Source organism: Streptomyces sp. NPDC044571 (assembly GCF_040647115.1).
GTDB lineage: Bacteria > Actinomycetota > Actinomycetes > Streptomycetales > Streptomycetaceae > Streptomyces.
Genome location: NZ_JBEZBN010000005.1, coordinates 1 through 115,343, shown reverse-complemented (window position 1 = coordinate 115,343; position 115,343 = coordinate 1). Strand labels below are relative to the sequence as shown.

Here is a 115,343-nt window from a genome sequence, read left to right as displayed (position 1 = left end):
GCATGATCACCACCGTCTTCCTCGCCTACTTCTCCCTGCTGGTGCTGGTGCCCGACGCGCGCAACGCGCTGAAGCTGCCCACCACCGACGAGGCCATCGACGAGCTCAACCACCAGCTGGCCGAATACCGCCCCCAGGTCGCGCTCTACTTCACCTTCGCGGCCATCTCCAAAGACTTCATGTACCAGGTCAACATGTGGCTGGAGTCGCTGGAGGCGCTCGAACTGCGGCCCATCATCGTGCTGCGCGAGCGGGCCACCCTGCGCTACCTGGACGCGACGTCCGTGCCCGTCATCTGCATTCCCAAAGCAGACAATCTGGCGCGTATCGAAATGCCGGAACTGCGCGTCGCCCTTTACCCGGGCAATGCGGGCAAAAACGTGCACATGCTCCAGCGTGCCGAGGTCAAGCACGTGTTCATCGGCCACGGCGACAGCGACAAACTCGCCAGCAGCAACCGCGTCAGCAAGGTGTTCGACGAGATCTGGGTGGCCGGCCGGGCCGGCCGCGACCGCTACGAGCGCATCAAGCACGCCGTCTCGCACCACCAGATCGTCGAGGTCGGCCGCCCCCAGCTGATGTCCCTGCACCGCTGGACCGGAAAGGTCGCGGGCCCCATCCCCACCGTCATCTACGCCCCCACCTGGGAGGGCTGGACCGACGACGCCTGCTACACCTCGGTCATCCCGGCCGGCGAAAAACTGATCAAGGCGCTGCTGGACTACGAGCGCGAGATCCGCATCATCTACAAACCGCACCCGCTCACCGGCTCGCGCTCCGCCGAGGCCGCCGCCGCCCACCGCCGCGTCATCGCCCTCCTGGAAGAGGACAACGCGCGGCGTTTCGGCCGCAACCTCACCGACTCCAAGGCCGCCGCCAAGAAGCTCGCGCGAATCGACAAGCGCATCGCCGAGCTCTCCGAGCGCGGCGTGAGGTCCAAGTACCCGGACCTCACGGAGGAGGAGCGGACCGCGCGCATCCGGCGCAGCCGCAACCAGGCCGGCGCCCTGTACTGGAGCGCCGTACCCGACTCCGCGCACCACGTGGTGACCGACCGGATCCCGGCCCTCTACGACTGCTTCAACCAGTCCGACCTGCTCATCGGCGACATGTCCAGCGTCGTCTCCGACTTCGTCGCGACGCTGAAGCCGTACGCCATCTTCAACCTCGACGGGCTGCCGGACGACCAGTTCCGCAACGAGCAGCGGACGGCGTACGCCTCCTACCTGCTCGACGGCGACTGCAACGGTCTGGCGGAGGCCATCGAGGCGACGCTGAACCCGCGCGAGGACGTGATGGCGCCGTACCGCGAGCAGCTCAAGGAATACCTCCTCGGCGAGGAGTACCCGCCCAGCATCGTCCGCTTCAACGCGGCCGCGAACAACCTCTACCGGCGGGGGCTGCGCGACTTCCCCATCGAATACCCGGAGCCGATCCCCCACTCCGTGTGACCGCGTCGCACCGTCCCCACCCCGCCGTCCACCGCCGTGCCGCATCCCCACCCCAGGAAGTAGGAGTCCGTGTCCTCCAGACCTGCCCCCCGTCGCACCATCGCCGTCGTTCTCGCCGGGGGCACCGGTCAGCGCATCGGGCTCCAAATCCCCAAGCAGCTCATCAAGATCGCCGGCAAGCCGATCCTGGAACACACGCTGCACATCTTCGAGAACGCCCCGGACGTCGACGAGGTGATCCTCCTCATGACGCCCGCCTACGTGGAGGACGCGCGGCGCATCGTCGAGCGGGCCCACCTGGGCAAGGTCACACAGGTCCTCGCGGGCGGCTCCACCCGCAGCGAGACCACCCGGATCGCCATCAGCGCCGCGGCCTCGGGCCTCGCCGAGGGGGAGGACTGCAACCTCCTCTTCCACGACGCGGTACGCCCGCTGCTCTCGCAGCGCGTCGTCCGCGAATGCGTGGAGTCCCTGGAGCGCTACCAGGCCGTCGACGTCGCCATCCCGTCCTCCGACACCGTCATCGTGACCCGCACCCACGGGGACGACGGCGAGTTCATCACCGAGGTGCCCGACCGCTCCCGGCTGCGCCGCGGCCAGACCCCGCAGGGCTTCCGCCTGTCCACCATCCGCGCCGCCTACGACCGGGCGGCCGCGGACCCGTTCTTCCAGGCCACCGACGACTGCTCGGTGGTCGTCAAGTACCTGCCCGACGTCCCGGTCCACGTGGTCACCGGCGACGACTACAACATGAAGGTCACCCAGCCGGTCGACGTGTTCATCGCCGACAAGCTGTTCCAGCTCGCCTCCCACGCCGCGCCCGCACAGGCCGGCGAGCAGGCCTACCGGGAGCAGCTGGCCGGCAAGACGATGGTGGTCTTCGGCGGCTCGTACGGCATCGGCGCCGACATCTCGCGCATCGCCGAGGGCTTCGGGGCCCGCGTCTTCGCCCTGGGCCGCACCTCGACCGGTACGCACGTGGAGAACCTCGACCACGTCGAGGAGGCCCTCGCCCGGGCCTACGCCGAGACCGGCCGGATCGACTACGTCGTCAACACCGCGGGCGTGCTGCGCGTCGGCCGCCTCGACGAGACCGACAACGACACGATCCGGGAGGCGCTGGAGGTCAACTACCTCGCTCCCGTGAACATCGCCCGGACCTCGTACAAGTACCTGAGCGAGACCCGGGGCCAGCTGCTGCTGTTCACCTCCAGCAGCTACACCCGCGGACGCGCCGAGTACAGCCTGTACTCCTCGACCAAGGCCGCCATGGTCAACCTGACGCAGGCGCTGGCCGACGAGTGGGCCGAGGACGGCATCCGGGTCAACTGCGTCAACCCGGAGCGGACCGCGACCCCGATGCGCACCAAGGCGTTCGGCCAGGAGCCCTCCTCTTCGCTGCTGACCTCCGAGTCGGTGGCCCTGACCTCCCTGGACGTCCTCGTCTCGGAGATGACCGGACACGTGATCGACGTGCGCAAGCAGGACCCGACCACGACGCCGGCGCAGCGCTCCGGCTTCGAGGCGGCCCTGGCGTCCGTGCTGATCCAGACCACGGAGGACCAGGGGGTCTAGGCGTGACGTACGCACCCGGGCAGCAGCAGCACCGGCCGCGGAGGATCTTCGTGGCGGGCGACTCCGAGGCGGTCACCCGGCCGTACAGCTACCTGCCGATGGCGGGCTGGGCGCAGACGCTGCCGCTCTTCCTCACCGACGCGGTCGAGGTGGTCAACTGCGCCCGCGCCCGTGCGAGCTCGAAGAGTTTCCGCGAGCGCGGGCGGCTCCAGTGGATCCTCGACCAACTGGAGCCCGGCGACTACCTGCTGTTCGGCTTCGGCCAGATCGACTGGAAGACCGACCCCGGCCTGCACACCAAGCCGTTCTCCACCTTCCAGGAGCACATGGCCGCCTTCGTGCACGGGGCGCGGGAGCGGCAGGCCCACCCGGTGATCCTGCTGCCGTACGAGCGGCGCCGCATGGACGCCCACGGCAACGTCGCCCGTTTCCTGGGCGACTACCCGCTCGCCGCCCGGCAGCTGGCCGAGGACGAGCACGTCCCCGTCGTCGACCTGTACGGCCAGAGCCTTCAGTGGTGGGAGGAGCTCGGGCCGGAGTCGTCCAAGCTCGTCTTCACGTATCTGCGGCCGGGCGAGCCGCTCCTGGCGAACGTCCAGGACGGGGACAACGTGCACCTGCGGGCGGAGGGCGCGGTCGAGTGCGCCCGGTTCGTCGCCCGGAGCCTGGCCGAGCAGGGCGTCATCCCCTCCCACTGGGTCCGCGACCTCGACCGCCGCCGGTTCTCCTACGAGGAGATGGGCTGGCTGGACGAGGACACGTTCGCGCACCGTACGAAGTCCCGGGTGTCCGAGCCCGCAGTACGCAAGGAGTCCACCGCGTGAACCTCCTCCGCCGGGGACAGGCCGTCGGCGACACCCCTTCGCTCGGCACCGTCTACGCAGCCCTGTACAGCTCGGCCGACCCGCGGCGCGGCGCGTCCCCGGGCGAGACCGTCCAGTTCGGCCTGTCCGTGGCTCCCGATCAGGGCGCCTCGCGCGGCTGCGCGTACCTGACGGAGGAACCGCTGACCGCCGTCGGCGAGATCGTCGGCGTGCAGGGGCTGGAGTACTTCCCCGGGCAGCGCTGGTTCCGGGTCCGCGCGGACGCCGGGGAGCAGACGACGGGGGTCCTGCACCTGCGCGTCGGCGACTCGGCCACCGCCCGCAGCATCCGCCCCCGGATCCTCGTGGGCATCCCGGACGCGTCCGGCCGCAAGCTCGTGCGCACGGGCAGACTCGCCGCCGAACCCCTGCCGCTGCGGCCGCCCACGGCCCGCGGCCTGCGGATCGCGACCGAACCGGGCCGGCCGGGCACGGTGAACGTGCTGTCGGGGGCCCCGGCGGGAAGCACCGCGATCTCCGTGACTCAGCCGAAGAGCGGCCGGGCGGAGCTGTCGCAGGACGGCTGGGCCACCTACGCGCCCGCCCCCGGCTTCACCGGCTACGACCGGTTCACCTACACCGTGGGCACGGCGGCGTCCGCCAAGCTGACCTCGCACGTGAACGTCTTCGTGGGCTCCCTGGAACACATCCCGGGCGCCTTCCCGCAGCATCCCGCGGACAGCGCGCCGCGCCCCTGGCAATGGCCCGAGCTCACCGGGGAGATGCCGTGGCCCCGCCCCGCCGCCCCGCAGAACCGATGAGGATCCCGAGATCATGAACACCGCCGTCGTCGGCGCCACCGACGTCAAGGACGTCACGGTCGCCGTCCGGGTCTGCAACCAGGCCGCCGCGCTCGACGCCTGTCTGGCCTCCGTCCTCGTGCAGTCCATCGGCACGGACCGGCTGGAGATCATCGGTGTCGACGACGGCTCGACCGACGAGAGCGGGTCCGTACTGGCCCGTGCGGCGCACCAGTACCCCTCGTTCGTCCGCGCGGGCCAGGTGTCCCACGGGCTCAGCCCGGCGGCGGCCCGCAACTGGGCGCTGAGCCAGGTGCGCGGACGGTACGTCATCTTCCTGGAGGCCACGGACCGGCTGGCGCCCGACGCGCTGGAGAGGATGGTCACGGCCGCCGACACCCACGAGGCCGACGTCGTGCTCGGGAAGCTGGAGAGCGCGGGCCGGCATGCGGTCGCGACCTCGATGTTCCGCAAGAACCAGGCCTATGCCGATGTGTACGCCTCGCGGGTCTACTGGTCGCTGACGCCGGACAAGCTGTTCCGCACCAGCATGCTGCAGCGCCGGGGGCTGAGCTTCCCGACCGACATGCCGATCGGCGACGACCAGGCGTTCACCGCCGCCGCCTTCATCGGGGCGGACAACGTCTCCGTCGTCGGCGACGCGACCTGCGTGGTCAAGGGCGCCCCGCCGGCGGAGCGCGCGACGCTGCCGGACCGGGTCGCCCTCGCCTCCCGGATGCTGGGCGTGATCGCCTCGCAGCTGCCCGAGGGCCCGCGCCGGGACAAGCTGCAGTCCCGCCACCTGGAGGTGGAGCTCGGCAAGGCGACCGAGGCCGCCCTGCTGTCCGCCGCGGACGCGGCGGAGCGCGACCAGGCCCTGTGGGGCGCGGCCGAGGTGCTGCGCACCCAGGCCTCGCCGGGGGCGCTGGCCCTGCTGCCCCGGATGGTGGCCGTGCGGTACGCCCTGCTCGCGCAGGGCCGGTTCGCCGAGGCGCAGCGGATGGCCGCCTTCGAGGCGGACAAGGACCGGCCGGCCGTCCGCAAGACGGTGGAGAACGGCCGGGTGTTCACGACACTGCCGTTCTTCCGCGACCCGCAGGTCGCCCTGCCGGACGAGTTGTTCGACATCACCGGTGACATGACGGTGACCCACCAGCTGGAGAAGGCCCGCTGGGACGGGCCGATGCTGCTGCTGGAGGGCTTCGCCTTCTTCGAGCAGCTGTCGACGAAGGACCGCGCCACCCGCGTGGTGCTGCGGGAGCGCACGAGCGGCGCGCAGGAGAGCTACTCGGTGACGGCCCGCCGGGACGACACCCTGACCAACGCCAAGGGCAGGCCCCGGGCGATGGGCCGCTTCTCCTCCCGGGTCAACCTCGCGCAGACCTCCAGTGGCTGGCCCCTTCCCCCGGGCACCTGGGACCTCCACCTCGCGGTCGGCTTCGAGGGCGTGACGCAGGAGGTGCGGCTCGGCCCGCGGCGCTCCGCCGATCTCGACACGACCGCCCGGATGCCGGTGCGGATCGCGGCCGCGCCCGGTGCGCAGGGCATGGAGCTGGCGGCCACCCCGTACTACACGGAGTCCGGCGGCCTCACCATCGAGGTGTCCCAGCGCACGCCGCTGCCGCGGCACGCCTGACCGCCCGCCGGCCGCAGCCTGCGCCCGACGCCGCTGCCCGCCTCAGGCGGCGGCGTCCCAGGGGCCGAAGACCAGCCCCGGCTGGGTGGCGTCCTGGCGGGCGCAGATGAGGGTGCCGTCGGCGTCGAAGGCGGCGACGACGAGACGTCCGGCCGCGTCGACGGCGACCTGCGGGGCGTAGGCGCCGTGGCCGCCGAGGGAGGCCCACCACGCGCCGTACCCCTCGTTCTCGGTGACGTAGGCCGTGAGTTCGACGTCGCCCTCCGCACCGATCTGGGCGAGCACGGTGCAGTCGTAGCCGCCGATGACGGCCCTGACGACACCTGGCGCCCCCTGGCCCCCGGCGCCGCCCAGACTCATCAGGCCGCTCTGGACACCGCCCTGGGCCGCGCGCCAGGCGACGAGCGAGCCGTCGCCGGGGTACCGCCAGAAGTACGTCACCCTGCGCGGGCCCGTCTCGTACAGGACCGGGGTTCCCGGGACGACGGGCGTGGGGATGCGGTCGGCGAGCTGGAAGCGGCCCTGGCTGACACCCACCCAGCGGTCGGCTCCGGCCGGCCCGAGGGCGAGCAGCTCCAGCGGCCCGCCGACGGCCATCAGCGGGGTCGCGTCACCGCGGTAGGGCTCGGGCGAGACCAGCTTCCACCCGCCCCAGACGCCCTCGGCGTTGCGGCTGCGCCGCAGGATGCCACCGTGGCGCAGGGAGACGATGACGTGCGTGGAGCCGGAGCGCTGGTTGACGGCGATGCGCGGGGGACCGGCCAGGGCGTCGTCCGGGGGGCCGCCGCGCAGGCCGGGGGTGCCGAGGCTGTGCCAGTCGTAGATGCCGCGGCCCGGCTGGAACTGGGTGGACACGATGACCTCGGGGCTGCCGGAGCCGTGCGCAGCGGCCCTGAGGGCGACGAAGTGGACATATCCCTCGCGGCTCTGCGCCATGGAGACGGACCCCGTCCAACCAGGCACGTCGAGGGCCTCGGGGCCGGTCCAGCCGGTGTGGGGGGCGGCGGCCTCGGTCCAACGCAGAAGGCCGTGCGGGCCGCTGGCGTAGGCGCTCAGACGCCCGTCGGCTCCGGCGAACAGCCAGTTTCCGGCCGGGGGCGCAAGGGGCGGGGCGCCGGCTCCGGGCAGGGCGCCGGCCTCGGCGCCGCGGGCCGAAGAGGCAGCCCGGCCAACGCCTTTGCCTCGGATCACGCCGCTGTCCACCCTTCTGCCGAGTATGTCCACTGTGCGAGCGACAGGGCTCTGCACCCATAAGAATCAGCCACTCGAAAGTGTGTCTTATGATGCACCCCATCGATAATAGAAGGGCCCTGCCTCCATGACCGACCGCCCCTCGGCCTCTTCCCCTTCGTCCCGGCGCAAGCCGAGGCGCGGCGGCAGGCGAGTCCTGCGCATCGTGCTGCTGACGACGGCGGTCCTCATCCTGGCCGTCGGCGGCGTCGGCTGGTGGACGTACAGCCACCTCAACGGCAACATCGACAGCGTCGACCTCGACCAGGCCATCGGGGACAACCGGCCGAAGAAGGTCGTCGCGGGCGCCCAGAACGTCCTGGTGCTCGGCTCCGACTCGCGGGCCGGGGCGAACGGGGACCTCGACCACGGCGACGTCAGCGGCGCCCGCTCGGACACCGCGATGCTGGTGCACATACCCGAGGGCCGGGCCAGGGCCACCGCGGTCAGCATCCCGCGCGACACCCTGATCAACCGGCCCGAGTGCAAGGACGGCGAGGGCAACACGGTCAAGCCCGCCAACCGGGTCATGTTCAACTCGGTCTACTCCCTCGCCGGCCCCGCCTGCGTGGTCAAGACCGTGGAGGAGATGTCGGGGATCCGCGTGGACCACTTCGTGGAAGTGGACTTCGCCGGGTTCAAGGGGCTGGTGGACGCCCTGGGCGGGGTCACCGTCACCCTGGACAAGCCGATGAGCGGCGCGAAGGGCGGCCTCAAGCTGGACGCGGGCACGCACCGGCTGAACGGCACCGACTCGCTGAAGTTCGTCCGCACCCGCTACGGCTACGGCGACGGCAGCGACCTGGGGCGCATAGGCCTCCAGCAGCAGTTCATGATGGCCATGCTGTCGGAGATCAAGAGGCAGGACGCCCTCGGCAACCCCGCCCGGCTCTACAAGCTCGCGGACGCCGGCACCAAGTCGTTGACCACCGACTCCGACCTGGGCTCGCTGACCGCCCTGGCCGACTTCGCCCAGAGCATGAAGGGCGTGGACCCGGACACCATGGAAACGATCATGCTGCCGGTGGCCTACGACAAGGTCGACCCGAACCGTGTCGTCGTCGCACAGCCCCAGGCGGGCCTGCTGTGGGAGGCTCTGCGCACCGACCAGAAGATCCCGGCCGAGGCGAAGAAGTCACCCGCCAAGGGCTGATTCAAAGCTCCCTCAGAACTCCGCGCCGCGCCCGACCTTGTGCAGGCGGCTGTTGCGGCGTCCGTACAGGAAGTAGACGAAGAAGCCGATCACCATCCAGATCCCGAAGCGGATCCAGGTCTCCGTCGGCAGGTTGAGCATCAGCCACATCGAGGCCGCGATCGACAGGATTGGGATCACCGGCACCCACGGGGTGCGGAAGGACCGGTGGAGATCGGGGCGGGTCCGGCGCAGGACGATCACGCCGAGGGCCACCACCACGAAGGCGAACAGGGTGCCGATGTTCACCAGTTCCGCGAGCTTCTCAAGGCTGGTGAAGCCGGCGACGACGGCGATGAGCACACCCAGCAGGACGGTCGCCCTGTAAGGGGTGCGGTACTTCGGGTGGGTGACGGAGAAGACGCGCGGCAGCAGTCCGTCACGGCTCATCGCGAAGAACACCCGGGTCTGGCCGAGCAGCAGGATCATGCACACGGTGATCAGGCCGACGGCCGCACCGAGGCTGATGGCGCCGGCGAAGAAGGGCTGGTCCACCGACTTGAAGGCTTCGGCGAGCGGGGCGCTCGCCGACATCTGCCGGTAGTCCTGCATGCCGGTGACCACCAGCGTCACCGCCACGTAGAGCACCGTGCAGATGAGGAGCGAGCCGAGGATGCCGCGCGGCATGTCCCGCTGGGGGTTCTTGGTCTCCTCGGCCGCGGTGGCCACGACGTCGAAGCCGATGAAGGCGAAGAAGACGAGAGAGGCCGCGGTGAAGATGCCCATGACGCCGAAGTTGGTGGGTTCGTAGCCGAAGAGCACCTGGACCAGCGGCGCCTTCAGGCCGCTGCCCGCGGGTTGCGGCTCGGCCGGAGGGATGAACGGCGAGTAGTGGTCCGCCTTGATGAAGAACAGGCCCGCGATGATGACCAGCAGCACGACGGTGACCTTGATGGCGACGACGATCGCGGTGATCCGGGCCGAGAGCTTCGTCCCGACGACCAGGATCGCGGTGAGGACCAGGACCAGCAGGAAGGCCAGCAGGTCGAAGGTTCCCCCCGCGTCGGGCCCGGCCAGCGCGACGGGCAGGTCCCAGCCGAGGTTGGTGTGCATGAGGTGGCGCACGTACCCGGACCAGCCGACCGCCACGACGGCGGTGCCGAGCGCGAATTCGAGCACCAGGTCCCATCCGATGATCCAGGCGGGCAGTTCACCGATCGAGGCGTACGAGAAGGTGTACGCCGAGCCGGCCACCGGCACGGTGGACGCGAACTCGGCGTAGCAGAGCGCCGCGAGGGCGCAGACGATGCCGGACGCCACGAAGGCGAGGGCGGTGGCGGGTCCGGCGTTGTTCCGGGCTGCGATGCCCGTGAGGACGAAAATGCCGGTGCCGATGATGACGCCGACGCCGAAGACGGTCAGGTCCCATGCGGACAGGGACTTGCGGAGCGCGTGTTCCGGCTCCTCGGTGTCCCGGATGGACTGTTCCACCGTCTTGGTGCGGAAGGGACTGTTGAGATCCGTACTCACCGACGTACCTCCGTACGGGGACGCACGCGAAAGGGCCGGGAGGCCCACCTCCTTCAGGGTGATCTCCCGGCCCGTGACGTGCAACCGCGCCTCGGCCCTCTGGCCTAGTCGCCGGCCTAGTCGACCGCGGCGGCCGGCTCGCTGTCGAAGCGCCCGTCCAGCTTCGCCACCAGACCGGTGACCTGGCGCGCGATGTCCGGAGCGGTCAGGCCGATCTCCGCCAGGATCTCCTTGCGCAGGGCGTGGTCCAGGAAGCGCTGCGGGATGCCGAAGTCGCGCAGCGGTACGTCCACACCGGCGTCGCGCAGCGCCTGCGAGACGGCGGCGCCCACACCGCCGGCGCGGCCGTTGTCCTCGACGGTGACGACCACCCGGTGCCGCTCGGCGAGCGGGGCCAGTGCCTCGTCGACCGGCTTGACCCAGCGGGGGTCGACCACGGTCGTGGAGATGCCCTGCTTGTCGAGCAGGTCGGCGATCTCCAGGCACATCGGGGCCATGGCTCCGACCGAGACGAGCAGTACGTCCGGCCGGGTGACCTCGGGGGCGGGCCCGCGCAGCAGGTCCATGCCGCCGATGCGGCCGACGGCCGGGACGGCCGGGCCGACGACGCCCTTGGAGAAGCGGACCACGGTCGGGGCGTCCTTGACCTCGACGGCCTCGCGCAGCTGGGCGCGCAGCTGCTCCGCGTCGCGCGGGGCGGCCAGCCGCAGGCCGGGCACGACCTGCAGGATCGACATGTCCCACATGCCGTTGTGGGAGGCGCCGTCGTCACCGGTGACACCGGCGCGGTCCAGGACGAAGGTGACACCGCACTTGTGCAGGGCCACGTCCATCAGGACTTGGTCGAAGGCGCGGTTGAGGAAGGTGGCGTACACCGCGAAGACGGGGTGGACCCCGCCCGTGGCCAGGCCGGCCGCGGAGGTCGCGCCGTGCTGCTCGGCGATGCCGACGTCGTAGATGCGGTCCGGGAAGGCCTCGGCGAACTTGTTGAGGCCGACCGGGTGCAGCATGGCGGCGGTGATGCCGACGATGTCGGGGCGCTCGTGGCCGAGCTTGACCATCTCGTCGGCGAAGACCGAGGTCCAGCTGGCGGCGGCGGTCTTGACGGGCAGACCGGTGTCCGGGTGGATCACGCCGACCGCGTGGAAGCGGTCCGCCTCGTGCTCCAGTGCCGGGGTGTAGCCGCGGCCCTTCTGGGTGAGGCAGTGCACGATGACCGGGCCGCTGAAGCGCTTGGCGCGCTGCAGGGCGGACTCCAGGGCCTCGATGTCGTGGCCGTCGATGGGCCCGATGTACTTCAGGCCGAGGTCCTCGAACATGCCCTGGGGGGCGATGAAGTCCTTGAGGCCCTTCTTGGCGCCGTGCAGGGTCTCGAAGAGAGGCTTCCCGACGACGGGGGTGCGCTCCAGGATCTCCTTGCCGCGGGCCAGGAAGCGCTCGTAGCCGTCCGTGGTGCGCAGGGTGGCCAGGTGGTTCGCGAGGCCGCCGATGGTGGGGCCGTACGAGCGCTCGTTGTCGTTGACGACGATCACCAGCGGGCGGTCCTTGGCGGCGGCGATGTTGTTCAGCGCCTCCCAGGCCATGCCGCCGGTGAGCGCGCCGTCGCCGATGACGGCCGCGACGTGGTGGTCGTCCCGGCCGAGGACCTCGTTGGCCTTGGCGAGGCCGTCGGCCCAGCCCAGCACCGTGGAGGCGTGCGAGTTCTCGATCACGTCGTGCTCGGACTCGGCCCGCGAGGGGTAGCCGGACAGACCGCCCTTGGTGCGCAGGCCGCCGAAGTCCTGGCGGCCCGTGAGGAGCTTGTGCACGTAGGCCTGGTGGCCGGTGTCGAAGAGGACCTTGTCCTTGGGCGATTCGAAGACCCGGTGCAGGGCGATCGTCAGTTCGACCACACCGAGGTTGGGGCCGAGGTGCCCGCCGGTCTTGGAGACGGCGTCGACGAGGAAGGACCTGATCTCGGCGGCGAGCTGGGTGAGCTCCTCCTGACTGAGCCGGTCCAGATCGCGCGGTCCCTTGATGCGGGTCAGCAGCACCCGTGCCTCCTTGCAGTTGCTTGCTGGTCTGTCGAGTCTAATGTTCCGTCGGCGAGCGAAGTCATCGGGCTGCCGTAGGCGGGTCACAGCTCTGTGATACCTGTACACATCACCCTGATGTCACACATCACATACGGGCGTTTACCCACACAGCTGTACGTAAGGCATCCGTGCCGGCGCACGCACATGTGCCCGGCGCCACACGGAGTGGCACCGGGCACTGTGACCGTTCTTACCGTTCCTACCGCTCTTGCCGCACCGGGCGCGGTGTCAGGCGCGTCCGGCCGTCTTCTGGGTCTTGCGGGTGACCGAGTCGATGACCACGGTCGCCAGCAGCACCGCACCGGTGATCATGTACTGGATCGGCGTGGCGATTCCCTCAAGGGCCAGACCGTACTGGATCGAGGTGATCACCATGACACCGAGGAGGGCGTTCCACGTGCGGCCGCGGCCGCCGAAGAGGCTGGTGCCGCCGATCACGGCCGCCGCGATCACGTTCATCAGCAGGTCGCCGGCGCCGGCGCTCTGGTTGGCCGCCGCGATCTTGGAGGCCCAGAACAGGCCGCCGATGGCCGCGAAGGTACCGGCGATGGCGAAGACCGCGATGCGGATCCCGGTGACGTTGATGCCCGCACGGCGGGACGCCTCGACGCTGCCGCCGAGGGCGAACACGTTGCGGCCGAACGTCGTGCGGCGCAGGACGAAGTCCGTTCCGACCAGCACCACCACGAAGAGCACCACCGCGAGGGGCAGGCCCTTGTACTGGTTGAACACCGCGGCGGGGCCGAAGGTGAACAGAGCGAGCAGGCCGGTGCGCAGCACGAGCTCGCTCATCGGGCGGGAAGGGACCCCCGCGGCCTGGCGGCGGCGGTTGTCGTAGAAGCTCGCCAGGAAGTATCCGACCACGGCGACCGCCGCGAGGCCGTAGCCCGCCGCCACGTCCGAGAAGTAATACGTGGTGAGCTGCCCCACCACGCCGTCGGAGTCGAGGTTGATCGTGCCGTTGCTGCCGAGGATCTGCAGCATGGCTCCGGACCAGAACAGCAGGCCCGACAGGGTGACCGCGAAGGCCGGCGCGCCGATCTTGGCGAAGAAGAAGCCGTGGATGGCCCCGATCAGGGCGCCGCCGCCGATGGCGAGCAGGATCGCCACCCACTCGTTGACCCCGTGGGTGACGGCGAGGACGGCGACGATCGCACCCGAGACACCGCTGACCGAGCCGACCGAGAGGTCGATCTCGCCGAGCAGCAGCACGAAGATGATGCCCACGGCCATCATGCCGGTGGCCACCATCGTGATCGCGATGTTGGTGAGGTTCTCCGGGGACAGGAAGTTCGAGTTCAGTCCCTGGAAGATGCCCCAGATGATGATCAGGCCGATCACGACCGGGAGGGATCCGAGGTCGCCGGCCTTCATCTTGCGGCCGAACTCGCTCAGGTAGCCGGCCAGGCCCTGCTCGCGGACGAGGAGGCGCGGGTCCACCACGGGAATGGCGTCCGCCGGGGCGGCGGGGTTGGCCAGCTTGGCCACCTCTTCCGCCGCGGTGTGGTGTTCGGTGCTCACTTGCGAGCCTCCCCGGTACGGGCCGCCCGGCGGGTCACGGCGTTGTCCGTGGCTCCCGTGATGGCGGAGATGATCTCTTCCTGCGAGGTGTCCTTGACGGCGAAGACACCGTTGTTGCGGCCCAGCCGCAGGACCGCCACCTTGTCGGCGACGGCCTTCACATCGGCCATGTTGTGGCTGATGAGGATGACGGCGTGGCCGCGCTCGCGCAGCCGCTCCACGAGGTCGAGGACCTGGGCGGTCTGCTCGACGCCGAGGGCGGCGGTGGGCTCGTCGAGGATGACGAGCTGGGGCTCGCCCAGCATCGAGCGGGCGATCGCCACGGTCTGGCGCTGACCGCCGGAGAGGGACGCGATGGGGATGCGGACACTGGGGATCCGGATGGACAGGGTGGTCAGGAGCTCGCGGGCGCGGCGCTCCATCTCCACCTCGTCCAGGACACCGCGGCGCTTGAGCTCGCGGCCCAGGAACAGGTTGCCGACGACGTCGATGTTGTCGCACAGCGCGAGGTCCTGGTAGACCGTCGCGATGCCCAGGTTCTGGGCGTCATGGGGCTTGTTGATCGAGACCGGCTTGCCCTCCCATTCGATGACTCCGTCATCGATGGGGTGGACGCCGGCGATCGTCTTGACGAGCGTGGACTTGCCGGCGCCGTTGTCGCCGACCAGGGCGACCACCTCGCCGGAGTGGATTTCGAGCTCTACGTCGGTGAGCGCCTGGACGGCACCGAATCGCTTCGAGACCCCTCGCAACGCCAGCACGGGCGCAGCGGACACATGAACCATCTCCTTCGCCGCCTGACCGGCGGGGATGTCGTGCAGTAAGTGCAGGAGCGGGGTGGGTGGGGGAACGTTTCTGCCCGGCGCCCCGCGGCCGGCGGGGGAAGAGGGGCGGGGCGCCGGGCAGGCGCGTGGGGTCCTGGGGACCGGAGGCCGCGGGGGCGGGCCTCCGGTCGGCAGGACTGGGGGCCTCGCGGGCCCCGGGGGGCCCGCGTGGGGCCGGACACCGGCCCGGACCGGGCCGGGAGGCCTACGTATTTCTACGTATGCCCCCGAGCGGCCTACTTCAGGCCGAGGGTGGCGCAGGCGGCCGCGTACTTGTCGGTGCAGATCTCGTCGGCCGTGTAGACACCGTCCTTGATGACAGTGTCCTTGATGTTGTTCTTGGTCAGCGAGACGACCGGGACCAGGACCGAGGCGATGCCCTTGGTGGTGGGGCTGTCGACCTTGGAGGTGGTGACGCCCTCAAGCTTCTCGCCCTTGGCGAGCGCCACGGCCATCTTCGCGGCGGCCTCGGCCTCGGGGGCGTAGGGCTTGTAGACGCTCATGAACTGCTCGCCCGCGACGATGCGCTGCACACCGGCGAGTTCCGCATCCTGGCCGGTGACCGGGGGCAGGGGGGACATGTTGGCCGCCTTGAGGGCGGTGATGATGCCGCCGGCCATGCCGTCATTGGCGGAGTAGACGCCGATGATCTTGTCCTTGCCGAGCGCCGAGATCGCACCCGCCATGTTGGTGTTGGCGTTCTCGGGCTTCCACTCCTTGGTGTCGTACTCCTTGCCGATGTTCACCTTGCCGTCGAGGACGGAGTGGGCGCCCTTCTTGAAGAGGGCGGCGTTCGGGTCGGTGACCGACCCGTTCATCATCACGATGTCGCCGTCCTTGGCCTTGTCGCCCAGGGCCTCCAGCAGGGCCTTGCCCTGGACCTTGCCGACCTCTTCGTTGTCGAAGGAGGTGTAGGCCTCGATCGGGCCCTCGGCGAGGCGGTCGTAGGCGACGACCGGGATGCCGGCCTCCTTGGCCTTCTTGACCGAGCCGGCGATGGCCTTGGAGTCCACGGCGTCGATGACCAGGACGTTCACCTTGTTGGTGATCATCGTGTCGACCTGGGAGTTCTGCGTGGTCGCGTCCTGCTTGGCGTTGGCGTAGACCACCGTGGCCTTGCCGTCCGTGAGTTCGGAGACCTTCTTCTCGAAGAGCGGCTTGTCGAACTTCTCGTAGCGCGCGGTCTGGTTCTCCGGCAGGAGCAGACCGATCTTGATCGCACCACCCGCGGTGCCGGAGCCGGACTCCTTCGGCTTCTCGCCGGCCTCCTTGGCGCTGCCACAGGCGGCAAGGGAAGCGGCCATTGCGGTGGCGGCTACGGCTACGGCGGCTCTACGCATACGCGTGTTCATTACTTGAACCTCCCTGACGAGGCCGCAACGTTGCGGCCGAGGTGAGCGTGAGTCAACCTCGGCCGCAGTTTGTCGTCAAGGAGTGAATCCTTAACGAGATGACAACGGTGCCATCCGTTATCTAACTGAAGACAAGAGAGGGCGCCCCGGCGAATCGGTCAGAAGGGTCGAATCGCCCATCTCGCTCAGCACCAGGGCGAGCGCTCCGAGCACCTCGGCCCTGCCCCCCAACGAGCCGGTGAGGACCGAGAGTTGGCGTGCCGCGCTGGGGATCGCGTACCTGCCCACGGACTCGCGTATGGGGCCCAGGACCAGTTCACCAGCCTCGGCCAGGGAGCCGCCGAGCACCACGCGGCTCGGGTTCAGAACATTGCACAAATTGGCGACACCACTACCCACATGGCGGCCCACGTCGGCGATCACCCGGCGGCATCCCGGGTCACCCTCCCGGGCGAGTTCGACCACCCGCTCCATGGTGAGGTCGGGCCCGTGGGTGCTCTGGAGCAGCGGCAGCACGTAGCGGGCCGCCGCGAAGGTCTCCAGGCAGCCGCGGTTGCCGCAGCGGCAGACCGGGCCGGACTCGTCCAGGGTGATGTGCCCGATCTCGCCGGCGGTGCCGCCGGGCCCCCGGTAGATCTGTCCGTTGATCACCAGGCCGGCGCCGACACCGCTGGCGACCTTGATGTACGCGAGGTCCTTGACCCCCCGGCCACTGCCCCACACCAGCTCCCCGAGCGCCCCGAGGTTGGCGTCGTTGTCCACGTAGACGGGCACGCCGAGGCGCTGGGAGAGCTCCTGGCGGGGGTTGATCCCGGCCCAGCCCGGCAGGATCGCGGTGGAGCCCAGGGTCCCGGACTCCACGTCGATCGGACCGGGGACGCCGAGGCCCACGCCGATGACCTTCTCCCGGCTCACGCCTATGGCGGCGATCAGCTCCCCGACCAGCGCTTCCGCCCGGTTGAAGCCGTCGGCCCAGGAGGCGTCCACGTCGAGCGGGGCGGCCTCCTCGGCCAGGACCTGGTGGGCGAGGTTCCCGACCGCCACCCGCAGGTGGGTGTGGCCGAAGTCCACGCCGATCACGATGCCCGCGTCACCGCTGAGCGAGACGCTGCGGGCCCGGCGGCCGCCCGCCGAGGTGTCCGTGACCTCGACGGTCCCACCGTCCTTGAGCTCGCGGACGATGTTGGAGACCGTGGCCGCCGAGAGTCCGGTGGACCGGGCGATCTCCGCCTGGGTCAGCGAACCCGCGAGCCGCACGGCCCGCACGACCCGTTCGAGATTCGCGCGGTGCAGTGACGACTGCGATCCGGGAGTCTGCACGACTCATCCACTCCTGCCCATGAACGACGGCCGGCCGTCGCCCCCCGGCCGGCATCGCGGCTTGCCGCTCCGAGACGCCGGCGTCTCTCCAACTTGTGAACCTTAAGTCGAGCCTTTGCCCCTCCAGACGTCAAGAGGCTGAGACAGCACGAAACGGGCACTACCGGTCATAAGTATGAGAGACATCCTCAAAGATCGTGCTACGGGGCCGCTGGGGCGCCGTTCCGTCCCGCGGCGGGCCGGCTCGGGCACCGCGCCGCGAGAGGGCCGTGCCATGAGAGCGCCGCGCCCTGAACCGCGCCGCGAGAGGCCGGGCACGCGCCCGGCCGGCCCGTGGGACCGTGCGGCGACGCCGCCATGCCCCTGACACACGGCACCGTCGGCGTCGCGGCGCGTCCGCGCCCGGATACGAGCTCGGTCGCCTCAGGGCTGGTCATACCAGGAGAACGCGGCGATCCGCCAGCCCTCCGGGGTCCGGACGAACTGGAAGGTCTTGGTCCCGCCACCCTCGAACGGCTCACCGTCCAGGATCCCCGCCTTGCGGTACGTGCCGAACCGCGACGCGATGTCGCCTGCGATGTCGGTCCGCTCGGAGGTCTCCCATTCGGAGAACTCGGTCAGCCGGCCCTCGGCCAGCAGCCGCCGGCGCGGCTCGATGAACGCGTCCACGGTGTAGACCGCCAGGTCCGGGCCGGTCTTGACGATCACGCCGCCGGGGAGGACCAGCCGACGGATGCGGGCCACGTCGGCAGGCCGGCCTCCCCGGTTGTCGAAGGCCCCGAAGAACTCGGCGGTCAGCGCGTCTATCTCGTTCTTGGACATGGCGAGACCGTAACACCCCGCGCCCGCGGGGCCGTTGGGCCGGCGGGGCGGCTCCTGCGCTGCTTGAGGGCGGCCCGCTACTTGAGGGTGGCCGAGGTCAGTCCCGCCTGGATCTGGCGCTGGAAGGACAGGTAGACCACCAGCATCGGGATCATCGCGATGGTCACACCGGCGAACAGCACCGGCAGGTCCGTCTCGTAGCCCATCTGGTACTGGAGCTGGATCAGCCCCTGGGTGAGCATGTAGCGCTCGGGGTCCGATCCGGTCTGCGGCTGCATCAGCACCGAGGGCAGGATGTACTGGTTCCACTGGCCCAGGACATTGAATATCCCGACGCTGATCAGGCCGGGCTTGGCCATCGGCAGCATCACCTGGAAGAAGATCCGGGTGTCGGAGGCCCCGTCGATCACCGCCGCCTCGTGCACGGCCGTCGGGAGCGTACGGAAGAAGGAGTGCATGAAGAAGACGGTGAAGGGCATCGAGTAGGCCACGTACACCAGGATCAGACCGTGGTACGTGTTGAGCATGTCCAGGCGCTTGACCATGAAGAACAGCGGGACGAGGGCCAGGAAGACGGGGAACATCGCCCCGCTGACGAAGAAGTAGTAGACGAGCCGGTTGCCCGGGAAGGGGTAGCGGGCCAGCACGTACGCCGCCATCGAGCCGAGCAGCATGGTCAGCGGGACCGAGAACGCCATCACGATCAGCGTGTGGGCGAAGTAATCGCCGATGCCCTTGTCCCAGGCCCGGGAGAAGGCGTCGAAATGCCAGTTCGAGGGCCAGCTGAGGGCCGATCCGCCGATCTGCGCGTCGGTCTTGAACGAGCCGAGCGCCAGCCAGAGCAGCGGCAGGACGATCAGTATCGCCCAGACGGCGAGGAAGCCGTGCGAGAAGACGTTCAGCACCATGCCCTCGGAGCCGCGGGTCCCGCGCTCCTTGGGGCGGCCGCCGCCGGCCCGTTCGGCCGAGGCTTCGCCCGGTGCTTTGATCACTGTGGTCATCGGGGTCTCCCGCTCAGAACTCGATGCGCTCGCGGCGGGTGGCGCGCAGCGTGACGACGGAGAGGATCATGGTCAGGAGGAGCATGACCACGCCCATGGCGCAGGCGTAGCCGCTCTTGCCGAAGTACAGGAAGTTGCGCATCAGCACGGTGGCCATGACCTCGCTGTGGTGGTCGGGTCCGCCGCCGAACTGGCCGGAAGTCATCGTCGACACCAGGACGAACATGTCCATCGCGGCGATGCCGAGGTAGACCGCGGACGTCTGCACAGAATCCCACAGCAGGGGCAGCGTGACCTTGAGGAAGGTCTGGGCGCGCCCCGCGCCGTCGAGCAGGGCTGCCTCGTAGATGTCCTTGGGTACGGACTGCATGGCGGCCGAGAAGAGGACCAGGTAGAAGCCCACCCCGTGCCAGACCACCACCAGGAGCAGGCACCACAGCACGAGGTTCGGCCGGTTGAGCCATTCGACGGGGTGGGCCGGGTCGACGAGGCCCAGTCGGGCGAGGAAGCCGTTGAGGAGGCCGCCCTCGTCGCTGCGGTACACGGCGCCGAAGAGGACCGCGAGGATGGCGAGCGAGAGGACCTGGGGGAAGAAGTAGACGATCTTGTACACGCGGGAGCCGCGGACTCCGCGCACCCCGCCGGCCCCGCTGCGCCCTCCCGCGTTCACCATGAACGCGAAGAAGAGGGCGAGCAGGATCGTGACGGTGGGGACGAACACCAGGAGCAGCAGGTTGTGCCACAGGGCGCCGCGGAAGACCTCGTCCTCCAGCAGGGCCGCGTAGTTGTCGAGGCCGACGAAATCGAACGTCGGCGACTGGCCCGACCAGTTGGTGAAGGAATAGCCGAACGTCTGGATGTACGGCCAGATGACGAACGTCAGGTACAGGGCGAGCGGAAGGATGAGGAAGCCGGTGATGAAGCCGGCCCGTCCTCCGCTCTGGGCTGCTTGGTTCATGGTGTCCGTCCCACGGTGTCCGTCCCCGGCGTCAGCTGCGGCGGTTGTTCTTCGCGTTCGGGTCCTTCGCAGCCTTGTCTACCGCAGCCTGGGCCCGCTTGATCCATTCCTTTGGCTGGATCCGCTTCGCCATCAGCTCATTGGACGCGTTCTGGATCTCGGTGTCCATCTCGCTGTACCAGTCGGGGTAGAGGTAGTTGAAGGTGTTCTCACCGGCGGCCTTGACGGCCGCCACCGCCGAGGCGGTACCCGGGCGCAGCTTGACGTCGGGGTCGACGCCGTCCTTGACCACGGTGAGGGAGTTGGCCTGCTGGGCGAAGACGGTCGACCATTCGCGCGACAGCATCGAGCGCAGGAACTCCAGGCCTGCGGCCTTGTTGGCGGCCTTCTCCGGGACGATGAAGGGTTCGCCCGCGCCGGCCCGGATGGCCTCGAAGGGGAGCTTGCTGTCGGCGAGCAGCGGGATCGGCAGGAACTTCATGTCGAAGTCCTCCGGGGTCTGCTTGAGCTGCTCGTTCTCCAGCCAGGAGCCGGAGGGGATGAAGGCCGCCTTGTACTGGTTCCAGGCGGTCTGGGACTCCGTGTGGGTGAGGCCGTTGGTGCCCGCCATCAGCAGGCCCTTCTCGACGACCTCGTACACCGCCTCGACCGCCGCGAGGGCCGCGGGGTTGCCCTCGAAGGCGTTCGGTTCGAGGTTGTCGATCGCCTTCATGGCCTCCAGGCCGCCCTTCTTGGCGATCAGGTCCATGATGACGACATTGATGTAGTACGGGTACTTCCCCTGGTGGGCGAGGCCGCCGATGCCGGCGTCCTTGGCCTTGGTGCAGATGTCGAGGAACTGGTCCCAGGTCTTCGGCTCGGTCCAGCCCTTCTCCTTGAAGAGCTTGCCCGAGTACCAGAAGCCGTAGACCGTGTAGACGTAGTAGAGGGCGACGAACTTGCCGCCCTGGGTTCCCTGTTCCACGGTGCCGGGGATCAGCATGTCCCGGACCTTCTTGGCGGGGTCGTCGAGCGAGGGCGCGTCGAGTACCGGGGTGAGCTCGGCGAGCTGACCGCCCTTGGCGAGGACGTCGATCTTGATCTGCTGGGCGCCGGAGTCGTCGACGACGTCCGGCGGGTTGCCGCCGTTGAAGCGCGGCTGGAGTTTGGCGGCGATCTCCTGAGTGCCCAGGTGGGAGCTGGTCGTGCCCCACTTCTTGTCGAAGGCGGACTCCCAGGACTTCGCGTAGTCGTCGCCGAACCCGCCCTTGAAGACGACGACGTCCAGCTTGCCGCCCTTGTTGACGCCGAACGGGTTCTCCTTGGTCACGGGCGCCTTGCCCGGTCCCTTCGTGGTCTCCTCGCCGCCGGAGGCGCAGGCGGACAGGAAGCCCATCGTCGGCACGGCGATCAGGCCGAGTGCCGCGGAGCGCTTGATCAGGTCGCGGCGGCCGAGACCGTCACCAGTGGATCCCATGCTCATGTCCTCGCCTTCGTCAGAAGTGTGAAGGAGGCCGGAAAGGCACGGCGGTTGCCGTGCACGCGGACATCACCGCAGCTCCCCGCCCATCCCCCGGTCCGGTGCCGTTCACAGCGCGGCGGGCCGGACGCGCACAGGTATAGTCCACTTCCGCTCGCGTGAGCAAGATCATGCGCACGGATGTCCGTCAGCTTTTCCGAGTTGAGACCTCCCCGAAACCTGCCTTCCGGCCAAATAAGCGGAAGGGCCGTACCCCCTTGACGGGGATACGGCCCTTTGGTGCCGCTGGTACCGCTGGTGCGACTAGCCGCGGATGAGGTTGCGCGGCACGTACTGCGACGTGCTCCCGCTGCACGTTTAGTTCTGCAGGATCTCAAGGACGATGGCATTCTGAGCAGCGATCCTCGCATCAGATCGCCACAATGCGCATAGTTTCCGGGCGTGGAGAGCAAATCTGGCTGAGTTTTCCTACCGCCAACGCAGCACCTCAACACGCGCGGCACGGAGAGTCAACGTGCTCCGTTGGCGGTTGCCCGTGTTCCGCCCGCTGCTATGGCGGCGGGTCCGGGTCCTCGCGTGACCGGGCCCCTGCGCGGCCCCTTCATTGCCGATCCCCGACCTTCTCGCCAGTAGATGCTTCGGCGCGATCTCCTCGGCTTCTGCAAGGCCGAAGGCATGGCCGACCCCAACGACCCGATCTGCTTCACGCTCGGCATGCTGCGCTTCCTCGGCGACGACGTCGCCAGCACCTTGTAGGAGCGCGGCTGGGCGGTGGCCGACCCGGACGTCGTGTCGCTCGCGTGGTTCTGGCCGCCCACCGCCCCGGTCGGCTACGGCGGTCTTCCCGAGTGGGCGAGCGAGACCATGCGGAAGCGGCCGCACCTTTTCGGACCGCGTCACACGCCGTGGACGGCCCCGACCCGGCTCACGAAGACCGGGACGACATGGACGCTCGAGTACGGCAAGGCCATCGCGCAGTCGCCGGACGCCCCGCGCGCATACGCGGACGAGGCCGAGTTGCGAGCGGACCTCGAACGCATCGAGTGCCGGCCGATGCCCGTCGACGAAGCCAAGCGCCTCCGTGCGGAACGGATCGTCGCCGTCACCACCGCGATCGCCCACGACAACCACTACCTCGCGGTCTTCCCCACCGAGCCGCCTGCACGTGGTCACCGCCAGCCGAGCGGTCATCGCCCACCACCGTCGGGCACCGGACGGAGCCGGGCAGACCATCCGTCGTACGCCCTCCGGACGTCGCCGCTGAACTCCTTCACCGCGACGATGGACCCGTCCTCGTGCAGGCTCGCGAGCAGCGCGGGTGTCAGGTCGACCTTGGTGTCGATCGGGTTGTTGTACGCGACGACGGGCAGGCCGGCTTCGGCGACCTCCGCGTAGTGGGCGCGTACGGCCCGCTCGTCCGTCCGGTAGGCGTTCGGCGGCAGGAGGAGGACGGAACCGGCGCCGGCCTCGGCGGCCTGCTCGGCCCAGCGGCGGGACTCGGCGCTGCATAGGCGGCGACGCCCGGCATGACGCGGGCTCCGTCGCCGGCCGCCCCGACGGCGGTGCGGACGACCTGGGCGCGCTCGGCGTCGGTCAGGGTCTGGCACTCGCCGAGGGAGCCGTTCGGGACGACGCCGTCGCAGCCGTTGGCGATCAGCCAGGCGACGTGCTCGGCATAGGCGTCGTGGTCGACGGAGAGGTCCTCGCGGAAGGGGAGGGCGGTGGCGACCATGATGCCGTGCCAGGGCTGGGCACGGCGCGCCGGGGCATGCTCGCGGTCATGAAGGGTCTCCCTCAGGTGGTGTGTGACATTTCACCATTCCCCTTCCGATCGCCACAAGAGGCCACAAGAAGCAACAAGGGAGCCCGCGGGCTCAGGAGGCCTCGACCGGCCGGCGACCGGCGACGGTCACGGTGGCGTCCAGCTCGTCGTCCGTGGCCACGAGCGCGTGCAGCCCGGCGGCGGTGACGCCGGCCACGGCCTCGTCGGACTGCCGCTCGCATACGGAACGTTGGAGAGCAGGACGTCCACCCGCCCCTTCAGCTCCTCGGGCAGCGCGTCGAAGAGGTCGCCCTCGTAGACGTGCCCGCCGGCCGCGGTGACGTTGCGCCGCGCGCAGCGGACGGCGGCCGGGTCGACGTCGGCGGCATGCAGCTGGTTACACGGCGGCGCTCGCCTTGCGCGTACGGACACCATTCGCGCAAACGTGACATAGCGTCAGTCGGGGCCGACGGGAGGGGTGGTGTGATCTTGTCGGTGCAAGTTGGCCGGGAAGCGATGGGTACAAGCCATTGTCGGTGCGGTCGCAAACGGGGAACCACCCCCTATGCGGGCCCTCGTACCACGCCCGCTCCGATTCATGGCCGAAGTTCGGAAATTGGCTGCCGACGACTGTCGAATCTCAGGTGAGTATCCGGACCCTCCGCCTCCGTCGTACGGGTCGACGTACCGTCAACCCGCCTTCTACGCGAAGGTGCTCACGGCACCCTCTCGCGCGGCCCTGACCAGGGAAGATGACCTCGACGGACTGTTGAACCACCCTGCGGAACCGTCGATCGGGGCGCCGTCGGCGACCCGGCCCATCCCGCCGGAAACCCACCCGGGTATGCCTCGACCACAGCCATCCGAGACCGATCGGAATCAGCCAAACACGATTGATCGGTTGCCGACGCCATACCAAAGGTGAGGGTTCACGACAACCCACGAAAAGGCTTTTCTTCTGCCGCGCCATGCTCATAGGGTGACGCAAGATCAACTGACTGAACACAGCCAGAAGTTCGTGCTTGCAGTTATCGCTGCAAAAGGCATTTAGGGGGAAAAGAATGTCTACCGACAGATTCGAGCGTCACCTCGTCGTCGTCAACGAGGAAGAGCAGTACTCCATTTGGCCCGAAGGGAAGGAAATTCCCGCCGGCTGGCGGTCTGTGCACGGGCCGTCGGAAAAGGACGAATGTCTGGAGTACATCGAAACGCATTGGACCGACATGCGCCCTTTGAGCCTGCGTCGTGCCATGGCCGCCGAGGATCCCGCCCTGAGTGCGACCGGCGCTGACGCGCCTCGCGCCCACGGGGGGATCACGGGTCATGCGGGGGCTTGACGTACGTCCCCGGCACGCGTCCGCCTCACGCGCCCTGCCCCCGGCGGACGTGCTGCGCCTTCTCGAGTCGACACGGTCCGCGCCCGCGACCGTAGAGATCCACGGCGAGCCCTGGATCGGCAAGACCCGTCTGCTGCACCAGGTCCTCGACGCGGCGCGGGGGCAGGGCTGGGTCGTCGCCCACGCCGCCGCCGTGCCGACCGCGAGCGCGTCGCCCTACCAGCTGTTCTCCGACGCCTTCGAGGAGACCCTCGCGGACCTGGGCGCCGGGGTCGCCGGCGCCGTGCCGGCCGCCCAACGCACCACGCTGGGGCTGCTGTTCCCCGCCCTCGCGCCGACGGCCGCCTCCCTTCCCGCGCCCTCCCCGGACTCCGTTCCGGCGGGCGCGGTGGGGGCGGCGCTCCGTCCGCTGCTGCGCGAACTGGCCGGGGAGAGCGGCCTGGTGCTGGCCCTGGACGACGTCCACCGGGCGGACCAGGCCTCGCTCGACCTGCTGGAGAACCTCGTCCGCAGACCGCCCGAGACCCGGCTCCTGATCCTGGTCGCCCATCGCGACCGGCAGTCGCCGCTCCGCCTGCGCGGGCTCCTGTCCTCGGTCTCCGCCGCGCGGCGGATCGAGGTCGGCCCGCTGCCCGAGCAGGAGCTCACCGCGCTCCTGCCCAAGGGCACGAGCCGCCGGCTCCGCCGGAACCTGCTCGGCCGCGCGGGCGGCAACCCGGGGCTGTTCCTCGCCCTTTCGGCCTCCCCCGACGCGTACGAGCGCACGACCACGCCCGATGTGTCGGGGCTGGCGCCGTTCACCCGGTTCCTCGACGAGTTCCGCGCGGTCTCCGACGACGGCTGGCTCGTCGCGCAGTCCGCCGCCATCCTCGGCGAGCGGTTCACGCTCCAGGAGATGCCGTCCGTGGCCGCGCTGCCCGCCGACCGCCTCGCGGCGGCCTTCGCGGAGCTGCTGCGCGAGGACATCGTCCGGCCCGGCGAGCTGGCCGGCTCGTACCGTTTCCGGCACCCCGTCCTGTGCGCGACGGCGTACCACACCACCGGTGAGGAATGGCGGCTCGCGGCGCACTCGGCGGCCGCGCAGCTCGTCGGGCTGCCCGGTCCGTGCGCCCACGTGGCGCCCGAGGCGCTGGCGAACCGGGCGCCGGGCGCCGACCGGGTCCGCTCGGGGCTGCTCACGGGCGACTCCTGTCACGGCCTCGGCGACGAGGCCGGGCTCTACGGACAGCGCGTCCGTACGGGCAAGGCCCTGGTCGTCGCGGGACGGCCGAAACAGGCCCTGGAGGTCCTCGACCGGACCGCGCGGGCCGGCCTCACGGTCCCGCTCCTCGCCCGTGCGGAGGCGGCCGAGTGGCGGGCCAGGGCCCAACGGCTGCTCGGCAGGCACGCCCTCGCCGAGTCGGTGCTCATGACCGTCCGCTCGGAGGTGGCCACGGACCCCGAGGCCCTCGCGCTGGTCGACCTGGCGTGGCTCGCGGCGACGCTGGAGCGCGGCTGTCCGCCCTCCGGCGCCACACTGCCCGCCCTGCGCTGGGCGGTCCGCCACGACAACCCGCTGACCAGGGCGTACGCCTGGGCGCTGCTCGGCGCCTGGGACACGGACTCGGGCCGTACCGAGCAGGCCGAGTTCCGGCTCGGCGACACGGCGGGACTGATCGACGGCATCGACGACACGACCCTCATCGGACGGCTGGACGCGCTCTACTGGCTGGCCGGCGGCCTCGCCCGGCTGGAGCAGGACGAGGAGGCGGCGCGCCACTTCGAGCGGGGACTCGGCATCGCCGCCGCGCACGATCTCGACTATCTGGTCCCGCAGTTCGCCACCGGGCTCGCCGAGGTCTGTCTGCGTCTGGGGCGCGTCGACCTCGCCGTCGAGTCGGGACGCCGGGCGGACCGGGCGGCCCACCGGATCGGCGGCGACTGTCTCCTGGCCGAGGCCGGCGCCGTGCTCTCCCGGGCCGCGTGGGTCAGCGGCGACCAGGCGACCGCCCGGGACGCCGCCCATCGGGCGGCCGACCGGACGGAGGCCTGGCGCGAGCCGTGGGCGGACCGCGTACGGCTGTCGCTCCTGGAGACGACGTACGACCTCGACGACCAGGGCCTGCGCAAGCGGCTCATGTCCATGGGGGCCGTGCGGCGGGCGGCGGCGCTGCCCGTCGTCTCGCTGGTCCCCGCTCTCGGCGAGGTGCTGGCCCGGCTGGAGTCGGAGTCCCGGCTGGAGTCGGAGCAGAGCGGTCCTGACACGGAGGCGGGGCACTGGGCGGCGGTGGCCGAGGAGGCCGCGGGCCGGATGCGGCTGCCGGGTGCGACCGGCCTCGCGCTGCTGGCCCGTGCCCATCACCACCAGGCCGCGGATCCCCTCAAGGCCGCGGTCTTCGCCTCCAGCGCGGTGGTCGCGCTGACCCGTGCGGGGCGGCCGCTCGACGTGGTCCGCGCGCATCTGGCGGCCGCGACGGCGTGGAACGACATCGACTCCTCGGTGGCGCGCAGTCAGTTCGGGCAGGCCCGCGCGCTCCTCGACGGGTACGGGGCACACGGCTATCTGGAGCACACGGACACCCTGGCCACGCAGGGTCCCCGGCAGCAGCCGGCCGACGCGCGGCTGACCCGGCTGACCGGCCGGGAGCGGGAGATCTCGGTGCTGGTCAGCGACGGCTACACCAACCAGCAGATCGCCCGTGCGCTCCAGCTCAGCCACAAGACCGTCGAGACCCACCTCGGCCGGATCTTCAAGAAGCTCGACGTCGGTTCGCGTGCCCAGGTCGCCACGTCGATCGGCCGGGCGAGCAGGATCCCGGCCCCCCGGTCCTCCGGTGGTCCGGTGCCCGCCCGGGGCTCAGATCAGATCGCGTAGCAGCTCGCTGGCTCCGGCCGCGATCGTGCCCGCCGCGCTGTCCCGGTAGAGCCGGGCGGCGGTGGACTCGTCCAGGCACCCCTGCGCCCCGTGGAACTGGAGACAGACGTGCGCCGCCCGTACCGCGAGTTCGGTCGCCTTGAGTTTCAGCACGGTCGCGGTCCGGCTGTCCAGCTTTCCGAGGCTGTGCAGCCGGGCCGCGTGACGGCCGTACTGGGTGACCAGCTCATGGTCGGCCGTCAGTTCCGCGAGCTGGTGACGGACCGCCTGGTGGGCGTAGAGCGGGGTGTCCTTGATCCGGCGGCGGCGGACGTGCGCGTCGAGGAGTTCCAGGCAGTGGGTGACACCGCCGAGGGCGAGGAGGCCGGCGACCAGGCGCTCGAAGTCGAGGCCCTGGATCAGGTGGATCAGCGCCAGGTCACGGCGGCCGAGGATCCGGTCTTCCGGTACGGCGACGTCCTCGAAGACGACTCGGCAGACGTCGGCGGACCGCCAGCCCAACATTTTCTGTTCGGTGCGGTGTACGCCGGGGGTGTCGGCGTCGATCAGCAGGAGGCTGACACCGGTGAGGCCCCGGGCGGGCGCCGCTCCGTCCCGCGTCGTCGCGTCCCGCGTCTTGACGAGCGTGACGAAGAAGGAGGCCTGGGAGCCGTTGGCGACGTAGAGCTTCTCGCCGCTCACCAGGAGGCCCCCGTCGGCCGCGGGGCGCGCCCGCGTCCCGAGGCGGCTGAGGTCCGAGCCCGCCTCCGCCTCGGTGATCGCCAAGGCCGCGAGGCGTTCGCCCCGGCGGGCCGGCTCCAGATAGGCCGCCCGCTGCTCGGGCGTACCGAACAGGTCGAGATAGGAGGTCGCCATGTACGCGTGGACGCCGACGCTCGCGCGGACGCCCGCGTACCCGGTCCGGCCCAGCTCCTCCAGGAGGACCGCGCTCTCCAGGAAGGCCTCGCCGCGGTGGGCGAGGCCGAGCAGGCCTTCCCCGGCGAGGGCCTTCCACGCAGCGGGGGCCAGGTGGCCCCGCGCCTCCCAGTCGTCGGCGTGCGGGAGGACCAGGTCCCCGAGGAGCGTCCGTATGCGCTGCCGGAACGTGTCGTCCGTGGTGGTGTGCGAGGTGCTGTGCGGGGTGGTTCCGGTCACGTCACATCGACCACGGTGTGCTTCGGGAGGATCTCGGTGATCGCTCCGGAGATCTTGAAGACGGCGTGCGGGGTGCCCGCCGCGGCCCAGACCTCGGGGAAGGCGAGCAGGTCCTGGTCGACGAAGAGCACGGCCTCGTTCTTGTGGCCGAGCGGCGGGACGCCGCCGATCGAGTACCCGGTCGTGGTCTTCACGAAGTCCGCGTCGGCCTTGCCGATCTCGCTGCCGACATGGGCGGCGATGGCCTTCTCATTGACCCGGTTCGGGCCGCTGGCCAGCACGATCACCGCCTCGCCCGTCGCGGTGGCGCGGAACACGAGCGACTTCACGATCTGGGCCGTGGCGCAGCCGAGGCTGTTCGCCGCGTCCTCGGCGGTCCGGGTGGAGGAGGCCAGTTCGACCACCGTGGCGTCCAGGCCACGCCGGTCCAGCTCTTCCTGGAACTTCCTGGCGCTCTTGCTGAGGGTCATGTGCGCTACTTCCCCGTGGTCGATGTCAGAAGGGCCCGACGGTCCACTTTTCCGGTCCCGGACAAGGGTAGGGAGTCACGCAGGTGGATCGCGGTCGGAATCATGTAACTGGGCAGTTTTTCCCGGAGATACGCCGTGACCGAACGCGCCGTGCACCGGTCTTCGCGCGGTACGACGAAGGCGACGAGCGTCTTCTCGCCGGCGCCATTCTCGCCGACCGCCACGTGACTGAACCGGACGCCGGGGCATCGGTCCAGGTGGTGGGCGATCTCGTCGAGCTCGATGCGGAAGCCGTTGATCTTGACCTGGTCGTCCTGGCGGCCGACGAAGACGACGTTCCCGTCCTCCCTGAGGCGGCCGAGGTCCCCGGTCCGGTACAGGCGTTCGCGCACTCCGTCGATCTCGCGTTCGACGAACCGTTCCGCCGTGGCCTCGGGGGCGCCGAGGTAGCCCGGGGACAGGCCGGGGCCCGCGAGCCAGATCTCGCCGACCCGGCCGGGCGGGCACAGCGATCCCTCGTCCACGACGTAAAGCCGGGTGTTCTGGAGGGGAATTCCGATGGGGAGGTCTCCGACGGCTTCCGGCATTCCGTCGAGTTCCAGCGGATGATAGGTGGCGAAAGTCGTGCATTCGGTCGGGCCGTAGACATTGACGACCCTGCCGGGGCCGTAGCGTTCCACCGCCTTCCGCAGATGCCGCATCGAGTGCGTCTCGCCGCCCGTCAGGACGGTGTCGACCGGATCGAGGGCGGCCGGGCCTTCGTCCACCACCGTGTTGAACAGAGCGGTGGTCAGAAAGACCACGTTCACGCCGTGCGTTTCGACGGTCCGCTTCAGTTCCGAAAGACGGATCCACGGGGAGGGATAGAGCACGCACGTCCCACCGTGCAGCAGCGCGCCCCATATTTCGAAGGTCGCCGCGTCGAAGTAGACGGGTGCGAGCTGGAGGAGCGCGGTGTGCTCGCCGAGGTCCGCGTACCGCGCGCCGAAGACCAGCCGGGCGATGCTCCGGTGGCGGATCGGCACGCCCTTCGGCCGGCCCGTGGAGCCGGAGGTGAAGTTGACGTACGCGATGTCGCCCGGCCGCGTCCGGACCTCGGGGTTCTCGTCGACGGGCGGGACCCGCGGCGAGAGGACGTCCAACGCGGGGAAGTCGGCGGCGAGTTCCTGGGGCGCGCCCTCCGTGAGGAGGTGGGCGGCGCCGGTCTCCTCGAAGATCCCGCGCAGGCGTTCGGCCGGCCACGCGAGGTCCACGGGGACGTAGTGTCCGCCGCACTTGAGGATGCCGAGGATCGCAGCGATCAGTTCGGGAGAGCGGGCGAGGCCCACCGCGACCGCCGCGCCGGGGACGACTCCCCGTCGCCGCAGGGCCGCCGCGATGCCGTTCGCCGACCGGCTCAACTCCCGGTAGGTGAGCACGCGTTCCTGGTGGACGAGCGCCCGCGTGTCAGGCAGCCGGGAGGCGACCGCCTCGAACAGTTCCTTCACGCCCCGGTCCTCGGGACAGGCCGCTTCGGTGCGGTTGATCCGCCGATGGACGGAGAGCGCCGCGTCGCCGCCGGACAGCCTGTCCATGTCTCGCTCCCGTCAGCTCGCTGCCCCGGACCGTTCCCGGTTGGCCAGGATGGTCGCGGCGATCTGGCCCACCGAGCTGCGCTCGAAGAGGTCGTCGGGCGGCAGGTAGTCCTCGCCGTAGCGCTCCTCGACCTTCGCGATGAGCCGTACGGCCGTCAGCGAGTTGCCACCGGCGGCGAAGAAGTCGTCTTCGGCGCCTTCCACCAGCAGACCGAGCTCCCGGCAGGAGTCCAGGACCCAGGTTTCGATTTCCGTGTTCGTCATCGAGATGACCTCCTAGCGGGTGATGAAGGGGTGACCGGTGACGGTCTGGTCGACGAAGCGGTTGTGCCCGAAGTCGTCCTTGCCGGAGACGAGCACGTTGCCGAACTTGTCCAGGCTGGCCTCGCCGCCGAACTCCACGAGCGCGTCGGAGTACGGGTAGACGCGGACGGACGTCGGCAGGTAGCGCGCGGCGAAACCGAGGCGCATCTGGTCGGTGTTTCCGTTGTGCGGGTGAGAGGCGTGCATCAGCGTGGACCAGAAGACGATGCACTGGCCCTTCTTCAGCTCGATCGAAATCGCCTTGGACTCGTCGGGCCTCCAGTTCGGGTCCTTCTGGAGCTGCCGGTAGTCATAGCCGAAGAAGCCGCGGCGGATACCGTTCTTTTCCCGGTTGTTGATCGCCTCGGCGTCGTATTCCATGACCTTGGACTCGTCATAGTTCATCGTCTTGTGCGAGCCCGGAATGAACTGCAGGCAGCCCATGTCGATGGTGGCGTCGGTGAAAGCGGTCCACACCGTGATGGTGCCGCCGAATTCCGCGTCCTCCGGCCAGACGATCTGCGGGTGCTTCGAGCCGGCGACGTTGGAGAAGTTGTCGGCCTGGTGCCAGTCGGTGCCCTCGTCCCCGGGGTACTTCGGGAAGAACTCGGTGCGCCAGCACAGCGTGTCGGAGCCGAGCAGGCTGGTCACGGGGCCGACGATCTCGGGCCGCGTGATGTGGTCGGCCAGGAAGGGAACGTCCAGATGGCGGTCGTAGTTCGCCAGGTTCGTGCTGCCGGAGACGGCCTTGCGCTGACCGTAGATCGCCGTCTTCGTGTTGATCAGCTTGGGTCGCAGAGCCTGGAGCGTGGAGGCCATCTCCTCCGGCTCGTACACGTCGAACGGGCCGATGAACCCATTCTCGTGGAACTCCTTGATCTGGGCGTCGGACAGCGCGAAATCCGAGATCTCTTGAGTCATGGTCCACCTTTTTGATAGCGAGGAGCGATCAGCGAGTGCTGCTTAACGTCCAATAGACGACCATGTGGCCGAGTTCAGTGTCAAGGTAAGTTCCTGTTCCGATTCCGGAACACCGGCGGAAACGCCACAGGACATTCGGGTTCCGTATTCGGAACGGAAAGGAATGCGGAAGATGGCCAATTCATTTGCCGCCGAAGTCGGACGGCGCGTCAGGACACTTCGCCGGCAAAACGGAATGTCGCTGTCCGAGCTCGCGAAAAGCGCATCGGTCGGAAAGGCCACCCTGTCGGGCCTGGAGACCGGGACACGCAATCCGACCATCGAGACCCTCTACGCGATCTCAGGCCGGCTCAACGTCCCGCTCGCCGTCCTGCTCGCCGACCCCGAGCCGACGGGTCACCTGGAGGAAATCCACGGCACCGCCGTCTCCGCCACCCTCCTGGAGACGTTCACCGACCGCGAGGTCACCTCCGAGCTGTACCGTGTCCGCATCCGGCCGGGCGTCACGCAGATCTCCCCGCCGCACCAGCGGGGCGTCACCGAGCACCTGACCGTCTTCGCCGGTGTCGCGCGGGTGGGGCCCACCGCGGAACCGATCCTCCTCGCGCCGGGCGAGCACGCCGGCTGGCCCGCCGACGTCCCGCACGTGTACGCGGCGGACAACGGCGTCGAGGTGCACGGCTCCCTCACCATCCGCCATCCGGTCGCCGAACCGGGCCTCCCCCTTCTCCCGCACCCGAGGCCATGCATGCCGTGAGGGTCGTACCGTCGCCCGGGTCGATGAGCAGGAAGGACCCGGTGCGACGGGACTCCTCGTACGGATCGAGTGCCAGCGGCTCGGCCGTCCGCAGGACGATGCCGCCGATGTCGTTCGCGACCAGCTCCCCCGGGTCCGGCTCATGGCTCAGGTCGTCCAGGCCGAGCCGGGACGCGATCTCCTGCACCACGGCCCTGACCGTGCGCGTCGTGTGCTTCACCAGCACCCGGTCACCGGCCCGCAGGGGCCTCTCGTGGAGGTGGCAGACGGTCGCCCCGATCTCGCGCACGGGGGTCGGCGCGTCGGCGACCGGGGCTATCAAGTCGCCGCGTGCCACGTCCAGTTCGTCGGCCAGGCGGAGCGTGACGGACTGCCCGGTGCGCGCCGTCCGCGTACACGTCCCCAGCGCGTCGATCGCCTCGACGGTCGTCGTGCGGCCCGACGGCAGGACGGTCACCGCGTCACCGACGGACAGCGCGCCGGCCGCGACCTGACCCGCGTAGTGCCGGGCCTCGCCGTCCCGGATGACGTACTGGACCGGGAAGCGGCCGCCGGTCGGAGAGCCGTCGTCGTGGCCGGCCGGCACCGTCTCCAGGTGCTCGACCAGGGTCGGGCCGCCGTACCAGTCCATGAGCGCGGAACGGACCACGACGTTGTCCCCCGCCAGGGCGGACAACGGGATCACGGTCACCTCGGGAACACCGAGACCGGTCGCGTACGCCGTGAACTCCTCGGCGATCGCGGCGAAGACGGGCTCGGCGTAGTCGACGAGGTCCATCTTGTTCACGGCCAGCGTCACGCGCGGGATGCGCAGCAGCGCCGCGATCGCCGCGTGGCGCCGGGTCTGCTCGACGACCCCCTTGCGGGCGTCGACGAGGACCACGGCCAGGTCGGCGGTGGAGGCGCCAGTGACCATGTTCCGGGTGTACTGCACGTGCCCGGGGGTGTCGGCGAGGATGAACCGGCGGCGGGCGGTGGCGAAGTAGCGGTACGCCACGTCGATGGTGATGCCCTGCTCGCGCTCGGCCCGCAGACCGTCGGTCAGCAGCGCCAGGTCGGGGGTGTCCTGGCCGCGGGCGGCGGAGGCCGCCCTGACTGCGTCCAGCTGGTCGGTCAGGACGGACTTCGAGTCGTGGAGGAGGCGGCCGACGAGCGTCGACTTGCCGTCGTCCACGCTGCCGGCCGTGGCCAGGCGCAGGGTGCCGACGGCGGCGGCGATCGGGGGCGCCTCCATGGAGGTCGTGGGGGTCCCCGTCGTGGGGGTCTCCGCCTTGGAGGCCGCCGTCGTGGAGGCCGCCGTCGTCGTGGTCGTCATCAGAAGTACCCCTCGCGCTTGCGGTCTTCCATGGCCGCCTCGGACAGCTTGTCGTCGGCACGCGTGGCGCCCCGCTCGGTGACCCGGGAGGCCGCGATCTCGACGATGACCTCGTCGAGTGTCGTGGCGGTGGAGTCGACCGCGCCCGTGCAGGACATGTCGCCGACGGTGCGGTAGCGGATCAGCCGCGTCTCGACCGTCTCGGACTCCTTCGGGCCGCCCCACTCGCCGGCCGTCAGCCACATGCCGCTGCGGGCGAACACCTCGCGCTCATGGGCGAAGTAGATGTCGGGAAGCCCGATCTTCTCGCGCTGGATGTACTGCCAGACGTCCAGCTCGGTCCAGTTGGACAGCGGGAAGACACGGACGTGCTCGCCGGGCGCGTGCCGGCCGTTGTAGAGCTGCCACAGCTCGGGGCGCTGACGGCGCGGGTCCCACTGCGAGAACTCGTCGCGCAGCGAGAACACCCGCTCCTTGGCGCGCGCCTTCTCCTCGTCGCGGCGGCCGCCGCCGAAGACGGCGTCGAAGCGGTGCTGCTGGATCGCCTCCGTCAGCGGGACGGTCTGCAGCGGGTTGCGGGTGCCGTCGGGGCGCTCGCGGAGCTTGCCGGCGTCGATGTACTCCTGTACGGAGGCGACGTGTAGCCGCAGCCCGTGCTGGGCGACGACCCGGTCGCGGTACTCCAGGACCTCGGGGAAGTTGTGCCCGGTGTCGACGTGCAGAAGCGTGAAGGGGACCGGCGCGGGGGCGAAGGCCTTCAGCGCCAGGTGCAGCATGACGATGGAGTCCTTGCCGCCGGAGAAGAGGATCACCGGCCGCTCGAACTCGCCCGCCACCTCACGGAAGATGTGGACGGACTCGGACTCCAGGGAGTCGAGGTGCGACAGCGCGAAGGCGTCGGTCATGGCGCGTTCGCCCCCTCGGTCCGATCCCTGGCCGCCTCGCCTTCGCTCTGGCCCTCGCCCTGGCCCTGTCCCTCGCCCTGCTTCACCAGGTTCGCCCCCGTGCGGGACACCGGGTGGAACAGGCTGAGGAGCGGCCCGGTCATCACCGTGGTGACCAGCGCCATGACGAGTAGAATCGCGTACAACTCGGGCCCGATCAGGCCCTGTTCCAGGCCCACGGAAAGGATGACCAGTTCGGTCAGGCCACGGGCGTTGACCAGGGCCCCGAGGGTCGCGGCGCCCCGGTGCGGGATGCCGGAGAGGCGGCCGGCGATGTACCCGCCGCCGAGCTTCCCGAACACCGAGATCGCCATGATCACGACGAGGACCCCCACGTCGTCCAGCTGGAGCTTGGCCAGGTCGACCGTGAGGCCCGTGACCGCGAAGAACATGGGCAGCAGAAGCAGGACGGCGGGCTCAAGACGCTCCCGGATCCGGCGGAGGAACGCCTCGTCGCGCGGCATGACGGCGCCGAACGCGAAGGCCCCGAAGATGTAGTGGATCCCCAGCCACTCGGTGACGAAGGCCGAGGCGAACAGTCCGAGCAGCAGGTACGGGAGCGGCTCGGAGGTGTCGGCCAGGCGGCGCAGCAGCGGCCGGACCACGGCGACCAGCACCGCGATGTACACCGGGATGAGGACCAGGCGCCACGCCTCGGCGCCGGAGGCGGAGCCGAGGGCCACGGCCACGCTCAGGAGGCTGTAGGCGACGATGTCGATGAGGGCTGCGGCGGAGAGGGCGATCCCGCCGAGGAGGGTCTGCTGCATCCCGCGGTCGGCGAGGATGCGGGCGAGTACGGGGAAGGCGGTGGCCGACACCGCCACGCCCATGAACAGCACGAACGGCAGGGTGTCGCCGTCCGCGTACTCGGGGGCGAGCCAGACCGCGAAGGCGCAGCCCAGGGCGAGCGGGACCAGCGTGGAGATCGCGGCGAGGCCGGTGACCACGCGGGTCCGGCCGCGCAGGACCCGGTGGTCCATCTCCATGCCGACCACGCACATGAACAGCGTCAGGCCGACGGCGGCCAGGCTCTTGAGGCCGGGGATCGCCGTGGCGGGGAAGACGGCGTCGCCGGCGAGCTGACCGAGGACCGTCGGGCCCAGGACGAGTCCCGCCGTGATCTCTCCGATCACCCGGGGCTGTCCGAGGCGTACGGCTGCCGCGCCGAGGAACCGGGCGGCCGCCAGGATGACCACTATGTCGAGGAACAACAGTTGAATGAGTGTCATGAGTATCTTTCAGGTTCTCCGGTTCTAGCGGAGGGTCCGCAGGAGCGCGCGTCCGGTCCAACTACCGAGGCCGGCGATCAGCAACGCGACGAGCAGGGACAGCAGAACCGTCACGGCGGCCATGGCGGGCAGCCCGGCGAGGGCTGCCGCCGTGCGCGCGGTCCCGGCGATCCCGTCTCCCGCGAGTGCCCGCAGTGCGAGCACCGCGGCCCACGGCAGGGGTCCGGCGAGGAGCAGCAGCGCGGTGCCGCGGAGGAATCCCCAGCGGTGCCGGGCGCCGAGGATCCCGGCGGCGATGCCCGCGGCGAACGGCAGGTACCAGAGGTCCAGCCAGGCCCCGAGGGCGACGACGACGGCGATGCCCGCGCCGGCCGCCGCGAAGAGCCGGGGCCCTCCTCCCTCGGCGCTCGCGGCGCCTTCGGGTTCTTCGGCGGCCCGGTCGCCCGATTCCACGACGGTCTCGGTGGTCATGTCACTCTCCCGCTCGAAGGGACCAGGTCGCCGTGGTCTCCCGCGCGCTCTGCGGCGGGCCCATCGGCAGGTACTTCTTCTCCCGCCAGAGGACGATGAGGTTGTCGTACCAGGCGGCGGTCGGGGTCTCGCTCTGGCCACCGGGGTAGATCGCCCGCGCTTCGGGGGCGCCGGCGGGCGGCCATCGGACGATGACGCGAAGGCTGGGTCCGTAGCTCGAACTCAGGTCGCCGCCCGCCGCGTTGACGGTCCAGGGGCTGCCGCCGTCGCCGTACGGCCCGTACTGGAGTCCCGGGGCGCCGGTCAGCGAGGGGATCTCCCGGGTGTGCAGCTTGCCCCAGGTCCAGGCGGCGGGATCGGCGCCCAGGTCGCCGCTCAGCTGCTTCACGGCCGCGCGGAAGGCGGTGCGCATGACCTCGGGGGCCGTGCGGGGGGCGCCGCCGGGCGGGGTGAAGGCCGGGTTGCCCGGGTCTTCGAGGGTCCAGTACTGGAGCATCTCGCGCAGCGGGATCGGGGAGCGCTTGAGGTCGAGGATCCAGGGGTCCTCGCTCGCCGGGACCTTCTTCTCGTCCCAGTACGGCTGGAAGACGCCCCTGAGGTACGCGTCGAGGAAGGTCCACCACACGGAGGCGGCGGGCGAGTCGGTGTCCATCGAGTGGTTCCACGAGGCCAGCAGGGCGCGGGCTTCGCGTTCCCGTCCGGTCAGTTCCATGCCGTCGAGCGCGGTGAGCAGCGTCGGCTTCAGCTTGACGGCCAGGTCATCGGTGACGTCGTTCTGGAGCGTGACGTAGTCCTCTGGGGTCAGGGCGCCCCGCTCGGAGTGGAAGCGCTCGATCACCGACTGCCGATATCCGGGGTCGAAGTCCACCGAGGTGCCGACGTAGTACGGGTAGTCCTTGGTCACCGGGCGCTGATTGGTCGAGGCGATCAGGTGCCCGGGAGGGTCGTACGACTGCGGGAGGGCCTCGTACGGGATTGTGCCCACCACGTCCTCGTCGCCGGTTCCGGAGAGGGGGTACCAGGGCTGGGAGCCCTTCGGCGTCTGCGGGACGTCTCCGACGAGGAAGGTGCCGATGTGGCCCTTCTCGTCGGCGTACACGAAGTTCAGTGCCGGGGCCTTCCAGCCGCCCAGGGCCTGCCGGAAGGAGGTGTAGTCGGTGGCCCGGTTGGCGGCCAGGAGCGCTTCGAGGTCGTTGTGGGGGAAGTTGCCCATCCAGTCAACCGCGACGCGCTGTCCGAGGAGGGTCATCATCGGTCCGTGGACGGTGAGGTCGACGGTGAGGGGGACGTCGGATCCGCCGCGTACCGGAATGGAGTACTGGATCTTCTCCATGGGGCGCCAGGCGCCCTTCCAGTAGTAGGAGTCGGGGCGGTCGGGCGAGAGCTTCTCCTCGTAGAAGAAGGTTCCCACGGTCTGCGCGTTGGTCAGGGACCAGGAGATGTTCCGGTTCTTGCCGATCAGCACGCCGGGCAGGCCCGGCAGGGAGCCGCCGGAGGTCTGGTAGCCGGGCGAGGTCAGCGAGATCTCGAACCAGTAGGACGGCAGGGTGGTCGAGAGGTGCGGGTCGCCCGCGAGCATCGCGCCGCCGCCGGCCACCTCGGGGCCGTTCGCGACCCAGGCGTTGCTGTTGAAGTCGAGCTGGCGCAAGGTCTCCGGCAGGACGTCGTCCTGCGGGACGGCAGCCGCCTTGAGGGCACGGGTGGACGGGGCGGCCCCGGACTTCGCCGGTGCGGCCTCGGGGGTCTTCGCCGGGTCGGCCGCGTTGGCGTTCCGGATGGTCCGCGGGGTGAGGGGAAGGTTCTTGTACGGTCCCGGGTCGTACGGGCGCTGCTCGGTCGGCGCGAACTCCGGGAACCAGGCCATCGTCAGCTCGGGGCCGAGGGACTTCCTGAGCAGGGTGTAGTCGAGTGCGATGGTGTTGAAGTTCATCTGCTGGGTGACCACGCCCTGTACGACCAGGCTGTCCACGGGCGTCCACGGCTGGGGGCGTACCCCGGTGAGGCCGTAGAGCGTGGGCCATTCGCCGGTCTTCGCCAGGTGCCGCATCCAGGAGTTGACGCCCTCGGCGTAGCCGGTGAGGGCGCGTGCCGCCGCGCTGTCGCGCGGGGTGGCCGCCCAGCGGGCCTCGGCGGTACGCAGCAGGCCCAGGCGCAACTGGAACTTGTCGCTGTCGAGGGCGACCGCGCCGACCAACTCCGAGAGGCGGCCCGCGCCCATCCGGCGCTGGAGGTCCAGCTGCGTGAGGCGCATGCGGGCGGTGACGTATCCCTGGGCGACGAAGAGGTCCTCGTCGCTGCCGGCCTTGACGGAGGCGTATCCCTCGGCGGTGAAGGACACCGTGACCGGGCCCTTCAGCGCGGGGAGCGTCAGGGTCTCGCTCCTGACGGCGGTGCTCGCGGAGGCCGACTGCCACACTCCCCCGCCGGGGACCAGGGCCTTCCCGAGCGCGGGCAGCGGACCGTATCCGAGCCCGAGCAGCGCGAGGACCGCGCAGGCGACCACGGCCGCGCAGATCAGGTGCGCGGCGCGGCCGATTTTGCTTGCCATGACGTTCCTCGTCTTCGGAGAGGGGCTGGTCCGTCGGGAAGCCTGTCAGCCTCCGGTCGCGCCCATAAGTCAGGAAGGTTCCCTACAACCCGCGCCGTCAGGTCCTGTCCTGGAGGAGGGCGGTGACCTCCTCGTCGGAGAGGCCGGAGAGCCAGCCGAGCACCTCGTCCACCTCGCCCTCGCCCGCGTCGGCGAGCTGCCGGCTCTGGACGAGTGCCGCCATCCGCTCGATGGTCAGCGAGCCGCTGAGCAGCTCACCGGCGGACAGGGTGACGCCGAACGCGTCGCGTACGCGCATCGCGACCCGGGTGGCCATGAGCGAATGCCCGCCAAGCCGGAAGAAGTCGGCGGTGACCGACGGCGCCGGGATGCCGAGCACATCGCCCCAGATCCGGGCCAGTTCGCGTTCCACGGGGGTGCGGGCAGCGACCGCCTCCTGCGGTGTGGCCGCCTCCGGGACCGGGTCGGGCAGCGCCCCCCGGTCGAGCTTGCCGTGCGGTCCCACCGGGAACTCCGGGAGTACGGTCACGACGTCCGGCACCAGGCCGGACGGCAGCGCCTCTTCGAGGTGACCGCGCAGGGCCTCGGAACTCGGCGACTCCGCGCCCGCGGGCACGACCCAGGCGAGCAGCCGGGGCCGGCCCGAGGCGTCGGGCCGTGCCTCGACGACCGAGGCGCGGACGAGCGGGTGGCGGTTGAGCGCCACCTCGATCTCGCCGGGCTCCACCCGCTGGCCGCGGATCTTGAGCTGGCGGTCGAGCCGGCCGAGGTACTCGAACGTCCCGTCGGGACGCATCCGCGCGCGGTCGCCGGTCCGGTACAGGCGTTCGCCCGGGTGGTACGGGTCGGGGACGAAGCGTTCGGCGGTCAGTCCGGGGCGGCGGAGGTAGCCGCGCGCCGAGGCGATGCCGCCGATGTGGAGCTCCCCCGGTGCCATCGGCGGGGCGATGCCTCCCGAGGAGTCCAGGACGTAGAGCCGGGTGCCCGACATCGCGCGGCCGATGGGCACGCGCATCAGGCGGGTCTCCTCGGGGCCGACGCGCTGGAACGTGACGTCGATCGCCGCTTCCGTCGGACCGTACAGATTGTGCAGTTCGACGCCGGGGAGCACCTCGAAGAAGCGTTCCGCCAGGGCCGGTGCCAGCTCCTCGCCGATGCAGACGACCTGCCGCAGCGTCCGTCCGGCCGCCGCCGCGTCGGGCTCCTCCAGGAAGGTCTGGAGCATCGACGGGACGAAGTGCACGGTGGTGACGGCGTGCCGGGGGATCAGATGGGCGAGGTAGTGGGGGTCGCGGTGGCCGTCCGGGCGGGTCAGGACCACCGTTGCTCCGGCGACCAGCGGCCCGAGGAGTTCCAGGCCGGCAACGTCGAAGCTGACCGGGGTCTTGAGCAGGACCGACTCCCCGGCCTTCAGTCCGTAGCCTTCCTGGAACCAGACGAGCTGGTTCGCCAGGGCGGCGTGGGAGGTCATCACGGCCTTGGGTTCACCCGTCGAGCCGGAGGTGAACAGGATGTTGGCGAGATGCCCCGGCAGGACTTCGGCGGCTTCGGCTGCGCCGGTGGCCCCGGTGGCGGCCTCGTCATCCCCCGTGGGGTCGACCAGGACCGTGCCCTCCGGTGGCTCGAAGCCCGGTGCGGAGCCGATGAGGATCCGGGCGCGCGCCACGTCGATCTGGCGCGCGAGGCGGGCCGCCGGGTGGGCGGTGTCGAGGGGCATGTACGCGCCGCCGGCGAGGAGGACGGCGTACACGGCGATGATCAGCTCGGGCGAGCGCGGCAGGCAGACGGCGACGGGCAGGTCGGGCGTCACGCCCAGGGCGCGCAGCCGTGCCGCCAATCCCTTTGCCTTGCGGTCGAGTTCGCCGTACGTGAGCGAACCGCCGTCCCAGGCGACGGCCGTCACCTCGGGGTTGGTCCGCGCGACGCCCTCGACGAGCCGGTGGACCAGTCCGTCCTCGATGGCCGCCGGGCCGCCGTCCGCGACGGTCCCCGCGATCCGCTCCGCCTCGGCGGGGGCCAGCGCGGGCAGGTCGTCGACGGTGGCGGCCGGATCGGCGAGGGCCGCGTCGAGCAGGGCGGGCAGTCCCGCGAGGAGGGCGGTGACGGTCTGCTCATCGAACAGGTCGGCCGCGTAGACGGCGTGGCCGGTCAGCGAGCCGTCGGAGTCGGGGCCGAGGTGCAGGGACAGCTCGAACTTGGCGCCGGGCGAGGGGAGTTCGAAGGGCACGGCGCGGACTCCCCCGGCTTCCCAGGGGTCGATGGGCAGGTTCTGGAGCGCGAGGAACGCGCGGACCAGGGGGACCCGGCCGTCGGCGGTCCGCTCGGACACGGCGCGGACGATCTCGTCGAACGGCGGTCGTGCCCGGTCGAAGGCCGCGAGGCACTGGGACCGCACGTCGTCCACGACCTCGGCGAAGCCGGCCGCACGGGTGCGCACGCGCAGCGGCAGGGTGTCGGCGAACATGCCGAGGGCGGTGTCGGTACCCGGGTGCTCCCGGCCCGCCGCGACGGTGCCGACCACGAAGTCGTCCTGACCGCTCCAGCGGCCGAGCAGGACGCCGAAGGCCGACAGCAGGACCGTGAAGGGCGTGGTGCCCCGGTCTCCCCCGAACATCCTCAGCCTGTCCGCCAGTTCGGCGGGGATCCGTACGGGGAGCGAGGCGCCCCGCCATGTCGGCGCGGCCGGAACGGGCCGGTCGGTGGGCAGCTCCAGGGCCTGCGCGCCGTCGAGGCGCTCGCGCCACGCGGCGAGGGACTCCTCGGTCCACGCGGCGCGGGGAACGGGGGCCGCCGGTACGGGCGTGATGGTGCCGCCCTGCCGATAGGCGTCGCCGAGCCGCCCGAGGAGCAGGGCCATGGACCAGCCGTCGAGGACGGCGTGGTGCGCGCAGAGGCCGAGGACCCAGTCCCGCCGGCCGCGCCGCAGCAGGACGGTGCGCACGAGCGGCCCGGAGGCGAGGTCGAACGGCGTGGCGGCCAGGGCCCGCAGCTCCTCTTCCACGCGGCCCTCGCCGAGGCCCCACAGGTCGTGGAAGGGCAGCGCGAACATGTCGGCGGTGGGCCGCTCGGACAGGCTCAGGCCGCCGCCCGGCTCCTGCGTGAAGACCGAGCGCAGGAGCGGGGTCTCGTCGAAGAGCGCGACGAGGCAGCGTTCGAGGAGGGCGCGGTCGAGCGGGCCGTTCAGCCGGAGGCCGCCGGCGATGTGGTACGCGTCGCCGGCGCCCATCTGGTCGAGCAGCCACATCCGTTCCTGCTCGGGGCTGACGGAAGCGGGCCCCGCGAGGGTGGCCTCCGTCGGCCGCGCGGTCTCGCCGGAGGCGTACGCGGCGAGGTCGAGCGGGGTGAGGCCGTCCAGGAAGCGGGCGAGCGGAACGTCCACGTCGCGTGCGTCGGCGAGGGCCGCCTTGAGCCGTACGGCCCGCAGCGAGTCGAGACCCTGGCCGACCAGCGGCGCGTCCGCGACGAGCGCCTCGGGGGTGGTGTCCAGGGCGGCCGCGACGAGCTCGGCCAGGCCGTCGGGGAGCGACGGGCTCGCGGCGAGCGCCGCCTCCGCACCGGGCTGGTCCGTCTGACCAGTCTGGCCGGTCCGGTCCGACTGGCCGGTCCGGTCCGACTGGCCCGTCTGGCCGGTCGCCGTCAGTGGTTCGAACGCGCCCGCGAGCCAGCGGGTCCGGCAATCGGCCCGGCGGACCTTGCCGCTGCTGGTGCGCGGGATCTTGCCGACCCGGACGAGCACGACGTCCGCGAAGGCGAGCCCGTGCTCGGCGGCCACGGCCTCGCGCACGGCCCGCACCACGGCCGGTCCGTCCTCCGCGCGGAAGCCGCGTACCACCTCGTGCACGAGGACGACCTCCTCCGTGGCCCCGTCGTCGACGGCGATCGCCGCGCCGCGGCCCGGGTTCAGGAGCGGGTGGGACCGCTCGGCCGTCAGCTCCAGGTCCGGCGGGTAGAGGTTGCGGCCCCTGACGATGATCAGGTCCTTGATGCGTCCGGTCACGTACAGCTCGTCACCGTGCCGGAAGGCCAGGTCGCCGGTGCGCAGGAAGGTCCGTCCGGGGTGGCCCTGGGCGACGGCACCGAAGGTGGTGGCCGTCAGATCCGGCCGGTTCCAGTAGCCGTGGGCGACGGTCGGGCCGCTGACCCAGACCTCGCCGACGGCGCCCTCCGGCAGCGGCTCGCCCGTGCCGGGGTCGACGATCAGCGCCAGGTCCTCGTGGTGCGCCCAGCCGCAGCCGGACAGCTCGGCGGCCGGCTCGTCGGTCGCGGCCTCGACGGCCCGGCCCTCCTCCAGATCCGGGCGGCGCACGCGCAGGGCGCCGGGGTCGGCCGCCGGATCGGCCCGTCCGGTGACGAACAGGGTGGCCTCGGCCAGGCCGTAGCAGGGGTAGAACGCCGAGCGGCGGAAGCCGGCGGCCTCGAACGCCTCCGCGAACGCGTCCATGGTGGTGCCGCGCACGGGTTCGGCGCCGGTGAGCGCGTGCCGCAGCTCCGACAGGTCGAGCCCTTCGCGGTCCGCGGGCTTGGTGCGGCGCAGGACCTCGGCGTAGGCGAAGTCGGGGGCGGCGGTGATGGTCGCCCGGGTGCGGCTGACCGCCCGCAGCCAGCGCATGGGCTGGTGGAGGAAGGTCATCGGCGAGAGCAGCGTGCAGGGGAAGCCGGTGTGCACGGGCTGGAGGATGCCACCGATCAGGCCCATGTCGTGGTACGGCGGCAGCCAGCTCACGCCGCGGCTGTTCTCGTCCAGGCCGAGCGAGCGGCCGATGGTGGCCGAGTTGTGCACGAGGTTGACGTGGCTGAGCATGACGCCCTTCGGCGTCCCGGTGGAGCCGGAGGTGTACTGGAGGAACGCCAGGTCGTCCGGGGACACTTCGGGATCCCGCCAGTCCGCCGGGTCCTCGGTCGCGTCGTCGGTGGTCGCCCACGCGAGGGAGGAGCGCAGTCCGAGCCGGTCGCCCCGCTCGTCGATCATGGCGAGCGTGACGGTGTCGATGAGGGCGAGCGCGGCGCCGGAGTCGGCGACGATGGCTCCCACCCGCTCGATGCCGTGCGCGCCGAGCGGCGGGTAGACCGGGACGGCGACCGCCCCCGCGTACAGACAGCCGAAGAACGCCGTCACGTAGTCGGGGCCGGGCTGGTGGAGGAGCAGGACCCGGTCGCCCCGGTCGGTACGCGCCTGGATCAGCGCGGCGATCGCCCTGGCACCCCGGTCGAGTTCGGCGTAGCTCAGTGCGCGGATCTCGGTCTCCGAGATCTCGAACTCGAGCGCCAGGCGGTCGGGGGTGCTCTCGGCGCGCCGACGGAGCGTCTCGATGAAGGTGGGGCCCATGGAAACTCCTCGGACGAGGGGCGGTCTGCGGTTTCGGACGAGGGTCGGTCAGCGGTAGCGGAGCAGGAGGTCGTGGAAGCGGTCGGCGCCGAAGCGCACGGCGTCGACGGGTACCCGCTCGTCGGCGGCGTGCATCGCGTCCTGGTAGCGGCTGCCCGCCGGGAGCAGCATCGGCACCCAGCCGTAACAGGCGATGCCGAGGCCCGCGAAGAGCCGGGCGTCGGTGGAGGCCGGGGTGATCATGGGGAGCGGCAGGCCCTCGGGGTCGGCGTCCCGCATGACGGCGGCGATCTCCTCGAAGAAGCCGCCGAAGACCGGGGGCGGCATCGGGTCGCCCTCCAGGAGCAGTTCGAGGTCGCCGTCGGGGCCGATCAGCTCGCGCAGCTCGGTGCGGAAGTCCTCGACGGTCCAGCCGCCGGGCAGGATGCGGCCGTCGAAGTCCACCGAGAACTCGCTCGGCAGCATGTTGATCTTCTCCGGCGTGCGGACGATGGTCGCGTTGACCGTGTTGCGCAGGACGGAGTCCAGGTAGACGGCGTCGGCCTCGGGCAGCAGGTCGTACGGGATCGTCGCCTTGCCCTCCGGGTCGCGCAGCTCGCGCAGCCGGCCGGCGAGCGGTTCCTCGGCGGCCGAGGCGAGCTCGGCGAGCATCCGGTCGAGGGCGGGCGTCACGTGCGTGGGCAGCCGGCCCTCCTCCAGGCTGCGCAGCAGCGCGGCGAGCTTGCTCATCGAGGTGCCCGACCAGCCCTGCCGGGAGGCGTGGCCGCCGCGTCCGCGCACGGTGAGGCGCATCCAGCAGGCGCGCTTCTCGGCCACGACGATCGGGTGCACCCGCCGGGACAGGCAGCTCAGGACGGCTCCGCCGTCCTCCCCGATGCCGTAGGCGACGCCGTCGAACAGTTCGCGGTGCTCGCGGGTCAGGTAGCCGGCCCCCACCCTGCTGCCCGCTTCCTCGTCGGGCGAGACCGCGAGGATGACGTCACCCGCCGGGGCGGCGCCCTCGGCGCGCAGCCGTTCCAGGGAGGAGACCATCATCGCGAGGCTGCCCAGCATGTCGATGGCGCCCCGGCCCCAGACGTGGCCGTCGATGATGTTCCCCTCGAACGGGGGGTGCGTCCACTGCTGGCCGTCGGTGGGCACGACGTCGGCGTGCGCGTGCAGCAGCAGGGGCGGCGCGAGGCCCGCGCCGGGTATACGGGCGACCAGGTTGGGGCGTTCGGGGTCGGAGCCGAGCAGCTGTACGTCTGCGCCGGCGGCCCGCATGATGTCCGTGACGTACCGGACGCACGGGCCCTCGTTCCCGGGGGGATTGACGCCGCGGAACCTGATCATCTGCTGGAGCAGCGGGATCGGATCGGTCGTGTCGGTCACGGGGTTTCTCTCCTTGTCATGCGCGAGGGGCCGCTTGTCATGCGCGAAGGGCCCCCGCGATGGGTCATGCGCGAGGGTCCGCCGCGGTCGGCTCGGGGCCGAGGATCCGGGTGCCGCCACGTCCGGCCAGGGCGGCGGACACGGTCTCGGCGTACCGCCCGTCGGCGATGCGGACGTCGGCGACACCGGCTTCCACCGCCTCGCGGGCGGCGACGAGCTTGACGGTCATGCCGCCGCCGACGGCCGGGTCGCGGCCCTCGCGGACGCGGTACTCGGCCTGCACGGAATTGGGGTCGGCGCCGTCGGCGAGCACGCCCGGCGCGCCGGTGAGCAGGACGAGACGGGTGGCGCCCAGGGCGCCGGCGACGGCGGCCGCGACCCGGTCGGCGTTGACGTTGACGGGTTCGCCGTCCTCGGCGAGGGCGGGCGGCGACAGCACCGGCACGATCCCCTCGGCCAGCAGCGTCTTCAGAAGCGGTGTCTCCACCGAGGTGAGGCGGCCGCTGCGGTCGTCGCGTACGACGACGGTCCTGCCGTCGACCACCGTGCGGAGCGCGGCCTTGCGGCGGGCCCGCAGAAGGCCCGCGTCCAGGCCGGTCAGCCCGACCGCGGGCACGTCGAGCCGGGCCAGTTCGAGCAGCAGCGCCGGCTTGGCCTGCCCGGCGAGGGCCAAGGTGACCACTTCGAGGGTGGCCCGGTCGGTCCGTCGGCTGACGGTGCCGTCCGGTGCCACCAGCTCGCCGAGCGGGACGCCGAGCCGGCCGGCCAGCTCGGTGACCATCGCGGAACCGCCGTGCACCAGGAGGACGGAGCCTCCGGCGCGTACCATCTCGGCGATTCCGGCGCACACCGCGGCAGGCTGGACCTCGGCGTTCCCGCCGCACTTGACCACGGTCAGCCCTGCGCTCACGGCCGGCCTCCTTCTCTCGGGTTTGTCGTGTTGTCGGGACGGATCAGACGGGGTGCAGCCCCGGGAATTCGAGCCCGAGCCGCTCCGGCCATCCCATGCGGATGTTCATGCACTGGACGGCGTTGCCCGCGCCGCCCTTGACGAGGTTGTCGAGGGCTCCCACCGCCACCACCGTCGACCTGTCGGGGTCGGTGGCGAACCCGACGTCGCAGTAGTTGGTGCCGGAGAGGATCTTCGGCTCCGGGAGCCGGTAGAGGCCCCGGCGCTGGGCGATGACCCGGACGAAGGGCTCGTCCTGGTACTGGAGGCGGTACAGCTTGCGTACGTCCTTGTCGCCCAAGGGCTCCCGTACCGGTACCCGGCAGACCACCTGGGCACCGCGGACCGCTTCCACGCCGGTCGCGCCCATGCGTGCGTCGACGCCGGTCGCCTGCGTGATCTCGGCCTCGTGCCGGTGGCCGGTCGGCGCGAAGAGCCGCATGGCCCCGCTCCGTTCGGCGTGCAGGTTCATCTGCTCGGCGCGCACGCCCGATCCGCTGGAGCCGATGCGTCCGTCCACCGTGACGGGGCCGGCGACGACCCCTGCCCGGGCGAGCGGAAGCAGGGCCAGGATCGAGGCGGTGGCCATGCAGCCCGGCATGCTGATGGCATCCGCCGTGGCGAGCTCGGCCCGGTGCGTCTCGGGCAGACCCGTGACGAAGGAGGCGAGCAGGTCGGTCGCCGTGTGCGGCGTTCCGTAGTGGCGGGCGTAGAGTTCCGCGTCCCGCAGGCGGAAGTCGGCTCCGAGGTCGATCAGGACCTTGGCCTTGCTCCGCAGTTCGGGGATGAGTTCCAGGCCGACGGTCTGCCCGACGGCGACGAACATCACGTCGTACTCCCCGAGTGATTCGGGGGCGATGAAGGTGAGGTCGGTACGGCCCCGCAGGTTCGGGTGGACACGGTCCACCCGGCTGCCGGCGAGGCGGGTGGACACCGCGGCGGCCACCCGCACCTCGCGGTGGTCGAGCAGCAGCCTCAGCAGTTCACCCCCGATGTAGCCCGAGGCCCCGACCACCGCGACGTCGATCATGCCTACTCCCCCCAGTCCTCTTCGGCCTCGGGCGCCAGCGCGAGGAGCACCGGCGCAACGCCGACGACCTCCAGCTCGGCGGCGCAGTCCGGGCACTCGACGATCTCGCCGGAGCGGACCTCGGCGGACACCTGCACCCCGCCCTCGCACTCCGGACAGGGCTCTGCGATCGCCCCTACTTGGGACATGGAATCTCCTCCGCTGATGCGTCGGTTACTTGGTCATCTACGCATCGCAGCATGCTTGTTGCGGCGCCCGCGTACGTAGTCAGGAGGTTCCCGGACTAGTCAGTCGGTCGGCGCGAGCCAATACTCTGGGACTCCGTCCACACTCCCTAGGAGCGATATGACAAGCAGGTTCACCGAGCTGAGCATCGACTGCCACGACCCGGAACGGCTCGCCGCCTTCTGGTGCGAGGTCTTCGGTTTCACGGTTCTCGACCGCGGCGAGGACAGCATCGAGATCGGCTCCTGGGAGCCGAACGTCGAGGACCTGCGGGCCCGTCAGATGCCGGTCACCCTGGTCTTCGTCCGGGTGCCCGAGGGCAAGACCGTGAAGAACCGTCTCCACCTCGACGTCAGCCCGATCGACACGAGCACCAAGGACGAGGTGGAGCGGCTGATCGCCCTGGGCGCCGGCAGGGTCGACGTGGGCCAGGGCCCGGACCGCGGCTGGGAGGTCCTGGCCGACCCCGAGGGCAACGAGTTCTGCGTCCTGCGCTCGCTCGCCCCCGGCGAGTTCGAGGGCTGAGACCCCCGCACCGGGCCCTTCCCCGGGCCCTGTCGGCTCAGACGCAGTCCGCGAGGAGATCGAGGGCCCGGTCCTGGTCCGCCAGGAGCGCTGTGGCCCTCTTCTCCAGCGCCTCCGTGGCGGCCGCGGTGTCCTCGCGGGCGTTGCCGACGATGATGCGCACCGCGCTCCAGTGGTGGGCGACGCGCTCCACCCGCCGGGCCGCTTCCCGCAGTTCCGGCCGGCCGAAGTCCTGCCCGGCCGCGGCGAGCCAGTCCGCGTGCACTCCGGTCTCCGCGAGGACCGTGCCGGCCACGACGAAGGTCTCGTCGACCACCTCGGGGTCGTCGCCCGCGCGCATCCGCGCCGCCGCGACGTCCAGGAACCGGGCCATGCCCTTCCGTCCCCCGAACAGGTCCGTGCCGTCGTCCGTGAGGCCGCCGGCCGCGAGGGCGCGGTCGTTCTCCAGGGCGGAGACGTTCGCGGCGATCACGGAGCGCACGTGGTCCGGGTCCCAGGCCGGGAGCTCTTCGCCCACCGTGATCTCCAGCCAGCGCTCGCCGATCGGGTTACGGGTGAAGAACAGGTCGCGGTCGTGGTCCTCCGGATTGGCGGAGCTGCGCGCGGCGGCGAACTCGGCCCGCGTGATGGCTCCTTGGAAGCGCGGCGGCACCGGATCGGCGAGCAGGACCTCGTCCCGCTCGTCGTCGAACCCGTAGACGGTCAGCAGGTGGTTGGTGTGCACGTCCCGGTAGGCCGGGCGGAACGGCAGATGGAAGTTGTCGACGGCCGCGGCAACCGCGCGCCCGTCCGCGACCACCTCGCGGACCTCCGTCCAGGCCGACTCGGCGTCCGCCGGGCAGTGCCAGCGTGAACTCACTGGGTGGTGCGGAGCCATGGCCCCGAGTAGCGACTCCGCGCCGAAGGGGACGTAGTACTCCTCGCGCCGCAGGTCACCTGACCGGTAGCCGAACCCCCAGGCCGCGCCGAGGACTTGGAGCGGATCCACGCCGTGCGCGCCAAGCAGGACGCCCATCGTCGCGTGCAGGCAGTGTCCGAGGTCGTGCCGCCACGGCCGTACTCCCTCAAGTTCGACTCTCATGCCGCCTCCTCCACCAGGGTCAGGGCGAAGAGGTGCATCGCCGGGTTGTCGGGCAGGACGAGCGCGCTCAGTCCCTCGGGAACTGCCACCGGCACCCGCTGGTGCCAGATCGACGGGCTCATCGTGTGCTGCTCGTGCCTCGGGTAGAGCAGCTTGGCCGTGCGGAAGGCGAGGCTCTCGCCGAACCGCGCCGGCGTCTGCGGCCAGAAGTCCGAGATCCGCAGCCACTGCCTGCGGACGGTGCCGTCGGCGTACTCCAGGAGCACTTCGTCCTCGGTGCGCCGCTCGGCGGCCCCCAGCACGTGGATCCAGTCGGCGCGCAGGCCGGTCAGCGGTATCCGCTGGCCCCGGCACCGCAGGTGGTCCGGCCGTACGCCGTCGGCCTCGGGAAACCGGAACGGCACCCCGTCGACCTCGACGCGTTCGCCGCAGGGCAGCTCGTCGGCGGGAAACGCATTGCCCCAGATGTTGAACGCGCCGGCGCCCGATCGCCCGCTCGGTTCCGCGCCGACGCTGTCGGCGAGACCGTCGAGCGGGACCGTGTGCGCCGCCGCCACCCCCGACCAGTGGAGAGCGGTACTGACGTGATGGACCATACGGAACTCCTCGGCTCCGGAGACGTGACAGGGAAAGTGGGAGAAGCGGTGACGGTGCCGGTGACCGTGGAGGCACACGGGCGGGGAGGGTGCGACGCGTACGACGGGCAGCAGACCGTCGCGCGGCGGACCGCCGCGGTGGCCCGGGCGGCGTTCGCCGCGGGCGATCCGTACCCCGGCCTGCCCGTCGCCGACGGCGCCACCGAGACGGCGGACGACGTACGGGCGGACCTGGCGCGGGGCGCACGCCTGTGGACGGCCTTCGACGCGGACGGCGAGCCGCTGGGCTGCGTACGCGCGCTGCCCGCCGGGGACGGGGCGTGGGCGGTACGCCGCCTCGCGGTCGCGCCCCGGGGCCGGGGCCGGTCCGTCGGCCGGCTGCTGATCCGGGCCCTCGAAGCGGACGCCCGTGCCGAGGGCCTCGGCCGGGTGGTGCTCGACGTGGTGGTCGAGCGGGGCAATCCGGCCTTCTACGCGCGGCTCGGCTACCGGACGACGGCCCACTTCCCCGCTCCGGACAAGCCGCTGTCCGAGGTCCACATGGCCAGGGATCTCGCCGCCCCGGACGAGGACCTGCCTCATCCGTGGGGCGGCGAGCCCGTCCCGCTGTGGGAAGGCGCCGTCCGGGCCTGGTTCTCCGGTCCCGAAGGAACCGCCGCGCTGCCCGCCGCGCTCGGCTCCGACCCGGCGGCGGAACTGGTGGTACTGGCCGGGCGGGCGGCCCGGCTCGTGGGCGGCCCCGCGCGGTTCCGCGGGGCCGACGGGCTCGCCCGCCGGCCTCACGGTGTCCTGGTAGACGCCAGGCCCGCCGAGCAGGTGCCGGCCTTCCTCCTGCCCCGTGCGGTGGACCCCGACGCGCTCGCCTTGTGGCGGACGCGCGGCTGAGTCCATCAGACCGTCACCCCGGCCAGCGACCGTGCCTCGGCCGCTATGTTCTCCGGGGTGACGCCCGCGTGTTCCAGCAGGTCGAGCTCGCCGCCGACCCGGTCGGTGAAACGGTCCGGCACGCCGATCCGGCGCACCGGGACATCTCCCCGGGCCGCGACGACCTCGCAGACCGCGCTGCCGAGGCCGCCGACGACCAGGTGGTCCTCGACCGTGACGATGCCCCCGGTCTCCGCCGCCGCGCGCAGGACCGCCTCCTCGTCCAGCGGCTTGATCGTGTGCATGTTGAGCACGCGGGCGCGGATGCCCTCGGCGGCCAGCGCCTCGGCGGCGCGCAGCGCCATCCCCACCGGGTGCGGGCCGGTCGCGATCAGCGTCACGTCGTCGCCGTCCGCGAGGGTCACTGCCCGGCCGATCCGGTACTCGTACGGCTCCCGGTAGACCAGCGGTGTGGCGCTGCGGCCGAGCCGGATGAAGACCGGGCCCGGGTGGTCGACGGAGGCGAGCAGCGCCTGCTCGGCCTCCACCGTGTCGGCGGGCACGAGCACCGTCAGGTTCGGCATCAGCCGCAGGATCCCGAGGTCGTCGGCCGCGTGATGGGTGGGTCCGTAGTGCCCGGCGGACAGGCCGCCGTGCGTGGCGACGATGCGGACCGGCAGGTTGTTGCCCGCCACGTCCACCTTGACCTGCTCGCAGGCGCGGGCCGCGGCGAAGCCGCTCAGGGTGTGCGCGAACGGCATGAGGCCGGACGCGGCCATGCCGGCGGCCATGCCGATCAGGTTGGCCTCGGCGATGCCCACGTTGACGTACTGCTCGGGCAGGTCGGCGAAGAGGGTCTCCAAGCCGCCGACGTCGGAGTCCACGCACATGATCCGCGGGTCCCTGCGGGCGAGTTCGACGAGCGTGCGCCGGCAGATGTCCCGGGTCGGCCCGTCGTACCGCTCCTCCCACGAGGGCTCGTTCGCCGGGGTCTCCTCCGGCGCGGTCACGGTCTCGGTCACAGCTGTCGCTCCCTGCGGTTACGGAGTCCTGCCAACGCGCGCGCGTGGAGTTTCGGCGTCAGCTGGACGTAGTGGCTCTTCTTGCGGTCCTCCAGCATCGGCACGCCCCGGCCCTTCACCGTGCGGGCGAGCACCACCGTCGGCCGCCCCTCGGTGTCCGGCAGCGACTCGAAGACCTTGAGCAGGGCGGACATGTCGTGTCCGTCCACCTCGTGCACGGCCCAGCCGAAGGCGCGCCAGCGGTCGGCGAGCGGTTCCAGCGACAGGCACTCCTCGGTGGTGCCGCTGATCTGCCAGCCGTTGCGGTCCACGATCGCGACGAGGTTGTCGAGCCGGTGATGGGCCGCGCCCATCACCGCCTCCCAGACCGAGCCCTCCTGGAGCTCGCCGTCGCCGATCAGCGCGAACGCCCGGGAGGGCCGGCCGAGTCTGCGGCCGGCGAGAGCGGCGCCCGCGGCCAGCGAGAGGCCGTGGCCGAGCGAGCCGGTGGGGAACTCCACGCCTTCCAGGCGGCGCAGCGGGTGTCCGGCGAGGCGACTGCCCGTCCTGCCGTACTCGGCGGTCTCCTGGGGCGCGATGAACCCGGACTCCGCGAGTACGGCGTACAGGGCGGAGCTCGCGTGCCCCTTGCTGAGGACGAACCGGTCGCGGTCCGTCCAGTCGGGCTCGTCCGGCCGTACCCGCAGCACCGCGCCGTAGAGCACGGTCAGCACGTCGGTCGCGGAGAGGCTGCCGCCGAGGTGCGTGCCGACGGCGCTGGCGCCCATCTCCAGGATGCGTTCGCGCACCCGGTGCGCCCGGTCTTCGAGCTCCTTGAGGTCCACGTCGCTCATCGCGCGGCCTCCGCGGTGGCCGGGCTCATCGCGCGGGCGAGCGTCGCCACCCGGTCGAGGTTGCCCCAGACCTTCTCGAAGGCCGCCGCGCAGTCCTGGAGGACCGGGCCCGAGGCGGGGTTGAGGTGCCAGCGCTGGAGGGTGAGGGAGTCCTCGATGACCGCGAGGGTGTTCGGGAACTCCTCCTCCTTCTCGTACGCGCCGGGGTGCAGCTTCCACGGGTAGCCGCCGAAGCCCTCACGGGTCAGCAGCGCCTTCTGCCGAGGCAGCGGGACCCGCTGGTACTGCTGGAGGGGTACGCCCTCGGCCCGCATGACCCGCTCGATCGCGGCGCGGAGACCGCCCGGCGTGACGCCCTCGATGCCCATCGCCTCGGCGTCGAAGCGGAAGCGGAGGATGTGCCAGGCGTGCGTGCGGTCCTCGGGGCAGTGCGGGACCCGCAGGCCGGGCAGCGCGGCGAGCCGGTCGAGCATCGCGCGGACGTTGCGGTCGCGCGCCTCGTGGTAGTCCTCCAGGCGGTCGAGCTGGCAGCGGGCGAAAGCGGCCTGGACCGCGCTGAGTTTGGCGTTACCCGCCAGCTCGTGGGAGACGTAGTCGCGCTTGACTCGGCCTTCGAGCACCTCGCCGAACTGGCGCAGGCGCAGCAGCCGGGAGTGCAGGGCGTCGTTATTCGTCGTGATCAGACCGCCCTCCCCGCAGGTCGGCAGGTTCTTGACCACGTTGAGGCTGAAGGCGGCGATGTCGCCGAGCGCGCCGGTGCGCACTCCCCGGTAGCGGGCGGCGTGCGACTGGGCGGCGTCCTCGACGAGCAGCAGACCGTGGCGGTCGGCGAGTTCGCGGAGCTCCGCCATGTCGCAGGGCAGGCCGTGCAGGTGGACGGCGAGGATCGCGGCCGTACGGGGGGTGATGGCCGCGGCGGCGGCGCGCGGGTCCATGGTGAAGGTCACCGGGTCGATGTCCACGAAGACCGGGACGACGAGCCGGTTCGCCGGGGCCACGGCGCTCGCGATGAACGAGAAGGCCGGGACCAGGATCTCCGCGCCCGGCTCGATGCCGGCCGCGGTGAGGGCCAGTTCGAGGGCGGTGGTGCCGTTGGAGACCGCCGCGCAGTGGGTGGTGCCCACCAGTGCGGCCCACTCGCGTTCGAGCAGCTGCACCTGCCCGGCGCCCGGGTTGTTAGAGGTGAACTGCCCGCTGTCCAGGACCCCGACGACGGCCTCGCGTTCGGCGTCGGTGATCACCGGCCAGCCCACGAGCTCCTTGGAGGCCCGCTCCGGCGGAACGGCTCGGGACCCGCCGAACATCGCCAGCTTTTCCCCGGTCATGCGGCAGTCTCCTCGAAATGGGCCCACACGCCAGGGTGTTCGGGCAGGCGGATCGCGGTCGGTTCCTCGGGTCGGGTGAGCGGCACACGGGCCGTGCTCGTGCCCGGCGTACAGTGGATCCGCTCGGGGTCCACCGCGTCGCGGTACTGCACCAGGACCTCGGCGCCGTCGACGGCTCCGGCCTGGTCGGGGTCGCCGAACTCCAGCCGCAGCCAGTTCCGGTGGCCTGGCGGCAGGGGCACGAGGGTGCCCCTGCACTCGACGGCTCCCTCACGCATCGGAGCCCCCGACCCGGCTCAGGACGTAGTCGACGTAGCGGCCGACCAGGTCCGTGCCGAGCACCTCGACGGCGCCGTGGAACTCGGGCGTGTGGTTGACCTCGTTGACGTAGTACGCCCCCGAGCGGTCCTCCAGGACGTCGATGCCGAGGACGCCGTCGCCGATCGCCTCGGCGGTGGCCGCGAGCAGCTTCCGCAGCTCGTCGTCGGGCGTGCACACCGAGGGGACGCCGCCGCGCTTGGTGTTGGTGCGCCACTCGTCGGAGCTCTTGTAGATCGCCCCGACGATCTCGCCGCCCATCACGTAGGCCTTGATCTCGCGGCCGGGTTTGTCGATGTATTCCTGGACGTAGGTGATCTGGCTGCCCGGTCCCGGCAGCGCCTCGCGGTGTTCGAGGACCGCCTCGGCGGCGTCGTGGCCGTCGACCCGGGCCATGAGGCGTCCCCAGGAGCCGATGACGGGCTTGATCACGGCGGGGTAGCCGAAGTCCGCCATGACGGGCAGCGCCCCCTGGGGCGTGACGGTCGTCATCCAGCGGGGTACGGGCAGCCCGGCCTTCTCCAGTTCGAGCGTGGTGAGCAGCTTGTCGCCGCAGACGGACAGGATCGCGGAGGAATTCACCACCCGCAGGCCCGCGTGCTCCAGGAGCCGGGTGGCGTAGAGGTTGCGCGTGTGCCCGATCTCGCGGGTGAGCGCTCCGCGGAAGCGGAAGTCGTGGCCGGTCCCGAAGACGGTCGTCCGGGTGTCGAGGATCTCGTACGGCACGCGGCGCCGTTCGAGCTCGGCGAGGATCAGCTTCTCTTCCAGTCGGATCCGCGAGGCCAGCACGGCCAGGGGGAGGTCGGTGACGCTCACAGTCGCCTCTCTTCGGGGTGGGACCCGGGCACGTCGGCCGGGCGGGTCAGGGTCTGCGCGAGGGCGGGGAGGGCCTCGGCCAGCACGTCGACGCCGAGCAGGTACTCCTCCAGGGAGATGTGCTCCTCGTCGGTGTGGTCGAGCTTGGAGTCCCCGGGGCCGTAGGCGAGGGCGGGCACTCCCCAGTGGGGCGCGAGGATGTTCATGTCGGAGGTGCCGAGCTTCACCTTGATCGACACGTCGCCGGTGCGGCGGCGGACGGCGTCGGCGAAGGTCCGCACCAGGGGTCCGCCGCGCCCGGTCCTGACGGCCGGCACGTGCTCGATCACGGTGATCTCGCCGACCACCGCGTGCTCGCCTGCCGCATGCTCGCCCGCCGCGTGCTCGCGCACCGCGTCGAGGAACCGGTCGGCGTCGAAGCCGCGGGGGATGCGGCAGGAGATGTCGGCGTGGGCCCGGGTCAGGCCGCCCTCCAGGGCGATCAGGGCCGGGGAGGCGCGGTCGAACAGCGGGCCGTCCGCCGCGCCGGCGGGCAGCAGTCCGCGGACGGCCTGCCACAGGTCGGAGGCGAGTTCGGCCGCCCGGGGGCCGGGGCTGCTGGTGTGCGCGGGCGGGCAGCTCACGTCGTAGCGGAACCGGAGCACGCCCCGGTAGCCGACCACGACGGCGCCGACTCCGCTGGGCTCGCCGATCAGCAGCGCGTCCGGGGCGTCGAGGGTGGCGGCGAGGTGGTGGGCGCCGCGCGAGGTGGCCTCCTCCTCCACGGCGCCGACGACGACGAACCGCCCGGCTCCGGACGCGGCGGCCCGGGCCCCGGCGTGCGCCATGGCCGCGAGCGGGCCCTTGGCGTCGACGGTGCCCCGGCCGAACAGCAGGCCGTCCGACTCCCGTACGGGGAGGATCCCCGGCACGGTGTCCAGGTGACCGACCATCATGATCACCGGCCCCGTCGGGTCGCCGATCTCGCCGATCACGTTGCCGACGGCGTCGGTGCGGACGTCGTAGCCGAGCCCCTTCATCCGCTCGGCGAGGAAGGCTCCGGCCTCGGCCTCCTCACCCGACAGGGAGGGGATCTCCACGAGCCCGCGCAGGGTCCGCGTCGCCTCGACGCGGTCGAGGTCAGCGCGCATTGATGTCGACAAGGAGCATGTCCCGTACGCCCGTGCCGCCGTCGGCGATCGTCGGCGTCACCTCGTGGGTGATCCGCGCGTCGGAGACGACCAGCGAGTCCAGCCGCTCGGTGAGCGTCATCCGGGCCTGGGGCTCGCCGTCGCGGTAGACGACGGACTCGCCGCCGGCGCAGTTCACCCGGCCCATCAGGTGCATGCCGATGAAGTCGTGGCCGTCGCGGTGCCTGCCCTCGGGCGTCGGGTTGCCCGGCTCGTCGGGTGTGGCGATCACCCGCATCTGGTGCAGGCCCACCTCGAAGCGGGTCACCTCGGGGGCGACGGCGGCGACGACGGCGAGATCGACGGTGATCAGCGCGGTGAGGACCGGGTCGGTCAGCACCTCCGGCTTGATCGGGCTGAACAGCCGCGCCTTCCCCTCGTGGAGCGGGATGTGCTCGGCGGTCTGCTGGAAGGCCAGGTGGGGCAGCGGCTCGAAGGTCCACTCCCCCGCAGGGCCGCGCGTGGCCATCAGGCGCCCGTACCGCCGCTCGCGGTGCACGCCGTCGGTGACCATCTCGTCGCGCGGCAGGTCGGTCCAGGACGCGGCGAACGCCTGGAGGTCCGCCGGCGGGAACCAGCCGGCCAGCTCGCCGGCCGGCAGGGCGACGAAGTCGCCGGCCGCCAGGGCGTCTCCCCAAGTTCGGATGGCCTCCGCCTGACGCGTCGGGGCCAGTGGTGCAACCGACATCCTTGCCACTTCCTCTGTTTCCTGTGTCCGGTGGTGGGGGTACGAGAGCCTCGGCGCGGGCCTCACAGCAGTCGGCCCATGTCGTGCAGCGCTTCGCCGGAGCGGTCGCCGAGTCCGGCCGCGAGCTCCTCGACGGTGTGATCGCCGAGCATGGAGTTGAGCGGCACGAGGAATCCCTCCTCCTGGGCGCGCTGGAAGACCCGTACCGCGCGCAGGGAGTTGCCGCCGACCTCGTAGAAGTTGTCCCTGACGCCGACGTCGGTGCGCTGGAGCACCTCGGCCCAGATCCCGGCGAGCAGCCGCTCGGCGGGGGTACGGGGCGGGACGGAGGCCGCCCGGCCCTGCGTGCCGGGCCCGAGGGCGAGGAGCGCCGCGCGGTCGAGTTTGCCGTTGCGGGTCACCGGCAGCGCCGGAAGGACCACGAACGCGCTCGGCACCCAGGCCGCGGGGAGGACCCCGAGGAGGAAGCGGCGCAACTCGTCGGAGGCCGGGAGGTGTTCGGGGCAGCCGAGGTAGGCGACGGCGTGGCTGTCGGCGCCGGAGCCCTGGACGAGGACCGTGGCCTGGCCGACGTCGGGGTGCCGTCCGATGACCGCCTCGATCTCGCCCAACTCCACGCGCTGGCCGCGAAGTTTGACCTGGTGGTCGTAGCGGCCGAGGAATTCGAGGGCGCCGTCGGGCCGGCGGCGTACCCGGTCGCCGGTGCGGTAGAGACGGGAGCCGTCGGCGGCGAAGGGGTCGGGAACGAACCGGTCGGCGGTGAGCGCGGGCGCCCCGAGGTAGCCGCGGCCCACCGCGACCCCGCCGATGTACAGCTCGCCGGGGGCACCCGGCAGCACCGGCTCGCCGCGGCGGTCGAGGACGTGCAGCCGTACACCGGGGAGCTGGCGGCCGATGGGCACCCGGGTCCGGTCGGCGTCCCGCTCCTCCACCTCGTGGTGGCTGACCTCGACGGCGGCCTCGGCCGGCCCGTAGAGGTTGACGAGCGCGGTGCCCGGCAGGACCTCGCGGAAGCGCCGGACGGTCGCGGCAGTCAGCGCCTCGCCGCCGCACTGCACGAGCCGCAGCACCCCGGCGCACCGGGCGGCCGCGGGCTCGGCGAGGAACGCCTGGAGCATCGACGGCACGAAGTCGCAGGCCGTCACCGACTCCTCGACGACGAGCTCGGCGAGGTAGCGGGGGTCGTGGTGGCCGTCGGGCTTCGCGAGGACGACCCTGGCCCCGGCGCTCAGCGCGCCCAGCCACTCCCAGACGGCGACGTCGAAGGTCCAGGGGGCCTTGTGCAGGACGGTCTCGTACGGCGCGTGGCCGAAGCGCTCCCGCGCCCAGCGCAGCTCGTTCGCCAGGCCCCGGTGGGTGTTCATGGCGCCCTTCGGCGTACCCGTGGAGCCGGAGGTGTACATGACGTACGCGAGGGAGTCCGGGTGCTGGTCCTCCCAGGCGTACGAGGGACCCTCGGGTACGGAACCCGGCACGAGCTCCGGCGCGGACTCCAGCGCCGTGCCGAACCGAGCGTCCGGCGCCGTGCCGAGCCCAGCGTCCGGCGCCATGTCGGCGCGCAGGACCTCGGTCCCGGCGGCGGTCTCGCCCTCGAAAAGCGCGAAGGTGCTCTCGTCGGTCAGGACGACGGGCGGCGCGGCGTCCGCGACGAGCGCGGCGAGCCTCGCCCTCGGGTGGGCGGGGTCGAGCGGCAGATACGCCGCGCCCGCCTTGAGGACGCCGAGGGCCGCGACGAGCTGGGCGGTCGAGCGGCGCATGCAGAGGGCCACGATCCGGTCCGGCCCCGCCCCGTGCGCGCGCAGCAGCCGGGCCCAGCGGTCCGACCGCTCGTCCAGCTCGCGGTAGGTGAGCTCGCTCCCGGCCTCGCTGATCGCGACCCGGTCGCCGTACTCCCGGGCCACGTCGGCGATCCACTGGTGCACCAGGCCCTCGCCGGCAGGCGGCGTGGCCTCCTCGGCCGTGTCGGTCCGTGCGCCGAGGGCCAGGCGTCCCACCGGCTTCGCCGGGTCGGCGAGCGCGTCGGTGAGCAGCGCGAGCCACGCGTCGGCGAGCAGCCGCACGTCCTCGGCGTCCCACTGCGCGTCGTGCGCGAGCCTGCCGGTCAGCCCGCCGTCCGCGGCCTCGGCCAGGTTGAGGCTCAGGCTGAACTGCGTCTGGAGATCCTCGTGTTCGATCGCCTGGGCAGTGAGGCCCGGCACGTCCCACCGCGGGGACGGCGTGTTCTGGAGCGCGATGGCCGCCGCCACGAGCGGGGTGCGCCCCGAGACCCGGTCGGCACCCGAGAGCTCCACGATCCGCTCGAACGGCAGGTCCTGGTGCTCGAAGGCACCCAGGCAGGTTTCGCGGACCGCGCCGAGCAGCGACCAGAAGGAGGCCGCGGGATCCACGGACGTGCGCAGGGGCAGGGTGTTGACGAAGAACCCCATGAGGTTCTCCAGCTCGGGCCGCCCCCGGCCGGCCACCGGCGTGCCGACGACGATGTCGTCCCGCTCGGTCCACCGCGCGAGGACGGCCTTGTAGGCGGCGAGCAGAACCATGAACGGGGTCGCGGACTCCTGCCGCGCCAGCTTGCCGACCGCCTCCACGACCGCGGCGGGCACCGTCAGGCGCGCGTCGGCCGGGGCGCCCGCCGCTCCGGTCGCGGGGACCGGGGGTTCGAGCGCCACGGCTCCTTCCATGTGCTCGCGCCAGTACGTGGTGAACTCCGGCCCGGCGGCCTCGACGGCCTCGCGCTGCCAGGCGGCGAAGTCTCCGTACTGGATGGACAGTTCCGGCAGATCGGCCGCGGGCCCGCCGGTCTCGGCGCGGTAGAAGGCGGCCAGTTCCGCGTGGAACAGGCCGATCGACCAGCCGTCGGACACGATGTGGTGCATCGCGACGCCGAACAGCCAGGCCTCCTCGTCGAACCGGACCAGCGCGGTGCGCAGCAGCGGCCCGGTCGCGAGGTCGAAGGGCGTGTCGAGGTACGACTCCAGGGTCCGGCGGGCGGCGGCCTGCGTCGGCTCCGGCGGGTCGAGCCGGGGGGTCGGGACCTCCGCGTGCGGGTGGACGAGCTGCACCAGCTGCCCGTCGAGCCCGAACTCGAAGGTCGTACGCAGGATTTCGTGCCGTTCGACCAGGCACGCGACGGCGCGCTCCAAGGCGTCGGCGTCGAGCGGGCCGTCGAGCCTGATGGCGCCGCCGACGTGGTACGCGCTCCCGGCGCCGAGCCGGTCGAGCAGCCAGAGCCGGTCCTGACCGAAGGAGGTGGGCAGCTCGAACGTCTCGCCGTCGGACAAATCCTCTTCGTACAAGGTCTGTTCACTCATGAACGAGCTCCCTTCTCGGTCGGGGACGCGGGGCCGTTCTCGCGGCGCCTGCGCGCGGTACGGGCGATGGGGGCGAGGCGCGGGGTCTCCTGGGCGGGAGCCTTCGTGACCCACTCGGCGACGGCGGCGATCGTCGGGCCGCGCATCAGCACGCCGAGCGGCAGTTCGCACCCGAACTTCTCCTGGATGCGGCCGACGAGCTGGACCGCGAGGAGGGAGTGCCCGCCCAGGGAGAAGAAGTCGTCGTGGACGCCGATCCGGTCGAGGCCGAGCACCGCGTGCCACATCCGGGCGACGATCCGCTCGGTCTCGTCGCGCGGAGCCACGTAACCGGTCGTGAGGGCCGGCCGGAGCGCGTACGGCAGCGGCAGCGCCGCCCGGTCGAGCTTGCCGTTGGGCCCGATCGGCCACCGGTCCACCATCATGAGCGAGGCCGGGACCATGTAGTCGGGCAGTGCCTGACGCAGGTGCTCGCGCAGCCCGGCGGCCGCCAGACGCTCCCGGGTCGCGCGCCGCGGATCGCCGGCGAGGACGCCGTCGGCGGGCGGGAGCTGTGCGGGGTGACCGCCCGCCGGGCGGCCGTCCGCGCGGAACTCGACGTCGAGCAGGCCGGGTTCGGCTCCTAGCCGGGGCAGCAGGACGTGTCCGCCGGGGACGGGAAGGCGGGCGGGTTCGCCCGTCGGTCCCGGGTCCGCCCCGGCGACGGCCGCGCGCAGTTCGCCGACGGTGCCGGTGGCACCCTCGCGGACCAGCCGCGCCATGGCCAGGTCCTCGCTCAGCCGGGCGTCGGGCAGGCCGAGGAGACCGTACGACCCCTCGTGCCCGGCCTGCCCCTCGTGCCCGGCGTTCGCGGCGTTCGCGGCCGGATCGGCCCGCCACGGGTGCCAGGCGTCCGGCACGTCAGCGACGGGCTCGCAGCCGGGCGCCGCGATGACCACGTCGTAACGGAAGCGGGTGAGCTCGTTGCGGTGCGGGGAGGACTTCGCGAGGAGGCAGACCCGCTCGGACGGGGCCAGTTCCTCGAACAGGGACGGGTGGACGAGCAGTTCCTCCTCGCCGGAGGTCCGCTGGTCGACGAGCCCGCGCAGCACGGCGACCGGGGTGTGGTCGGGCAGCCGGCGCGCCTGGACGGAGACGTGGAACGCCTCCAGGAGGCGGATGTCGCGGACGTCGCCCACGAAGAGGTGGCCGCCGGGCGCGAGGAGGGCGAGCGCGCCGCGCAGGACGCGCAGCAGGTAGTCGACGTCCGGGAAGTACTGGACGACCGAGTTGAGGACGATCGTGTCGAACTCCCCCTCGGCGAAACCGGTGAAGTCGTCGGCGTCCCGCCGCGACAGCTCCACGTTCGGGTCGGCTTCCACGAGCGCGGCGAGCCGGGTGAGGGCCTCGGGCGAGATGTCCGTACCGACGTACCGCGCGCAGTGCGGAGCGATCCTGAGGAGGAACTGACCGGTGCCACAGCCGATTTCGAGGACCCGGGAGGGCTTCAGGGCGGTGATGCGCTCCACCGTCTCCTCGACCCAGGCCCGCATCTCGTCCGCCGGGATGGACTCTCCCGTGGCGGAGTCGTTCCAGCCCGCGAGGTCGATCTCGTCCGCCGAGGGTGTGGAGCCCTGGTAGGTGTCGTCGAAGACCGCGCGCCAGCGGTCCACGTGGTCGCCGGTCTCCTCCGGCGCCGCGACCTCGCCATCGGACCTGAGCCCGGCGTAGGCCGCGAGCTGGAGGTCGCCCTCCGCGTCGCGGAACGGCAGGACCACGGCCCGCTCGACGGCCGGGTGGGCGCCGAGCACCGCCTCGATCTCGCCGGGCTCGATCCGCTGGCCGCGGATCTTGAGCTGGTGGTCGATGCGCCCGAGGTAGTCGAGCGCGCCGTCGGAGCCCCAGCGAGCGCGGTCGCCGGTCCGGTACAGCCGCCCGCCCGGGGTGAACGGGTCGGGAACGAACCGCTCGGCGGTCAGCCCCGGCCGGCCGCGGTAGCCGCGGGCGACCGGGAGGCCGCCGATGAACAGCTCGCCCGACGCGCCCGGCGGCACGGGCTCGCCGCGCTCGTCGAGGACGTAGAGGCGGGCGCCGGAGATCGGCCGGCCGATGGGCAGCCGTGCCTCGTGCTCCGGCCCCAGGTCCGCCGGGACCGGCCAGGACGTCACGTCGATGGCGGCCTCGGTCGGCCCGTACAGGTTGTGGAGCCCGGTGTCGGGCAGCACCTTCGTGAACCGGCGGGCGAGCGCGGGCGGCAGCTCCTCACCGCTGCAGACGACCCGCCGCAGGACGCCGGCGCACTCGGCGGCGGGGCCGTCGAGGAAGGCGCGCAGCATCGAGGGCACGAAGTGGCAGGTCGTCACGGAGTGTTCGCGGATCAGCCGGCCGAGGACGACGGGGTCGCGACGGCCTTCGTCGCCCGCGACCACGATCCGCGCGCCGACGGCCAGCGGCCAGAGCCACTCCCAGCCGGAGACGTCGAAGCCGAGCGGGGTCTTGTGCAGGACCGCCTCTTCCGGCTCCAGGCCGTACTCCTCCTGCATCCACAGGATCCGGTTGACGACCGCCGCGTGCTCGTTGACGACGCCCTTCGGCCGACCCGTGGAGCCGGAGGTGAAGAGGACGTACGCGCTCGTGCCCGGCGAGACGGCCACGGAGGGCCGGGTACGGGTACGGGCGCCAGGCCCGTCGGCATCGGCCTCCACAGGGACGTCGGCATCGGTGAGGACGAGCCGGGCGCCCGCGTCCTCGGCCAGCTCCGCCAGCCGCTGCGCCGGGTGCGCCGGGTCGAGCGGCAGATAGGCCGCGCCCGCCTTGAGCACCGCGAGCATCGCGACCACGGCGCCGGCCGAGCGCGCGAGCCGCACGCCGACGACGTCCTCGGCGCGCACGCCCCGGGCGATCAGGTCGTGCGCCAGCTCGTTCGCCCGCTCGTCCAGCTCGCCGTACGTGAGGGTCCGCGCGCCGTCGACGAGGGCGACGGCCCCCGGCGTACGGTCCGCCGACCGCTCGAAGAGCTCGTGCAGGAGACCGGTTCCGGCCGGGGCCGTCCCGGCCCCGCTCCACTCCTCGACGACGGTCCGCCGGTCGGCCCCGGAGAGGATCCGCAGGTCGCCCGCGGCGGCGTCGGGCCGCTCGACGCCGTCGGAGAGCAGCGCGATCAGGCTCTCGGCGAGCCGGGTCGCCGTGGCCCTGTCGAACAGGTCCTGGGAGTACTCCAGCCAGCCGCAGAGGCCGCCGTCCTCGGTGGGGGTCAGTTCGAGCTGGATCTCGAACTTGGCGGTGCCGGTCTCCAGCGGCAGCACCTCGATCTCCAGATCGGGCAGCTTCAGCTTGGGGCGCGGGCTGTTGTGGAGGACGAGCATGTGCCGTACGAGCGGCACCCGCGCGCCCGGTTCGCGGTCCGGCTGGAGCCGCTCGACGATCTGCTCGAAGGGCACGTCCTGGCCGGCGTACCCGTCCAGGCACACGGTCCGCGCGCGGCCGACGAGGGTGCGGAACGACGGGCGTCCCGAGAGGTCGAGCCGGAGCGGGAGGGTGTTCACGAAGAACCCGATGAGCGGCTCGATCTCGCTGCGGTTGCGGCCGGCGACCGCGCAGCCGAGGACGACGTCCTCGCGGCCGCCGCTCCACCGGCCGAGCAGGGCGGTGAGGCCCGCGACGAGCACCATGTACGGCGTCGCGCGTTCGTGGTCGGCCAGCCGCTTGACCCGGGTCATCAGCTCGCCGGACAGCGTGAGCGGCACCGTACCGCCCACGAAGGTCCCCGAGTCCCCGCGCGGCCGGTCCGTCGGCAGGTCGAGCGCGGAGGAGCCGCGGAGCCGCTCCGTCCACTCGGTCAGCGCCTTCTCGTGGCCGGGCTCCCGCATGCGCTCCGCGAGCCAGAGCGCGTAGTCGGAGTACTGCACGGCGGGGTCAGCGAGCGGCGAGGGTTCTCCCCGCAGGAACGCCGGGTACAGCGTGCCCAGTTCGCGGAGGAGGACACCGAGCGACCAGCCGTCGGCGGCGATGTGGTGCATCGACAGCTGGAGCAGGTGCCTGTCCGGCGCGATGCGCAGCAGTTCGGCCCGGAGCATGAGGTCGCGGGACAGGTCGAAGGGGCGCTGCGACTCGGCGTCGCGCCGCTCCTCGACCGCGCGGTCCCGGTCGGCTTCCGGCAGACCGGAGAGGTCGACGAGCTCCAGCGGGACGTGGGCCGGGGGCTCCACCCGCGTGAAGGGCTCGTTGCCCTCGTCGTGGAAGGTGGTGCGGAGCGTCTCGTGCCGCCGTACGACCTCGTCCAGGCAGCGGGACAGCACCGCGTGGTCGAGGGCGCCGCGCAGCTCGGCGACGCCGGTGATGGTGTAGAGCGCCGAGCCGGGCTGGAGCCGGTCGAAGAACCAGATGCGGCGCTGAGCGGAGGACGGTTCGGCGTGCGCGCGGTCCGCCGCGCGCGGCAGGATCTCCGGGCGCGGCGCGGCGGCCGCGGCCTGCTCGGCGAGCAGGCGTTCCAGCAGCCTGCTCTGGTCGGGGGTCATGGCTCCGAGGCGGATCCCGGCAGCGTCGGACGGGCTCATTCGCCAAGCCTCCTGGTCACCTGGTCCGCGTCCATGCGGCTCACTTGGAGGACGAGGTCCGCCGTGCGGTCCGCGTCCGTTCCCGCCTCGGCCGCGGCCGAGCGGAGCTGTCCCGCCAGCGCGCACACCGTCCCCGCGACGAGGAAGCTCCGGATCGGGAAGTCGACCCGGAAGAGGTCGCGGATGCGGGACACGACCTGCGTGACGAGCAGCGAGTGCCCGCCGAGGTCGAAGAAGTCGTCGGTCGCGCCCACCCGGTCGAGTTCGAGGACCTCGGCCCAGATCGCGGCGAGCACCTGTTCCAGGGGCTCGGCGGGCTCGACGTAGTCGGCGGACAGCTCGGCCCTGTTCACGGCCGGGTCGGGCAGGGCCGTCCGGTCGAGCTTGCCGCTCGGCTGGAGCGGGAACTTCTCCATGAGGACGAACGCCGCGGGAACCATGTGCCCGGGAAGCCGGTCGAGCAGGTAACGGCGCAGCTCGCCGATGCTCGGCGGCAGCGGGCCGCTGGTGGTGAGGTAGGCGACGAGCCGCTGGTCGGCGGCCTCGCCGCGCAGGAGTACGGCGCTGCGCTCGACGTCCGGGTGGGAGGTAAGCGCGGCCTCGATCTCACCGGGTTCGATGCGCAGGCCGCGCAGCTTCACCTGGTGGTCGAGCCGGCCCAGGAACTCCAGGTCGCCCGAGGCGCGCCAGCGTGCGGCGTCGCCGGTCCGGTAGAGCCGGCCCGAGGGGTCGGCGCCGAACGGGTCGGGGGTGAAGCGCTGCGCCGACAGGCCGGGGCGCCGCCAGTATCCGCCCCGTACGCCCGCGCCGCCGAGGAAGAGCTCCCCGCGCACGCCGACCGGGACGGGTTCGCCGTGCGCGTCGAGGACGTACGCGCGCTGGTTCGGCAGCGGGCGGCCCCACGGAATGGTGCCCGGGACGGGCTCGGGCCGGCGTACGAGGTGGTACGTCGAGCAGAACGACACCTCGGTCATGCCGGCGAGGTTGTAGAGCCGCAGCTCCGGCAGCAGGGCGCCGAGCCGCTCGGCGAGGGCCGGCGGCAGCCGGTCGCCGCCGAGGACGGCGAGGCGCAGCACGGCTCCGTCGAGACCGGGCCCGTCGTGGACGTGATTGACGAGCATTTCGAGCAGGGCCGGGGCCGAGCTCCAGGCGGTGACCCGGGCGTCGATGAGCAGCCGGCGCAGCTGGACGGGGTCGGTGACCTCCAGGTCGTCCGGCGGGACGACGACGCAGGCGCCCGTGAGAAGGCTGCCGAGGATCTCGTACACCGACATGTCGTAGTTGAGGCTGGAGATCGCCAGCATGCGGTCGTCCGGGCCGAGACCGAGGGTGCGGTTCAGTCCGGCGAGGGTGTTCACCACGCCGCCGTGCTCGTTGGCCGAGCCCTTGGGCAGGCCGGTGGAGCCCGAGGTGTAGATGACGTACGCGAGGGAGCGGGCGTGCACTGGGATGGCGAGGGGTTCGACCGGCTCGTCGCCGATGTCGTCCACGAGGACGAGGACGGGCGCGGAGCCCGCACCGGCGGAGCCATCCAGGCGGCCGGTGGCGGCCACCGTGCGGTCGGTGACGACGAGCGAGACGCCCGAGTCGCGGAGCATCAACTCGACGCGGCTCTGCGGGTAGTGGGGGTCGAGGGGCATGTAGCCGCCGCCCGCCTTGAAGATGCCGAGCAACGCGACGACCATGTCGGCCGATCGGGGAAGGCTGACGCCGACGAGCTGCTCCGGCCCCGCGCCATGGGCGCGCAGCCGGTGGGCGAGCCGGTCGGCGCGCTCGTTCAGCTCGCGGTAGCTGAGGACCGCACCGGCGCACTCGACCGCCGGGGCGTCCGGCCGGAGCCGCGCCTGCTCCTCGATAAGGGTGTGCAGGAGGCCGGCCCTGTCGGCAGCGCTCGCGGCGCCGTCCCCGGACAGCTCGCCGACCAGGTGGTCCCGCTCCTCCGCCGACAGCAGCGGCAGCTGGTCGACCTGCTGGTCGGGGCCCGTCATCGCGGCCTCGACCACCCGGACGAACGCGTCGGCGATCCGGCCCGCCGTGGAGGCCTCGAAGAGGTCGGTGCTGAACTCGACCCGGGCGTCCAGCCGTCCGTCCGGCTGCGGGACCAGGTCGAAGACGAGGTCGAACTTGCTCGCGTCCTGGTTGGTCGCCAGGTCGACGGCCTCCACGTCGAGTCCGGGCAGGGCGGGCGCCCCGCCCGGCACATCACGCAGGGCGAGCATGACCTGCACCAGCGGCACGGGGCCGAGCGAGCGGTCCGGCCGCAGGGCCTGGACGAGCTTGCCGAAGGGGACGTCCTGGTGGGCGTAGGCCTCGGTGCAGGTCTCCTTGACCTCCGCGAGCAGCTCCGCGAACGACGCCGTCTCCGGTACGTCCACGCGCAGCGGCAGCGTGTTGACGAAGAATCCCGCCAGTGGCTCCAGTTCGGGGTGGGCCCGGCCGGCCAGCGGCGAGCCGATCACGATGTCCCGCTGACCGCTCCACCGGGAGAGGACGACGGCGAACGCCGACACCAGGACCATGTACGGGGTGGTCCTGCGCTCCTCGGCGAAGGTGGTCACCCGCCCCCACAGGTCCGCGGGGAAGTCGAAGGGCCGCGAAGCACCGTGCCAGCCGCGCGCCGCCGCGGGCGCGAGGTCCGCGGGCAGTTCGAGGACGGGGGCACCGTCGAGGCGGTCGCGCCAGTAGGCGATCTGGGCGTCCATCGGGCCGGCATCGAGCCACTCCCGCTGCCAGACCGCGTAGTCCGCGTACTGCGTGCCCAGCTCGGGCAGCGGCGAGGGCATACCACGCCGGAAGGCGTCGTAGAGCGCGCCGAGTTCACCGAGGAGGACGCCGAGGGACCAGCCGTCGGCGGCGATGTGGTGGAGCCCGAGCACGAGGACGTGGTGGTCTTCGGCCAGCCGCAGCAGCCGCGCGCGGACCATGAGGTCGGACGCGATGTCGAAGGGCGTGGTGGTCTCGGCCCGGAACACGGCCTCGACCTCGGCCTCGACGTCGTCCTCACCGGACACGTCGAGGACGGGCAGCGGCACCGGCCGGGGCTGCCCGATGCGCTGCTCGGGGCGGCCGCCGTCGTCGGGGAAGGTCGTGCGGAGCACCTCGTGCCGGCGCACGATCTCGTTCAGGGCGGCGCCGAGCGCGGTCAGGTCCAGCGCGCCGCGCAGGCGCAGCGCGCCCGGCATCACGTAGGCGGTCGAACCCGGGTCGGCCTGCTCCAGGAACCATAGCCGCTCCTGGGCGTACGAGAGCGGGAAACGCGGCTCGGCGCCCTCGCGCGGCAACGGCCGCGGCCGGTGCTCCCGGGCCTTCCTCCGGGCGAGTTCCAGGGCGAGCAGCGCCTTACGCTCCTCCGAGAGCCCAGCGAGCGGGGAGCTGTCGCCCCGTGCGTCGGTCTCCCGTGCCGCGCCGCCGTTCACATCGCCTGCACGTACTTCTTCACGCACTTCTTCACGCACTTCTTCACGCTCTTCGGACGTATCCGCCATGACCATGCCTGTTCCTCCCTTTCGACCTCGCCCCCATGCGCCCGGACCGCTCACCGGGATCGCAGAAGCCGGCCCCCGACCGCGGTGTTCGCGTCTTCGGCCAGAGCGGCCAGGACGAGATCGGCGGATTCCTGTACGAAGAAGTGACCGCCCGGGAAGCTGCGGAGCGGCTGTTCACACGTGGTGTGTGCGGCCCAGCCGCGCGCCGCGCCCGGCCCGTCGACAGCCGCGTCCCGCTCGCCGACGTAGACATGCAACGGGCAGTCGAGCGGCGGCAGTTCGGGCCACTCGGCGCCCTCGACGAGCGCGAGGTCGGCGCGCAGGGCCGGCAGCATCTCGGCGAGGAACTCCCGGCTGGCGAGCAGTTCGTCGGAGGTGCCGCCGAGACCGCGGAGCCAGGTGACCAGCTCCTCGTCCGAGGCGTCGGCCAGGGACACCGGGACGTTCCGCCGCTCGGGCGGTTCGCTCGCGGCGGCGACCAGGGCCAGCGGGCGCCAGCCGCGCCGGGCGCGCAGTTCGCGGGCCAGGGCGAGTGACAGGACGGCGCCCATGCTGTGCCCGAAGAGCATCACCGGGCGTTCGAGGAGCGGCTCCACGGCGTCGGCGAACTCCGCGACGACCTCGGTCATGCTCGTGGCCTGCGGCTCCCCAAGTCGGCCTCCGCGACCAGGCAGTTCGAGCGCGGCGACACCGAGGCCCGCAGGCAGCAGGTCGGCCCAGTCCTTGAACAGGCGCGCGCCACCGCCGCCGGGCGGCAGGCAGAGCAGCCACATCCGGACCTCGTCCGGCTTCGACCACACCCGTAGCGCCTTCATGGCAACATCACACATTTCCTGTCGAGTTGAACCGGGCTCCGCATGAGCCGGGCCCGCCGGCCCAGGGCCTCCACCGACCCGGGCACCGCGAAGTTGGTTCGAGGCTCGCACCCCTCACGGGCGGCGAACAGTCGGGGAGTTCCCCTACCCGGCGGAGGGCCGGGATTCCTTGGGAAGGGCTCCGTTCCGTGCCAGACTGCGGGCCCTCTGACGGCGACCACGAAGGGATGTAAGCCACTGTGACCACGAGGAACGATGCGGAAGACCAGCCCCGGATCATCGCGCTGTGGGCCATGCCGCGCAGTCGCTCCACGGCCTTCTTCCGGATGATGGCCGAGCGCGGCGACTTCCACGTCCTGCACGAACCCTTCTCCAACCTGGCCGAGTTCGGCAGCGTCGAGATCGAGGGCACGAAGGTCGGGTCGGAGGAGGAACTGATCGCGGCCATACGGACGTTGGCGCAGTCCAAGCCGATCTTCTTCAAGGACACGACCGACGAGCGCTACCCGGCCCTCCTCGCAGACGAGGAGTTCCTCGGGCGGGATGCCACGCACACGTTCATGATCCGCCACCCCGAGGAGACCATCGCCTCGTACCACGCCCTCAACCCCGAGGTACGGCTCCACCAGATCGGCGGCGAGACGCAGCACGAGCTCTACCGGGCGGTCACCGAGACGTCCGCGCGGACGCCGGTCGTCATCGACTCGGCCGACCTCATGCAGGACTCCCCCGGCCTGATCGCCGCCTACTGCACCGCCGTCGGGATCCCGTTCCTCCCCGAGGCGCTGAGCTGGAAGCCCGGCGATCGCGGCGAGTGGCAGCGCACCTCGCGCTGGCACGTGGAGGCCAGCAACTCCGCCGGCTTCCACGCGGAGCGGCGCGCCCACGCCGTGGACCCGGGGACCGACCCGGTCCTGTCCGGCTACCTCCGCCACCACCTGCCGTTCTACGAGACCCTGCGCGAGGCCCGCGTGTCGCCGGCGTGAACCGACGAGGGGGACCCCGGGGCGCACCCCGGGGTCACTTCTCCCGCTAGAGAACCTTCTCCTCCTCGGAAACCGCCCCAGGACCCCCAGGCGCCCCAGGCCCCTCAGGCGCCCCCGACTCCCCCGACTCCCCCGACTGCACGATCTCCTTGCCGAGCGTGCGTACGGGCGAGGGCACGAGGGGCAGTACGGCCGCGGTGAGGACGAACGGCACGATCCAGAGGGTCCCCTGGGCACCGATCCGCTCGACCAGCAGGCCGCCGAGCAACGCGCCCAGCGGAATGGTCCCGAAGGTGACCATCCGGTAACTGGCGTTCATCCGCGCGTGCAGCTCGGCCGGGGTGAGCAGTTGACGTACCGTCACGGCGACCACGCCGCCGATCCCCGTACCCGCCGAGGCGGCGGCGACGGCGAGCGCGCAGGACGCGACGACGAGGGTGCGCGAACCTTCCACCGCCGGAACGATCCAGTACGCGTTCACCGTCACGGCCAGGGCCCCGAGCATGGCAGGCCCGTAACCGAAGACGCGGATGAGCGCGGGCGCGGCCAGGATGCCGAGGACGGCGCCGACTCCGCCGCACACGAGCACGAGCCCGTAGGCGCCGCTCCCGTACCCCCGGTCCTGGACGAGGTAGACGATGAGGGCGACGTTGAGCAGCTGGGCGCCGCCGTTGTTGAGGGCCGCGTGCAGGGCGATGTTGCGCACCGGGGGCGTACCGAAGACGGTCCGTAGTCCGTCCTTCGTCTCCTTGCGCAGGTCGCGGGCGGGGCGCCCGGGTTCGGGGGACGGTTCGCGGTGTCGCACCCGGCCCGTCATCAACGCGGCCCAAAGATAGGCGAGTCCGTCCATGACGAGGGCGTACGGGGCTCCGACGAGCCCGGTCAGCCAGCCCGCGATCCCGGGCCCGGCGGTGCCGCCGACGGCGAGCCCCGCGTTCAGCTTGCTGTTGGCCGAGGCCAGTTCGTCGGCGTCGACGAGCCGCGGCACCAGGGACGTCTTCGCGATGTCGGAGACGACGGTCAGGACACCGCCGAGCAAGGCGATCACATAGAGGTGCGCGAGGCCCAGAGCGCCGAACGCGTTCGCGACCGGGACCGAGAGGACGAGGACGGCGCTGAGCAGACTCGCCCAGATGAGCACCGGCCGTTTGGTGCGGTTCTCCAGCCATACGCCGGCGGGCAGCGGGACGAGAAGGAACGGCAGCGTGTACAGCGCCTGGAGCAGGCCGACTTGGCCGCCGGAGGCGTGCAGTGCCGTCAACGCCGCGTAGGGCAGGGCGAAGAGCGTGACCTGCTGTCCGATCTGCGACACCGCGTCGCCCGCCCACAGACGGTTGAAATCGCTGCCCTCACGCGCCGGTCGCGCACCCATCCACCTCGGTCGTCCGGTTGACACCGGTGGACCACCTCCTCCACGCCCGCGCGCACTTCGGGAAACTGCCGCGCACGCTAGGTCGTGCGCGTCGGGCCGAGACAGTCGGGAGAAGTCCCGATAGCCGTCCCCCAGCGGGTGGGCCACAGTGCGATGGACCAGAAGTCAGTCGGACGTCAGACGTCAGACGCCAGAAGTCATAAGCCAGAAGTCAGCCAGGAGGAGATGACGCATGCCGAGGTTCGAGGCCGGCGGGCCGATTCCGGCTCGCGCGCGCAAGGGCCGGGCGGCCGGCGGCGGGGCCACCGAGGCCAAGCGTCTGCTCCAGGAGCTGGGCGCTCGCCGGGGCGCCGTGACGCGCGTGCCGACCGTGCCGCGCGACCGGGCGCTGCCCCTGTCCTTCGCCGGACAGCGGCTCTGGTTCCTCGACAAGTGGATGCCGGACTTGCCCGTCTACAACTCGCCGCTGGGGCTGCGCCTGCGCGGGCCGCTCGACCACGGGCACCTGGTCACGGCGCTCACCCGCGTCGTCGGCCGGCACGAGATCCTGCGCACCCGCTATCTCGAAGAGCACGGCGTACCCCACCAGGTCGTCGACCCGGCCCCGGACCGGGTGGAGCTGCCCGTCACCGATCTGACGGGGCGGCCGGACGCCGAGGAGGCCGCCCACGCCCTGGCGGAGGAGGTGTCCACCGGCACTTTCGACCTGGCCGCGGGACCGGTGCTGCGCGCCCGGATGATCCGGCTCGCCGCCGATGACCACCTGCTGGTCCTGTGCATCCACCACATCGCGACCGACGGCTGGTCGACCGGGATCCTCGTCGCGGAGCTGACGGCCTGTTACGCCGCGGCCGTGACGGGCACCACCCCCGAGCTTCCCGAACTGCCGGTGCAGTACGCCGACTTCGCGAGCTGGGAGCGGGGCCAGGCCTCGGCCGAGGCGACCGAGCGCCTGCTCGCGTACTGGCGCGAGCGGCTGGCCGACCTGCCGGCCCTGGACATCCCGACCGACCGGCCGCGCCCCGCCGAGCAGAGCTTCCGCGGCGCCACCACCACGCTCCGGCTGCCCGAGGAGCTGCGTGCGCGGCTCTCGGAGCTGGCGCGCGCCGAGCAGGCGACGCTGCTCAGCGTCCTGCTGGCCGGTTTCAACGCGCTGCTCACTTGCTACACGGGCGCCAAGGACGTGGTCGTCGGCTCGGTGTTCTCCGGCCGGACCCACCCCGACATCGAGCGGCTCATCGGCTTCTTCGCCAACACGCTGGTGCTGCGGACGAGCACGGCGGGCGACCCGGCGTTCCGCGAGCTGATCACCCGGACCCGGGACACCGTCCTCGGTGCCCATCTCCACCAGGAGCTGGGCTTCGACCGGCTCGTCAGGGAGCTCCGCCCCGAGCGGGACGCCAGCCGCAACCCACTCTTCCAGGTCTGCTTCACCCTCCAGAACGCGACGCCCGACCGGGGCGAGGCGGGCGGGCTCCAGGTGATCCACGAGCCGACCGAGCAGGGCACCTCCCGGTTCGACCTCGCCGTCCAGGCGACCGAGGTCCCGGGGGAAGGCCTCGACCTGTGGGCCGAGTACGCCACCGACCTGTTCGACGCCGACCGGATCGAGCGGCTGCTCGCCCATTACGCCACCATCCTCGAACAGGTCTGCGCGGACCCCGCGATCCCGCTGAGCCGGATCGACCTGCTCAGCTCCGGGCAGCGCGCCCTCGCCCTCGACCACGCCGTCGGCCCCGCCGCACCGGACGCGCGCGGCCGGCTGCTCCACGAGCTGTTCGAGGAGCGCGCCGCCGCCGACCCCGAGGCGCCCGCGACCCTCTTCGAGGGCGTCACCGTCTCGTACGGCGAACTGAACGCACACGCCGACCGGATCGCCCGGCGCCTCGACGCCCGGCTCGACGCCCGCGGCGACATCGTCGCCGTCCTGCTGCCGAGGGGCCCGGAGCTCCCGGCGGCGCTCCTCGGGGTGCTCAAGTCGGGCGCGGCCTACCTGCCGATCGACCCCGGCTACCCCAAGGACCGGATCGCCTGGATGCTGGAGGACTCCGGCTGCCGCACGGTGCTGACGGTACGGAGCGTGGCGGAGCTGCTGCCCCCGCAGGTGACCCCGGTACTCCTCGACGCGCAGGACGCAGATCCCGATACCGCTGATTCCCCTAACCCCACCAGCCCCATCCACCCCATCGACCCGGCCTCCGCGGCCTACGTCATCTACACCTCGGGCTCGACGGGCCGCCCCAAGGGCGTGGTGGTGGAACACCGCCAGGCGGTCGACTTCATCATCGGCATCGTCGGCGTCTTCGGCCTCGGCAAGGGCGACCGGGTCCTCCAGTTCGCCAACCCGGCCTTCGACGTCAGCGTCTTCGACTTCTTCTCGGCGCTCACCAGCGGCGCGGCGCTCGTCCAGGCACCGGTCACGGTGCTGCACGACTTCGGCACGCTCACGAAGCTGATGCAGACCGAGGCGGTCACCGTGACCGACCTGCCCCCGTCGATCCTCGCCGAGCTCGACGCGAACGCCTTCCCCGACCTGCGGGCCCTCTTCGTGGGCCTTGAGCCCTACCCCGGGGACCTGGTCAACCGGTGGAACATCCCCGGCCGGACCTTCCACAACGCCTACGGCCCCACCGAGGCGACCGTGGCCTGCATCGACCACCTCGTCCCCGACGTGCTCGACGGCCCCCCGCCGATCGGTCTGCCGCTCCCCGGCTACCGGGCGTACATCCTGGACGACCGCGGCGACCTCGCCCCCGTCCACGTACCCGGCGAGCTCTACGTGGGCGGCACCGGCGTGGCCCGGGGCTACCTCGGCCGCCCCGGGCTGACCGCGGAGAAGTTCCTGCCCGACCCCTACGGTCCGCCCGGCAGCCGGGTCTACCGCACGGGCGACCTCGCGGTCCGACGCCAGGACGGCGTGCTCACGTTCCTCGGCCGGGCGGACCGTCAGATCAAGCTGAACGGCCTTCGGATCGAGCCCGGCGAGATCGAGGTGGCGCTCACCGGCAGGCCCGGCATCCGGCAGGCTCTTGTGACCGTACGGAACGGCGCCCTCGTCGCGTACCTCGTGACCGACGGCGGGACCGAGCCGGACGCGACGGCGCTGCGCGACGCGCTGACCGCGCTGCTCCCGGTCGGCATGATCCCGACCGCGTTCATCGCGCTCGACGCCTTCCCGCTGAACGCCAACGGCAAGATCGACCACCCGAAGCTCCCCAACCCGGGCGGTCCCGCGGCCTCCGAGCGGGTCGAGCCGCGTACCCCGACCGAGGTGCGTGTCGCGGAGATCTGGGCCGGGGTGCTCGGCACGACGGACATCGGGGTCACGGACGACTTCTTCACCCTGGGCGGGAACTCGCTGCGGATCACCCAGATCACGTCCCGGATCCGCGAGGCCTTCGGGGTGAGTCTGGAACTGCGCGCCTTCTTCCGCGCGCCGACGGTCGCCGCGCTGTCGGAGCTCATCGAGAGCGAGGTGCCGGAGACCCCCACCCCGACGACCGCGAGCACCACGACCACCGCACCCACCGCACCCACCCCGACCACCGACTTCACCCCAACCGGCCTCGTCGTCCCCTTGCGCCCGGGAACCCCCGGCCACGCACCGGTCTTCTTCCTCCACGCCAGTGGCGGTTCGTCGATGTCGTACGCGGCGCTCTGCCGCGAGCTGCCGCCGGGTGTGCCGTGTTACGGCATCGAGGCACTGGGCCTCGAAGCCGGCCCGCTCCCCCGGTCCGTCGCCGAGATGGCGGAGGCCTACGCCGACGCCGTACGGGCGACCGCGCCGGAAGGCCCGTACCGCCTCGTCGGCTGGTCGGTGGGCGGCGGCCTCGCCCACGCGACGGCGGTGAAGCTGCGCGAGCGGGGCGCGCGTGTCGAGCTGCTGGCGCTGCTCGACACGCAGGAGCCGCCCGTACGGGAGGAGGCGCCGGCCGCGTCGCTGCTGCGCGCCCTGTTCGCCGAGAATCTCGCGCTCACGGCCGGGCACGAGGCCGTGGGACCGTCGGCCGACGAACTGGCCGGCCTCGACGAGACGGCGCAGTCCGACCGGGTCGTCGGCGCGCTCGTGGACGCGGGGCTCGCCCCGTCCGGCTCCGCCGAGCTGCTGCTGCGGCGTATGGACGTATTCCTCGCGATCCTGTCGACGGGAGCGGTCTGGCGCCCGGAGCGGTACGACGGCCGCATCGACCTGCTGCTGGCCGAGGACTCCCCGGAGGCGACGGCCGAGGCCTGGGAGGCCTGGACGAGCGGGCCGGTGATCGGGCACCGGGCACCGGGCGACCACTACGGAATGATGCGGGCTCCGCACGTCACGGAACTGGCCCGGACACTCGGAGCGCTCCTCGAAGGGACCCAGCCGTGACCACCGCGACCCCACCGCCCACGACCACGCCCACCACGCCCCTCCTTCCGGCGACGGACATCCCGGACGCGCGACCGACCCCGGCTCGCATCGCGTTCCGCGAGGAGGTACGGGCGCTGCTGCGCTCGCCGGCGGTCCAGGAGGAGGTGGACGGCATCCGGCGGTTCCCGCCCGGCAGGGAACCGGGCCTCCTGACCACGTACCGGCTGCTCGGCGAGCGCGGCTGGCTCGCGCCGAGCTGGCCGAAGCGGTACGGCGGCGCCGGCCTCGGCCACTACGACTCCGCGGTGGTCACCGAGGAGATGATCCTCGCCGGGGTACCGGACGACGCGCACGTGCTGAGCGTGGACATCGTGGGGCGCTTCGTCCTCGACAGCGGCACCGACGCGCAGCGCGAGCGACTGCTGCCGCCGCTGGCCAGGGGTGAGCGGATCGCGACGGTCCTCTTCACCGAACCGCAGGCCGGTTCGGACCTCGGGCGGATGACGACGAGGGCCGAGCCCGACGGCGAGGGCGCCTGGCGCCTGTACGGCACGAAGGTGTTCAACCAGAAGTCCGGCTTCGCGGACACCGCCCTGTGCGCGGCGATCACGGTGCCGGGGACCATGCCCGGCATCGGACTCTTCCTCCTCCCCCTGCGCTCCCCGGGGGTGACGATCAGGACGCTGCCGAACCTCACCGACGACGCGTTCTGCGAGATCTCCATCGACGGGGTGCGGCTGACGCGCGAGGACGTCGTCGGTGAGGTGGACGACGGCTGGCGGCTCATGAACGAGCTACTGCTCCTCGAACGGACGGGCATCGACTTCCACGCGAAGATCCGCCACTGGCTCGACTCGGTGGCCGACGCGGTGCCCGAGAGGCTGCGGGAGCGGTACGCCGCCCTCGACGCGCGCCTCGCGGCGGGGCACGCCCTCGCCTGGCGGATGGTCACCGAACTGGACGCCGGCAGGACCGACCCCGTACTCGCCGCCATGGCGAAGTGGTACGTGACCGAGCAGGCCCGGGAAGTGGCCAGGTTCTGCCTGGAGTTGCGGGGCCGGGACGGTCTGCTCACCAACCAGGACCCGGACGCGCCGGACCTCGGGAGGATCGAGCGGGCACTGCGCTACGCGCCGACGCTGACGCTCGCCTCGGGAACGTCCGAGGTGATGCTGCGCGCCATCGCGACCTCACACCTGGAGCTGCTGTGACCCTGACCGACGAGAGCGGCGCCGAAGCGCCCTCCTCCCCCCTCACGGACCTCTTCTCGTCCCCCGAACTACGCCCGGTACTCCGCCGGCTCGGCCAACGGCCGTTGTCGGAGGAGGCGGCGGGTACGCAGGCCGCGGTGTGGGCCACGCTGGCCGAGTCCGGCGCGATCAGCGAGACGCACGACGTCCTGCCGGTCGCCGAACTGCTGGGCGAGACCCTCTACCGCGGCCCCTACCTCGACACGGTGACGGCGCTCGACGCGTTCGCGGCACTGCCCGCGACACCGGAGACGGAGGACCTCGTCGACGCGCTGCGGCACGGCGACCTGGCGGTCGCGCTCGCGGGCCCGGACCGCCGCTTCGTCCGCTGCGCGGACCAGGCGGACCTGCTACTGACGGTCGACGAGGAAAGCTTCTCCCTCATAGAACTGGACGACCCGAACATACGCCTGACGGAACACGAGGACCTGGGCAGAGGCGGCCTTTTCACGGTGACGGCACCTCCCGACACCCCCCTGGTGGCGACGGGACGACTGGCCGACCCGACAAGAGTCTTCTCCCGATCCCACTCACGTCAGGCCGCATACCTGACGGGCCTGTGCCGAGGAGCCCTGGACCTGGGGGTGACGCACGCCCGCCGGAGGATCCTCTTCGGGGCTCCGCTCGGCTCCCACCAGCACCCCGCGTTCCGCCTGGCGGCCCTGTCGGCGAGGCTGGAAGCGGTCCGGAGCCTGCTCTACCGGGGGGACCGCCCGAACCAGGCCCTCGGCCTGGCCAAGGAACTGGCCGTGGACACCACGACGGAGGTCCTCCAGTTGCACGGCGCGTCCGGCCTCCTCGACGAGGACGACGCGCAGCTCTTCTACCGCCGAGCCCTCACGGAATCCGTACTCTCACGATGACAACCACCACCGCCACCATCACCGCCGAACGCCACCTCTGGATCCGCCAGTTCCGCCCGGCACACCCGGGCGCACCCCGCCTGCTCTGCCTGCCGCACGCGGGCGGCTCGGCCGGCTTCTACCTGCCGTTCGCCCAGGAACTGGCGCCGGAGGTGAACGTCCTGGCGGTGCAGTACCCAGGCCGCCAGGACCGGCGCGCGGAACCCGCGTCGCTGTCGCTCACGGAACTGGCCGAAGCCCTCTTCCGCCTGCTCGACCCCGAGGACCAGACACCGCTGACCCTCTTCGGCCACAGCATGGGCGCCGTCGTCTCCTTCGAGCTGGCCCGCCTCCTGGAAGCCGCGGGCCGCCCCCCGGCCCACCTCGTCGCCTCCGCCCGCCGCGGCCCCCACCTCCCCCTGGGACCGTCCTTCCACCACCTGGGCGACGCCGCACTCCTGGCCGAGGTCTCCCGCCTCAACGGCACCGACGTCCCGCCCCTGGAAGACGAAGACATCCTCCGCATGGCACTCCCCGCGCTACGCGCCGACTTCCGGGCGGTGGAATCCCACGTCCACACCCCCGGCCCCCCGCTCACCTGCCCGGTCACCGCCATGACAGGCACTACGGACCCCCGAGTCCCCCCACAAGACGCCGAAACGTGGTCCACCACGACAAGGGGCCCCTTCACCCTCTCCCTCCACCCCGGCGGCCACTTCTACCTGGTCCCCCGCCACCCCGAGGTCACCACCGAACTGAGATCCCTCCTGACCCAGACGGGCCCGGAACCCACCCCACACCCCGCCTGAGCCGCGAGCGACACCCGGCCCCCGGGTCAGGTGCCGCTCCAGTTCCCTCAGCACGCCCCACAGGAAGGCCGTACGGACGGAGGCAGGCATTCCCGCAGCGCGGAGGCTTCCTTCCGGCCAACCGGCCGAAGAACGCCTTTGATCACGGAACGGAGGGCGATCTACGCTTTCCGCCGGCGGTCACGTCTGGACCGTCCGGCGGCACAAGCCTCCTGGAGCGTGTTCACTCGGACTTCCTCACAGGCGACGGGCCCTGACCCCGGGTTTTGGACACCGGAGAGACTTGGATCCTGTTGGTCCAGGAGAACGGAGTCACCCTGGGGATGAAGCAATCCGGGGTCAAGGCCCCACTCGTGAACACCCCACAGAAGAACCCCGCACCTGGTACCAGGTGCGGGGTTCTTCGTCGTCGTAGGATGCGCAGCTCCGCTCCGGGAACAGATCGCGTGCGATCCTGCTCGCAGGCGCGTCTTCCGCCCCGTCGCGCGCGAGCGCCCTACCCCCGAGCGCGAGATGCAGGGGCAGGGCGCTCGTTCACATCAGGTCAAGAACCGGCAAGTTGGCGCAGCACGTAGTGCATGATGCCGCCGTTGCGGTAGTAGTCCGCCTCACCGGGGGTGTCGATGCGGACGACCGCGTCGAACTCCACACCGGTGTCGGTGGTGACCTTGACGGTGCGCGGCGTGGTGCCGTTGTTCAGCTCCTCCACACCGGTGAAGGAGAAGGTCTCCTCGCCGGTGAGGCCCAGGGCGGCCGCCGAGGCGCCCTCCGGGAACTGCAGGGGCAGGACGCCCATGCCGATCAGGTTCGAGCGGTGGATGCGCTCGTAGGACTCGGCGATGACGGCCTTGACGCCGAGCAGCGCGGTGCCCTTGGCCGCCCAGTCGCGGGACGAGCCGGAGCCGTACTCCTTGCCCGCCAGGATGACCAGCGGGATGCCGGCGGCCTGGTAGTTCTGCGAGGCGTCGTAGATGAACGCGACCGGCGCGCCCTCGACGGTGAAGTCGCGGGTGAAACCGCCCTCGGTGCCCGGGGCGATCTGGTTGCGCAGGCGGATGTTGGCGAAGGTACCGCGGATCATGACCTCGTGGTTGCCGCGGCGGGAACCGTACGAGTTGAAGTCGCGGCGCTCGACGCCGTGCTCCGTGAGGTACTTGCCGGCCGGGGTGTCGGCCTTGATCGCACCGGCCGGGGAGATGTGGTCGGTGGTGACCGAGTCGCCCAGCTTCGCCAGCACGCGCGCGCCGGTGATGTCGGAGACCGGGGTGGTCTCCATGGTCATGCCCTCGAAGTAGGGGGGCTTGCGCACGTAGGTGGACTGCGGGTCCCACTCGAAGGTGTTGCCGGTCGGGACCGGCAGCGCCTGCCACTGGGCGTCGCCCGCGAAGACGTCCTGGTAGGACTTGCTGAACATGTCCTCGCCGATGGCGTTCGCCACGACGTCGTTGACCTCGGCCTCGGAGGGCCAGATGTCCTGGAGGTAGACCGGCTTGCCCTCGGTGTCGATGCCGATGGCGTCCTTGGTGATGTCCACCTTCATGGAGCCCGCGATGGCGTACGCGACGACCAGCGGCGGGGAGGCCAGGTAGTTCATCTTGACGTCGGGGTTGATCCGGCCCTCGAAGTTGCGGTTGCCGGAGAGCACCGAGGTGACCGCGAGGTCGTGCTCGTTGATCGCCTTCGAGATCTCCTCGTCCAGCGGACCGGAGTTGCCGATGCAGGTGGTGCAGCCGTACCCGACGAGGTTGAAGCCCATCTTGTCGAGGTACGGGGTCAGGCCGGCCTTGTCGAAGTAGTCGGTGACGACCTTCGAGCCCGGGGCCAGGGTGGTCTTGACCCACGGCTTGCGGGTCAGGCCCTTCTCGACCGCCTTCTTGGCCACGAGGGCCGCGGCGACCATGACGTAGGGGTTCGAGGTGTTGGTGCAGGAGGTGATCGCGGCGACGGTGACGGCGCCGTGGTCGATCTCGAAGGAGGAGCCGTCGGCCAGGGTGACCAGGGTCGGCTTCGACGGGGCGCCGTTCGGGTGGTTCGCCGGGGCGTCGGAGGCCGGGAAGGACTCCTTGCCCGCCTCGTCCACGTCGTCCACGTAGTTGCGGACGTCCTGGGCGAACTGCTCGGCGGCGTTGGCCAGGACGATGCGGTCCTGCGGGCGCTTCGGGCCGGCGATGGAGGGGACGACCGTGGAGAGGTCGAGCTCCAGCTTCTCGGAGAAGTCCGGCTCGGCGGCCGGGTCCAGCCACAGGCCCTGCTCCTTGGCGTACGCCTCGACGAGCGCGACCTGCTGGGCGTCGCGGCCGGTCAGGCGCAGGTACTTCAGGGTCTCGTCGTCGATCGGGAAGATCGCGGCGGTGGAACCGAACTCCGGCGACATGTTGCCGATGGTGGCGCGGTTCGCGAGGGAGGTGGCGGCGACGCCCTCACCGTAGAACTCGACGAACTTGCCGACCACACCGTGCTTGCGCAGCATCTCGGTGATGGTCAGCACCAGGTCGGTGGCGGTGGTGCCGGTCGGCAGCTCGCCGGTCAGCTTGAAGCCGACCACGCGCGGGATCAGCATGGAGACCGGCTGGCCGAGCATCGCGGCCTCGGCCTCGATGCCGCCGACGCCCCAGCCCAGCACACCGAGGCCGTTGACCATGGTGGTGTGCGAGTCGGTGCCGACGAGGGTGTCCGGGTAGGCCTGGCCGCCCCGGACCATGACCGTGCGGGCCAGGTGCTCGATGTTGACCTGGTGCACGATGCCGGTGCCCGGGGGGACGACCTTGAACTCGTCGAAGGCGGTCTGGCCCCAGCGCAGGAACTGGTAGCGCTCCTTGTTGCGGCCGTACTCCAGCTCCACGTTCTGGGCGAACGCTTCGTGGGTGCCGAACTTGTCGGCGATGACCGAGTGGTCGATGACCAGCTCGGCCGGGGCCAGCGGGTTGATCTTCGACGGGTCGCCGCCGAGGGCCTTCACGGCCTCACGCATGGTCGCGAGGTCCACGACGCAGGGGACGCCGGTGAAGTCCTGCATGATCACGCGGGCCGGCGTGAACTGGATCTCCTCGCTGGGCTGGGCCTGCGAGTCCCAGTTGCCGAGCGACCGGATGTGGTCGGCGGTGATGTTCGCGCCGTCCTCGGTGCGGAGCAGGTTCTCCAGCAGCACCTTCAGGCTGTAGGGAAGGCGGGCCGAGCCCTCCACCTTGTCCAGCCGGAAGATCTCGTACGACTCGTCGCCCACCTGCAGCGTGCTGCGGGCGTCGAAGCTGTTCGCCGACACGACAGTCTCCTTCATGCATGAAATTCGCGCGTTATTACCGCATCCTGCCGCCACGCCCCATGGCCAATCCGCTAAGGTAAGGCTAAGTTAGGTAGCCCTTACCAGCGGGGGCGGCTGCGGTACGCCTTCGGCAGATATCTCGATGTCGAGATAACTCTAGTACATGTCCGGGCGGAGCGACGAGGCACGCACCCTCAGGCCCGCCGGGACGGTGCACCGCCCCGCCGGTTCCGCATGCCCGGATTCGATCAGCATGACCAGCGCCGACACCGCGGACACCGCGATCCGCTCCGGATTCAGCGTGACGGTGGTCACGGCCGGCTCCTGCTCGGCGTACGCGGGATCCTCGCTGGCGCAGACCAGCAGCAGCTCTGCAGGCGTACGGATTCCATGGCGCGCGGCGGCGGCCGGCACCTGCCGCCCGCCCGGGTCGTACACGCAGTACACGGCGTCGGGCCGGCCCGGCGCGCCGAACACCCCGTCGAAGGCGTGCCCCGGCGCGTCGTCGGGGTCGAAGGGGACCACCAGCGGGGCGAGGCCGCGTTCGACGCACCACCGTGCAAAGGCCGAGGTGACGGCGGCGGTGTAGAACTCCCGGCCGTAACCGGAGTGCAGGGCTGTGCGCCGGGCACCGGAGGCGGTGAGGTGGTCGAGCACCTCGCGGGTGCGGCCTCGTGGTCGTTGTCCACCCAGACGTCCCCGGGCCGGGGATCGGCCGGGCGGCCGTCGAACACCACCGGCAGGCCGCGGGCCCGCAGCGCGCGCAGCACCGGGTCGTCCGCCGGGCTGTCACGCCCGCGTGTTCACCGGGGCGAGGGGGGCGGCGCGCCCGCGGAGGCGGTCGCCGTCGGGCGGGACGGCCGGATCCTGGCCACCGGGAGCGACGCGTCGCTGCGCCGGTACGCGGACACCGAGGTCGTCGACGCGCGCGGGAACACCGTGATGAGCGGGATCCACGACGGGCACGTCCACCCGCTGGGCGCCGGCGACCGGTCGCTGCGGCCCTCGCTGGAGGGGGCCGAGACCACCGTGCCGGAGCTCCAGGGGCTGCTCTCCGGTTTTCTCGCCGACACCGGGGGCGCGGAGGCGGAGCCGGACCGCTGGCTGGTCGTGGAGGACTGGAATCCGGTCGGCCTGCTGCCGACCGGGACCACCCCGCACCACACGGTGCTGGACGCCCTCGCCACCCGGCGGCCGGTCGCGCTGGTCGGCGGTGACGGGCACAACCTGTGGGTGAACCGGCGAGCTCTGGAGATCGCCGGGACCACCGCGGCCACCCCCGACCCGGTCGGCGGCCGGATCGCGAAGGGAGCTCTACCAGGACCTGGCCGGGGCCGGGAAGCTGCCCCAGCGGATCGTGCCGGCGATCCGGCTGGACGCCGCACGGGCCAAGGACCCGGCGGATGCCCTGGCCTACGCCCGGGGCTGCGGGGGGAGTCCGAGGGGGTGCACGGGCTCCGGTTCGGGATGGTCAAGGTGTTCCTCGACGGGGTCATCGAGTACCCGGCGCAGACGGCCGCGCTACTGACCCCGTACCTGGACGGCGACGGCAGACCGACCGCCAACCGGGGCGAGCTCTACACCTCCGCGGCGGACCACGGCCGGCTGACCGCGGCCTTCAACCGGGCCGGCTGGCAGATGCACGCCCACGGGCTGGGCGACCGGGCGGTCCGCGGCCCTGGACGGGTACGCGTATGCCCGCCGCACCACCGGACAGCGCGACGCACGCAACGCGATCGCCCACCTCCCGCTGGTGGACCCGGCCGACCTGCGGCGCTTCGCACAGCTCGGCGTGGCGGCCTGCATGCAGCTCCAGTGGGCGGTGCGGGACACCTGGACGGAGCTGCGCCAGGTTGCCCTGACGGGGACGGTGGAGCCCGGCAAGGCCGCCGACCTGGTGCTGCTGGACCGGGATGTGACCCGCTGTCCGGTGGCCGACATCAGCGGGACCGGGGTCCGCCTGGCGAAGGTCGGCGGGCGGGTGGTGCACGACGCGGAGTCGGCGGCGGGGCGTACGGCGGCTGCCCGCGTGGCCCGCGCCGCATCCGGACCACGCCCGGCCTCGTACGCGACGGTGCACGGCATCGGCCGGCACGCGGCGTGCACTGCAACGGCGGCGCGGGGGCGGGAGCCGGGCGGTAGCCGGCCGTACACGCGTTCGGGACGACCAAGCAGGCAGGCGCACATAAGGCTGATATGCAAATAAGAGGGACGCAACACCTCACGAGCGAGCACGCTGCGGCACCGGTCCCCTTTGGGCGATTTGGTGCTGCTGCGCGCTTTGTCCGCGCTCGTCGCGCAGTTCGCGTCCGGCGGCCCCACCATGGGATCTGACGGCGGGTAACACCCGTCCGCCACACCCGACGCAGGGCTCATCTCATATCTGAGATACGGTGCATCCATGGCAGACGACTACCTCGTACGCATCGGCAAGCTCATCCGTGACGCCCGGCAACACCGGGGCTGGACGCAGAGTCAGCTGGCGGACGCCCTGGGCACCAGCCAGAGCGCCGTGAACCGGATTGAGCGCGGCAACCAGAACATCAGCCTTGAGATGATCGCCCGCATCGGTGAAGCACTCGACAGCGAAATCGTCTCTCTCGGCTATGCCGGCCCGATGCACCTGCGCGTCGTCGGGGGGCGCCGCCTGTCCGGCGCCATCGACGTCAAGACGAGCAAGAACGCCTGCGTGGCCCTGCTGTGCGCCTCACTGCTGAACAAGGGCCGTACGGTACTCCGGCGCGTCGCCCGCATCGAGGAGGTCTACCGGCTCCTCGAAGTCCTGAACTCCATCGGCGTCCGCACCCGCTGGATCAACGACGGCGTCGACCTGGAGCTGGTCCCGCCGGCCCGGCTCGACATGGACTCCATCGACGCGGAGGCGGCGGTCCGGACCCGGAGCATCATCATGTTCCTGGGGCCCCTGCTGCACCGGATGGACCAGTTCCGCCTCCCGTACGCCGGAGGCTGCGACCTGGGCACCCGCACCATCGAACCCCACATGATCGCGCTGCGCCGCTTCGGCCTGGACATCACCGCGACCGAGGGCATCTACCACGCGAAGGTCGCATCCGGGGTCTACCCCGACCGCCCGATCGTGCTGACAGAGCGCGGGGACACGGTCACCGAGAACGCCCTGCTGGCCGCCGCCCGGCACGACGGCGTCACCGTCATCCGCAACGCGTCCTCGAACTACATGGTCCAGGACCTCTGCTTCTTCCTGGAGGCGCTCGGCGTACGCGTCGACGGCATCGGCACCACCACCCTGACGGTGCACGGCGTCCCGAACATCGACGTGGACGTCGACTACTCCCCCTCCGAGGACCCGGTCGAGGCGATGAGCCTGCTCGCCGCCGCGGTGGTCACGGAATCGGAGCTGACCATCCGCCGGGTCCCGATCGAGTTCATGGAGATCGAGCTCGCGGTCCTGGAGGAGATGGGCCTGGACCACGACCGCTCGGCGGAGTACACGGCCGACAACGGCCGCACCCGCCTGGTCGACCTCACGGTCCGCCCGTCGAAGCTGGAAGCCCCGATCGACAAGATCCACCCGATGCCGTTCCCCGGGCTGAACATCGACAACGTCCCGTTCTTCGCAGCCATCGCCGCCACCGCCCAGGGCCAGACCCTGATCCACGACTGGGTGTACGACAACCGGGCGATCTACCTGACGGACCTGAACCGCCTCGGCGGCCGCCTCCAGCTCCTCGACCCCCACCGCGTCCTGGTCGAGGGCCCGACCCGCTGGCGCGCGGCCGAAATGATGTGCCCCCCGGCCCTGCGCCCGGCGGTGGTCGTCCTCCTCGCGATGATGGCGGCGGAGGGCACCTCGGTCCTGCGCAACGTCTACGTCATCAACCGCGGCTACGAAGAACTGGCGGAACGCCTCAACTCGGTGGGCGCCCAGATCGAAATCTTCCGCGACATTTAAAAGCCGCAGATCTCCCCTTCCTCCCGAGCCGCCCGCGGCGGCCAGGGCGGCCAACAACCGGGGGCTTTGAATCTGCAGGCGTGAGGCCTCGTCGCTCTTCCCGGAGAGTGACGGGGCCTCATCTCTTTGCTGTGGCGCCGCTGGCCGGGCAAGGGAGGCTTCTTACGTCTGCCGTCATGTGCGTACCGCCCGGTAGGACGCTTGAACGCTTGTATGTTGATCGCCTTTCCGTGCGTTCTCGCCCTTCAGGAGCCCCATGGCCACGCAACTGCCCGGCAGCAGACAGAAGTCCATCAAGCAGCGCTACGGGGGTGCCCTCGCCGTCGTCGCGGCCGTTCTCATGCTCGCCGCCTGCGACCCGGGTGCCGCCGGTACCGACACGCCGAGCGCGAGCCCGAGCACGGGCATCTCCGCCGACGTCGCCATCCCTTCGGCTGCACCGGCTCCTCCGAGCCCGAGCTCCAGTCCCACCCCGAGCCCCGAGCCCACCACTGCCGCGCCGGCCGGCGGGCCCGGAACCGCGGCTCCGGTCGCCACCGAGCCCGCCGCGCCGCCCACCCCGACCCGGGCCCGAACCTCGGCTCCCGCACCCGAGCCCGAGCCCACCCAGGCCAAGGAGGACACCGGCTGTTACCCGCTCTCCAACGCCGGCAACTGCTACAAGGCCGGCCAGATATGCCGGAAGGCCGACGTCGGAACCACGGGCCGGGACGCCAACGGGCGCACGATCCACTGCCGCCACGACGACAGCGTCGGCCAACGCTGGGGCTACTGACGCTCCCCGCAGGCTCCCGGCGCGGACAGCCGCGGCGCGGCGGGCGGGACGGGGCCGGCCTGTTGTACGTCCTGCCCCTCCTGCGGTTGCCGGGCCGGCGCCCTGTGGTGCGGGCGCAGGGATATGAGGCGTAGGAGCATGACCGCGCCCGCGAGGGTGGCAGCCGTGTTCAGGGCGGCGGATACCGCGGGGATCTCCGGCGGGGCGGTGGTCGGGTTGTCCGCCAGCACCTGGAAGAGGGTGAAGGGGAGTTTCCAGGCGCTCCAGGTGAAGAGGGAGCCCGAGCCGAGCCACATCAGGGACACCGGGAGTCCGCGGGGCAGGCGCGCCGGGCGGCTCTGGGAGAGGGCGTGGAGGGCGGCGGCGGCGGCCAGGGCCCAGAGGGCGCCCAGGCCGGTCAGCCCGTGCCACTCGGGGGTGCGTGCCCCCGGGTGCGCGAGGCCGAGGGTGCCGCCGAGGGCCCAGTAGAGCCAGACCAGTCCGACAGCGGCGGCGAGTGCGGCCGGCCACGGCGCACCGGCGCGGGGCCCGTCGCCCACCCGCCCGGCGAACACGGCCGGCCAGCGGCGCCGCAGGTACGCGGGCAGCGCCACGGCCAGGCCGATCCCCATCCCCCCGAAGCCGCACTCGATGAGCACGCCCTCCCAGACGGGCATCCCGGGGTCGTCGGCCTCCTGGCCCGCCAGCGCGCGGAACACCACGAACGGCAGCACCGACACCAGGAAGCCCGAGCCCGCCCAGCCGCAGAAGACCACGAGCCATCCCGGTATCCGCATCCCCCACGGCTGCACCAGCGCAAGCGCGAGCAGGATCCCGATCCCGGCCATGCCGACGGTCACCAGGTTCAGCACCACCCAGCCGGCCACGCTGAAGCCGTCGTCCATCGGGAGCAGCCCCAGCAGCGAGCCCACCACCCAGGACACCTTGATCAGCAGATACGGCGTCAGCGCGAGGGCCGCCCCGTAGGCCGCCCCTCGTCCGATCCGGTCCCAGCGCTCCATCGACCGACTCCCTCCGCGTCCGGAATCCCAGCATCGGCTCCGGCACCGCCCCGGCGGCTCCCCCGCCGGGGGGATCCGCCTCCCCCACCCGGGGGAGACGGAACCGGTTCAGGAGGCTCGGGGGGCGGCGGGCCGTGAGGCTCGGGCGCATGACGGACACCTGGCTCCCGCCCGCGGAGTACATCAAGACCATCGCCCAGGCGACCAGCTACGCCTGCCTGTACTTCACCGACCCCGACGGCCGTCCCGTCCAGCTGCGCGCCACCTACGCCACCGAGGAGTGGCAGTGGCCCGGCGGCAACATGGACCCCGGGGAGACGCCGTGGGAGTGCGCGGTACGGGAGTGCGCGGAGGAGACCGGCATCGTCTTCCGCGGGGAGCCGAAGCTGCTGGGCGCGCATTTCATCGGGCACCAGGGCGAGGCGTGGCCCGCCAACCACATCGGCTTCGTCTTCGACGGGGGCACCCTCACCCCCGAGCAGATCGCGGGCATCGTCCTCGATCCCCGCGAGCACGACGAGGTGCGGGTCCACACGGTGGCGGAGTGGGAGGCCGTCATGACGCCCGGCAACTTCGCCCGCCTGCGCGAGATCGACGCCGCGCGCCGGGCCGGCCGCGTCGCCTACATGGAGGGCTAGCGACGGTCGTCTCCCGCCGGCCGCCGGCTCCAACCGGTGGCCGGTTTCCGCCGGTCGGCGGGCCGGCCCCGGCCGGTGGCGACGGCCGGCGGGCAGAATCGGGGCCGTGCGTGCGCCCGTACGCACGGCGTCGAGGGGGCGGCCATGGCAGGCGAAGCACGGAGCACCGGTACACAGGGCACCGGTACACAGGCGACCGGTACACGGACCACCGGCACGAGGATGCCCGAACTCGCGGGAGTTCCCCTGCTCGGGTCGCTCTTCGACCTGAAATCGGACTCGCTCGGCACCTACCTGCGCGCCCAGCAGCAGCACGGGGACGTCGTACGGATCACCGCGGGCCCGCCCGGCCTGCGGGCCGAGCTGTACTGCGTGTTCTCCGCCGAGGGCGCGCAGCAGGTGCTGGCCTCGGAATCGGCCAACTTCCGCAAGGACAACGCCTTCTACCAGGAGATCCGCGACTCCTTCGGCAACGGCCTGCTGACCAGCCAGGACGAGGACTACCTGCGCCAACGCCGCCTGGTGCAGCCGCTGTTCACCAAGCGCCGGGTGGACGGGTACGCCGCTGCCGTCGCCGCCGAGACCCGCACGGTCCTCGGGCGCTGGGAGGAGGTCCCCGGCGATGTCGTCGACGTCTCCGACGAGATGATGCGGCTCGCCCTGCGCGCGGTGTCCCGGATCCTCTTCGGGGCGGACGTCGACGCCACCGTCGAGGTCGTGGACCGGTGCTTCCCGGTCATCACCGACTACGTGCTGCGCCGCGGCTACTCCCCCGCCAACCTCCCCCGCACCTGGCCCACCCCGGCCAACCGGCGGGCCGCCGCGGCGACGGGCGAGCTGTACGGGCTGTGCGACCGGATCATCGCCGAGCGGCGCAGCGGCGCCTCCGCGCAGGGCGAGGACCTGTTGAGCCTGCTGGCCGCCGCCACCAGCTCGGACGACGGGGAGTTCGACGCCGCCGAACTGCGGGACCAAGTGCTGATCTTCCTGCTGGCCGGGCACGAGACGACCGCGACCTCGCTCGCCTTCGCCCTGCACCTGCTGGCCCGCCACCCCGCGGAGCAGCAGCGGGCCCGCGAGGAGATCTCCCGCGTCCTGGGCGACCGTACGCCCGACGCCGCCGACCTCGACCGGCTCCCGTACCTCACCCAGGTCCTCAAGGAGGCCATGCGGCTCTACCCGGCCGCGCCGGTCATCGGGCGCAGTTCGGTCGCCGCCACCGAGATCGGCGGCCACCTCGTCCCTGCGGGCGCGGACGTCATGGTGGCGCCGTGGGTGACGCACCGCCACCCGCGGTACTGGCCGGATCCCGACCGCTTCGACCCGGAGCGCTTCACCCCCGAGGCGGAGGCGGCCCGTCCGCGCTATGCCTGGTTCCCATTCGGCGGCGGCCCGCGTGCGTGCATCGGGCAGCACTTCTCGATGCTGGAGTCGGTGATCGCCCTGGCGATGATCCTGCGGGCGTACGAGTTCGAGGCCGTGGACACCGAGGTGCCGGTCAGCGCCGGGATCACCCTCCAGACGCAGGGCCCGACGCGCTGCCGGGTCCGGAGCTTGGCCGGGTAGCGGCCTGTGACCATCATGGAACAGTGGATTCGGATGAGGAGATTCCGGGGAGGTTGTCCCCTTTCGTACGTCGGCCCGCGCGGGCGCTGCTGCCGGGCTCACCGGCCCGGCCGCCCCTGCTGCGCCGGGTCGGGGGCTTCTTCCTCATCCGCTTCCTGACCGCTCTGCCGGACGATCTCGCCGACGCGGCGGCCGCGCTGCTCGACCCCCTGGAGCGGGCCGCCCGGCTGTGCGGGCGGCTCTGCCACGGGCCGGCCCTGCGCGGCGGCTGGCACAGCGAGGCGGGCCGGCTCGCCCTGGCCCTGCACGGCTTCCACTGGACGCGCTGGCACGCGGAGACCGAGGGCCCGTACGGCACCTTCAGGGCGAGCCCGGGCAGGATCACCGTCCGGCCGCCCTGGGGCCGGGGGGATCCGAACCGGGCCTCGTACGCCGCCTCCTGCACCCTGCGCCCGGTCTCCCGGCTGCGCCGCCGCACGGCCCGGGTGGACCTGGCCTTCGCGGACGGCTCCTGGCTGGCACTGCGCATGAACACCCGCGCCGACGCCGCCCGCCTGCGCGCGGCCCTCCTGCGGCGGCCGCCTGCGGCCTGATCGGGAACAGGTCCGGGAGGCGGGCTCCGAGCCGGACTCCGGTCAGGCCCCGGGTGCGGGTTCCGCCGCCGACGGCCCCTCGCGGACCACGGCCTGGTCGCCCCGCGGGCCGAACAGGTGCAGGATCTCCACGGCGCTGCCGTTCGCCGGGCCGAACCAGTGCGGTTCACGGGTGTCGAACTCGGCCACCTCACCGGGGCGGAGCGTGCGTTCACGCTCCCCGAGGATCAGGCGCAGCTCGCCCGCCAGGACGTAGAGCCACTCGTAGCCGTGGTGGGTCACCAGCTTCGGCTCGCGCGGCGCCAGGACCTGCTTGAACACCTGCACCCGGCCCGGGTACTGCGTCAGGGGGACGAGGACGCTGCCGTGCCCCTTGTGCAGGGGCGTCAGGTGCACCCGCGGGTCCCCGCTGGCCGGTGCGGCCACCAGCTGGTCGAGGGCTACGCGGTGGGCCCGCGCGAGCGGGATGAGCAGGTCCAGGGTGGGGCGGCGCTTGCCCGATTCGAGGCGGGACAGCGTGCTCACCGAGATGCCGGTCGCGTCCGCGAGCGCCTCCAGGGTGAGTCCGCGGTCCCGGCGCAGGGCGCGCAGGCGGGGTCCGATGCCGTCGAGTATCTGCGCCAGTTCCGTGTCCACGGGGTCCAGTTTTGCAGTCTCCGCAAAACTCCTGGGAAGCGGTCGCCGGCCGGCCCGAGCATGGCGGAAACGTACGTCCTCCCGAGAGGCAGACCGTGACCGCGACCCTCCACCCCGATCAGCTCCGGCCCCCGTTGAGCGCGCGCAGACGCCGGACCGTGCTGGCCGTGTGCTGTCTGAGCATGTTCCTCGTGGGCCTGGACACCACCATCGTCAATGTGGGTCTGCCCGCCATCGGGCGGGGCCTGGGCGTCGGGACGCGCAGTCTCGAATGGACCGTGGACGCCTACACCTTCGTCCTGGCAAGCCTTCTGATCACCTCCGGTGCACTCGCGGACCGGTTCGGCCGCCGCAGGGTGTTCCAGTGCGGGCTGCTCGTCTTCGGTGCGGCCTCGCTGGCCTGCGCGGCCGCCCCGTCGGTGGGCGCGCTCATCGCCGCCCGCGCCGTGCAGGGGATCGGCGCCTCGATGCTCAGTCCCGTGGCGCTCGCGATCGTGGTGAACGCGATGCCCGACCCGAAGGAGCGGGCGCAGGCGATCGGCGTCTGGGCATCGGTCTTCGGCCTCAGCATGGCCGCCGGCCCGGTGACGGGCGGTGCCCTCATCGACGGGTTCGGCTGGCGGTCGGTGTTCTGGATCAATGCGCCGGTCATCGTGGCCGCCCTGGTGCTGAGCAGGCTGTTCGTACCGGAGTCCCGTGCTCCGCAGGCGCGGCGGCTCGACCTCCCGGGCCAGGCCCTGCTGGCCGTGGTCATCGGGGGCTCGGTCGGCGTCCTCATCGAAGGGCCGCGGATCGGCTGGACCTCGCTCACGGCGCTGGCCGCGTACGGGGTCGTCGCCGCGGCGACGGTCGCATTCGTACGGATCGAATCCCGCCGGGCCGAGCCGCTGGTGGATCCGCGGCTCTTTCGGCGTCCGCTCTTCACCGGCGCGGTCCTGGGAGCCGTCGCGGTCTTCGTCGCGCTGAACACGACCTTGCTGCTCACCACCCTCTACCTGCAGCACACCCGGCAGTGGACACCCCTGGCCGCGGGGGTGGCGGCCCTGCCCATGGCCCTCGGAGCGACGGTCTGCGCACCCTGGTCGGGGCGCCTGGTCGGCAGGACCGGGCCGCGGCTGCCGCTGGTCCTGGCGGGCGGCTTCATCGCCGCGGGCGGACTCTGCCTGGTCGGACTGGACCGGCACACGCCCGTCCCGCTCCTCCTGCTCGCCTACCTGCTGATCGGCATCGGAGTCGGCTTCGCCAACGCCCCGATCACCAACACCGCGGTGAGCGGGCTGCCGCCCGCACGCGCCGGGGTGGCCGGGGCGATCACCTCGACGGCCCGCCAGTTCGGCGCGGCGCTGGGCATCGCCGTCGCCGGCGGCCTGGTCGCCGGTGCCGACCCGGCGCGGCTCGCCCAGGCGTCCCGGCCGGGCTGGGTCCTGGTCGCGGCCTGCGGGATGCTCCTGCTGCCGGTCGCGCGCGCCGCGCGGCCGGACGGCGCTCAGACCGCCGTCGGGGTGTGGCTGCCCTGGAGGCGTTCGAGGTCCGAGGGGCGGACCTGAATGGCGAAGAGGGCGATGGCGGCTCCGACCAGGGTGAAGGCCGCCGCCACGAAGAAGGCCGCGCTGACGCCCGAGGTGAGGACCTGGTCGCCCCAGGGGTCCGGGAGCATGCCGGTACGTCGGAAGGAGGCCCGCTGTTCGGGGGTGGCGGTGGCCAGGAAGGCCGGGACCTGGGTGTGCGCCTCGTTCCGGCTGGCCGTGCCGAAGACGGTGACCAGGATGGACAGCCCGAGTGAGCCGCCCACCTGCTGCATCGTGTTGAGCAGCCCCGAGGCCGCGCCGGACTCCCGGTCGGGGACGTTGGACAGTGCCATCAGGGTCAGCGAGACGAACTGCAGGCCCATGCCGAGGCCGAAGATGAGCATGGGGCCCAAGATGCTTCCCAGGTAGGTGGAGTGGACGTCGGTCCGGGTCAGCCAGGCCAGGCCGGCCGCCGTGCACAGTGCGCCGGCCACCATGAACGGCTTCGGGCCGTACCTCGGGAGCAGTTGCGAGGCGCAGCCCGCGCCGACTGCGATGATCGCGCTGATCGGCAGGAAGGCGAGGCCCGCCCGCAGCGGGCTGAAGCCGAGCACGTTCTGCACGAACAGGGTCAGGAAGAAGAACATGCCGAAGATGGCGCAGGCCAGCATCAGCATGATCCCGTACGTGCCGGCCCGGTTCCGGTCGGCGAACATGTGCAGGGGGGTGATCGGCTGCGGCGAGCGCCGCTCGTCCACGACGAACAGCGTCAGCAGGACGACGGCGGCGGCGAAGGAGCCGAGCGTCAGCGGGTCGCGCCAGCCGTCCTGGGCCGCGCGGATGAAACCGTAGACGAGGGCGACCATGCCGGCGGTGCCGAGCAGCGCCCCCGCGGCGTCGAAGTGCCCGGCGTGCCGCTCGGATTCGCGGAGCACCTTGACGGCCGCCAGGGCGATCAGCGCGGCGATCGGGACGTTGACGAAGAGCACCCAGCGCCAGTCGAGCCACTCGACGAGAATGCCGCCGGCAAGCAGCCCGACCGCGCCGCCGCCTGCGGAGACGGCGGCGAAGACACCGAAGGCGCGGTTGCGCGCCGGGCCTTCGCGGAAGGTCGTGGTGATCAGTGCGAGCGCGGTCGGCGAGGCGATGGCACCACCCACGCCCTGCAGGGCGCGGGCCCCCATCAACTGGCCCGCGTTCTGGGCGAGTCCGCCCAGCAGCGAGGCCAGGCCGAAGAGCAGGACACCGCAGATGAAGACGCGCTTGCGGCCGAGGATGTCGCCGGTGCGCCCGCCGAGGAGCAGCAGGCCGCCGAAGGTGAGGGTGTAGGCGTTGACCACCCAGGAGAGGCTCTCGGTGGAGAAGCCGAGCCCGGTCTGGATGTGCGGCAGCGCGATGTTCACGATGGTGATGTCGAGGACGACCATGAGCTGGCATGAGGCGATGACGAACAGGGCGAGTCCGTTCCCGCTGCCCCGGACCTTGCCGTCGGTCCCGTTTCTGGTCGGCGATGCGTTCCGGTCCACCTTTTCGACGCTAAACCTGCCCCGAGGGGCACACCACTCGAATAGCCTAATAACCAGCGGTGTACCGTGTGGTATTTCACATGTCACACTGCCCTCATGGACGATTTCCTCAGGCTCTCCGCCGACACGGCCCGCTTCACGTACGGCGCCCCGCGGGCGTTCACCTTCGGCGACGAGGGCCGGCTCCTCTGGTTCCTGCGCTCCACCGGCCCCACCGACGCCTTGGACGGCCTCTGGGTCCTCGACACCGCCACCGGCGCCGAAACCCGCCTCGCCGACCCCCGCAGCCTCGCCCCCGCCCCCGGCCCCCTCCCCGCCGCCGAGCGCCGACTGCGCGAGCGGACCCGGCTCGTGGCCGCCGGGATCGGCTCGTACGCCCTCTCCGGCGACGGCCGCCGCGCCGTCTTCGCGCTGTACGGGCGGCTGTACGCGGTCGACTGCGACGGCACCGGCCGACCCGAGGAGATCCCGGCCCCCGGACCCGCCCTGGACCCGCGCCTGAACGCCGACGGCTCCCGCACCGCCTACGTCGTCGACGACGCCCTCCACACCTGGCCCGGCGGCCGGATCAGCCCCGACGACGGCGCCCGCTGGGGCCTCGCCGAGTTCGCCGCGGCCGAGGAGCTGGGCCGCGCCCGCGGCCACTGGTGGTCCCCCGACGGGCTCACCCTGCTCGCCGCCCGCGTCGACGAAAGCACCCTCCAGCGGCGCTGGTTCGCCGACCCCGCCCACCCCGAGCTGCCGGCCGAGGACTTCGCCTACCCCGAGGCGGGCGGGCCCAACGCCGACGTGCAGCTGTGGGTACTGGGCCCCGACGGCGGGCGGGTCCGGCTCGACTGGGACGCGGAACGGTACCCGTACGTCTCCGACGCCGACTGGGAGTCGGCCACCGAGATCCTGCTCACCGTCCAGGACCGCCTCCAGCAGAACGTGCTGCTGCTGAGCGCCGACCCGGCCACCGGCCGCACCCGGGAACTGTCGTGCACCACGCACCCCCAGTGGGTCGACCCGCTGGTGCCCGGCACACCGGCCCGGCTCGCCGACGGCCGGCTGCTCACGGCCGCCGACACCCCCGGCGGAGCCGCCCGCGCCCTCGCCGTGGACGGGAAGCTGCTCACCGGGGACGATCTCCAGGTCCGCCGCGTGGCCGGCGTCCACCAGGACCGGCTGCTGATCGAGGCCGGGCAGCGCGACCCCGCCGAGCAGCAGGTACTGCTGCTGGATCCGGGAACCGGCGAGCTGAGCCCGCTCGCCGACGAGCCCGGGGTGCACAGCGTCCTCGCGCAGGCCGGGACGCTGCTGCTGACCTGCGCCGACGCCGACGGCATACGCCGCACCGTGCGCACCGCCGACGGGCGGGAGTTCGCCCCCGCCGACCTGTCCGAGCCGCTGCCGTACCGGGTGGTGCCGGTCCTGGAGCGGGTCACGGAGCACGGCATCCCCACGGCGCTCGTCCTGCCCCGCGGCCATGTCCCCGGCACCCGGCTGCCCGTCCTGGTCGACGGCTACGGCGGCCCCGGCTTCCAGGACGTCAGCGCCGAACCGCGCCGCTGGCAGCACCGCCAGTGGTGGGCCGACCAGGGCTTCGCGGTGGTGACCATCGACAACCGCGGCACCCCGTACGTCTCGCCCGCCTTCACCCACGCCATGTACCGGGGGTTCTCCGAGGTCACCCTCCAGGACCAGGTCGCGGCCCTGCACGCGCTCGCCGAACGCCACGGCGACCTCGACCTCGGCCGGGTCGGGGTGCGCGGCTGGTCCTACGGCGGCTACCTGTCCGCGCTGGCGGTGCTGCGCCGCCCCGACGTCTTCCACGCGGCGGCGGCCGGGGCCGCGCCCACCGACTTCCGCCACTACGACACGGCGTACACCGAGCGCTACCTGGGCCTGCCCGGGGAGCACCCCGAGGTGTACGAGCGGGACTCCCTGATCGCGGACGCCCCGAAACTGTCCCGGCCCCTGCTGCTCGTGACCGGGCTGGCCGACGACAACGTCCACCCCTCCCACACGCTGCGGCTGTCCCAGGCGCTGACGGACGCGGGCCGCCCGCACCGGCTCCTGGCCCTGCCCGGGGTCACGCACATGACCCCGCACGGCACGCGGGAGAAGATCATGACCCAGGAACTGGACTTCTTCCGCCGGGAACTGGGCCTGTAGCGGCGAAGAACCCCGGAGCCGATCGTGTCGGCTCCGGGGTTCCTCCTTTCCCGGGGTCCCCGTCAGGCGCCCGGGGCCCTTGCGCTACACCAGATGGCAGGCCACCTCGCGTGAGGCGGCGAGCCTCAGCAGCGGCCGCTCGGTGCGGCAGATCTCCTGCGCCATGGGACAGCGCGGGTGGAAGGTGCACCCCGGGGGCGGGGCGGCCGGGCTCGGCGGATCACCGAGCAGCACGATCCGCTCACGCCGCCGCTCGGCCGCCGGATCGGGCAGCGGCACGGCGGACAGCAGCGCCCGGGTGTACGGGTGCTGGGGGTTCTCGTACAGGGCGCGCTTCTCGCCCATTTCGACGATCCGGCCGAGGTACATGACGGCCACCCGGTCGCTGACCCGCTTGACCACGGAGAGGTCGTGCGCGATGAACACGTAGGCGAGGCCGAGTTCGCGGCGCAGCCGCTCCATCAGGTTGACGATCTGGGCCTGTACGGAGACGTCGAGCGCGGAGACGGGTTCGTCGGCGATGATCAGCCGCGGGCTGGTGGCCAGCGAGCGGGCGATGCCGATGCGCTGGGCCTGCCCGCCCGAGAACTCGTGCGGGTAGCGGTCGATGTGCTCCGGGATCAACCCGACCAGCTCCATCAGCTCGGCCGCCCGGCGGCGGGCGTCCGAGGCCGACGAGCCCTGCACGAGCAGCGGATCGGAGATGATCCGGGCCACCGTCTGGCGGGGGTTGAGGGAGGAGTGCGGGTCCTGGAACACCATCTGGATATCGCGGCGCAGCGGGCGCAGGGCCCGCTGGGAGAGCCGGCTGATGTCCTTGCCCTCGAAGGAGATGCTGCCCGAGGTGGGTTCCAGCAGCCGCACCAGCATCCGGCCGGTGGTGGACTTCCCGCACCCCGACTCGCCGACCAGGCCGAGGGTCTGGCCGGCCGCCAGGTCGAAGGAGACCCCGTCGACGGCGCGCACGGGCGCCCCCCGGCGCCCGGTCGCCGACCGCCGGCCGGGGAAGGCCATGGTGAGGTCCCGTACGGAGAGCAGGGTGTCGGAGGACGAGGTGCCGGAGGGTGAGGTTCCGGCGGGCAGGGTGTCGGTGGTCATCGGGCCGCCTCCGCGGTGCTGCGGTCTCCGGCGAAGTGGCAGGCCACGCTCCGCCCGGGCTGTTTCCCGTACGCCTCCCACTGCGGCCGTACGTCGGCACAGCGCGCCGCCGCCTTCGGACAGCGCGGGGCGAACGCGCAGCCGGGGGCCGGTGCGAGCAGGGAGGGCGGCGAGCCGGGGATGGCCCGCAGCGGCTCGTCGTCGGCGTCGTCCAGCCGGGGCAGCGAGTCCAGCAGGCCCCGTGTGTACGGGTGGGCGGGTTCGGCGAAGAGGGCGTCGGCGCCCGCCTGTTCGGCGGCCCGGCCGCCGTACATGACCAGCACCTCGTGGGCGACGCGGGCGACCACCCCCAGGTCGTGGGTGATCATCACGACGCCGAGGCCGCGCTCCTCCTGGAGCCGGGCGATCAGCTCCAGGATCTGCGCCTGTACGGTCACGTCGAGCGCGGTGGTGGGCTCGTCGGCGATCAGCAGGTCGGGCTCGCAGGCCAGGGCCATCGCGATCATCGCGCGCTGGCGCATCCCGCCGGAGAACTGGTGGGGGTACTCCCCCGCCCGGCGGGCCGGTTCCGGGATGCCGACCTCGCCGAGCATGTCGACGGCGCGGCGGCGGGCGGCGGCCCGGCCGGCCTTGAAGTGGACCCGGACGTGCTCGGCGATCTGCTCGCCGACCGTGTAGTAGGGGTGCAGGCTGGACAGCGGATCCTGGAAGATCATGGCCATCTTGCGGCCGCGGAGCCGGGAGAGCGCCTTCTCGGACATCCCGGTCAGCTCCTGTCCGGCGAGCCTGATGGAGCCGGTGACCTCGGCGCCCCGGTGCAGGCCCATGACGGCGAGCGAGGTGACCGACTTGCCGGACCCGGACTCCCCGACGATGCCGAGCGTGCGCCCGGCCTCCACGGTGAAGCCGAGCGAGTCGACGGCCCGTACGGGGCCGTGCGGGGTGGTGAACGTGACGCGCAGATCACGTACTTCAAGGAGAGCGGCGTCGAGTTGGGCGACCATCAGTACCTCACCCTCGGGTCGATGACGGCGTACAGGAGGTCGACCGCGAGGTTGGCGACGACGATGAAGAAGGCGGCGAGCAGCGTCACCCCGAGGACGACCGGCTGGTCGGAGCTGACGAGGGCGCCGTAGAACAGCCGCCCGATGCCCGGGAGTCCGAAGATGGACTCGGTGATGACGGCTCCGGCGAGCAGCCCGCCCAGGTCCATGCCGAAGATGGTGAGGATCGGTGTCATGCCGGAGCGCAGGCCGTGCTTGACGACGACGGTGCGTTCGGGCATGCCCTTGGCGCGGGCGGTGCGGATGTACGGCTCGGCCATCGCCTCGATCATCGACCCGCGGCTCTGGCGGGCGTACATGGCGGCGTACAGCAGGGCGAGCGCGGTCCAGGGCAGCAGCAGGTTCGAGGCCCAGGCGAGCGGGTTGTCGGCGAAGGCCTGGTAGGTGGGGTAGGGCAGCAGCCCGGCGACGCGGATGACTCCGTAGATGAGCATCACGGAGGTGAAGTACACCGGCAGGGAGGCCGCGGCGACCGCGCCGACCATCAGGGCCTTGTCGGTGGCGGTGTCCTTGCGCAGGGCGGCGGTCACGCCGGCGCCGAGGCCGAGGACCAGCCACAGCACGGCGGCGCCGAGGGCGAGGGAGGCCGATACGGGCAGGCGGTCCATCAGCAGGTCCCACACGGGCAGGGAGTTCTCGTAGGAGTAGCCCAGGCAGGGGAAGTCGCACTGGACGGCATACTGGCCGCTGCCGAGGGTGCGGCCGGTGAAGATGCCGGTGAGGAAGTCGAGGAACTGCCGCCACAGCGGCTGGTCCAGGCCCAGGTAGGCCCGCACGTCGGCCAGCCGTTCGGCGCTGCAGGTCTTGCCGCAGGCGGCCGCGGCCGGGTCGGAGGGCAGGACGTAGAAGATGGTGAAGGTGACGGCGGCGATGGCGAGCAGGACGCCCGCCAGGGCGAGCAGCCGGCGCAGGAGGTAGAGGATCAACTGCGGCCGCCCCTCGGGTCCAGGATGTCGCGCAGGGCGTCTCCGAGCAGGGTGAAGGCGAGCACCGCGAGGAAGAGGAAGGTGCTCGGGATGACGAAGTACATGGGGTCGGTCTCGTAGAAGGCCACGGACTCGGCGATCATCTGGCCCCAGGACGGGGTCGGCGGGCGGACGCCCACGCCGAGGTAGCTCAGCGCCGCCTCGGTGCTGATCATGCCGGGGATCAGCAGGGTGGTGTAGGCGATCACCGGTCCGGAGACGCCCGGGAGGACGTCGCGGGTCAGGATCCGCCAGGAGCCGGCGCCGCCGACGCGTGCGGCGTCGACGTACTCGCGGTGTTTGAGGGAGAGGGTCTGGCCGCGGACGACGCGCGCGACGCCGGGCCAGCCGAAGAGGCCGATGACGGCGGTCATGAGGACGATCCGGTTGACGTCCTTCGCCACCGACAGCATCGCGATCATGAAGATGAGGGAGGGGAAGGACATGGTCAGGTCCATCAGGCGGGACAGGACGGCATCGGTGCGCCCGCCGAAGTAGCCGGCGGCGATCCCGGCCGCGGTGCCCGCCACCACGACGATGGCGGTGGCGGCGAAGGCGATGAGCAGCGAGACCTGGGCGCCGGTGACGACGCGGGCGAACAGGTCGCGGCCGGAGACGGGTTCGACGCCGAGCCAGTGCTCGGGGCTGATCCCGCCGAGGTCTCCGAGCGGGAGGCCCCCGAGGTAGGGGTCGACGGCGCTCTTGTCGAACTCGTCGGGGGACCAGCCGCCGAGCGCGCCCAGCCAGGGCGCGGTCAGGGCCATCAGGACGAAGAGGATGACGACGCCGAGGCTGACGCGGACGGCGGGGCGGCGGCGCAGTTCCCGCCGGGCGAGCTGCCAGGGGCTGCTGCACGCGGGGACGTCCCCGGCCGGTGCGTGCGCGGCGGGTGCGGGGCCGGGTGCCGGTGCGGAGCCGGGACCGGGAGCGGAGCCGGGACCGGATGCGGTGGTGGTCATGGCGCGTGCTGCCTGCCCCGCCTCAGCCCTGGCTCTTCGACGGGTCCTTGAGACCGACGGTGGCGTAGTCGATGGTGCCGGTCCACACGGGGTGGCCGTACGCGCCCGCGATATTGGGGCCGACCAGCAGCGGCTTGCGCTCCAGCAGGACCGGCACGGACGGGGACTTCTTCATGATCTCCGCGTCGAGGTCGATCCAGGCCTGGTTGGCCTGCTTGGCGTCGGTCATGGCGTTGATCTCGTCGATCCGCTTCATGGTGGCCTCGTCCCGGAACTGGCTGTAGTTGCCCTGGTTGCCCTTGTCCTTGATGGTGCGCCCGTCGAAGACGAAGGGGATCCAGGTCGAACCGGAGGGGTAGTCGGGGCACCAGCCGGTGAGGGTCATGTCGGGCGTGGTGGAGAGATCACCGATGACGTCGTAGTAGGCGCCGGGGTCGACGGTGTCGATGACCACCTCGACGCCGGCGCGGGCCAGGCCCTGCTGGATGGCCTCGGCCTTGCCCTTGTCGCCGGTGGAGACGGTGAGGGAGACCTTCAGGGTCTCCTTGCCCGCGGCCTTGAGGAGTTCCTTGGCCTTGGCGGGGTCGCCGGCCGGCGCGATCTTCAGGGTGTCGGCCTGCTTGCCGCCGGTGAGGGCCGGGGGCAGGTAGGCGGTGGCGACCTCGTTGAGGGCCGGGCCGCCGCCGGCGGTGACCACGGCCTCCTTGTCGACGGCGTACTGCATGGCCTCGCGGACCTTGGGGTCGTTGAAGGGGGCGCGGGAGCTGTTCAGGTGGAGCATCTCCGTACAGCCCTGGGACTCGGCGAGGAGGCGGGCCTTGACGTCCGGCTTGGGCAGCACCTTGGGGGCGCTCTCGGGGCGCATGTCGGCGTACTGGACGGCGGAGGCGTCGGCGCCCTCCCCGGCGATGATCCGGTCGTCGATCTGGCCGCCCTTGAGGCCCATCACCACGACGAACTTGTCGGGGTAGGCCTTTCTGACGGTGTCGGTCTTCGGGTCCCAGTGCTCGTTGCGGACGAGGACCAGCTTCTTGTCGCGGTCGTACGTCTCGATCTTGTACGGGCCGGAGGAGAAGGGACGGGCGTCGTACTGGGTGCCCTTCTCCTGGGACTGCGGGACGGGCGCGAAGGTGGGGAGGGTGGCGGTGGCCGAGAACTCGGCGACGGGCCGCTTGAGTTCGAAGACGATCGTGCGGTCGTCGGGGGTCTTGACGGAGTCGAGGTGCTGCCCCTGGAGCGGGCCCTTGTAGCCCTCGGTGCCCGCGAGGTACTGGGCGGCGTAGTCGGGGCCGCCGGTGAGGTCGGGGGCGAAGGAGCGCTCGACGTTGTACTTGATGTCCTGGGCCTTGATCGGCGAGCCGTCCTCGTACTTCACGCCCTCCTTGAGGGTGAAGGTCCAGGTCTTGCCGCCGTTGGAGGAGGTGCCGAGGTCGGTGGCGAGGTCGGGGACGAGCTCGCTGCCGGCCTTGCCGGGCTCGGCCTTGAAGGTGACGAGTGTGCGGTAGAGGAGGCGGGTGCCGAAGTCCATCGTCGGCATGACCCAGTTGCGGGCTGGGTCGAGGTGGGCGAAGTCCTGGTTCGACAGGACCGTGAGGGTGCCGCCCTTGGCGGGGGTGCCGCCGAGGACCTTGCCGTCGTTGGCGGCGGCGGGGTTCGGGGCACCGCCGTCCGCAGAGCCCTTCTTGGGGTCGGAGCAGCCCGAGGCGCCGAGTGCGAGAGCCGCCACCAGAGCGGTGGCGAGGGCGAGTTGGGTGCGCTTGGTCATGGTCACTCCAGTGAAGGGCCGCGCTCTAGGGTGTGACCGGTAACATAGTAATGTGAAATTGCACTGACAAGACTTCGGTGCCCCCGTTATCCAGCCGTGTCCAAATCGGCCCCCGTGAAGGGCAGTTGCGAGCCGCACCGGCGCCCACCGGGTCCGTCGCCGTGATGCGGGCGGTCGTCGCCCATGCGGACGCGGCGGGCGACCCCGTGCGGGTGCGTCAGCTGACGGGCCGCGGCACCGTCTCCCGGGGGATGCGCGGGACGCGGCGGGCTTCCGCCAGGAGTTCGGCACTGGTCGCGCGGGGGTTCGCCGGGCAGGGCCGGAAGGGGCCCGGCGGAGTGCGGAACCAGGCGAAGTGCGGGCTCAGGGCCCCGGTGTCGGGGTGGCGCCGGGTGAAGTGGAGCACCCCCGCGTTGGCGACGGGTCCGGTGTGGCGGTAGTACTCCGTCCACGTGCCGGGCGTATGGCCGGCCAGCAGGAACGCGAGCGCCTGGAGGGTGTCGGCGTGGCTGACGGCGACGGCGGCCCGGGCGGGCTCGGCCAGCAGGGCGGCGAGCGGCACGCGCACCCGGTGGATCACGTCGGAGAGCGACTCGCCGCCGGGCGGCCCCCAGTGGACGGGGTGTTCCTCGCCCCGGGCGAGTTCGGCCCGCTGCCGCTCGGGGGTGAGGTGGTCCCACTCCCCCCATTCCCGTTCCCGCAGGCCGAGATCGAGCTGCCAGGCGCTGCCCGGGAGGTCGAGGAGGGCGGCCGTTTCCACCGCGCGCGTCAGCGGGGACACGGCGCAGGCGGGCGGGCCGGCCGGGATCCGGTCGCGCAGCCAGGCGCCCGTCGCGGCCGCCTGCTCCTCGCCCTTGGGGGTGAGCCGCCACTCCCACTGCGGCCGGGTGAAGACCCGGCGCGCGTACGCGCTGTCCGGCTCCCGGTAGGCGGCGTTGCCCTCGCTCTCCCCGTGCCGCACCAGGAACACGTCTTCCACCGCGATCCCGAGTTCCCCCACACCGGCCTCCGAACTGGTCGTCGTGGAAGGAGTGTCCCAGCAGGGCGCCGGTCCCGACAGGGAATCCCCCGATCGGGCGAGCCCTGTTCGAGCGCCCGGTTCGGGGCCCGGTTCGGGTCGGCGGGCAGGGCTTCGTACGCGGCGCCCGGTCGTGCTAACCGAGGCCGGAGCCGAGGCCCCCGGGCGTGCGGCCCACCGGTTCGTCGCGGCTCTGGGCCCACAGGGACCGGACGTGGCCGAGGTGGCGGATCATGCAGGCCTCGGCCGCCTCCGCGTCGCCGCTGATCATCAGGTCCAACAGCTCGATGTGTTCCTCGGCCGAGGAGACCAGCTTCCCGGCCTCGTCCAGGCCCGTCAGCCCGTACAGCCGCGACCGCTTGCGCAGGTCGCCCACCGTCTCGACCAGCCGGTCGTTGCCCGCGAGGCCGAGCAGGGAGAGGTGGAAGCGGCGGTCCGCCTCCAGGTAGCCGATGAGGTTGTGCTCGCGGGCGCTGGTGACGATCTCCTCCGCGATGGGGCGCAGCGCCTCCAGCTCTTCGGTGGTGGCGATCTTCGTGATCCGGCCGATGGTCGGCACCTCGATCATGGTGCGCAGTTCGGTGTACTGGTCCAGGTCGCGCTCGCTGACCTCGGTGATCCGGAAGCCCTTGTTGCGGACCGGTTCCACCAGGCCCTCGCGGGCCAGGTCGAGCATCGCCTCGCGGACCGGTGTGGCCGAGACGCCGAGTTCGGCGGCCAGGCCGGGCGCGGAGTAGACGCTGCCGGGGCGCAGCTCGCCCGCTATCAGAGCTGCTCGGAGGGCGTGGCCGACCTGGTCGCGGAGCCGTTCCTGGGCCTTGATGAGACTGTGCTGCTTCAGGTCACCCATTGCTCTTCCTCCGACACCCTTCACGCCACCGACGTGCAGAGGAACAGCGTACAATGTCACGTTTCGCTGTTCTCTCCGGCGGCGAGGTACATCGCCACCGCCACAGCGAGATCTTCCCAGGCCATGCCCACGCTCTTGAAGAGCTGTGGACAACTCTGCGTCCCGCCCACGGGCATGCGGCCCGTCACCAGGTCGGCCAGGGTGCCGTTGATATGACCGGGCCCGATGGCCCCCTCCGCCTCCGGTACCAGCAGGTCCCCCGCCTCCCGCAGGGCCGCCGCCCGCGACTCCACGTACACGGCCGCCCGTCGCACGAGGGCCGTGTCGGTCTCCCGCGCGTCCGGCTCGTGGGAGCCGACCGCGACGACCACCGCACCCGGGTCCACCAGACGCCCGTCGAACAGCGGTTCACGAGCCGTCGTACAGCAGGTCACCAGATCGGCGCCCGCCACGTCCTGCGGGCTTCCGCTGCGGGCGGGGACCCCGAGGGTGCGGGCGTACGCCGCGAGCTCCTCCGCACCGGCCGGATTCCGGGCGACCACCACCGCCTCCGACAACTCCCGCACGGCCAGAGCCGCGTCGAGGTGGCCGTAGGCCTGCGGACCGGAGCCGAAGAGCACCAGCCGCAGGGGCCGCCCCGCGGGGGCCAGGTGGCGCAGGGCCAGCGCCGAGACCGCCGGGGTGCGCAGCGCCGTGAGGGCCGCGCCGTCGAACAGCGCCAGCGGCTGCAGGGTCGGGCCGTCCAGCAGCAGGTAGGAGCCGGTGATCCGGGGCAGGCCGAGCGCCCGGTTGCCCGGCGCCACCCCCGCGACCTTCACCCCGGCGTACGCGCCCGACGCGGCCGGCATCAGCAGCAACTCCCCGCCCGGCACGGCCAGGGCGCTGCGCGGCGGCCCCGCCTCCGGGTCCAGCCCGGCGAGCAGGGCGTCCGCCAGCGCGTCCGCCGCCGCGGCCGGGGTGAGCAGCGCGGCCATCCGCTCGGCCCCGAACTGCGGGATCACAGCAGGAACCCGGCGCCGAGGGCGTCCTGCGGGTCGAGCGTGAAGAGGTGCTCACCGGTGCGGTACGCCGCCCCGGTGACCTCCGTGACCAGGCCGGCGCCCCTCCCCGCGGGGTCCTGCGGGACCAGCCGGCCGGTGAACACCGTGCCCGCCACCGACTCGTGCAGCAGGTCCTCGCCCGCGCCGAGCCGCCCGTCCTCCGCCAGTAGCGCAAGGCGAGCCGAGGTCCCCGAGCCGCAGGGCGAGCGGTCGATCTGCCCGTCGGCGAACACGGTGACATTGCGCTGGTGCGGGCCGAAAGGGGTGTCGGGCAGCTCCTCGTACAGGATCACCCCGTACACCCCCGACAGCAGCGGCCCGCCCGGGTGCCAGGTGCCCGGGTGCGTGGCGAGGGCGGCGCGGATCTCCCGGCCGGCCCGGACCAGGTCGGGCAGCGCGGCCCGGGAGACCTCCAGGCCCAGGTCGCGGGCGGCGACGGAGGCGTAACAGGCCCCGGCGTGGGCGATGTCCACCTCCGCCAGCCCGAGGGTGGTGGCGACCGGCACCTTGCGGGCGCCCACCCGGGCCGGGACGTTGCGGAAGGTGACCCCCGTGGTGCGGCCGCCGGCCCGGTGGACGGTCGCGCCGACCCGCCCCGAGGGCACGTCGATCCGTACCCGGACGTCCCCGTCGGCGGGGGCGGCGACCCGGCCGGTGTCCACGGCCCAGGCGCCGAGCGCCATCGCGCCGTGGCCGCAGGCGGTGGAGTAGCCGTCCTTGTGCCAGAACAGCACCCCGAAGTGGGCCCCGTCGTCGTCCGGAGGCACGACGAACCCGCCGTACATCCCGGCGTGACCGCGCGGCTCCTGCACGAGCAGGCGCCGTACGTCGTCCAGCGGGCCCCGGCGCGGGGCCGTCCCGGAGCCCCCGGGGCCGATCGCGGTGGCGCAGCGCTCGGCGACGGTGTCGCCGGGCACCGGCGGCAGTCCCGCCGCGGCGGCGTCGACGATCCGGAACGGTTCACCGGCGGTGTGGTAGTCCTCGGTCCGTACGGTCCGCATCACAAGAGGAACCCTCCGGGGAAGGGGTCGGACGGGTCGAGGAAGTACTGGGCGGTCCCGGTGATCCACGCCCGCCCGGTGACGGTGGGCACGACGGCCGGTCGCCCGCCCACCGTGGTGTCGCCGATCAGCCGGCCGGTGAACTCGGTCCCGATGAAGGACTCGTTGACGAAGTCGGCGCCGAGGTCCAGCAGTCCGCGGGCGTGCAGCTGGGCCATGCGCGCGCTCGTACCCGTACCGCAGGGCGAGCGGTCGAACCAGCCCGGGTGGATGGCCATGGCGTGCCGGGACCGGCGCGCGTCGGATCCGGGGGCGGCGAGGTAGACGTGCTTGACGCCGGCGATGCCGGGATTGTCGGGGTGGACCGGCCGGTCGCCCGAGGCGTTGACGGCGTCCATGACGGCGAGCCCCGCGGCGATCAGGTCGTCCTTGCGTGCCCGGTCGAAGGGCAGTCCCAGGGCGTCGAGTTCGACGAAGGCGTAGAAGTTCCCGCCGTAGGCGAGGTCGTAGGTGACCGTGCCGTACCCGGGGACCTCGGCCTTCAGGTCGAGTCCGACGCAGAAGGAGGGGACGTTGGTGAAGGTGACGGCGGTGGCCGCGCCGTCCTCGACGCGGACGTCGACGCTCACCAGCCCGGCCGGGGTGTCGAGACGGACGGTGGTGACCGGCTCGACGGCCTCCACCATGCCCGTCTCGACCAGGACGGTGGCGACCCCGATGGTGCCGTGCCCGCACATGGGCAGCAGGCCCGACACCTCGATGTAGAGCACCCCGAAGTCGGCGTCGGGCCGGGTGGGGGGCTGGAGGATGGCGCCGCTCATCGCGGAGTGGCCCCGCGGCTCGTACATCAGCAGGGTCCGGACGTGGTCCATGTGCTCGATGAAGTGGAGCCGCTTGTCGGCCATGGTGGCGCCGGGGATCACTCCGACTCCCCCGGTGATCACCCGGGTCGGCATGCCCTCGGTGTGCGAGTCCACCGCGTGGTAGACGTGGCGTGTACGCATGGGGGTCCCCCGTCGGCTAGTTGAGGCCCTCGGCGAGGGCCTTCTCGGTCGCGGCGCGGACGGCCGCCTCGGTCTCCCCGGTGAGCGGGAAACGCGGCGGGCGGGTCGCTCCGCCGGGGCGTCCGGCCAGGTCCATGGAGAGCTTGATGGCCTGGACGAACTCGGTCTTGGAGTCCCAGCGCAGCAGGGAGTGCAGGGACTTGTAGAGGGGCAGCGCGGTGGCGAGGTCGCCGGCGACCGCGGCCCGGTAGAGGGTGGCGCAGGAGCTCGGCAGGGCGTTGGGGTAGCCGGCGATCCAGCCGACCGCGCCGGCCAGGGCCAGTTCGAGCAGCACGTCGTCGGCGCCGATCAGCAGGTCGAGGCCGGGGGCGAGCTCGGCGATCTCGTAGGCCCGGCGGACGTCCCCGCTGAACTCCTTGACGGCGACGATGGATCCGTCCCCGTGCAGCCGGGCGAGCAGGCCGGGGGTCAGGTCCACCTTGGTGTCGATGGGGTTGTTGTACGCGACGACGGGCAGCCCGGTACGGGCGACCTCGGCGTAGTGGGCGCGCACGGTCGCCTCGTCGGCGCGGAAGGCGTTGGGCGGCAGCAGCAGGACGGACCCGGCGCCGGCCTCGGCGGCCTGGTCGGCCCAGCGGCGGGCCTCGGCGCTGCCGTAGGCCGCGACACCGGGCATCACGCGGGCGCCGTCGCCGGCGGCCTCGACGGCGGTGCGGACGACGCGGGCCCGCTCCTCGTCGGTGAGGGTCTGGTACTCCCCGAGGGAGCCGTTGGGGACCACGCCGTCACAGCCGTTCTCGATGAGCCAGGCGACGTGCTCGGCGTACGCGTCATAGTCGACGCTGAGGTCCTCGCGCAGCGGGAGCGCGGTGGCGACCATGATTCCGTGCCAGGGGCGGGTGCGGGGCAGGGTGGGCGCGGGGGTGTGCGCGTGGGTCATGAGAGCTCCCTAGAGTGATGTGTGACATTTTACTAGTGGGTGCGAAGGGACCACAAGGGTCCGGATCCGCCGGATCGGCCGGATCAGCCCTCGGCTGGCGGCAGTTCGGCCAGGTGGCGCAGCGGGACCGGGCAGGACAGGGGCCGTCGGTCGGCCGCGGGCTCCGCGCCGGCGAGGGCCGCCACCGCGGGACCGCACATGCGGCCCTGGCACCAGCCCATTCCGGCCCGGGTGAGCAGCTTGACGGTACGGGCGTCCCGGGCGCCCAGGTCGGCCACGGCCTCGCGGATCCGGCCGGCCGGGACCTCCTCGCAGCGGCACACGTCGGTGTCGTCACGCAGCCAGCCGGTCCATCCCGGGCCCGGGCGGTGGGCGGCGCCCATCGCCTCGGCGAAGCCGCGCAGCCGCGCGCGGCGCCGCCGCAGGGCGGCCGGCACGGGCGCACCGGCCACCGCACGCGCGGCGATCTCGCCCTCGGCCAGGGCCAGTTGGGCGCCGCCGATGCCGCCGGTCTCACCGGCGGACCAGATGCCGGGTACGGAGGTCCGCTGCTGCTCGTCCACCTCCAGGGCGACGGTGCCGTCGGCGCAGGAGCGGGTGGCGCAGCCGAGGCCGGTCGCCGGCTCCAGCTGCGGAACGAGCCCGTGGCCGACGGCGAGGGCGTCGCAGGGGATGCGGCGGGCCGTGCCGGGGACCGGGCGCCAGTCCCGGTCGAGGCGGGCCACGGTGACGGCCTCGACCCGGTCGCGGCCGTGCGCCTCGATGACGGCGTGCCGGGTGAGGAGGCGGATGCCGTGGCGGAGCAGGGCGCTGCCGTACATGGCGCCTTCGCCGAGCTTGCCGGGGTTGCGCAGCAGGGCGCGGGTGTGGGCGGCGTATCCGGTGTAGGCGGCGGCCTCGACCACGGCGGGCACCCGGGCCCCGGCCGCGGCGAGCGACCCGGCCACGGCGAGCAGCAGCGGCCCGCTCCCGGCGACGACGACCCGCCGGCCCGGCAGGACGAGCCCGCCCTTGAGCATGGCCTGCGCCCCGCCGGCCCCGACGACCCCGGGCAGGGTCCACCCGGGGAAGGGGAGTTGCCGCTCGTATGCCCCGGTGGCGAGGAGGACGGCGCGGGCGTGGACGGTGGCGGCGGTCTCCTCCGGGCCCGCGACGGCGTACAGGGCCCAGCGGCCCCGGCGGGTGGGGCCGTCCCCGCGGCCGGCGCCGCCCCCGTCCCCACCTCCGTCCTCGCCCTCGTCGCGGACCACGGTCCAGACGTGGTGGCCCGGGCGGTACGTGATCCGGCCGGCCGATTCGTGGGCCCGCAGGGCGGCTTCACGGCCGGCGTAGGCGGCCCAGCCGTGGTGCAGGGCCTCGGGCCGGGCGGCGCCCAGGCCGGGTGCGGGGTGGCGGTAGTACTGGCCGCCGGGCCGTTCTCCCGCGTCCAGGACGGTGACGCGCAGCCCGAGCCCGGCGGCGGTGACGGCGGCGGCGAGCCCGGCGGGCCCGGCTCCGACGACGGCGAGGTCGTACACCGCTCGGTCAGACGGCGAGGTCGGCACGGCCGGTCCCTTCCTGGGTGGTGACGGTGTCCCCGGGGCGGGCGGGGACGAGGCAGGCGCGCTGGTTCGGGCGGCCGTTGACGGTGACGAGGCAGTCGTGGCAGCTGCCGATGCCGCAGAACACCCCGCGGGGGGCGTCGCCTTCGCGGGTGGTCCGCCAGGCGAGGATTCCGGCGGCCCAGAGCACGGCCGCGATGCTCTGCCCCGCCTGGGCGGTGAGCTCCCGGCCGTCGAAGCGCAGGACGTACGTCGCGGTCGGGGCTCCACCGACGAGGGTGCGTGGTGTCCGGGTCATCGGCCGTTCTCCTTCGGCGTGGTGCGGGTCATCGGGCGGACTCCGGACCGGCGGACGGCCCGAAGCGGTCCGGGCGGAACGCGTCGGGCGGCAGCGGGGGTTCGGCCCCGGTGAGGGCGGCGGCGATGAGCAGGCCCGTCGCCGGGGCCAGTCCGATGCCCGCGCCCTCGTGGCCGCAGGCGTGCAGCAGTCCCGGGACCCGGGGGTCCGGGCCGATCGCCGGCAGGTGGTCGGGCAGGTACGGACGGAAGCCGTGGTAGGTGCGCAGGACCCGGACATCGCCCAGGACCGGGAACAGGGCGGCCGCCTGGACGGCGAGGCGCCGCAGCGCCTCCACCGACAGGGAGCGGTCGAAGCCGACGCGCTCCCGGGTCGCCCCGATGAGCACCGGGCCCGCCGGGGTGCCCTCGACCACGGCCGAGGACTGCAGGGCCGCGGATCCGCTCGCGACGTCCGCGATGTAGTCGGCGGCGTAGACCTTGTGCCGGACCACCCGCGGCAGCGGCTCCGTCACCAGCACGAACCCGCGCCGCGGCAGCACAGGGAGGCTCACCCCGGCCAGTTCCGCGATGCGGCCGCCCCAGGTGCCCGCCGCGTTGACCACCGCGGGGGCGAGGAGTTCACGGCTGCGGGTGCGGACCCCCCGCACCCCCCGCACCCCGCCGGACCCTCGGGCCCCCGTGAGGATGCCGGTCACCTCCTCGCCGAGGTGCAGTTGCGCCCCCGATGCGGCCAGCAGCCGCGCCGCCGCCTGGGCCGGCTGGACCTGGGCGTCCTGCGGGTAGTGGAATCCGCCCGCATGGCCCGGGGCCAGGTGGGGTTCCAGCTCGCGCAGGTCGTGGGGGCCCGCCTCGACGGCGTCGACCCCGGCCGCGCGCTGCCCCTCCGCGAAGGCCCGCAGCGCCTTGAGCGTGGTCTCGTCCGGGGCGACGACGAGGCCGCCCTTGGCCTCGTACTCGACCTCCGTCGGCAGCAGCGCGGCGAGTTCGCGCCACAGGCCGGCCGACAGCAGGGCGAGGTCGAGCTCCGGTCCGGCCTCCTTGTCGGAGACGAGGAGGTTGCCCTCCCCGGCGCCCGTCGTGCCGCCCGCGACGGGGCCTCGGTCGACGACGGCCACGGAGAGTCCGGAGCGGGCGGCGTAGTACGCGCATGCGGCTCCGACGACGCCGGCGCCGATGATCACGACGTCCAGGGGATGTCTCTTGGGCACGGCAGTAATATGTCACATTCTTTTAGAGGTGCCTAGGGTGTCCAGGCGCCCGGGGGATCCTGGCGCCGCCGGCCCGGTCCTGGTCGGGAGACCGGACCGGGCCGGGGCGGCCGGGGGCTCAACTGCGCAGCGGCCCCTCGCAGCTGTAGGCGGAGGTCCCGGCCGTGTGGGTGCTCCAGATCTCCACCGGGCCGAAGGAGCAGTTCATGTCGGCCAGGTTGTTGGAGGCGGCGCCCGCCCGGTCGAGGATGAAGTAGTCCACCGTCTCGGACATGTCCTTGAAGTTCTGGTCGTCGCTGCGCCAGTTCTTCAGGTTTGCGGTGATCCGGCCGGTACAGGTGAACCGGCGCTTGCCCGGGTCCCCGTTCTCGACGCAGTCGGGGGTGTTGTAGGTGGCCGCCGCGAAGGAGGACTTGACGTTCGCGAGCGCGGAGTCGCGCAGCCGGTCGTTGGCCGTGAAGGTGGTGTTCGGCACGTAGAGCTGGTCCACCTTGGCGATCTGCTTGTCCAGGAAGCGGTCGTAGTCGCGCTGGAGGTAGGTGTCGGCGCCCATCCGGTAGCGCCAGGCGTCGTACGCCTGCACGTCGTTGGCGCGCAGGTGGGTGTACATCTCGCGCAGGAGCGAGGGCTTCTCGGTCCACAGGAACTCGAAGAAGGTGCCGGCGTAGTTGTAGAAGCGGAAGCCGTCGCCGTCGTAGGTGGCGTTCAGCAGCTGCTCCACCGTCATCCGTGGCCCGCCGCCCGCCGTGTCGCTGATGATGCCCCTGACCAGGGACTTGCGCACGGCGATGCCGTTGTCACGGGTGGCGCCGTCGAAGAACTCGGCGGTGCCCTCGTCCATGGCGGTGGTCCGGTCGCCCTCGTACCAGGGGCCTTCGCCGAAGAAGCCGGGGACGGCGAACCGCCCGTTGAGGTAGTGCGTGTACTCGTGGCGGAAGAGCTCTTCGAGGGTGAGGGAGGAGTCCTGCGGGACGCGCCGCTGGTAGGTGTAGAAGGTGGCGCCGTTCTCGATGTACATGCCGCCGTTGTTGGTGCCGTAGCCGTACAGCATCGTCTGGTAGGTCACGTAGTCGGCGCGGGAGGCGTACAGCACGATGTTCAGCGAGGTGTTGGGGTCGCCGGCCAGCGGCTGGTCCGTGCCCAGCACGCGGTGGAACTGCGTCTTGACCTGCTTGCTCGCGTAGTAGAGCTGGTCGACGGTGGCCCGGTCGAGGGCCGTGCGGACCTTGATGGCGCCGTTGTCGTAGGTGTAGGTGTTCGGGAAGAGCACCTTCTCGATGTCCTCCTTGCACACCCCGTACGGCTTGCACGCCTCGAAGGTGTTCAGCCAGGAGACGATCTTGGCCCACTGCTCGCTGCCGTTGCCCCAGCCGGCCTTGACCGGTTCGAGCAGGGCGCCGAGGTCGGCGACGACCTGGCTCTGCAGGCCGTCGATCTGGCCGAAGCGGCCGTATTCGCCCAGCGCGTCGCGGGCCACCCAGTCGTTGGCGGTGCCCTTGAGATGGGTGTAGCCCGCGAAGGCCTTGAAGGCGGCCCGGTACGAGGCGTCGGCCTTGGCCGCGGCCTGGAAGGCGGAGTCGTCGTTGCCCGGGTACACGCCGAGGTAGTTGACCACGAGGGCGGCGAGGGCGGCGCCGCCCCAGTTCGCGTCGCGGTGGGTCGCGGTGTGCGACGGGTCCATGGTGGCCAGGACCTTCTGCACCAGGCCCAGCTGGCTCTGGCGCATGCCGGGGCCGGTCGCGTAGAGCGCTTCGCGCAGGGTCCGGGCGTTGGAGGCGGTGGCGTCGAAGGTGCGGGCCGCATTGCCGAAGTCGGTGACGGCCTTGCTCATGGCCCCGATGGTCGGCGCGTCGGTGAGGTCGATCTCGGGGCGCGAGAAGTCGTGGTACACCGCGGCGTGCAGGTAGGTGAACATCTCCTCCAGGTGGGAGGAGTTCTTCCCGTCGTGGGAGGCGGCCAGGGCGGATATCCGGCGGGACACGGCCTGGACGTGCGCGTCGGACATGACGGGGGTCAGGCGGGCGTCCCAGGTCCAGATCAGGCCGCGCAGGCAGACGTCGGCGGTGACCGCGGGGTCGGCCAGGAAGTCGGCGAACTGCTCCGGGGCGAGGGCGGTGATCCCGTCGAGGGTGCAGGGGACGCCGGCGGCGGTCCTCCCGGTGGGCGCGGCGGCGAGGGCCCGGTTCTTCTCGGTGCGCTCGCTGCTCGCGGGGGCGGGGGTGGCGGCTCCGGGGACGCGGCCGTCCACGGCCAGCCCGCCCGGGGTCCGGGCGCTCGCCGGGGCGGCCTCCTTGGGCGAGGCCAGGCGGTCGACCTCGTCGAAGGGGTTCGGTGCGGCGGCGCCCCGGGCGAAGGCGGCGGGTGCGGCGGCGGGGGCCGGGGCGGAAGAGGGACCCCGCTCGGCGGCCTGGGTCACGGCCTGTCCCGCGGTGGCGAGGAGGGTGACCGCCACGGCGGCGGAGAGGAGGGACGTACGCACAGCTCTGTGCTGGGACACCAAGGACTCCTGGGAGGCAGGGGAGGTGGGGGAATGGTGCGCGAGGTGGTGCGTGAACTGCGGTGCTCTGCACGGCGTTTGACGGGGATTAACGTGCCGCGGTGTGAGCTGTAACATAGTAATGTGAAATTGCACTGACAAGACCTGTGTGCCCACCAGTTCGCACCTTCTTGAGGGAGCCCTTGTGTCCGACGCCTCTCCCCGCCTCAACATCGGCAGCCACGACCTGCCGGTATCACCCGAGTTGTCCCGCTTCATGGCAGGCGACTGGGCCCCTTCGCCGCTGCCCGACTCCACGCGGGTGGCGGCGTACGAGGTTGCCCCGGCCCGGCGCGCCCGGCTCTCGGCGCGCTTCCCCGGCGAGCGGCTGATCATCCCCGCCGGGGAGCTCAAGGTGCGCTCCAACGACTGCGACCACCGCTTCCGGCCGCACAGCGCGTACGCGTGGCTGACCGGGCTGACGGGCGAGGACCAGGTGGGCCACGTCCTGGTGCTGGAACCCTCGGGCCCGCACGGCCACGAGGCGGTGCTGTACCTGCGCCCCCGCTCCCCGCGCGCCGGCGGGAACGAGGAGTTCTACCGGGACCGGCGCTACGGGGAGTTCTGGGTGGGCCGGCGCCCCGACCTGGCGGAGGCCGAGCGGCTGACGGGCCTGCGCTGCGCGCACCTGGACAGCCTGGGCGACCCGGTTGGCCGCAACGCCTCAACGGACGTCGAACTGGCCGCCGCGCTCTCCGAGTTGCGGTTGGTCAAGGACGCCTGGGAGGTCGGGCAGCTCCAGCTCGCCGTCGACCACACGGCCGCCGGTTTCGAGGACGTGGTACGGGCGCTGCCGCGCGCCCTGGCGCACCCGCGCGGCGAGCGGTGGATCGAAGGGGTCTTCGGCCTGCGGGCCCGGGCGGAGGGGAACGGGACGGGGTACGACACCATCGCGGCGTCGGGCGCCCACGCGTGCGTCCTCCACTGGATCCGCAACGACGGCCGGCTCGACCGCGGCGACCTGCTGCTGCTGGACGCGGGCGTGGAGACGGACAGCCTCTACACGGCGGACATCACCCGCACCCTCCCGCTGTCGGGGCGCTTCTCCCCCGTGCAGCGGCAGGTGTACGAACTGGTGCTGGCCGCCCAGGAGGCCGGCATGGCGGCGCTGCGGCCGGGCGCCAGCTTCCGGGACTTCCACCGGGCCGGGATGCAGGTGATCGCCGAGGGGCTGGCGGAGTGGGGCGTGCTGAAGGACGCGCAGGGTGATCTGCACCGGCGCTACACACTGTGCAGCAGCGGGCACATGCTGGGGCTCGACGTCCACGACTGCGCGAAGGCCCGGGCCGAGACGTACCTCGACGGGGTGCTGGAGGAGGGCCAGGTCCTCACGGTCGAGCCGGGGCTCTACCTCCAGCCGGACGACGAGACCCTGCCGGCGGAGCTGCGCGGCATCGGCGTCCGCATCGAGGACGACCTCGTCATCACGGCGACGGGCGCCCGACTGATTTAGGGCGGCCGTCCGTGC

General features: G+C 72.1%; 85 protein-coding genes and 3 pseudogenes (1 of these 88 running past the window's edge). 27 read left to right on the top strand and 61 right to left on the bottom strand.

Annotation, left to right across the window (positions count from 1 at the left end; translation table 11 throughout):
- The 5 genes from AB0B01_RS04395 to AB0B01_RS04375 form a co-directional block, all read left to right on the top strand.
- On the top strand, positions 1-1,451 hold the 3' portion of the coding sequence (locus AB0B01_RS04395) for a hypothetical protein (RefSeq protein WP_361712756.1). Its footprint begins 544 nt before the window's first position; the window shows 1,451 of its 1,995 coding nt (coding positions 545-1,995); its start codon lies off the left edge, out of view; the stop codon is at positions 1,449-1,451.
- 69 nt (positions 1,452-1,520) lie between these two features.
- Positions 1,521-3,026, top strand: a complete 1,506-nt coding sequence (locus AB0B01_RS04390; protein WP_361712754.1) for a bifunctional cytidylyltransferase/SDR family oxidoreductase — start codon at positions 1,521-1,523, stop codon at positions 3,024-3,026.
- Between the two features lie 2 nt (positions 3,027-3,028).
- Positions 3,029-3,850, top strand: a complete 822-nt coding sequence (locus AB0B01_RS04385) for a rhamnogalacturonan acetylesterase (RefSeq protein ID WP_361712752.1) — start codon at positions 3,029-3,031, stop codon at positions 3,848-3,850.
- Positions 3,847-4,650 carry an Ig-like domain-containing protein gene (locus tag AB0B01_RS04380; RefSeq protein WP_361712750.1) on the top strand — a complete coding sequence of 268 codons (804 nt, stop codon included), beginning with the start codon at positions 3,847-3,849 and terminating at the stop codon, positions 4,648-4,650. Before AB0B01_RS04385 ends, AB0B01_RS04380 begins: the two co-directional genes overlap by 4 nt.
- A 13-nt stretch (positions 4,651-4,663) precedes the next feature.
- Positions 4,664-6,265, top strand: a complete 1,602-nt coding sequence (locus AB0B01_RS04375) for a glycosyltransferase family 2 protein (protein ID WP_361712748.1) — start codon at positions 4,664-4,666, stop codon at positions 6,263-6,265.
- Positions 6,266-6,307: 42 nt separating this feature from the next.
- On the opposite strand, the gene AB0B01_RS04370 is transcribed toward AB0B01_RS04375, so the two are convergent.
- A complete protein-coding gene (locus AB0B01_RS04370; protein WP_361712746.1) occupies positions 6,308-7,456 on the bottom strand; it encodes a hypothetical protein in 1,149 nt (382 codons plus the stop codon).
- A 127-nt stretch (positions 7,457-7,583) separates the two neighbouring features.
- On the opposite strand from AB0B01_RS04370, the gene AB0B01_RS04365 reads away from it, so the two are divergent.
- Positions 7,584-8,648 carry an LCP family protein gene (locus AB0B01_RS04365; protein ID WP_361712744.1) on the top strand — a complete coding sequence of 355 codons (1,065 nt, stop codon included), beginning with the start codon at positions 7,584-7,586 and terminating at the stop codon, positions 8,646-8,648.
- Between the two features lie 12 nt (positions 8,649-8,660).
- Here the strand turns inward: AB0B01_RS04365 and AB0B01_RS04360 are convergent, their stop codons facing one another.
- The 10 genes from AB0B01_RS04360 to ngcE all read right to left on the bottom strand — a co-directional run bounded on the left by AB0B01_RS04360 (position 8,661) and on the right by ngcE (position 21,492).
- On the bottom strand, positions 8,661-10,157 hold the full coding sequence (locus tag AB0B01_RS04360; protein ID WP_361712742.1) for an amino acid permease: 1,497 nt from the start codon (positions 10,155-10,157) through the stop codon (positions 8,661-8,663).
- 116 nt (positions 10,158-10,273) lie between these two features.
- Positions 10,274-12,190 carry a 1-deoxy-D-xylulose-5-phosphate synthase gene (gene dxs / locus AB0B01_RS04355; RefSeq protein WP_361712740.1) on the bottom strand — a complete coding sequence of 639 codons (1,917 nt, stop codon included), beginning with the start codon at positions 12,188-12,190 and terminating at the stop codon, positions 10,274-10,276.
- 270 nt (positions 12,191-12,460) lie between these two features.
- On the bottom strand, positions 12,461-13,720 hold the full coding sequence (locus AB0B01_RS04350; RefSeq protein ID WP_361712842.1) for a sugar ABC transporter permease: 1,260 nt from the start codon (positions 13,718-13,720) through the stop codon (positions 12,461-12,463).
- A gap of 29 nt (positions 13,721-13,749) precedes the next feature.
- Positions 13,750-14,538: an ATP-binding cassette domain-containing protein gene (locus AB0B01_RS04345; protein WP_356847032.1), complete on the bottom strand. Its 789-nt coding sequence runs from the start codon at positions 14,536-14,538 to the stop codon at positions 13,750-13,752.
- Positions 14,539-14,813: 275 nt separating this feature from the next.
- Positions 14,814-15,929 carry a substrate-binding domain-containing protein gene (locus tag AB0B01_RS04340; RefSeq protein WP_361712738.1) on the bottom strand — a complete coding sequence of 372 codons (1,116 nt, stop codon included), beginning with the start codon at positions 15,927-15,929 and terminating at the stop codon, positions 14,814-14,816.
- Positions 15,930-16,046: 117 nt separating this feature from the next.
- Complete coding sequence (locus tag AB0B01_RS04335; RefSeq protein ID WP_361712736.1) at positions 16,047-17,249, bottom strand: ROK family transcriptional regulator; 1,203 nt, start codon at positions 17,247-17,249, stop codon at positions 16,047-16,049.
- Between the two features lie 423 nt (positions 17,250-17,672).
- Positions 17,673-18,071 carry a DUF4440 domain-containing protein gene (locus AB0B01_RS04330; protein WP_361712734.1) on the bottom strand — a complete coding sequence of 133 codons (399 nt, stop codon included), beginning with the start codon at positions 18,069-18,071 and terminating at the stop codon, positions 17,673-17,675.
- Between the two features lie 77 nt (positions 18,072-18,148).
- Positions 18,149-19,072, bottom strand: a complete 924-nt coding sequence (locus AB0B01_RS04325) for a carbohydrate ABC transporter permease (RefSeq protein WP_361712732.1) — start codon at positions 19,070-19,072, stop codon at positions 18,149-18,151.
- A gap of 13 nt (positions 19,073-19,085) precedes the next feature.
- Positions 19,086-20,030 (bottom strand): sugar ABC transporter permease, encoded by a 945-nt coding sequence (locus tag AB0B01_RS04320; RefSeq protein ID WP_361712730.1) that lies wholly within the window; start codon positions 20,028-20,030, stop codon positions 19,086-19,088.
- A 31-nt stretch (positions 20,031-20,061) separates the two neighbouring features.
- On the bottom strand, positions 20,062-21,492 hold the full coding sequence (gene ngcE, locus AB0B01_RS04315; protein WP_361712728.1) for an N-acetylglucosamine/diacetylchitobiose ABC transporter substrate-binding protein: 1,431 nt from the start codon (positions 21,490-21,492) through the stop codon (positions 20,062-20,064).
- A 630-nt stretch (positions 21,493-22,122) separates the two neighbouring features.
- Between ngcE and AB0B01_RS04310 the strand changes: the two genes are divergently transcribed.
- On the top strand, positions 22,123-22,245 hold the full coding sequence (locus tag AB0B01_RS04310) for a hypothetical protein (protein WP_361712726.1): 123 nt from the start codon (positions 22,123-22,125) through the stop codon (positions 22,243-22,245).
- Between the two features lie 479 nt (positions 22,246-22,724).
- On the opposite strand, the pseudogene AB0B01_RS04305 reads toward AB0B01_RS04310, so the two are convergent.
- Positions 22,725-23,221, bottom strand: a pseudogene (locus tag AB0B01_RS04305) (dihydrodipicolinate synthase family protein); the annotation flags it as partial.
- A 1,091-nt stretch (positions 23,222-24,312) separates the two neighbouring features.
- Between AB0B01_RS04305 and AB0B01_RS04300 the strand changes: the two are divergent.
- Positions 24,313-24,504: pseudogene (locus AB0B01_RS04300) on the top strand (MbtH family NRPS accessory protein); the annotation flags it as partial.
- Positions 24,505-24,637: 133 nt separating this feature from the next.
- A complete protein-coding gene (locus tag AB0B01_RS04295; protein WP_361712724.1) occupies positions 24,638-27,442 on the top strand; it encodes an AAA family ATPase in 2,805 nt (934 codons plus the stop codon).
- Here the strand turns inward: AB0B01_RS04295 and AB0B01_RS04290 are convergent.
- From AB0B01_RS04290 to AB0B01_RS04270, 5 genes are read right to left on the bottom strand one after another with little or no spacing between them, the layout of a single operon-like run.
- Entirely contained in the window at positions 27,425-28,576 is a 1,152-nt protein-coding gene (locus tag AB0B01_RS04290; RefSeq protein WP_361712722.1) for an acyl-CoA dehydrogenase family protein, read from the bottom strand. The two genes, AB0B01_RS04295 and AB0B01_RS04290, sit on opposite strands and share 18 nt — an antisense overlap.
- Positions 28,573-29,046, bottom strand: coding sequence for a YbaK/EbsC family protein (locus tag AB0B01_RS04285; protein ID WP_356510313.1), 474 nt, complete (start codon positions 29,044-29,046; stop codon positions 28,573-28,575). The genes AB0B01_RS04290 and AB0B01_RS04285 overlap by 4 nt, the downstream gene beginning before the upstream one ends.
- A gap of 5 nt (positions 29,047-29,051) precedes the next feature.
- Positions 29,052-30,620, bottom strand: a complete 1,569-nt coding sequence (locus tag AB0B01_RS04280; RefSeq protein ID WP_361712720.1) for an amino acid adenylation domain-containing protein — start codon at positions 30,618-30,620, stop codon at positions 29,052-29,054.
- 12 nt (positions 30,621-30,632) lie between these two features.
- Positions 30,633-30,884 (bottom strand): phosphopantetheine-binding protein, encoded by a 252-nt coding sequence (locus tag AB0B01_RS04275; protein ID WP_361712718.1) that lies wholly within the window; start codon positions 30,882-30,884, stop codon positions 30,633-30,635.
- Positions 30,885-30,896: 12 nt separating this feature from the next.
- Positions 30,897-31,844: a chlorinating enzyme gene (locus tag AB0B01_RS04270; RefSeq protein ID WP_361712716.1), complete on the bottom strand. Its 948-nt coding sequence runs from the start codon at positions 31,842-31,844 to the stop codon at positions 30,897-30,899.
- Positions 31,845-32,007: 163 nt separating this feature from the next.
- Here AB0B01_RS04270 and AB0B01_RS04265 point away from each other — a divergent pair, with 163 nt between their 5' ends.
- Positions 32,008-32,601 (top strand): XRE family transcriptional regulator, encoded by a 594-nt coding sequence (locus tag AB0B01_RS04265; protein WP_361712840.1) that lies wholly within the window; start codon positions 32,008-32,010, stop codon positions 32,599-32,601.
- On the opposite strand, the gene AB0B01_RS04260 is transcribed toward AB0B01_RS04265, so the two are convergent.
- From AB0B01_RS04260 to AB0B01_RS04215, 10 genes are all read right to left on the bottom strand, one after another.
- Positions 32,531-33,835: a GTP-binding protein gene (locus tag AB0B01_RS04260; RefSeq protein WP_361712838.1), complete on the bottom strand. Its 1,305-nt coding sequence runs from the start codon at positions 33,833-33,835 to the stop codon at positions 32,531-32,533. The genes AB0B01_RS04265 and AB0B01_RS04260 overlap by 71 nt on opposite strands.
- 80 nt (positions 33,836-33,915) lie before the next feature.
- On the bottom strand, positions 33,916-34,821 hold the full coding sequence (gene cysD, locus AB0B01_RS04255; protein ID WP_361712714.1) for a sulfate adenylyltransferase subunit CysD: 906 nt from the start codon (positions 34,819-34,821) through the stop codon (positions 33,916-33,918).
- A complete protein-coding gene (locus tag AB0B01_RS04250; RefSeq protein ID WP_361712712.1) occupies positions 34,818-36,089 on the bottom strand; it encodes a cation:proton antiporter in 1,272 nt (423 codons plus the stop codon). Before AB0B01_RS04250 ends, cysD begins: the two co-directional genes overlap by 4 nt.
- A gap of 24 nt (positions 36,090-36,113) precedes the next feature.
- The gene (locus AB0B01_RS04245) at positions 36,114-36,560 is read right to left on the bottom strand and encodes a hypothetical protein (RefSeq protein WP_361712710.1); all 447 of its coding nucleotides are present in this window, start codon (positions 36,558-36,560) and stop codon (positions 36,114-36,116) included.
- A 1-nt stretch (position 36,561) separates the two neighbouring features.
- Positions 36,562-39,108: a penicillin acylase family protein gene (locus AB0B01_RS04240; RefSeq protein ID WP_361712708.1), complete on the bottom strand. Its 2,547-nt coding sequence runs from the start codon at positions 39,106-39,108 to the stop codon at positions 36,562-36,564.
- Between the two features lie 97 nt (positions 39,109-39,205).
- On the bottom strand, positions 39,206-44,434 hold the full coding sequence (locus AB0B01_RS04235; protein ID WP_361712706.1) for an amino acid adenylation domain-containing protein: 5,229 nt from the start codon (positions 44,432-44,434) through the stop codon (positions 39,206-39,208).
- A gap of 48 nt (positions 44,435-44,482) precedes the next feature.
- Positions 44,483-45,805 carry a M20/M25/M40 family metallo-hydrolase gene (locus AB0B01_RS04230; RefSeq protein WP_361712704.1) on the bottom strand — a complete coding sequence of 441 codons (1,323 nt, stop codon included), beginning with the start codon at positions 45,803-45,805 and terminating at the stop codon, positions 44,483-44,485.
- 64 nt (positions 45,806-45,869) lie between these two features.
- Positions 45,870-46,715 (bottom strand): acetylglutamate kinase, encoded by an 846-nt coding sequence (gene argB / locus AB0B01_RS04225; protein WP_361712702.1) that lies wholly within the window; start codon positions 46,713-46,715, stop codon positions 45,870-45,872.
- A 43-nt stretch (positions 46,716-46,758) separates the two neighbouring features.
- A complete protein-coding gene (argC, locus tag AB0B01_RS04220; RefSeq protein WP_356510289.1) occupies positions 46,759-47,784 on the bottom strand; it encodes an N-acetyl-gamma-glutamyl-phosphate reductase in 1,026 nt (341 codons plus the stop codon).
- 2 nt (positions 47,785-47,786) lie between these two features.
- Positions 47,787-47,972, bottom strand: coding sequence for a lysine biosynthesis protein LysW (locus AB0B01_RS04215; RefSeq protein ID WP_361712700.1), 186 nt, complete (start codon positions 47,970-47,972; stop codon positions 47,787-47,789).
- 157 nt (positions 47,973-48,129) lie between these two features.
- On the opposite strand from AB0B01_RS04215, the gene AB0B01_RS04210 reads away from it, so the two are divergent.
- Positions 48,130-48,534: a VOC family protein gene (locus AB0B01_RS04210; protein ID WP_356510285.1), complete on the top strand. Its 405-nt coding sequence runs from the start codon at positions 48,130-48,132 to the stop codon at positions 48,532-48,534.
- Positions 48,535-48,571: 37 nt separating this feature from the next.
- On the opposite strand, the gene AB0B01_RS04205 is transcribed toward AB0B01_RS04210, so the two are convergent.
- Together AB0B01_RS04205 and AB0B01_RS04200 are read right to left on the bottom strand one after the other, a co-directional pair.
- A complete protein-coding gene (locus tag AB0B01_RS04205) occupies positions 48,572-49,615 on the bottom strand; it encodes a BtrH N-terminal domain-containing protein (RefSeq protein WP_361712698.1) in 1,044 nt (347 codons plus the stop codon).
- On the bottom strand, positions 49,612-50,211 hold the full coding sequence (locus AB0B01_RS04200; RefSeq protein ID WP_361712696.1) for a hypothetical protein: 600 nt from the start codon (positions 50,209-50,211) through the stop codon (positions 49,612-49,614). The genes AB0B01_RS04205 and AB0B01_RS04200 overlap by 4 nt, the downstream gene beginning before the upstream one ends.
- 48 nt (positions 50,212-50,259) lie before the next feature.
- Between AB0B01_RS04200 and AB0B01_RS04195 the strand changes: the two genes are divergently transcribed.
- Positions 50,260-51,096: a GNAT family N-acetyltransferase gene (locus AB0B01_RS04195; protein WP_361712694.1), complete on the top strand. Its 837-nt coding sequence runs from the start codon at positions 50,260-50,262 to the stop codon at positions 51,094-51,096.
- A gap of 5 nt (positions 51,097-51,101) precedes the next feature.
- On the opposite strand, the gene AB0B01_RS04190 is transcribed toward AB0B01_RS04195, so the two are convergent.
- The 11 genes from AB0B01_RS04190 to AB0B01_RS04140 form a co-directional block, all read right to left on the bottom strand.
- Positions 51,102-52,097, bottom strand: coding sequence for a transketolase C-terminal domain-containing protein (locus AB0B01_RS04190; RefSeq protein WP_361712692.1), 996 nt, complete (start codon positions 52,095-52,097; stop codon positions 51,102-51,104).
- Positions 52,094-52,930, bottom strand: coding sequence for a transketolase (locus tag AB0B01_RS04185; protein ID WP_361712690.1), 837 nt, complete (start codon positions 52,928-52,930; stop codon positions 52,094-52,096). Before AB0B01_RS04185 ends, AB0B01_RS04190 begins: the two co-directional genes overlap by 4 nt.
- A complete protein-coding gene (locus AB0B01_RS04180; RefSeq protein WP_361712689.1) occupies positions 52,927-54,255 on the bottom strand; it encodes a DegT/DnrJ/EryC1/StrS family aminotransferase in 1,329 nt (442 codons plus the stop codon). Before AB0B01_RS04180 ends, AB0B01_RS04185 begins: the two co-directional genes overlap by 4 nt.
- Entirely contained in the window at positions 54,252-54,497 is a 246-nt protein-coding gene (locus AB0B01_RS04175; protein ID WP_361712687.1) for a hypothetical protein, read from the bottom strand. The genes AB0B01_RS04180 and AB0B01_RS04175 overlap by 4 nt, the downstream gene beginning before the upstream one ends.
- Before the next feature lie 28 nt (positions 54,498-54,525).
- Positions 54,526-55,389 carry a lysine biosynthesis protein LysX gene (lysX, locus tag AB0B01_RS04170; RefSeq protein ID WP_361712685.1) on the bottom strand — a complete coding sequence of 288 codons (864 nt, stop codon included), beginning with the start codon at positions 55,387-55,389 and terminating at the stop codon, positions 54,526-54,528.
- A complete protein-coding gene (locus AB0B01_RS04165; protein ID WP_361712683.1) occupies positions 55,386-56,519 on the bottom strand; it encodes a M20/M25/M40 family metallo-hydrolase in 1,134 nt (377 codons plus the stop codon). The genes lysX and AB0B01_RS04165 overlap by 4 nt, the downstream gene beginning before the upstream one ends.
- Positions 56,509-57,246: a 2OG-Fe dioxygenase family protein gene (locus AB0B01_RS04160; RefSeq protein ID WP_361712681.1), complete on the bottom strand. Its 738-nt coding sequence runs from the start codon at positions 57,244-57,246 to the stop codon at positions 56,509-56,511. Before AB0B01_RS04160 ends, AB0B01_RS04165 begins: the two co-directional genes overlap by 11 nt.
- 62 nt (positions 57,247-57,308) lie before the next feature.
- Positions 57,309-60,554, bottom strand: a complete 3,246-nt coding sequence (locus tag AB0B01_RS04155; RefSeq protein WP_361712679.1) for an amino acid adenylation domain-containing protein — start codon at positions 60,552-60,554, stop codon at positions 57,309-57,311.
- Positions 60,551-65,089 carry an amino acid adenylation domain-containing protein gene (locus AB0B01_RS04150; protein ID WP_361712677.1) on the bottom strand — a complete coding sequence of 1,513 codons (4,539 nt, stop codon included), beginning with the start codon at positions 65,087-65,089 and terminating at the stop codon, positions 60,551-60,553. Before AB0B01_RS04150 ends, AB0B01_RS04155 begins: the two co-directional genes overlap by 4 nt.
- Positions 65,086-68,532, bottom strand: coding sequence for an amino acid adenylation domain-containing protein (locus AB0B01_RS04145; RefSeq protein ID WP_361712675.1), 3,447 nt, complete (start codon positions 68,530-68,532; stop codon positions 65,086-65,088). The genes AB0B01_RS04150 and AB0B01_RS04145 overlap by 4 nt, the downstream gene beginning before the upstream one ends.
- 92 nt (positions 68,533-68,624) lie before the next feature.
- Complete coding sequence (locus AB0B01_RS04140) at positions 68,625-69,389, bottom strand: alpha/beta fold hydrolase (RefSeq protein WP_361712673.1); 765 nt, start codon at positions 69,387-69,389, stop codon at positions 68,625-68,627.
- Between the two features lie 239 nt (positions 69,390-69,628).
- On the opposite strand from AB0B01_RS04140, the gene AB0B01_RS04135 reads away from it, so the two are divergent.
- The gene (locus tag AB0B01_RS04135; protein ID WP_361712671.1) at positions 69,629-70,375 is read left to right on the top strand and encodes a sulfotransferase family protein; all 747 of its coding nucleotides are present in this window, start codon (positions 69,629-69,631) and stop codon (positions 70,373-70,375) included.
- Between the two features lie 46 nt (positions 70,376-70,421).
- On the opposite strand, the gene AB0B01_RS04130 is transcribed toward AB0B01_RS04135, so the two are convergent.
- Positions 70,422-71,747, bottom strand: coding sequence for an MFS transporter (locus tag AB0B01_RS04130; RefSeq protein WP_361712669.1), 1,326 nt, complete (start codon positions 71,745-71,747; stop codon positions 70,422-70,424).
- Positions 71,748-71,979: 232 nt separating this feature from the next.
- Between AB0B01_RS04130 and AB0B01_RS04125 the strand changes: the two genes are divergently transcribed.
- Genes AB0B01_RS04125 through AB0B01_RS04110 form a run of 4 tightly spaced genes read left to right on the top strand, consistent with a single transcriptional unit; the run spans position 71,980 to position 78,993 of the window.
- Positions 71,980-76,110 (top strand): amino acid adenylation domain-containing protein, encoded by a 4,131-nt coding sequence (locus AB0B01_RS04125; protein ID WP_361712667.1) that lies wholly within the window; start codon positions 71,980-71,982, stop codon positions 76,108-76,110.
- Positions 76,107-77,303, top strand: coding sequence for an acyl-CoA dehydrogenase family protein (locus AB0B01_RS04120; protein ID WP_361712666.1), 1,197 nt, complete (start codon positions 76,107-76,109; stop codon positions 77,301-77,303). The genes AB0B01_RS04125 and AB0B01_RS04120 overlap by 4 nt, the downstream gene beginning before the upstream one ends.
- The gene (locus tag AB0B01_RS04115) at positions 77,300-78,205 is read left to right on the top strand and encodes an acyl-CoA dehydrogenase family protein (RefSeq protein WP_361712664.1); all 906 of its coding nucleotides are present in this window, start codon (positions 77,300-77,302) and stop codon (positions 78,203-78,205) included. Before AB0B01_RS04120 ends, AB0B01_RS04115 begins: the two co-directional genes overlap by 4 nt.
- Positions 78,202-78,993 (top strand): alpha/beta fold hydrolase, encoded by a 792-nt coding sequence (locus AB0B01_RS04110; protein WP_361712662.1) that lies wholly within the window; start codon positions 78,202-78,204, stop codon positions 78,991-78,993. Before AB0B01_RS04115 ends, AB0B01_RS04110 begins: the two co-directional genes overlap by 4 nt.
- A 544-nt stretch (positions 78,994-79,537) precedes the next feature.
- Here AB0B01_RS04110 and acnA read toward each other — a convergent pair.
- Together acnA and AB0B01_RS04100 are read right to left on the bottom strand one after the other, a co-directional pair.
- Positions 79,538-82,255 carry an aconitate hydratase AcnA gene (gene acnA / locus AB0B01_RS04105; RefSeq protein WP_361712660.1) on the bottom strand — a complete coding sequence of 906 codons (2,718 nt, stop codon included), beginning with the start codon at positions 82,253-82,255 and terminating at the stop codon, positions 79,538-79,540.
- 156 nt (positions 82,256-82,411) lie between these two features.
- On the bottom strand, positions 82,412-82,912 hold the full coding sequence (locus AB0B01_RS04100; RefSeq protein ID WP_361712658.1) for a substrate-binding domain-containing protein: 501 nt from the start codon (positions 82,910-82,912) through the stop codon (positions 82,412-82,414).
- Between the two features lie 285 nt (positions 82,913-83,197).
- Between AB0B01_RS04100 and AB0B01_RS04095 the strand changes: the two are divergent.
- From AB0B01_RS04095 to AB0B01_RS04080, 4 genes and pseudogenes are all read left to right on the top strand, one after another.
- Positions 83,198-83,509, top strand: a pseudogene (locus tag AB0B01_RS04095) (amidohydrolase); the annotation flags it as partial.
- Between the two features lie 499 nt (positions 83,510-84,008).
- Positions 84,009-84,461 carry a hypothetical protein gene (locus tag AB0B01_RS04090; protein ID WP_361712854.1) on the top strand — a complete coding sequence of 151 codons (453 nt, stop codon included), beginning with the start codon at positions 84,009-84,011 and terminating at the stop codon, positions 84,459-84,461.
- Between the two features lie 195 nt (positions 84,462-84,656).
- Positions 84,657-86,186: a UDP-N-acetylglucosamine 1-carboxyvinyltransferase gene (locus AB0B01_RS04085; RefSeq protein WP_361712656.1), complete on the top strand. Its 1,530-nt coding sequence runs from the start codon at positions 84,657-84,659 to the stop codon at positions 86,184-86,186.
- A 256-nt stretch (positions 86,187-86,442) separates the two neighbouring features.
- Complete coding sequence (locus tag AB0B01_RS04080; RefSeq protein ID WP_361712654.1) at positions 86,443-86,961, top strand: hypothetical protein; 519 nt, start codon at positions 86,443-86,445, stop codon at positions 86,959-86,961.
- Here the strand turns inward: AB0B01_RS04080 and AB0B01_RS04075 are convergent.
- Positions 86,955-87,962 carry a hypothetical protein gene (locus tag AB0B01_RS04075; protein ID WP_361712652.1) on the bottom strand — a complete coding sequence of 336 codons (1,008 nt, stop codon included), beginning with the start codon at positions 87,960-87,962 and terminating at the stop codon, positions 86,955-86,957. The genes AB0B01_RS04080 and AB0B01_RS04075 overlap by 7 nt on opposite strands.
- A gap of 149 nt (positions 87,963-88,111) precedes the next feature.
- Here AB0B01_RS04075 and AB0B01_RS04070 point away from each other — a divergent pair, with 149 nt between their 5' ends.
- From AB0B01_RS04070 to AB0B01_RS04060, 3 genes are all read left to right on the top strand, one after another.
- Complete coding sequence (locus tag AB0B01_RS04070) at positions 88,112-88,600, top strand: NUDIX domain-containing protein (protein WP_361712650.1); 489 nt, start codon at positions 88,112-88,114, stop codon at positions 88,598-88,600.
- Between the two features lie 222 nt (positions 88,601-88,822).
- A complete protein-coding gene (locus tag AB0B01_RS04065) occupies positions 88,823-90,166 on the top strand; it encodes a cytochrome P450 (protein ID WP_361712836.1) in 1,344 nt (447 codons plus the stop codon).
- 53 nt (positions 90,167-90,219) lie between these two features.
- A complete protein-coding gene (locus tag AB0B01_RS04060; protein ID WP_361712648.1) occupies positions 90,220-90,759 on the top strand; it encodes a hypothetical protein in 540 nt (179 codons plus the stop codon).
- A gap of 42 nt (positions 90,760-90,801) precedes the next feature.
- Here the strand turns inward: AB0B01_RS04060 and AB0B01_RS04055 are convergent, their stop codons facing one another.
- Positions 90,802-91,395, bottom strand: a complete 594-nt coding sequence (locus AB0B01_RS04055) for an XRE family transcriptional regulator (RefSeq protein ID WP_361712646.1) — start codon at positions 91,393-91,395, stop codon at positions 90,802-90,804.
- Positions 91,396-91,490: 95 nt separating this feature from the next.
- Between AB0B01_RS04055 and AB0B01_RS04050 the strand changes: the two genes are divergently transcribed.
- Positions 91,491-92,942: an MFS transporter gene (locus AB0B01_RS04050; protein ID WP_361712644.1), complete on the top strand. Its 1,452-nt coding sequence runs from the start codon at positions 91,491-91,493 to the stop codon at positions 92,940-92,942.
- On the opposite strand, the gene AB0B01_RS04045 is transcribed toward AB0B01_RS04050, so the two are convergent.
- Entirely contained in the window at positions 92,882-94,429 is a 1,548-nt protein-coding gene (locus AB0B01_RS04045; protein WP_361712642.1) for an MFS transporter, read from the bottom strand. The two genes, AB0B01_RS04050 and AB0B01_RS04045, sit on opposite strands and share 61 nt — an antisense overlap.
- A gap of 96 nt (positions 94,430-94,525) precedes the next feature.
- Here AB0B01_RS04045 and AB0B01_RS04040 point away from each other — a divergent pair, with 96 nt between their 5' ends.
- Positions 94,526-96,586 (top strand): prolyl oligopeptidase family serine peptidase, encoded by a 2,061-nt coding sequence (locus AB0B01_RS04040; protein WP_361712640.1) that lies wholly within the window; start codon positions 94,526-94,528, stop codon positions 96,584-96,586.
- An 84-nt stretch (positions 96,587-96,670) separates the two neighbouring features.
- Here AB0B01_RS04040 and AB0B01_RS04035 read toward each other — a convergent pair whose 3' ends face one another.
- From AB0B01_RS04035 to AB0B01_RS03965, 15 genes are all read right to left on the bottom strand, one after another.
- Positions 96,671-97,684 (bottom strand): dipeptide ABC transporter ATP-binding protein, encoded by a 1,014-nt coding sequence (locus AB0B01_RS04035; protein ID WP_361712638.1) that lies wholly within the window; start codon positions 97,682-97,684, stop codon positions 96,671-96,673.
- A complete protein-coding gene (locus AB0B01_RS04030) occupies positions 97,681-98,688 on the bottom strand; it encodes an ABC transporter ATP-binding protein (protein WP_361712636.1) in 1,008 nt (335 codons plus the stop codon). The genes AB0B01_RS04035 and AB0B01_RS04030 overlap by 4 nt, the downstream gene beginning before the upstream one ends.
- On the bottom strand, positions 98,688-99,674 hold the full coding sequence (locus AB0B01_RS04025; RefSeq protein WP_361712634.1) for an ABC transporter permease: 987 nt from the start codon (positions 99,672-99,674) through the stop codon (positions 98,688-98,690). The genes AB0B01_RS04030 and AB0B01_RS04025 overlap by 1 nt, the downstream gene beginning before the upstream one ends.
- Positions 99,671-100,672 (bottom strand): ABC transporter permease, encoded by a 1,002-nt coding sequence (locus AB0B01_RS04020; protein WP_361712632.1) that lies wholly within the window; start codon positions 100,670-100,672, stop codon positions 99,671-99,673. The genes AB0B01_RS04025 and AB0B01_RS04020 overlap by 4 nt, the downstream gene beginning before the upstream one ends.
- Positions 100,673-100,694: 22 nt before the next feature.
- A complete protein-coding gene (locus tag AB0B01_RS04015) occupies positions 100,695-102,437 on the bottom strand; it encodes an ABC transporter substrate-binding protein (protein WP_361712630.1) in 1,743 nt (580 codons plus the stop codon).
- Positions 102,438-102,654: 217 nt separating this feature from the next.
- Positions 102,655-103,437 carry a histidine phosphatase family protein gene (locus AB0B01_RS04010; RefSeq protein WP_361712628.1) on the bottom strand — a complete coding sequence of 261 codons (783 nt, stop codon included), beginning with the start codon at positions 103,435-103,437 and terminating at the stop codon, positions 102,655-102,657.
- A 154-nt stretch (positions 103,438-103,591) separates the two neighbouring features.
- Positions 103,592-104,305, bottom strand: coding sequence for a GntR family transcriptional regulator (locus AB0B01_RS04005; RefSeq protein WP_361712626.1), 714 nt, complete (start codon positions 104,303-104,305; stop codon positions 103,592-103,594).
- Positions 104,306-104,361: 56 nt separating this feature from the next.
- Positions 104,362-105,306 (bottom strand): ornithine cyclodeaminase family protein, encoded by a 945-nt coding sequence (locus AB0B01_RS04000; RefSeq protein ID WP_361712624.1) that lies wholly within the window; start codon positions 105,304-105,306, stop codon positions 104,362-104,364.
- Positions 105,303-106,346: a proline racemase family protein gene (locus AB0B01_RS03995; RefSeq protein ID WP_361712622.1), complete on the bottom strand. Its 1,044-nt coding sequence runs from the start codon at positions 106,344-106,346 to the stop codon at positions 105,303-105,305. The genes AB0B01_RS04000 and AB0B01_RS03995 overlap by 4 nt, the downstream gene beginning before the upstream one ends.
- On the bottom strand, positions 106,346-107,350 hold the full coding sequence (locus tag AB0B01_RS03990; protein ID WP_361712620.1) for a proline racemase family protein: 1,005 nt from the start codon (positions 107,348-107,350) through the stop codon (positions 106,346-106,348). Before AB0B01_RS03990 ends, AB0B01_RS03995 begins: the two co-directional genes overlap by 1 nt.
- 16 nt (positions 107,351-107,366) lie before the next feature.
- Positions 107,367-108,290: a dihydrodipicolinate synthase family protein gene (locus tag AB0B01_RS03985; protein WP_361712618.1), complete on the bottom strand. Its 924-nt coding sequence runs from the start codon at positions 108,288-108,290 to the stop codon at positions 107,367-107,369.
- An 83-nt stretch (positions 108,291-108,373) separates the two neighbouring features.
- Positions 108,374-109,834, bottom strand: coding sequence for an NAD(P)/FAD-dependent oxidoreductase (locus tag AB0B01_RS03980; protein ID WP_361712616.1), 1,461 nt, complete (start codon positions 109,832-109,834; stop codon positions 108,374-108,376).
- A complete protein-coding gene (locus AB0B01_RS03975) occupies positions 109,815-110,129 on the bottom strand; it encodes a (2Fe-2S)-binding protein (protein WP_361712615.1) in 315 nt (104 codons plus the stop codon). The genes AB0B01_RS03980 and AB0B01_RS03975 overlap by 20 nt, the downstream gene beginning before the upstream one ends.
- Before the next feature lie 28 nt (positions 110,130-110,157).
- Positions 110,158-111,339: an FAD-binding oxidoreductase gene (locus AB0B01_RS03970; RefSeq protein ID WP_361712613.1), complete on the bottom strand. Its 1,182-nt coding sequence runs from the start codon at positions 111,337-111,339 to the stop codon at positions 110,158-110,160.
- A gap of 118 nt (positions 111,340-111,457) precedes the next feature.
- Positions 111,458-113,836: a collagenase gene (locus AB0B01_RS03965; RefSeq protein ID WP_361712611.1), complete on the bottom strand. Its 2,379-nt coding sequence runs from the start codon at positions 113,834-113,836 to the stop codon at positions 111,458-111,460.
- Positions 113,837-114,020: 184 nt separating this feature from the next.
- Here AB0B01_RS03965 and AB0B01_RS03960 point away from each other — a divergent pair, with 184 nt between their 5' ends.
- Positions 114,021-115,328, top strand: a complete 1,308-nt coding sequence (locus AB0B01_RS03960; RefSeq protein WP_361712609.1) for an aminopeptidase P family protein — start codon at positions 114,021-114,023, stop codon at positions 115,326-115,328.
- Positions 115,329-115,343 lie beyond the last annotated feature (15 nt).

What these genes read in the sequence shown, in the direction of transcription:
- AB0B01_RS04310 (WP_361712726.1), top strand. Translation starts at nt 22,123, where the DNA reads ATGCTTCGGCGCGATCTCCTCGGCTTCTGCAAGGCCGAAGGCATGGCC.
- AB0B01_RS04085 (WP_361712656.1), top strand. Translation starts at nt 84,657, where the DNA reads ATGGCAGACGACTACCTCGTACGCATCGGCAAGCTCATCCGTGACGCC.
- AB0B01_RS04040 (WP_361712640.1), top strand. Translation starts at nt 94,526, where the DNA reads ATGGACGATTTCCTCAGGCTCTCCGCCGACACGGCCCGCTTCACGTAC.
- AB0B01_RS04330 (WP_361712734.1), bottom strand. Translation starts at nt 18,071, where the DNA reads ATGTCCAAGAACGAGATAGACGCGCTGACCGCCGAGTTCTTCGGGGCC.
- AB0B01_RS03995 (WP_361712622.1), bottom strand. Translation starts at nt 106,346, where the DNA reads ATGCGGACCGTACGGACCGAGGACTACCACACCGCCGGTGAACCGTTC.
- AB0B01_RS04200 (WP_361712696.1), bottom strand. Translation starts at nt 50,211, where the DNA reads ATGGTCCATCACGTCAGTACCGCTCTCCACTGGTCGGGGGTGGCGGCG.
- AB0B01_RS04020 (WP_361712632.1), bottom strand. Translation starts at nt 100,672, where the DNA reads ATGACCACCACCGCATCCGGTCCCGGCTCCGCTCCCGGTCCCGGCTCC.
- AB0B01_RS04030 (WP_361712636.1), bottom strand. Translation starts at nt 98,688, where the DNA reads ATGGTCGCCCAACTCGACGCCGCTCTCCTTGAAGTACGTGATCTGCGC.
- AB0B01_RS04285 (WP_356510313.1), bottom strand. Translation starts at nt 29,046, where the DNA reads ATGACCCTCAGCAAGAGCGCCAGGAAGTTCCAGGAAGAGCTGGACCGG.
- AB0B01_RS04075 (WP_361712652.1), bottom strand. Translation starts at nt 87,962, where the DNA reads ATGGAGCGCTGGGACCGGATCGGACGAGGGGCGGCCTACGGGGCGGCC.
- AB0B01_RS04155 (WP_361712679.1), bottom strand. Translation starts at nt 60,554, where the DNA reads ATGAGTGAACAGACCTTGTACGAAGAGGATTTGTCCGACGGCGAGACG.
- AB0B01_RS04110 (WP_361712662.1), top strand. Translation starts at nt 78,202, where the DNA reads ATGACAACCACCACCGCCACCATCACCGCCGAACGCCACCTCTGGATC.
- cysD (WP_361712714.1), bottom strand. Translation starts at nt 34,821, where the DNA reads ATGACCGACGCCTTCGCGCTGTCGCACCTCGACTCCCTGGAGTCCGAG.
- AB0B01_RS04260 (WP_361712838.1), bottom strand. Translation starts at nt 33,835, where the DNA reads ATGGAGGCGCCCCCGATCGCCGCCGCCGTCGGCACCCTGCGCCTGGCC.
- AB0B01_RS04180 (WP_361712689.1), bottom strand. Translation starts at nt 54,255, where the DNA reads ATGACCGGGGAAAAGCTGGCGATGTTCGGCGGGTCCCGAGCCGTTCCG.
- ngcE (WP_361712728.1), bottom strand. Translation starts at nt 21,492, where the DNA reads ATGAGCATGGGATCCACTGGTGACGGTCTCGGCCGCCGCGACCTGATC.
- AB0B01_RS04245 (WP_361712710.1), bottom strand. Translation starts at nt 36,560, where the DNA reads ATGACCACCGAGACCGTCGTGGAATCGGGCGACCGGGCCGCCGAAGAA.
- AB0B01_RS04240 (WP_361712708.1), bottom strand. Translation starts at nt 39,108, where the DNA reads ATGGCAAGCAAAATCGGCCGCGCCGCGCACCTGATCTGCGCGGCCGTG.
- AB0B01_RS04185 (WP_361712690.1), bottom strand. Translation starts at nt 52,930, where the DNA reads ATGAGCGACGTGGACCTCAAGGAGCTCGAAGACCGGGCGCACCGGGTG.
- argC (WP_356510289.1), bottom strand. Translation starts at nt 47,784, where the DNA reads ATGATCGACGTCGCGGTGGTCGGGGCCTCGGGCTACATCGGGGGTGAA.
- AB0B01_RS04325 (WP_361712732.1), bottom strand. Translation starts at nt 19,072, where the DNA reads ATGACCACAGTGATCAAAGCACCGGGCGAAGCCTCGGCCGAACGGGCC.
- AB0B01_RS04165 (WP_361712683.1), bottom strand. Translation starts at nt 56,519, where the DNA reads ATGCGCGCTGACCTCGACCGCGTCGAGGCGACGCGGACCCTGCGCGGG.
- AB0B01_RS04065 (WP_361712836.1), top strand. Translation starts at nt 88,823, where the DNA reads ATGCCCGAACTCGCGGGAGTTCCCCTGCTCGGGTCGCTCTTCGACCTG.
- AB0B01_RS04365 (WP_361712744.1), top strand. Translation starts at nt 7,584, where the DNA reads ATGACCGACCGCCCCTCGGCCTCTTCCCCTTCGTCCCGGCGCAAGCCG.
- AB0B01_RS04130 (WP_361712669.1), bottom strand. Translation starts at nt 71,747, where the DNA reads ATGGGTGCGCGACCGGCGCGTGAGGGCAGCGATTTCAACCGTCTGTGG.
- AB0B01_RS04080 (WP_361712654.1), top strand. Translation starts at nt 86,443, where the DNA reads ATGGCCACGCAACTGCCCGGCAGCAGACAGAAGTCCATCAAGCAGCGC.
- AB0B01_RS04005 (WP_361712626.1), bottom strand. Translation starts at nt 104,305, where the DNA reads ATGGGTGACCTGAAGCAGCACAGTCTCATCAAGGCCCAGGAACGGCTC.
- AB0B01_RS04150 (WP_361712677.1), bottom strand. Translation starts at nt 65,089, where the DNA reads ATGAGCCCGTCCGACGCTGCCGGGATCCGCCTCGGAGCCATGACCCCC.
- AB0B01_RS04270 (WP_361712716.1), bottom strand. Translation starts at nt 31,844, where the DNA reads ATGACTCAAGAGATCTCGGATTTCGCGCTGTCCGACGCCCAGATCAAG.
- AB0B01_RS04345 (WP_356847032.1), bottom strand. Translation starts at nt 14,538, where the DNA reads ATGGTTCATGTGTCCGCTGCGCCCGTGCTGGCGTTGCGAGGGGTCTCG.
- AB0B01_RS04215 (WP_361712700.1), bottom strand. Translation starts at nt 47,972, where the DNA reads ATGTCCCAAGTAGGGGCGATCGCAGAGCCCTGTCCGGAGTGCGAGGGC.
- AB0B01_RS03985 (WP_361712618.1), bottom strand. Translation starts at nt 108,290, where the DNA reads ATGACCCACGCGCACACCCCCGCGCCCACCCTGCCCCGCACCCGCCCC.
- AB0B01_RS04210 (WP_356510285.1), top strand. Translation starts at nt 48,130, where the DNA reads ATGACAAGCAGGTTCACCGAGCTGAGCATCGACTGCCACGACCCGGAA.
- AB0B01_RS04265 (WP_361712840.1), top strand. Translation starts at nt 32,008, where the DNA reads ATGCGGAAGATGGCCAATTCATTTGCCGCCGAAGTCGGACGGCGCGTC.
- AB0B01_RS03990 (WP_361712620.1), bottom strand. Translation starts at nt 107,350, where the DNA reads ATGCGTACACGCCACGTCTACCACGCGGTGGACTCGCACACCGAGGGC.
- AB0B01_RS03975 (WP_361712615.1), bottom strand. Translation starts at nt 110,129, where the DNA reads ATGACCCGGACACCACGCACCCTCGTCGGTGGAGCCCCGACCGCGACG.
- AB0B01_RS04280 (WP_361712720.1), bottom strand. Translation starts at nt 30,620, where the DNA reads ATGGACAGGCTGTCCGGCGGCGACGCGGCGCTCTCCGTCCATCGGCGG.
- AB0B01_RS04250 (WP_361712712.1), bottom strand. Translation starts at nt 36,089, where the DNA reads ATGACACTCATTCAACTGTTGTTCCTCGACATAGTGGTCATCCTGGCG.
- AB0B01_RS04125 (WP_361712667.1), top strand. Translation starts at nt 71,980, where the DNA reads ATGCCGAGGTTCGAGGCCGGCGGGCCGATTCCGGCTCGCGCGCGCAAG.
- AB0B01_RS04275 (WP_361712718.1), bottom strand. Translation starts at nt 30,884, where the DNA reads ATGACGAACACGGAAATCGAAACCTGGGTCCTGGACTCCTGCCGGGAG.
- AB0B01_RS04035 (WP_361712638.1), bottom strand. Translation starts at nt 97,684, where the DNA reads ATGACCACCGACACCCTGCCCGCCGGAACCTCACCCTCCGGCACCTCG.
- AB0B01_RS04235 (WP_361712706.1), bottom strand. Translation starts at nt 44,434, where the DNA reads ATGGGCCCCACCTTCATCGAGACGCTCCGTCGGCGCGCCGAGAGCACC.
- AB0B01_RS04205 (WP_361712698.1), bottom strand. Translation starts at nt 49,615, where the DNA reads ATGAGAGTCGAACTTGAGGGAGTACGGCCGTGGCGGCACGACCTCGGA.
- AB0B01_RS04320 (WP_361712730.1), bottom strand. Translation starts at nt 20,030, where the DNA reads ATGAACCAAGCAGCCCAGAGCGGAGGACGGGCCGGCTTCATCACCGGC.
- AB0B01_RS04015 (WP_361712630.1), bottom strand. Translation starts at nt 102,437, where the DNA reads ATGACCAAGCGCACCCAACTCGCCCTCGCCACCGCTCTGGTGGCGGCT.
- AB0B01_RS04160 (WP_361712681.1), bottom strand. Translation starts at nt 57,246, where the DNA reads ATGTCGGTTGCACCACTGGCCCCGACGCGTCAGGCGGAGGCCATCCGA.
- AB0B01_RS04340 (WP_361712738.1), bottom strand. Translation starts at nt 15,929, where the DNA reads ATGAACACGCGTATGCGTAGAGCCGCCGTAGCCGTAGCCGCCACCGCA.
- AB0B01_RS04375 (WP_361712748.1), top strand. Translation starts at nt 4,664, where the DNA reads ATGAACACCGCCGTCGTCGGCGCCACCGACGTCAAGGACGTCACGGTC.
- AB0B01_RS04140 (WP_361712673.1), bottom strand. Translation starts at nt 69,389, where the DNA reads ATGAAGGCGCTACGGGTGTGGTCGAAGCCGGACGAGGTCCGGATGTGG.
- AB0B01_RS04070 (WP_361712650.1), top strand. Translation starts at nt 88,112, where the DNA reads ATGACGGACACCTGGCTCCCGCCCGCGGAGTACATCAAGACCATCGCC.